The organism is Jiella sonneratiae (assembly GCF_017353515.1).
In the GTDB taxonomy this organism is placed as follows: Bacteria; Pseudomonadota; Alphaproteobacteria; order Rhizobiales; family Rhizobiaceae; genus Jiella; species Jiella sonneratiae.
On record NZ_JAFMPY010000023.1, the window covers coordinates 1 to 98805 of the forward strand.

Consider the following 98805-nt stretch of genomic DNA (forward strand, 5'->3'; position numbering starts at 1 on the left):
GCTATCACAAGTCGCACGACCTGAACGTTCCCGGCAACATCACCATCGTCGAACTGCCGCCATACGCCCCCGAACTCAACCCGGTCGAGAACGTCTGGCAGTATCTGCGCCAGAACAAACTCGCCATCACCGTCTTCGACGACTATGCCCACATCGTCGACGTCTGCTGCGATGCATGGACATTCTTCGCACGAGACCCGCCAACCGTCGCATCAATCACCCGACGATCATGGGCACAGGTCAAGGGTTAGGACGGTTGGTATCACATGCCCCGGTTCGCGTGGTGCAACCCACGCCGCCTCCGCCCAGAATGCGTCAGCGAGATCGGGACCTTCAGGCGCGTTGGGCTCATGATGGAGTTCCCCCGCCTCCATCATTGCCTCGATCTCGTCGAGCGTTGCTCGTCTGGTATCGGGCCCGCTCATGTCGGCCTCCTGTTAAGACGCGGTGGGTGACAATTACACCACCCGCACCTCCAACCGCCCGACCCCCGCGATCTCACCGACCAGGCGGTCGCCGCGATGCACCGCGCCGACGCCGGCCGGCGTGCCGGTCATGATCAGGTCGCCCGGCGCGAGTTCGAACAGGCCGGACAGGTGGGCGATGACCTCGCCGGTCTTCCAGATCATCTGCGCGAGGTCGCCGCTCTGCCGCATCTCGCCGTTCACCGACAGCGTGATGGCTCCGGCGGACGGATGGCCGATGGCCGATGCCGGCACGATCTCGGTGATCGGCGCGGATTTCTCGAAGGCCTTGGCGATCTCCCAGGGCCGGCCGAGCTTCTTTGCGCCCGCCTGCAGGTCGCGCCGCGTCATGTCGAGCCCGACGGCATAGCCGAAGACGTGGTCGAGGGCGGCTTCGGCGGCGATGTCTGTGCCGCCCTTCGCCAGCGCGACGACGAGTTCGATCTCGTGGTGGACGTCCTCGGTCGCCGACGGGTAGGGGAACTCGCCGGTGAGAACCAGATTGTCGGGATTCTTCTGGAAGAAGAACGGCGGTTCCTTGTCCGGATCGTGCCCCATCTCGACGGCGTGGTCGGCGTAGTTCCGCCCGACGCAATAGATCCGCCGCACGGGAAACGCGTCGCTGGTGCCGCGGATCGGCAGCGTCGGGATCCAGGCGGGAGGGAAGGCATAGGCCATGAACGTCGTCCTCTTCGGCAGCCGTGGCGGCGGGATCTGCCCTGCGGCCGCGATCGTCCGCGATCCGACGGCTGCATTGTGACCGAGCCCGCGCTCCGTGCGGCCTGCCTAGCGCCATAAGATGCCGGCGGCAATCGCCGTGACGGCGCAAGCTCCGTCCCGCCGCCGCTTTCAGTCCCCTCGGAGCGGCTTTCGCCTCAGCGGTTCTCGCGCCACCAGATGTAGAGGCCCGAGCCGACGAGGATGAGGGCGCCGACGGCGGTGGTGAGGTGCAGGGGATCGCCGAAGACGACGACGGTCAAAATGCTCGCCGCCAGCACCTGGATGTAGAGGAACGGCGACAGCAGCGAGGCCGGCGCATAGGCAAAGCCGCGCACCAGCAGGAAATGCGCGAGCGAGCCGGTGCAGCCGATCGCCACCATCAGGGCGACCGCCGTCGGGCTCGGCGTCTCCCATGTCGGAAGCGCGATGGCGCTGAGGACCACGGCGCCGGGGGCCGAGGTGTTGAACATGGTCGATGCGGAGTCCTCGCGGCCGGAAAGCCGCCGGGTCAGCAGGAAGTAGCAGGCGTTGAAGACCGCGGCGAGGACGACGAGGAAGAGCCGCGGCTCGATGGAGGCGAGACCCGGCCTGATGATCACCAGCATGCCCGCGAAGCCGGCGGCGACCGCGCCGATCCGGTGGACGCCGATGCGCTCCTTGAGAAAGATCACCGAGAACACGGTGACGAGGATCGGCCCGAAGAAGATCACCGCCGTCGCGTCGGCGAGCGGCACATAGGCGAGTGCGGCATACATCAGCGAGGTCGCCGAGAGCAGGCACAGCCCGCGCAGGATCTGCAGGACGGGATGCGACGTCCTGAGGAAGGCGGTGCCGCGCGTCGCCGAGAGCGCCGTCGCCATGATCGTCGTCTGGAAGACGTAGCGGCCCCACAGCACCTGCACCAGGGGAACCAGCCCGGTGAGCGTCTTGCCGATGGAATCCTGCACCGCGAAGGTGCAGCCGGCCGCCAGCGTGAACAGGATGCCGGCGAGGAGCGTCGAGTAGCGGGGCAAGAGGCGGGTCCTGCAAACGACGGCCCCGGCCGGGGGCCGGGGCCTTGTGTCTCGTCGCTGCGGCCGCCGCGTGCGGCCGGATGCGGAGAGCCGGATCAGGCGTCCTTCGGCCGTTCGAGGCCGAGCGGATCCTTCGGAGCCGAAAGCGACGGGGAGGAGCTCGTGCCCATGATCTGCGCGAGGACGTCGTCGGCCGACTGCGACTGGCCGCCGATGCCGGCCGCCAGCAGCTGCCGGTCGAGATCGGAGCCGGATTCGAGCGCGGCGAGCTCGGCGCCGGCCTCGAGCCGGCCATGCTGCATCTCCTGCTTCTTGCGGATCCGATCGAGCGAATCCATCGCGTTGCCGAGCTTGGAATTGATGCCGGACTGCGAGGTGGCGATCGCCGACTGCGCCTTGATCAGCGACTCGTTGGCCTTCACGTTCTCGACCTCGCGGCGCATCTGCTGGATGCGCTGCTCGGTGTCCTGGACCGCCTTGATCATCTGCTGCTGGCGCAGGCCGAGCTTTTCGAGCTCGGCCTCGTCGCGGCTCGCCTCGGTCCGGGTCTTGGCGATCCGGTCGGCGAGGCCGCGGGCGAGATCCTCGCGGCCCGCCTGCAGGGCCGCGCGGGCGCTGTCGGTGTCCTTCTGTTCCTTGGCGCGGGCCTCGTCGACCCGCCGCTGCAGCGACTTGTTGGAGGCCATGATGCCGGCGAGGTCGGAGCGCGCCCGGCGCAGGGCGTTTTCCGCGTCGCGGATCTCCTGGTCGAGAATGCGCAGCGCCTGGGTGTCGGCGACGGTTTCCGCCGCCTCGTTGACGCCGCCGCGCACCGCGGTGAAAAGCTTGTTCCAGACACTCATGCGCCGAACTCCCCGTTCTTCCAGGACTCGATCATGTTGGCGGCGTCCACCGCATTGGCCGCCAGCACGGCCACTTCCTCGATCATCTCGTCGGCGCTGGACTGCGCCGACAGGGAGCCGAACAGCTCGTAATATTCCTTGCCGCCGATGGTCGTGATGCCGAAGGTCGACAGCGGCACCAGCTTGTGGGTGGAAAGGATCATCCGTTCGAAGGCCTCGCGGCGCGGCACATCGTCCGCGGGCGTCAGGATGACGCTGGCGAGAACCTGGTCGCCGCCGGCGGCGACGAGCACGTCCAGGTCGCCCTTGTCCTTCAGGGTCACGCGGATGACGTCGCCGGTCTCGACCACGGTCACGTCGACGTCGCCCAGCTCTTCCGGATCGGAAGCGAAGAGCTCGGTCAGGCTGGCAAGATTCCACTTTTCCACTGGGTTTCCCTCGGTTGCCAAGGTTCGCGTCGCGGTTCTACATCACCGCATGGGGCCTGTCCAAACGGTTTTGCCCCCGTCCCGGGTCAATGTTGACCTTAGGGAATAAATCGCCGCATAAACGCCGAAACCGCTCGTCCGGGAAGCTCTGTGCCACTGTTCTCGCGCTATCTTCGCCGCTTCTACGTCGCTCTCGCCGAGCTGACATGGGGAGCGATTCTGGCGCTCGCAATGGCCCATCTCCTGGCGAGCTGGCTGTTCATGGCGCTCGCCGGCGAGGCCGACTTCGTGTCGCGGCCGATCGATTTCGTCTATTACTACATCGTCACCGCCACGACGGTCGGCTACGGCGACCTGTCTCCGGCGAGTTCGGCGGGGCGCCTGGTCGCCGCCTTCTTCGTCCTGCCGGGCGCCATCGCGATCTTCACCGCCGTCCTCGGCAAGCTCCTCTCGGCGGTCGGCAACATCTGGAAGGGCCGCATGAAAGGTCTCGGCAATTTTCACGATCGTAGCGGGCACGACGTCGTCATCGGCTGGCACGAAGGCACGACCCGCCGGCTGCTCGAGCTCATCGTCGCCGAGCGGCCGGACGGCGAGGCCCCGACGATCCTCGTCGCCAAGGATCTCGAGCAGAACCCGATGCCGGAGAAGATCGACTACGTCAGGGTGGAGCGGCTGGCCGATCCGGCGGGGCTCGAGCGGGCAGGGGCGCCGCAGGCCCGCGCGGTCATCGTCCGCGGCGCCAGCGACGACGAGACGCTGGCCGCCGCCCTCGTCGCCTCGACGATCTGCGCCAGTGCCCATGTCGTCGCCTATTTCGACTTCGACACGACGGCATCGATCCTCAACCGGCAGAATCCGCGCATCGAGACGGTGACCTCGCTGTCGTCCGAGCTGATGGTGCGCGCCGCCCGCGATCCCGGCTCTTCCGTCGTCGCCAACCTCCTGCTTTCCGCCGGCAAGCGGGACACGGCCTATTCCGTCAAGGTTCCCGAGGGTCTGCCCGCCTTCGCCTACGAGACGGCGCTCGGCCATCTCAGACGCCGCTACGCCGTGACGCTGGTCGGCATGGCCCGTCACGGAAATGTCGACCTCAACTGCCAGGAATCGATCGAAATCCAATCCGGCGACGTGCTTTACTACATCGCCGACCACAGGCTCGATCCCGGCCGCATCGTCTGGGACGCCTTCGCCAGGGAGAGCGCATGATCTTCTCGTTGTTCGGGGGCAGGGACAAGGCCGCAGACCTTCCGGCAGAGCGCGGGCCCCTCGGCGTCGCCATCGGCGGCGCGATCGACATCGACACGCTCGCCCTCGAGGCCGACGTCGCCGGCGCGGCGCCGGGCATGGAACTGCCGCGCGGCGGAACCTTCATCGTCGTCGCCTATGGCGAGGCGCGGCTCGACGGCGAGACCGTGCTGTCGCGCTACTACGACGAGGACGACCGGCTGCTGCAGGCCCTGTCGGCGACGGGCAAGCCGGGCGATGCGATCAGCGACATCAGCATCTACGCCTCCTGGGACAGCGTCGTGCCGGCGGGCCGGGCCGAATGGGACCGCTGGGCCGGACGCTCCGGCATCATCGGCCAGCCCACCTACGACGCCGACGGCATCCTCTTCGAGCGATACTGGGGCGAGGGCGACGGCCGCGCCGACCTCGTCGAGTTCGTCGAGGACGTCGACGACGGCGAGGCGGTCCGCTCGATCCACCAGACCTGCATGCTCTACGCCCGCCCGCTCGGCCGGGCGCAGGAGATGCTGCTGATCAACATCGAACGCGACATCGCCGAACGGTCCAGCCGCGAGGGCGGCTCGGTGGAGTTCATGCTCGGCTACGGTCTCTCGCCGGCCGACGTCAGACGCGTGTGAGACGGCCGCGCCGTCCTGGCGGTCCGATGCCGACATTCGGTTCCGTCCCGTGGGGACCGGAATGTCGAATTCAATCCACCGAGGCGGCCGGGTCGCGGGGCAAGAAACCAGGATGCGGGGGCGCTCGCCGCCGCGCGAAAAGAGGGATTTGAATGTTCGGATACGTCGCGGGCCTGCCGGCCTTTCTCGCCTATTTCGTCCTCGGCCTCGTTCTCTACGGGGTCTTCGCCCTCGTCTACACGGCGATCACCCCGCACAAGGAATTCGCCCTCATCCGCGAGGGCAACGTCGCGGCCGTCACCGCCTTTGCCGGAACGATCCTCGGATTTTCCCTGCCGCTCGCTTCGGCGGCGGCGAATTCGGTGTCGATCTTCGATTTCATCATCTGGTCGGTGATTGGCGCGATCGCCCAGCTCCTCGCCTTCTACGTCGCCTCGTCGACGATGAAGGGGCTCGCCGACCGCATCACCCGCGGCGAAATCGCGGCCGGCGTCTGGGGCGCCGCCGTGGCACTTGCGGTCGGCATCCTCAACGCCGCCTGCATGACCTATTGAGGAGGCGGGGATGAAGAGACGCTTCACGAGACGCACCCCGCCGATCCTCACCCTCGGCACCATCGCGGCGACGGGCATGGTGCTCTACGGCTGCGGCGACGACCAGCCGAAGGAGATGGTCTTCTCGACGCCGCAGCAATGCGCCGATGCCGGCGTCGACATGCAGATCTGCGAGGCCGAGTACCAGCAGGCGCTGCAGAAGCATCTCACCGACGCGCCGCACTATGCCAGCCTGCAGGAATGCGAGGCGGCGATGGGCGCCGGCCGCTGCTTCCAGGCCGGCAATCCCGGCAACCAGAACGCCGCCGGCCAGACGAGCGGCTCCGGCACCGGCTTCTTCGTGCCCTTCATGACCGGCTATTTGGTCTCTTCGGCCATTTCGAGCCTGTCGAACTACTCCGCCTATCGCGACTATCGCTACAGTTCCGGCTACGTCTCGACCCCGATCTACACCAACCGCGCCGGCGACACGCTGACCAGCACGGTGGAGGGCGGCAAGTCGGTGAGCCGGCCGGTCAACGTCAACACCCGGACGGTCTCCCGTTCGGGCTTCGGCGGCCGCTCCTCGTCGCGCGGCGGCGGCTTCTTCGGTGGTTGAGGGCCCGGTCCAGCCTTCCGGCCTTTCCGCCGGGGCGTTCCCCGCAGTGTGCTGCGGCCGGGGCCGCCGATGAAACGGATCGCCATCCCCGAGCGCGAGAACTGGCGCGAGGCGGCCGAAGCCGTCGGCTTCGGCTTCCACGAGATGTACGGCGAGCCCTACTGGGTCGACGACGCCGCCTACGCCTTCTCGCTCGCCGAGGTGGAGGAGGCCATCGAGGCGCCCTCCCAGGAACTGCACGACATGTGCATGGACCTCGTCGCCGACGTCGTCCGCGACGAGGAGGCGCTCGAAAAGCTCAAGGTTCCCGACGCGATGCGCGACCTCGTCGCCGCCTCCTGGCGGCGCGGCGACCGGCATCTCTACGGCCGCTTCGATCTCGCCTATGACGGCACCGGGCCGGCCAAGCTCCTCGAATACAACGCCGACACCCCGACCTCGATCTTCGAGGCGGCGTATTTCCAGTACAACTGGCTGACCGACAACGTCGCACGCGGCGTGCTGCCGGAAGATGCCGACCAGTACAACTCGATCCAGGAGGCGCTGGTCGAGGCCCTCGCGACCTTTTCGAAAGAGCCGATCTTCCATTTCGCCGCCTGGACCGAGAGCGACGAGGACCGCGGCACCGCCGCCTATCTGATGGACTGTGCCGTCCAGGCCGGCCACCGCACCAGCCTCCTCGACATTCGCGAGATCGGCGTCGACGCCGACGGCCGCTTCACCGACACCGAGGACCGGGTGATCGACCTCCTGTTCAAGCTCTATCCCTGGGAGGACATGCTGCGCGAACCTTTCGCAAAGCACCTTGCGACGGCGGGGGCGACCATCGTCGAGCCGCCCTGGAAGACGATCCTCTCCAACAAGGGTATCCTGCCGCTGCTCTGGGACCGGCATGCGGGGCATCCGAACCTGCTGCCGGCCTTCTTTGCCGACGAACCCCAGGCCGCGAGCCTCAGGGACGCCGTGAAGAAGCCGCTGTTTTCGCGCGAGGGCGAGAACGTCGAGGTGCTGAAGGACGGCGAGCGGGTCGAGCTCACCGAGGGCTCCTACGGCAGCGAGGGCCATGTCGTGCAGGAACTCACCCGGCTGTTCGAGGCCGGCGGCGCCTATGCCGTCCTCGGGTCGTGGATCGTCGGTGACCGGGCCTGCGGCCTCGGCATGCGCGAGGACCGGTCGCCGATCACCCGCAACCTGTCGCGCTTCGTGCCGCACATCATCCTGGAGTGACGCGCAGCACCTGCCGGATCGCAGGGCCGATGCTCGGGGCGCTTGCCCGGCGGCCGGCTCGCCGCGCGGCCCCCGGTGCCCGTCACGCAGTCGCCGCATGCGCTTGGCTTTTGTGACGTAACGGAAATTTCTTGTCGCGGCTGTCCCGGCGCGGTATCACCTGAGACAGTGCCGTCGCCGCTGCGGCCGGTGACCTTTGCCCGAAGACGGGCGGGTTTCCCGGTCGTCGGCTATTCGGACGGCATTTCGGGTGGCGCCGCAAGAAGCGTCCGCGGAGAGGCAATTCGCTGTGTCTCCGGCCCTGGCCGCATCGGTCGTCGCGACCGAGGCAGCCGGCCCGGCCGGTGTGACGGACCCGTCGCCTTCGATCCGCCGTCTGCGGACAACGAAGGGGGCGGGCAGGGGCATCCCAGCAACGATTCACAGGCCTCGACACGATGACCATCCATACCCGTACCCGCCGACTGGCGCTTCTCGCCGGCGCCGCGTTTCTCGCTTTTGCGGTCCCGGCCAATGCCGACCAGATCGTCGCCCAGGCCGCAGCGGACTGCCGCGACGCCAAGGACCATTTCGAGATCGCCCGGCAGATCAACACGCCCGAGGCCTATCAGGCGCATATCGACGCCTTCGGAACCTGCCCCTATGCGAGTTTCGCGCGGATCCTGAAGGGCCAGCTCACCAAGGATTCCGCCGCCTCCGCGCCGCAGCCTTCGGGCGGAGCCGCCGGCGCGGGCGGTGCCGTACCGCAGGACGGCGGATCGGCCATGCAGGCCGAGCCGCAGCCGCAGCCGCAGCCGACGGACGGCGGCCAGGCCTCGCCGAACGTCGCCGAGGACCCGTTCTCGGGCGCCGGTGCGGGTACCGGGGGAGCCGCCGGCGGGGCGGCCGCGGGCGGCGACGGCGAACCGCGGCCCGTGCCGATCCCGGAACCCGATACCGACATCGCCGCGCCGGCGGGCGGCACCCCCGCCGGCGATGCCGCGACGTCGGGCGATGCGGCCTCCGGCAATGCGCCGGCCGCCGGGCCGCAGGCGCCGACGGGCGACGCCAAGCTCCTCGCCGACACGCTGGTCGACCGGCTGAACGCCCTGGAGGGGCCGCCGAGCGCCAGCGGGCCGCGGGTGCGCTACGATTCCGCCGTGCTCGACCAGGGCGATCTCTTCATCACCAATCTGCGGCTCACCAAGGACGACGGCCAGCCGAACTGGAGCGGCTTCGTCGCGCCCTCCGCCGTCGTCCTCAAGCCGAAGATCGAGCCGGACGGCACCTTCACCGCCAATTCGATCTTCATGACCAAGGCGAGCATCCGGGCGACCGAACAGAACGGCCCGAACGACAGGGTCGCGACGATCTCGTCGATCTCGATCCTCGACCCGCGGCTCGCGGCGGTCGGCGCGGCGCCGGCGAGCGACAGCCTCGGCCCGGTCGACATGCGCGGTCTCGACGTCCGCTCGGTCGTCGGCTTCGCCCCGACCGGCGAGATCCTGAAGATCGCGGCGATCCAGCTGACGACCAACGGCGTGTCGGACGGCCTGCCGCAGTCGGCGACCTTCGCCGTCAAGAACCTCGCCTTCACGCCGGAGCAGATGGCGACGCTCTCCGGCGCGAGCCTTGCCGATTTCGAGGGGCTGGGGCCGGATTTCTTCGACTTCACCTTCACCACCACGATGCGGCGGGACACGGCGGCCCGCAACCTGAAGCTCACCGAGGCGGTCGCGATCGGCAACGAGGGCAGCCTGACGCTGTCGACGGGGCTCGCCAACTTCACCCCCGCCGACATCCGCTCCGTGATCGCCGCGGCCAATCCCGCCGCGCTGCTCGGCGTGAGCGCGACGCTGGAATCGGCCGATCTCGCCTTCGTCAACACCTCCTTCGTCGACAAGATGATCAAGGTCGTCGCGCGCCAGCAGAACATCGACCCGCCGCTGTTCAAGGCGGCGATCCCGACGGCGGCGCGCGACGCCGTCAAGGGCGCCACCGGCAACGATCCGCTCGCCGAGGCGGTGGCCGACGCGCTGCGGCAGTTTCTCGACGATCCCCGCTCGATCCGCCTGTCGGTGAAGCCCGCCCAGCCGGCGCCGATCGTCGGCACGGCATTCCAGATCGCCGGCTCGCCGGATCCCGTCGCCGGCATGGCGATGCTTCAGCCGAGCCTGTCGGTGAACGACGGTCCGCCGGTTCTGCTGCCGCTGGGCGAGCCCGGTGTGCCGGGGGCGTCCGGCGCCGATCTCGGCCCGACCGTTCCGGACGGTGCGCCGAACGACACCCCGCCGGCCGGCGGCGGAACGCCCGACGCCACGGCGACGCCCGTCGATCCGCTGCCGCTGGTCCCGACGCCGGACGGCCAACAGCAGGATGCCCTTTCGGTCCCCGTCCCGGTGCAGCCGGAGACCCCCGGCCGCAATGCGGCGACGGCGGGCGTCATTGCCGACTGCGACCGGCTTGCCGCCGATTCCGACGACCCGACGAAGCCGGCGGACGTCGCCGGGGTGAAGGGGCCGACCGACATCGACGTCAAGCAGGCGCTGCCGGCCTGCGAGGCGGCGCATCGCCTCGCTCCGGACGATGCGCGGATGACCTTCCAGCTCGGGCGGACCTACCAGGCCGCCGGCCGGGACGACGACGCTGCGCGGCTCTACCGCGAGGCTGCGGATGCCGGCCAGCCGGTCGCCCAGTACGAACTCGCGCTCGCCTATTACGACGGCCGCGGCGTCACCGCGGATCCCACCCAGGCCGTCGAGTGGCTGCAGAAGTCCTCCGACGCCGGCAACGGCTTCGCCAAGTATTTTCTCGGCATTGAGAAGGTGAACGGCACCTATCTCGCCCAGGACTATCCCGGCGCCTATGCGCTCTTCCAGGATGCTGTCGCCTTTGGCGTTCCGGAGGCCCTGGTCGAGCTCGGCAAGATGGAATACAGCGGCCAGGGCGTGCCGGAGAACTACGCCAAGGCCTTCGACTACTATCGCCAGGCGGCCCAGAAGGACGTCGCCGGCGGCTACTTCTACGTCGGCTTCATGAATGCCTTCGGCATCGGTGCGGACGGCGCGACGCCGCTCGACGCCGCGACCAACATGATGAAGGGACTGGCCGAGGGCTACGCCGACGCGGAGGAGCTCATCGTCACCAACAGTGCCCAGATCTTCGAGCCGCCGGTCCGCCAGGCGATCCAGGACTATCTGCGCACCGAGGGCTTCTACCAGGGACGCAGCGACGGCGTCTTCGGCCCGGCGACGCTACAGGCGATCAACGCCTGGCGCACCTCGGCCCCCCGAGGCTGAGGTGCGGCCGAGGCGCGGCAGCGCCCCGCCCGGCGTCTGCCGCGCGATGCCGGTCGCGCCGACGGCCGCCCTACCACGACGCCCGTTTGTGCCTAGCTTTCCCGGAGAACCGCAACGTGACCGACAGGCAGGATGACGAGCATGGCAAAGGCGCGACTGGCGATCGATCCGCAGGCATTCGATCCGGAAAGCACCGATCCCGAGCTCGTCAAGCTGGCCGAATGGCTGCGCACTGAACATCGCCAGCGCCCGGACCCCTGGTCGCTGCCGCTCGACAAGGTCCGCCAGGCACGAAAGGAGGGGAAGGGCATCTTCCCCTACGCCCCGCGGGACAAGGCGGCGGAGACCCTGATCCATCTGGGCTCGGCCGGCCGCGAGATCCCGATCCGGATCATCCGTCCCTCTAACGGCGCGACCCGCGGCAGCTTCCTTCACCTCCACGGCGGCGGCTGGGTTTTCGGCGGCGCCGAGGAATCCGATCCGCGGCTGCGCCAGCTGGCGGACGCGACCGGGCTGACGGTCGTGTCGGTCGAATATCGCCTGGCGCCGGAGCATCCGTTTCCGGCGGCGCCGGACGACTGCGTCGACGTCGCCCTGGCGCTCGCCAACGGCCATCTGCCGGCCCCGCGCGGCTATCTCGCCATCGGCGGCGAGTCGGCCGGCGCCCACCTCGCGGTGCTGACGCTGATCCGTCTGCGCGACGACTACAAGCTCCGCCCCTTCGGCGCGGCGCTGCTCGTCGCCGGCTGCTACGACCTTTCTCTGACGCCGAGCGTCCGGGCGGCGGGCGAGGACAGGCTGGTTCTCAACACCGACGACATCAAGGAGTTCGTGCTGCGCTTCGTGCCGGACAGCTACCCGCTGAAGGACCCGCGGGTCTCGCCGCTCTACGCCGACCTCGAAGGCCTGCCGGCGGCGCGCTTCAGCTGCGGCACCCGCGACCTCCTCCTCGACGACACGCTGTTCATGGCGATGCGCTGGTTCGCCGCGGGCAATCCGGTCGAACTGCATCTGACCAATGGCGGCGTCCATGTCTTCGAGGCCTTCGGCGGCGAAGCCGGAAGGAAATCGCTGGAAGGCATGGAGGCTTATCTTCGCGAGCGGATCGATTTTCCGGCCTGAGCGCGCGCCGCGCGGCGGCAAAGCTTGCGGTTTCCTTGCGGCGGTGGCGATAGAAGGTGCCTTTCCGGTTGCCGGCCAAGCAACTTCCAGGCCGGCGAACGGCCCTTATGAAGCCTTGCGAATCAATCGCTTGCCGGGCCGAACCGATGTGTCGTTCACGCCGCGTTAACGAATAATCGGCATGAAGGACGAGAAAAACTTCGGCATTGTCATTTTCGTGCCGCAGTTCTACGCAAGCTGACGCTGAGAAGAGCGGTTCCGAATGTACGGTCCGACCAGGGGAAGGGTCGGCCGCGATTTTCGGTCGTAGGGGGATGCCAGATGTTCGGAAGAACTCTCGGCGCCGGGCGTACGGCCCTGCGTCTTGCCACCATCGTCGCCGTGACCCTGATCGGGGCTGCGGTCGCGACCGGCGCTGCGGCCGAGACCCGGACGCTGAAATTCTTCAATCTCCACACCCGTGAAAAGGCGTCGTTCGACTTCAAGGTCAACGGCCGCTACGACTCCGGCGAGTTGAAGAAGATCAACTGGTTCCTCCGGGACTGGCGCAAGGCCAAGGCGACGACCATGGATCCGCGCCTGCTCGACCTGATCTGGGAAGCCTATCGCCAGTCCGGGTCGAACGGCTACATCAACGTCATCTGCGGCTACCGCTCGCCGGCCACCAACGAGATGCTGCGTTCGCGCTCCTCGGGCGTCGCCAAGCAGAGCCAGCACACGCTCGGCCGGGCGCTCGACTTCTACATCCCCGACGTGCCCTTGAAGAAGATGCGCGAGATCGGCCTCAAGATGCAGGTCGGCGGCGTCGGCTACTATCCGCGCTCCGGTTCGCCCTTCGTCCATTTCGACGTCGGCAACGCCCGGCACTGGCCGCGGATGAGCCGGCGCGAGCTTCTTGCCGTGTTCCCGAACGGCAATACCGTCCACGTGCCGTCCGACGGCAAGCCGCTGCCCGGCTACAGCCAGGCGCTCGCATCCTACAAGGCGCGCCGTGGCCAGTCCGAGATCCAGGTGGCGAATGCCGGTTCGTCGCGCTCCTCGGGTGGCGGCAAGTCGCTGATCGCCATGCTGTTCGGTGGCGGCGACTCGGCCGAGGCGGCCGAGGACGAAGCCGATGTCGCGGCGCCGACCGAGGCCCCGGCGCGGGCCGCCCCGGTTCAGGCCAAGCCCGAGGCACAGGTGCAGGTGGCAGCGGTGGTGCCGCAGCCGCGCCCGGCCCGCAATCTGCCGGCCGGCGTGAGCGTCCCCGTCGCAGACGGCTTCGACGTCGGCTCGCCGGCCGCTGCGGCGACGCAGGTCGCGACGCTCGAGGCGGCCCGCGTGCCGGTTCCGACCTTCGCGGCGAGAGCCAAGGCGACTCCCGCCGAAACGAACGTTTCCGGTGAAGTGGACGCTCTCGTTGCCGCCCTCGAAGCGCCGAAGCCCGAGACGGTCGCGAGCGGCCAGCTCGCCTTCGCGGTGCCGACCCCGACCGATCGCCCGAATTTCGCTGCGCTGCTGAAGCGCGGCGCCACGGCGGAAGCGCCGGCTGCCGACGACGCGTCGACCGCGCTGAGCGCGCTCGCCGCCGTCGATCGCGGCGCGGTTGCGGCCGTCGTCCCGGCGAACCGGCCGGCGGCTGGAGCGGCGGCGGAGAGCAAGCCGCGGCTGCGCAACGCCTCGTTCTCGAGCGAGCCGAAGCCGGCCCGCAAGCCGGCGCGGTCGGTTGAAATCGCCTCCGACGACGGGTCGATCGAGGCCGAGATCCTTGCCGGAAAGGGCGGCCGGGTCGTCCGTCCGGGCGCCGGCGCCGGCCGGAGCCAGGAGACGATCTCCTCGCGCATCGCCATCGCTTCGCTCACCTCGGCGCCGCGGACTTCGGGCGGCGAATTCGTCGGCCATCCGAGCGGCGAACTCGGCCAGGCGCTTCGCGCCCGCGGCTTCACCCTTGTCGACGTCCGCTACGGCGACTGATCCGGAAAAGCTCCCGGCGAGCATGTCTGCGAGCTGGGCGGCCTGCCGGTGACAGCCGTCGCGCCTGCATCAGCCGCTCTGATACGAGATCCGCTCGGTCAGAACGGGCTCGTATCAAGCCCGCGCGGCGAATGAGCGTCTTTGTTTCCGGCATCACGAAGTGATCTGCCGGAGACCGTATGAGAGGCGGCTTGCCGAAGACTCTCCGGCGGATCGAATCGAACGATACGTCAACGGCCCCGCCTTGCGGCGGGGTCATGCCGTTCGGGCGGAAGCCTTCGTCGGGGCCGCCGTCGCGATGCCGGTGATCGCCGGTCGGCACGCTCTTTCCAACGCCACCGGGCCGATTGCCGGCACGGCACGCCGGGCACTGGCGTTTCCGGGGCCTGCTGCGGGTATCGCCGCCTTCGGCGGACCGCCTCCGATGGATGAAGGGTAGCAGGCGGGGCCGCGACCCGGGGCATTGCGTCCCGCCGGGAATTGCGGTGGCCGCCCGCGACGAAACGTTCCCGTCAAGCCATCGCCATTCGCCCCCCTCCTGCCGCACCGGCACTCCGCCCATGCCACTCCACTGGTCGACCTGACATCGGAGCCCGGTGAGCGCCCTGCCTGCATTGGCGGGCACCGCCCCGACAGCGGCCACGCAACAGACCCTGCGACCGCGACGATGAATGAAAACGTCATCGACGATTTGCGAAAGCTGAATCTCCTCTGCAATTGTTGGCAGCCGACGTAAATTCCAGAAACGAATCAATTAACTTTTGGAAAGACGCCCCTTGGTTGCATGAGCTCAGCGAACGCGACCGGTCTTCGACATGGCCGATCGGCTCTTGCAGCGCTGCTCAAGGTGGATTTTGCTTGTGATGTCCCCCGGTTTTCGAGCCTGCTTGGGCCTGAATTCTGAAAAAACAGAAATTCGCTATTGACAGCAAGTAAATCGGCATAAATACAGGGCAACAAGGCACAGCAATGGTTCTCGTGCTCCCGCGCGCCCAGTGGTGGTCGGCAGTGCTCTCCCGCTCGGCGCGCGAACTAGTTTTATGACACTGCCGTGATATCAAACGATCGGGTGATAAATTGGATCAGATCGAGGCCATCGAAAACAACGAGATGCTCATGGAGCTTACGGCTGAGGTCGTCGCTGCCTATGTGAGCAACAATTCTCTGCCCGTTTCAGAGCTTCCGGCGTTGATCTCGGACGTCTATGGGGCGCTCGGGCGGACCACCTCGGCGCCGGCGGCGCCGCAGGTCGAGAAGCCGAAGCCGGCGGTTCCGGTCAAGAAGTCCGTGACGGACGACTACATCATCTGCCTGGAAGACGGCAAGAAGTTCAAGTCGCTGAAGCGCCACCTGATGACCCACTACAATCTTTCGCCGGAAGAGTACCGCGAGAAGTGGGATCTGGCGGCCGACTATCCGATGGTGGCGCCGAACTACGCCGCGGCGCGTTCGCGTCTCGCCAAGCAGATGGGTCTCGGTCACAAGCGCCGTCGCGGCCGCTGAGGCAACGCGGCGCCGGCCTCGGAGCACGATGCCGAAAAGCGGAATCCGGTTTTCGGACGATATCACGCGCATTCAGCAAGAAAGTGCAGGGGTAGGAGCGAAGCTTGCCTCGTCCCGCACTGAAAAGCGCGGCGCCCGGCGCCGCACGAAACGCAGGACCGCGTCGACCGCTATCTCGTCGCCCTGATTGCGCCCTCCGGCGCTGAAGGGCGCGTCGCATCCGATGCGGCGGCATCGTCGTGAAGGACTTGAGGCCCGGCGGGTTTGCCCACTGGGCCTTCGTCGTTTCGACGTCCGGCGATCCCGGCACCTCCCGACATCGCAAGCCAACCGGCGGGACCTGCGCATGGCAGGCACAGGCGACGTCCGGCCTGTGCGAGGATGAACGTCACCACCAGACCCGGCGTCAGGCGCGGCCGAGCACGTAGTTGACGAGGTGGTTGGCGTAATAGGCGTAGCCTTCTGCCGAGGCGTGGAAACCGTCGCGGGAAAAGCCCGCCGGTTCGACGCGGGGCAGGGTGGTCGCGACGATCGCGCCGCGCTCGGCGCAGAGCCGCGCGCCGATCTTCCGGACGATCCGGGCGCGCAGTTCCAGGACGTAGGCGAGGCCGCGCGGCAGCGCCGGGACGCGCTTCAGGTCCACCGGCGGCGACCAGACGATCCGCGCCTCGGGCCACTTTGCCCTCAGCGCATAGAGAAGCCCGCCGAAACCCCGCTTGAAGCGGCGCCCGCCATGGAAGTTCTTGGCGTCGTTGGTGCCGATCATCAGGACGATGTGGGTGAACGCCTCGCGGGCGAGATTGGGCACCACATGGTCGCGGATCTCCGCCGAGACGGCCGAGTTCGCGCCGACCGCACGCCAGAACACCGGCAGGCCGGTCAGTGCGACGATCCGCTCGGCGAGCTTCGGCCCGAGCGAATCGTCGATCCGCTCGACGCCGACGCCGGCCGCCGAGGAATCGCCGATGACGAGCAGCCTGACGGCCGCCTCGCGGGCCGCCTCCGGGCCCAGAAAGCCGCTGGTCCGGCCGGCGGGCGGACGCATCCGTTCGATGCGGCGACGCGCCTGGACGCCCTGCCAGACATAGACCGGCAGGAGCAGCCAGGAGACCAGGCCGGTCTTGAACGACGCGGCGAGCCCCCCGGGGTCGAACTCGCCGGAGAGATCGCGGAGCGAGCCCGGTGGACCGCCGGAAAACTCAGTCTGCGGTGTCATCATGCCTTGAGGACCTCGACGCCGGGCAGAGACTTGCCCTCCATCCATTCCAGAAATGCGCCGCCTGCCGTCGAAACATAGGTGAAATCGCCCGCGACGCCAGCCTGGTTGAGGGCCGCGACGGTGTCGCCGCCGCCGGCGACGGAGACCAGCCCGCCGGCCTTGGTCAGCTTCGCGGCATGGCGGGCGGCGGCGGCCGTCGCCGCGTCGAAGGGCGCGATCTCGAAGGCGCCGAGCGGGCCGTTCCAGACCAGCGTCTTCGCCCCGTCGAAGCATGCCTCGATGGCCTCGACGCTCTTCGGGCCGGCATCGAGGATCATCGCGTCCTGCGGCACCGCGGTCACCGGCACCACCTCGTTTGCGGCGCCCGCCTTGAATTCGCGGGCAATCACCGCGTCGACCGGCAAAAGAATGCGGCAGCCGGCCTTCTCTGCCGCCGCCATGATCTGGCGGGCGGTGTCGGCGAGGTCGTGTTCGCAGAGCGACTTGCCGACGGCGACGCCGTTCGCGGCGAGGAAGGTGTTGGCCATGCCGCCGCCGATCACCAGCGCGTCGACCCGGGCGACGAGATTTTCGAGAAGGTCGATCTTGGTCGAGACCTTGGCGCCGCCGACGACTGCCACCAGCGGCCTTGCGGGGCTGCCGAGGCCCTTTTCCAGCGCCTCGATCTCGGCCTGCATGGTCCGCCCGGCATAGGCCGGCATGTGATGGGCGAGGCCCTCGGTGGAAGCGTGGGCGCGGTGGGCGGCGGAAAACGCCTCGTTGACATAGAGGTCGCCGAGCTTGGCCAGCGCCGCGACGAAGTCGGGATCGTTCTTCTCCTCGCCGGCGTAGAAGCGGGTGTTTTCCAGAAGCAGGATCTCGCCGTCCTTCAGGGCCGCGACGGCGGCCTCGGCCACCGCGCCGATGCAGTCCTCCGCGAAGGCGACGGGCCTGCCGATCATCTCGGCAAGGACGGGAACGATCGGCTTCAGCGACATCTGGGCGTTCGGCTTGCCCTTCGGGCGTCCGAAATGCGCCAAAAGCACGACCCGGCCGCCCTTCGTCGCGATCTCGCGGATCGTCGGCAGCACGCGCTTAATGCGGGTCTTGTCCGTGACGAACGCGTCCTTCATCGGAACGTTGAGGTCGACGCGCAGGAGCACGCGCTTGCCCTTCAGGTCGGCGTCGTCGAGGGTCTTGAACTGCGTCACGGAAATTCTCCTCAAGGGTCTGTCGGGCGAGCGGGACGGGCGCCCGGCGGGCACCCGTTCGACGCTCACATGGTCGGTCGGCGTCCGGCTTCGTAGCCTTCCCGGCAAAGAGCGTCCAGACGAGGCGCCGCGGACGAGCCTGTCAGTCGTTCCTGCCCTTCGCCCCGACCAGCCGGCGCAGCGCCGCGACGAAGTCCCGGCGGCTGAAGAACAGCGGGATCTGGCTGCCGCGGCCGCTTTCCGGCACCAGCGACAGGCCGGCGGCGACGACGGCGCCGTCGAGGCCGGTCTGGCGGACGATCAGCTCCACCGGCGCGGCGGCGACGCGGTCGCCATATTCGGCCTCGCCGCCGAGCCGGGCGACCATCAGCTCGGAGATCGTCATCGCCGCCTCGTCCGGCTGGAGCCGCACGCCGTAGGCCTCGGCAAGGCCGATTGCCTTGGCGCCCGGGTCGACCGAGAACTCGCCAAAGAATTCCGCATCGTCGGGGCTGACCTGCGCCGGCCGCGCGAAGAGCCGGTCGAGCAGCGGCGGATAGCGCGGCGAGAGAAACAGGAAGACGTAGTCGCCGGGCTTCAGCCGCCCGGCATATTGATAGGCCATCGAGCGCCCCTCGCGGATCACCAGCGACGGCCGCGCCCAGCGCGGGATCCGCTCGCCGCGGGCGACCGGGCTTCCGGCGGCGACGCGGTAGGACAGGAGCTCGTGGTCGGGATTGCCCGGCAGTTCGAGCTCGTATTTCTCGATGACGCCGGTGCGCGGCGGCACCACGAGGCCGAGGCGCCGCGCCACGGCGGCGATGGTCCAGCCCTGCACCAGCAGCGAGGCGAGGACGATGATGAAGGCGGTGTTGAAGAACAGCCGCGAATCGTCGAGCCCGCCGATCAGCGGCACGATGGCAAGCAGGATCGAGACGGCGCCCCTCAGCCCCACCCAGGAGACGAAGGCCATCTCGCGGCGCTGGAAGTCGAAGGGCAGCAGGCACAGCCAGACGGCCAGCGGCCTTGCGACGAAGATCAGGAAAGCGGCGAGCGCCAGGGCCGGCCAGAGGATGTCGGCGAACTGCGACGGCGTCGCCAGAAGCCCGAGGATCAGGAACATGACGATCTGGGCGAGCCAGGTCAGCCCGTCCTGGAAGCGCTTGACCGCGGCGGTGTTGGAGAGCCCGGCATTGCCGGCGTAGAGCCCTGCGACATAGACGGCGAGGAAGCCCGAGCCGCCGAGCGCCCCGACCGCCGCGAAGACGCAGAGCGCGAGGCTCAGCGTCACGATCGGCAGCAGCCCCTTGTCGATGGCGAGCCGCCGGATCACCCCGGCGATGGCCATGCCGCCGAGAAAGCCGCCGAGAAGGCCGATCGCCATCTGCGCCAGAAGCCCGAGCGCCACCTCCGCGCCGATGGCGTCGACGCCCGACCCGGCGCGGATCGTCTCGACCAGCGCGACGGTCAGGAAGATCGCCATCGGATCGTTGGTGCCCGATTCGATCTCCAGCAGCGAGCGGACGCGGTCGCGGATGGTGATGCCGCCGACCCGCAACAGGAAGAACACCGCCGCCGCGTCGGTGGAGCCGACGATGGCGCCGAGGAGCAGCCCCTCGACCAGCGGCAAGCCGAGGAGGAAGGTCGCGGCGACGCCGAACAGCGCGGAGGTCAGCAGCACGCCGAGCGTCGCCAGCGTGATCGCCGGCCCCGCCGCCTGGCGGAAGGCCGAGATGCGGGTGCCGAAGCCGGAATCGAACAGGATGATGGCGAGCGCGATCGTCCCGACGAAATAGGCGAGCCCGGCATTGTCGAAGTCGATGCCGATGCCGTCGACCCCGGCGAGAAGGCCGATCGACAGGAACAGGAGCAGCAGCGGGGCGCCGAACCGGAAGGCGAGCAGGCTGGAAAAGGCGGCGACGACGATGAGGACGGTGCCGACGAGAATCAGGACATACAGGGATTCCAGCATCGGCTGCGGCGGGTCTCTCGGTCTGGCGGGGATGGGGCGGCAGCCGCGCCGCCGGGAGAGGATCTAGGGGAGTTCGGGAGGATGGGTACAGAAGGTGTGGGAAAAAGAAACGAGCGGGTGTGGGGTTTGGGTAGCGACGCTAAAGGACTATGCGCAGATGTCGGCTGGCTTTTAAATTCTGATCAATCGAGTCGGCACTAAGACCCCTGTGCCAGCACAGCCGCTGAAGCCACTGACGAGTTCCATTACGGTCGAGCATCGAATGCCCGTGTTAGAATTTTTTTTGCGACGCGCTCAATTCGATCGTTGCCGATGTCTCTGCATTTCGCTTATTGTGCTCATTAAAGGGCAAGGTATTTAGATGGCTACACCCAACGCACCCGGAATATTTCTTATTGCCAATTCAATATTCCCTTACGGCTATGATGCAGTAAAAATACTAGCGTTACCTAATGGTTCTAGATATAGAGCGCGATTTGATCAGCATTTTGTTTCGGAACAGGTGAGAAGAGATTTTCATGGTCTGAAACAGAGAAAAGGAAGCTATTGCTTCAGAGATTATGAGAGCGGTTTAATAATTCCCCTCAGGAATATCACAATTGACGAAATATACCTTGTCGGATCCGTGTTTTATATTGGATACTCCGTAGACGAGATTTACGAGTTCCCGCAGGATGAGGAGCGTCTTGAGGGACAGATAGCTGAGTTCAACGAATTACTGCGAAAAAGTGTTAAACTAAACAACGATGCTCCAGGAAGAGATTTATACCCACTCGTGCTGATGGCCAATGCCGAGGTTAGATTCTCCGACGATGTTGAGACAATTAAAGAAGAGTATGACCAACAAATAAGGAGATGGGCTTCTATAGTTAGGCGTCTAGGTAAATTTAAATACTTGCAGTATGTACCTTTCCCTAGGGTCGTAGGAATTAGAGTGCTGAATAAAGGGGGATTCCAAAAAGTCACAAATAACATGACTCTCGTGGGTAAAACCGACTATGAATTGCAATTGATGCACATGCTACAGTCGGACTCTTCTATTCCTCACAGTATAAACGAGAAAAGAACTGATCGAGAAGATAAATTCAAAGAAAGGGCATCATACGAAATAATGATAGTGGGTGAATCTGCGGTATTTTCTCTGCAAAGACCTAGCGCCAGGATGACGGGATCGTATGATGTTAATACATTTGTTTTTCGTACTGCAGACATATCAAGTCGCATACCGGCTCACTTAACAATCGATTATGGGGAGAAGCCGGATAGTCTCGATAGATTAGACACATCTCTCAACTTTTTTGTGTACGTTAAGCCATCGATTAGATTTCCCATAATTTCGATAGTGGGCCTTTTCGTATTCGGTGCGATATATATGATCCCCAACGTATTGCCGACGTTACTACAGGGGGATAACTTTTCGGCGAGAACCGTTCAAGACCTCTCTCTTGTTGCAATCTCGCTGACTGCTTTCGACGTAATCGGTAGAATTAACAAATTTATCTTGAGCCGAAAATGATTATCGCGGGTTGTAATCAGGCCTACACCTCGTACTCCAAATCGCTGCCCGATGGCGGCATCGCGGTTATCCAAAACAACAATCTATCATTTGCCATTGCTGAAGATCGTTTGACTCGTAGGAAGGGGAGTGGAGGGTTCTCGGCAGCGCTAAATTACTATAAAACAAATATTGCAAAGCGTGGCGAAATATTTGACGATTTAGTTTTGTCCTCTTGTTGCGACTACTCGACATCTTTTATATTTGGGAACCTTCCGAGTAAAAAGATTACAAGATGTGGTCACCACCGCTCCCATGCGCTTGGAGCTGCCGCGTGGTCAGGCTTCAACCGGGCAATAGTGCTTGTCATGGATAGCGGAGGTGACGTTCTTGAAAGTGTTGTTGATGGTAAATGGTGGCTGTCTAAGAGAGAGCAGCACAGCATTTTCCTGATTGACGGCAATGAGATCCGGTTGCTCGCCAGACACGCTGAGGATCCTGGTGCAATTGGTTTCGGCGAGATCTTCCGCGCGATGACATACTTTCTCGGCTGGCACGGCGCACGTTACGCTGGAAACACTATGGCTGCGGCAGCACTGGCGCCTGTCAGAAATCAATTATCAGGATTTCATTTCTTTGAACATTCCGGTACTGAGTTTGTTTTTCCTTTGGGCAATGACCCAGAAAAAAATGGGAGATTAATTAACGACCTTTTAGAGAAAAACAATATCTTTGGCTTCGATCAAAGGGCGCCCGACAGTCCGTTCAGTCCAAAGCATTTCGGAATAGCCGCGTGGCTCCAGTCAGAACTTGATAGATATGTTGAGCTAATCGCAGCCCAGTATTGTGCTATGTATGAAACTGAGAATTTCATTCTCTCAGGTGGCGTTGCCTACAACTGCGTATCGGCAGGGAGGCTTCAAAAGAAGTACCCACGGTTGAATGTATTTGTTCACCCAGCTTCAGGCGACGTTGGCCAGTGCCTCGGCAATGCCATCGACGGGTATTTACGCAGTACGGGCAAGATCTTACGGTTGCCAAAACAAGGTGTAGATTTGGGCGGAAAATATCGGATGTCTCCACAGCGGAAGACGCGGATGGCCGCACTTTCTACGTCAGATTGCGACGATCCAAGGTTCACTCACCTCTCTCTAGCGCTAGCGGCGGGTAAGGTTTGTGCTTTGTTCAATGGCCGAAGCGAATTCGGGCCTCGGGCACTGGGTTTTAGGAGCATATTGGCGGACGCTACATATCCGGTCTCACGTGCTCGACTGAATGAAATTAAGTCTCGAAATTACATGATGCCGGTCGCGCCCGTAGTACGAATTGAAGACGCGGCTGTTTACTTTGATATGGCTGGCGCTTCGCCTTACATGGCAAAAACTGCTCCAATTCGAGATAATTACAAAAATATTATTGCATCTTGCTCGCAAGGTCATGGTTGGGCTCGCGTTCAGACCGTGTCACGGGCTGAAAATGAAGCTTTACATCGAATCCTTTCTGCGTTTTCGAGGGCGGGTCGCGTACCAGTGTTACTCAACACAAGCTTAAACGGTCCGGGGGAGCCAATCGTTGAAAGTATAGACGACTTATTGAGTTGGTGCGAGCGCATTCACATTGATTTCGTTTGGCTCAACGGTCGGCTTTATACGATGAATCCTGCGAAGGCTGAGGCGTTCCCGTTCTCCCGATCTAAGTTCGCTGAACTGATAGACTCGAACTATGACCCTATTGAACTGCAAGAGCGTTTGGAGATTATTTTTCCACACATTGCGGTTCGGAAACGTAGGCGCTTGTTGCTTCGTTCGGACTACGTACGTTGGGTTCAAGAGGGTAGGAAGACAACGACTGTTCGTTTTCGGGCTGGTTGCGTTGAAGTCCCCGCGGAAACATCTCTGCCGCTTTTCGCGTCCAACCGATTTGAAAGCTTTGCTGAAGGTGAGACACTAGAAATAGGAGAAGTCTTTTTCACGAGGGCTACATATAAGCGGTTTTCGGAGCTCGACGAGGGTGACGCAGTGGCCGATGGATTTCGTTCTGAGGCCGAGTTGAAAAATACGCTCCAACAAATTTATCCAGCGCTTACCGGCGAAAGCATGGTATCTATCTTTGACATATCCATTTGATACGGAAAGGATTCTATTATTTGGCGTCGGTAAGTCTTATAAAATCTTATGAATGTTAATGAAAGTGTAATTGCACGCCCAGACCCCGGCGGTGTTGCGGCAATTTATGCAGGTGGCCGCTGTTCTGTTTTAGCTTATGACAGCCTAATATGCTGTCCCTGAAGAAAGATATCCCCACCCCCTCGCGCCGCCCGTATGATTCCCCGACCGCCGGCTCACGGAACGGGCACGAATGATCACCGGGATCGTTCGGGGGCCGGCGGGCGGTGTCCGCGGCGGTGCGCTCTTCCGGAGGGTGCCCGTCCCGGACGGCTGCGAGGCGCCGCTGGCCCCTCCTCGACTATGCGGGGGGTGCGGATCGGTCCGCTTGACCGGAGGCATTCGGGAAGCGCCAGCCGCCATCGCGACGACCCGTCCCCGCCGCGGCAGCGGCGGGGTGGCCTTGAAAGGCAGCGGGTGGAAGCGATGCATTCGCAAGGCCGTGAGCGCACCGCGCGGGATGCCGGAGGCGGACCGTAGAAACAAAAGTTCGGAGGGTCTGCCTCCGGCATCCCGCCGCCCGCCGACAGGAGCGAGGCGGGCGAAACGACGCTCCATCCCTTCGCGGCTTCCCGCCGGCGGGGCGGTGTTCGCGCGTCCATCGCCCAAAAGGCCCGCCGCCAAAAGGCGGAAGGCCTCTTCCCGACGCGCTGCCTGCGGCGGGCGCTCCCGGCGCGAGGGTAGAGGGGCGGGACGATACGGCCGCCGTCCTAGCCGTACACCGCCTCGGGCAGCCAGGTGATGATCTCGGGGAAGACCATGCAGAGGACGAGGCCGGTGAGCTGGATCAGCAGGAAGGGGATCGCCGCCTTGAAGATGCGGGTCATCGGGATTTCCGGCGGGGCGACGCCCCTCAGATAGAACAGCGCATAGCCGAAGGGCGGCGACAGGAAGCTCATCTGCATGTTGACGAGATAGAGGACGCCGAACCACAGCACCAGCTCGTCCGGCCCGTCGAGACCGAAGCTCGCCGCGCCGAGCTGCTTGATGATCGGCACGAAGATCGGCACGCAGAGGAGCAGGATGCCGACCCAGTCGAGGAACATGCCGAGGAAGATCAGGATCAGCTGCATGAAGATCAGGATGCCCCACGGCCCGAGACCCATGCCCTGCATGGCGCCGGCGACGAACTGCTGGCCGCCTTCGAGGACGTAGAGGCCGACGAAGATCGTCGCGCCGAACATGATCCAGATGACCATGGCGGTGGCCTTGAGGGTGGTGAGGCAGGCGCCCTGCACCGTCGGCCAGTCGAGCTTCCTGTGGATCGCCGCGACGATGAAGGCGCCGAAGGTGCCGATGCCGGCCGCCTCGACGGGCGTCGCGACGCCGGAGAAGATGACGCCGAGGACGACGACGATCAGCGCGATCGGCGCCGACATCTTCGACATCACCCGCACCTTTTCGCGGAACGAGATGCGCTCTTCCGGCGGCGCCGGCGGCCCGAGCTCCGGATTGATGTAGGAGCGGGCGACGACGTAGAGGACGTAGAGGCCGGAAAGGAGGAGGCCCGGAAACACCGCGCCGATGAAGAGTTCGCCCACCGACTGTTCGGCGACGACCGCGTAGATGATCGCGAGGATCGACGGCGGGATCAGGATGCCGAGCGTGCCGCCGGCCATGATCGAGCCCATGGCGATCTCGGGATTGTAGTGCCGCTTCAGCATGGCGGGGAGCGCGATGATGCCCATCGTCACCACCGCCGCGCCGATGACGCCGACCATCGCGGCGAGCACCGTCGAGGCGATGATGGTGGCGGCCGCGAGCCCGCCCTTCACGCCGCCGAGCACCTTGTAGATGACGTCGAACATGTCGTTGATGATGCCGGCCCGTTCCAGCATCGCCGCCATGAAGATGAACAGCGGGATTGCCGAGAGCTGGTAGTTGGTCATCAGCGGGAAGATGCGCGACGGCACGATGTTCAGCGTCTGCCAGTCGCCGAGAACGAACAGGAAGACGCAGGCGAGCCCGCCGGTGACGAAGGCGAGCGGCAGGCCGGCCATCAGAAGCAGCAAGAGGCTGCCGAACATGATCAGCGTCAGCCAGCCGATTTCGATTTCGAGACCCATCGGTCAGGCCTTTCCGGGAGAGCTGGGGACCCCGGTCGCCAGGGTGCGGAAGTCCTGGACGAGCTTGGCGACGCCCTGGAGGAGAATGAGAAAGGCGCCGACGACGATCGCCCATTTGAACGGCCAGTAGGCGAGCTGCCACTCGGTGAAGGAGACCTCGTCGACCCGCGTCGCGTCGGCCGCGAAGATCCAGCCGGTGACGAGAAGCACGCCGGCGAAGATGAAGAAGAACACCACCGTCAGGATGTCGGCGAGGGCTTTCCGCCGTGGCGACAGCGGCGCGTAGAAGACGTCGACGCGCACGTGGCTCTCGGTCAGCATCGCATAGGCGCCCATGATCAGGTACTGCATCCCGAACATGAGATACATGCCCTCGTGGGCCCAGTTGGTGGGCGAGTTGAAGACGTATCGCGCGACGACTTCGTAATAGTAGACGAAGACGGCGATGACCGCCCAGTAGGAGACGAATTCGCCGGAGTAGAACGACAGCCTGTCGATCCAGCCGGCCCAGCCGGAGGAGACGGTGGCGCGGTCCTTGAGGAACTCGCCGGAGAGTTCCGGCAGCGGTTCCTCGTCCTCCCCGGCCTTGTCCGCCAGCCGCGCATTGGCGCGGCGCACCAGCACCGGCAGCAGGAGGGCGTCGATCGCCATCAGGACGAGGATCGCGGCGAAGGCGACGAAGGCGACGGTCTCCCAGAACGCCCGGTCGCCGCCCGCCCGGTCGGCGATCGCCTGCTGTTCGGCAAGGTCGGCGCGGGCGGCCTCCACCCGGTCGCGGGCGCCGGCGAGGCGGCGCTCCTCGCGCTGCAGCCGCCGTTCGGCCGCCTTCTTGGTGAACGAGCCCTCTTCGGCCGCCGCCACCTGGCTCCGAAGGTCGGCGAGCGACCTGTCGGCCTCGGCGAGCCGCGGCTCCTCCCGCTCGATCGTGCCCTTCGAGACGCGCACGATGTTGGTGGCGTTGGAATAGTCCGCGCGGGCCTCGCGCTGATGCGCGTTGGCGAAGAGGATCGCGCCGAAGAGCGGCAGGAACAGAAGGCCCCACAGGATGCTCTTCAGGTAGAACCGATGCAGCCCCAGCATCCCGCCGGTGACGAGGACGAAATAGGCGAGGGGAAGGGAGTAGAGGCGTCTGCCGCCGCCTCGCCCGCGCCGCGCCATGATCATCGCGACGACGGGGAAGGCGACGAGCATCGCCCAGTACAGCCAGTGCGGCAGTACGAAGGTCAGGCTCGGCATCGGGGTCTGTCCTGGGTGGGAAGAGGCGGGCAGGTCCTGCCCGGAAGATGCGCGCCGGCAGTCTTCCATGCTCCGGCTGAAACGGGAGGGCCCGCTTCTGGAGCATGGCGCGCGGCCGGCGCGCCGGATCGGTCACTCGCAGTCGCCTGCCGGTCAGAGGTTGGTCAGCTCCAGCCCCTCGAGCAGGCTCGGCTCGACATAGCCCAACGACCCGGACTGCATGTAGTCGAGCTGGATCTTGAAGATCCGGGCGGCATTCTTGTCCTTGTTCGCCCAGTTGAACCAAATCGGCACCGCGACCTCGGTCATCAGCGCGACGTCGTCCTGGGTCAGGCGGGTCACCTCGGTGCCGTCGGCCTCGAACTTCTTCCAGGCCTCCTGATTGGCCTTCTGGATCGCCGCATGGTGCATGTCGGAATAGACGTGCGTCTCCATCTCGACGAACTGCTTCATCTCGGGCGACAGCTTGTTCCAGGCGTCCATGCCCACCGTCAGGTCCATCAGGTCGACCGGCTGGTAGAGCGACATAAAGCCGGGAGGGCCCATCGAGATGTATTTGGTCACCTGGCTGAAGCCGAGGGCGTAGTTCACCGCCGGGCCGGTATAGTCGGCGACGTCGATCGTGCCCTTTTCCAGCGCCGGGAAGATCTCCGAGCCGGGCAGGACGGTGGTCTTGGCGCCGAGCGCCTGGAACACCTCGGCGACCATGCCGCCGGGCAGCCGCATCTTGCGATCGCGGAAATCGTCGATCGAGCGGATCGGGACCTTGGAGTGGATGATGTTGGCGTCGTGCTGGATCGGGCCGACGAAGTGCATGCCCTGCGCGGCATAGAGCTCGCGGGCTATCTCGAGGCCGCCGAGGCCGTAGTAGAAGGTGTCGAACTCGTGCGGATTCCTCAGGCCGAGGGGATAGGAGGTCAGGAAGACGGCCGCCGGGATGATGCCCTGCGCATAGATCGTGAACGGATTGACGGCTTCGAGCACGCCGTTCTTCACCGCGTCGAAGAGCTGGAAGTCGCCGACCACGTCGTTCGCGCCGAAGGGCGTGAATTCCAGCTGGCCGGAGGTCTTCTCCTTGATGCTCCCGCACCATTCCTTGAAGGTCTGCAGCCCGATGCCGCCGGGCCAGGACGTCTGGACCCGCCAGGTGGTCGTCTCGCCGGCAGCGCGCGCCACGTGCGGTGCTGCAAGCGTTGCCGCAACTGTTCCTCCGGCCAGAACGGATCGGCCGAGAAACGCCCTGCGATCAATGTGTTGCTTCGCCAATATCGCCTCCCTTTACAACGATTCGAAGCGCGTCTCCTCCCGGCTTCGACATCGATGATCGGAGAGTAGAGGGATATTCGTGGCGAGCGCAACCTCGTTTCGACTGAGGCGCGTCGAATCGTTGTAGGAGAAATAGTCAGACGGAATGAAAAACCCGGCCGAAAGGTCTGGCGTTGCAGGGCGGCGCGTCTGCGGACCTGCGGACCTGCGGACCTGCGGGGCTGGGGGGGCGCCGATCCTGCCGCCCCGCCGCCGGGGCGCCCCGGACGCGCGAAAAAGGCGCCGCCGGACCTGCCGGCGGCGCCTCGAAATCGGACGGGAGCGCCCTGAAACCCTATCCCGAAACGCGATCGAGTCGCCGCAATTCCGGACGCTCTGCGCGCCACATCAGGCGGAACCGACCGGGGCCTTTCGGCCGCCGGCCGCCGCTCCTCAGTAGGGGCAGCTCGAATCGGTCGTGTAGTCGTGGACCTTGATCTTGCCGGAGATGATGTCCTGTTTGGCGGTTTCCGCCGCCTGCTTCATCTCGTCGGTGATCAGGTCCTTGTTGTATTCGTCGAGGGTATAGCCGACCCCGTCCTCCTTCAGACCGAGGGTGACGACGCCCGACGTCCACTTGCCTTCCTTGGCATCCTCGAACGCGTCATAGACGGCGTTGTCGACGCGCTTGACCATCGAGGTCAACACGTGGCCGGGGAACAGCGCGTCCTGGTTCGAATCGACGCCGATGCCGTATTTGCCGGCGTCGGCCGCCGCCTGCAGCACGCCGATGCCGGTGCCGCCGGCGGCATGGAAGATGACGTCGGCGCCCTTGTCGATCTGCGCCTTGGCGAGTTCGCCGCCGCGCACCGGATCGTTCCAGGCAGCACCCGTCGTCCCGGTCATGTTCTCGTAGACGGTGGCGTCCTTCGCCACAGACTTCACGCCGCCCTTGTAGCCGCAGCCGAATTTCGAGATCAGCGGGATGTCCATGCCGCCGACGAAGCCCACCTCGTGGTCGTCGGACTTCATCGCCGCGAGCACGCCGACAAGATAGGAGCCCTCTTCCTCCTTGAAGAGGATCGAGCGGACGTTCGGCAGGTCGACCACCGCGTCGATGATCGCGAACTGCGTGTCGGGATATTCCTTGGCGACGGCCTCGAGCGCCGCGGCCTGGCTGAAGCCGACCGAGATGATCGGGCTTGCGCCGTCGCGGGCGAAGCGGCGCAGCGCCTGCTCGCGCTGGGCGTCGTTGACGATCTCGAACTCGCGATAGTCCGTTCCGGTGTCCTTCTTGAACTTCTCGGCGCCGTTATACGCGCCTTCGTTGAAGGATTTGTCGAACTTGCCGCCGAGATCGTAGAGGATCGCCGGCTTGAAGTCCGCGGCCGAAGCGGCGGTGGCTGACAGGAGGGTGGCGGCGAGTAGTCCGGCCAGGAAGTGTCTCATCGATGTCTCGGTCCCTGTTGGCGAGAGAGCTCGCGGGGTTTCGCGTCGCGAGGTGGAGCCTCGCCTGCGCCCGACGGCGGGCGGCGGCAGACCCCGCGCCGCCGGTGACAGTGGCACGGCAGCCGCCGCGTTTGAAGTGAAATTGCAGCCGTCGAAAAAACGGGCCGGGGAAAGCCTCAGCCTTCGCCCGACCCGATGAGACGGATCCGTTTCGCCCGGTCAGGCGGCCGGGACGTTCTCCACGCCGACGGGGCAGGAGATGCCGGTGCCGCCGACGCCGCAGTAGCCGCCGGGATTCTTCGCGAGATACTGCTGGTGGTAGTCCTCGGCGTAGTAGAATTCCGGCGCCGGCAGGATTTCGGTGGTGATCGTGCCCTTGTGGCCGGCCTTTGCGAGGGCCGCCTGGTAGCGCTGCTTCGAGGCCTGTGCGGCTTCGGCCTGCGCATCGGAAGAGGTGTAGATGCCGGAGCGGTACTGGGTGCCCATGTCGTTGCCCTGGCGCATGCCCTGGGTCGGGTCGTGGCCTTCCCAGAAAAGCTTCAGCAGCCCGTCATAGGAGATCACCTTCGGGTCGTAGACGACGAGCACGACCTCGTTGTGCCCGGTCTGGCCGGTGCAGACCTCCTGATAGGTGGGATTGGGCGTGACGCCCGCCGCATAGCCGACGGCGGTGACGAAAACCCCCTTGGCCTGCCAGAACTTGCGCTCGACACCCCAGAAGCAGCCCATGCCGAACATCGCCGTTTCCAGACCGTCGGGGAACGGACCCTTCAACGGCTGGTGGAGCACGAAATGCTCCGAGGCGGTCGGGATCGCCTGGCTGCGTCCCGGCAGGGCCTCGCCGGCTGCCGGCAGCTTCATCTTCTTGGAAAACATGTCGAGAATGTACATGGAACCTCCTTCGGGAGCAGGTCGGACCGGCGGGCGGCGGAGCCTGTCGCGGCGGATGCCTCCCGCGCCGGCGACGATCCCTCGCGCCTCAATGTCGGGCGCACAGCCGTCTCGTTCAAGCCGCGCGGCCCGGCCGCCCGATCAGGGTGTGCGGCGAAGGCTGCGGACCCGACGTCGGCCGCGGTGGCCGAGGAGCAGGAGAACGAAGCCGATCGCGCCGCAGGTGAGCGACATCGACCACGTGCCGACCACGGCGATCGTGCGACTGCCGGGGGCGGCGCTCTGGAGGACGAGCCCCATGGAGGTGAGGGCCTCGTCGATGGTGACGAGCTGCGTCGCTTCGTCGGCGAGCGAACGGGCGATGTCGCCGACCGCAAAGACGATGCCGACGGCAAGGACGATCAGGCCGAGAGCCCTGAACAGAAGATGCAACGATTCGATCCTTCTTCGATGCGGGTGCGTTCGGGCGGTCGATGGCGATGCGACGGAACGACCGACCCGCGAAGACCCGCAAGAAGTGCCGGATCGTGCCACGGATGCCAAGGCCTCGCCGCCGTCTGCCGCCAGCACCCGGCGCGGGCAATGGTGGCGAGGCGGGGCGACGGCGCCGGTTTCCTGGCTGGTGCCCGGCGGCCGAACCGCGCGCCGAAACGCACGCTTGACTTCGATCAAGACGGAGCGTCGCATGGACCTGCTAAGTCCTCCGGCGAACACGATCACGGGAGATGCGGTCATGGCCATGCGAAGCGAAGCCAACCTTGAGACGGAAGCGCGGACGCATGCGCCGGCGGCCGCCATCGCCGATTTCGCGGTGTTCCTGGCCGGCGGAGACGCTGACGAGCCGGCGATCGCCTATGCCGAGACGCTCGCGAGCGGCTTCGGTGCGCATCTCGACTGTCACCTCCTCAACCACATCCCGGTTCCGATCCTCGCGACCGCTCCCGGGTCGGAGGTGCTCGCCGCGGAGTTCGCCCGGCAGGGCGAAGCGGTCGGCGACAAGCTGGAGGCGGCCCTGCGCCGGCGTCTCGAGCGGGTCGCCGTCCCGTGGGAACTGCGGCGCTCCGACGGAACGCTCGGCGAACTCGCCTACGCGGTCGCCCGCCAGAGCGGCCTCGTCGACGTCGTCGTCCAGTCGCAGCAGTCGGTGACGCAGGCCAAGGACATGTCGCTGTTCGAGGCGATCCTGTTCGAGGCGCGCGCGCCGGTGCTTCTGGTGCCGCCTTCCGCCGCCGAGCTGAACGCGGTTCCCGCCACGGTGTTCGTCGCCTTCCGCGACACGCCGGAATGCGCCCGGGCGATCGCCGCGGCGCTGCCGTTCCTGAAGCGGGCCGACCAGGTGATCCTCGCGAGCGTTGCCGAGGAGGGCGCGGCCGAGCAGCGCGGCCTCGAGCCGATGAACGACATGGGCCGCCATCTCGCACGCCACGGCGTGGCGCTGGAGATCCGCGAGATCGCCGCCTGGAAGAGCCCGGCGGAAGGCCTGCTCAAGGAGGCCGAAGCGGTCGGCGCGGAGCTTTTGGTCGCCGGCGCCTATGGGCATTCGCGGCTGAGGGAATATCTTCTCGGCGGTGTGACGCGGGAACTGATCCGCCATGCCGCCCTGCCGATGCTGATGGCCCACTGAGGGCGATCACCGATCATCTCCGGCGCGGGAAGGCCAGCTCTGACGGTCTTTTCGCCCGGGCACCACGGGGAGGCGACCGACATCGACGCGAGGCGGGCGGGGAGGGCCCGTCGGAGAGGAAGGGATCGCCATGAGCATCCGGAACTTCGACGCCCTGTTCCGCCCCCGCTCGATCGCCCTGATCGGCGCGAGCAACAAGCCCGGCTCGGTCGGCAACGTGATCGCCCGGAACCTCCTTGCCGGTGGCTTCGTCGGCCCGGTGATGCTGGTAAACCCGCACGAGACGACGATCGAGGGCCAGCCGGTCGCCAACCGCATCGACCGGCTGCCGCAATGCCCGGAGCTTGCGATCGTGGCGACACCGGCCGCCGCGGTACCGGGCGTCGTCGCCGAGCTCGGCGAAAGGGGCTGCCGCGCGGCGGTCGTCATCAGCGCCGGTCTGAGCAGGCCCGGCCGGACCGGCAAGCCGCTGTCGCAGGAGATGCTCGACCACGCGTGGCCGCATCTGATGCGCATCGTCGGCCCGAACTGCCTCGGCCTGATCTCGACGCCGGCCGGAGTCAATGCGAGCTTCTCGCATCTGATGCCGGCGCCCGGCGACATCGCCCTCGTCAGCCAGTCCGGGGCGATCGCCACCGCGATCCTCGACTGGGCGGCCGAGCGCCGGATCGGCTTCTCGCACGTCGTCTCGCTCGGCGACATGAGCGACGCCGACTTCGGCGACCTGCTCGACTTCCTGTCGACCGACCGCCACACGCGCGCCGTGCTGCTCTATGTCGAGAACATCACCTTCGCCAAGAAGTTCATGTCGGCCGCGCGGGTGGCCTCCCGCGCCAAGCCGGTGCTGGTCATCAAGTCCGGCCGCAGCGCCGAGGGGGCGCGGGCGGCGCAGTCGCACACCGGCGCGATGGCGGGATCCGACCTCGTCTACGACGCCGCTTTCCGGCGCGCCGGCGTCCTTCGGGTCGCGGCGCTTGAGGATCTGTTCGAGGCGGCGGCGATGCTGAGCACCGGCATCCGCATCGGCGGCGACCGGCTGGCGATCCTGACCAATGGCGGCGGCGCCGGCGTCCTCGCCGTCGACTGGCTGGAGTCGCTCGGCGGCCGGCTCGCCGAGATAAGCGAAGCGACGCGCGCGCGCCTCGACGCGGTTCTGCCGCCCACCTGGTCGCGCGGCAACCCGGTCGACATCATCGGCGACGCGACGCCGGAGCGCTATCGCGCGGCCCTCGACATCCTCGTTTCCGACCGCGCCGGCGACGCGGTGCTGGTCATCAACTGTCCGACGGCGGTCGCCGACAATATGGCGGCGGCAAAGGCAGTCGTCGGCGTCGCCAAGGCCCATCCGCGCTTTCCGGTACTCGCCAACTGGCTCGGCGGTATCACCGCCGGGCCGGTGCGCGCCGAACTCGCCCGGGAGCGGATCCCGAGCTTCGAGAGCCCGGAGGACGCGGTTCGCGCCTTCACCCACCTCCTCGACTACCGGCGCAACCAGGCGATGCTGATGGAGACGCCGGCCGCCGGCGTCATCATCCGTGCGCAGGAGGTCGCCGACGCCAACCGGGTCATCGACGGCGCGATCGCCGACGACCGGACGACGCTCAGCGAGTGGGAGGCGAAGGAGATCCTCCGCCTCTTCGGCATTCCGACGGTGCCGACGCATTTCGTCGAAACGCCGGAGGCGGCAGCGCGAGCGTGCTCGACCCTCGGCGGCGCGGGCGTCCTGAAGATCGTCTCGCCCGACATCACCCACAAGTCGGACGTCGGCGGCGTGCGGCTCGACATTCCCTCGGCCGCGGCGATGCTCGACGCCGCCGAGACGATGATCGCGGCGGTCGGGCAGGCCCGGCCGGGCGCCCGCATCGACGGTTTCACCGTCCAGCCGATGGTCCGGCGCAGCGACGGCCACGAGCTGATCGCCGGCATCGCCCGCGACCCGACCTTCGGGCCGGTGATCCTCTTCGGCCGCGGCGGCAAGGAGGCCGAGATCATCGGCGACCGGGCCGTCGGCCTGCCGCCCCTGAACTCGGCGCTGGCCCGGCAGACGATCGAGCGGACGGCGGTCGCCAAGCTCCTGCAGGGTTTCCGCGACGTACCGCCGGTCGACATGGAGCGGCTGACCGACACGCTGGTGCGGCTGTCGGAACTCTCGGTGCTGCTGCCGCGGGTGCGCGAACTCGACATCAATCCTCTGGTCGCCGACGAGAACGGCGTGATCGCGCTCGACGCCCGCATCGCCGTCGGCGCCTCCGCCGGCGGCGCCGGTCCCGCACCCGCCATCCGCCCCTATCCGCGCGAACTCGAGCGGGACATCACCCTGCGCGACGGCACCGTCTTCCGCCTGCGACCCATCCGGCCGGAGGACGAAGCGCCGCTCGCCGCAATGGTCATGGCCTGCGAGCCGGAGGATCTGAGGCTCCGCTTCATGGCGCCGATGAAGGCCTTCCCGCACGAGACGGCGGCGCGCTTCACCCAGATCGACTACGACCGCGAGATGGCGCTGATCGCCGTCGGCCCGTCGGCCGCCTACGGGGAGGGCCCGATCTACGGCGTGGTGCGCATCGTCGCAGATCCCGAGAACGAGGCCGCCGAATTCGCCGTCCTCGTGCGCTCCGACATGAAGGGGCGCGGCCTCGGCTACACGCTGATGTCGGCGATCCTCGATCATGCGCGTGCCCGTGGGCTGTCGCGCATCTACGGCGAGATCCTGCGCGAGAACGTCGGCATGCTGAAGCTCTCCCGCGACCTCGGCTTTTCGCCGGAGGCGACGGCGGACATCACCGACGTCGCGCATGTGTCCCTGCGGCTGAAGGCGTGAAAGAACATGGGGATGGGCACGGCGCGGGCGGCCGATGGCGAAGTTGCCGGCAGGCGTCGCAGACGGCCGGTGCCGCGCCGGTCCGGGCCCGACCTTTGCGAATGCGAACGCCGCAAATCGGCAAAGGCCTTGGCCTGTCTGGGAAAATGCGGTTATTAACATTCCAGTCGCGGATCGGCGGGGCGCCGAATCCACAGGCCGGCCGGCCCGAAGACTGCCGTTGCGGTCGTCGGGATCCGGCGATCTGAATGCGAGCTGGAGGAGCGATTGGACAAGACTGCCCACAAGATTCTCTTGAGGCGGTTGAGGCTGGTGGCCGAGATCGACGACGAAGACGAGGCGGCGCTGATGCAGCTCCCGGTGACAACCAGGGAGTTCGACGCGGGCATCGACATCGTGTCGGAGGGCCAGACCGTCACCCAGTGCTGCATCCTGATCGACGGTTTCACCTATCGCTATCGCCACACGCTCGAAGGCAAGCGGCAGATCATCGCCTTCCACGTCTCCGGCGACATCCCGGACCTCCACAGCCTGCACATGTGCTACATGGACCACAGCTTCGCGGCGACGACGCGGAGCCTGATCGGCTTCATCTCGCATGACGCCGTGTGGAACCTCTGCATGCGGCGGCCGAACGTCGCGGCCGCGCTCTGGCGCGAGACGCTGATCGACGGGGCGATCTTCCGCGAGTGGATCGTCGGCCTCGGGCGCCTGTCGGGCCTTTCGCGCACCGCGCATCTCCTGTGCGAGATCGCCATGCGCATGCGCGCCGTCGGTCTCGCGCCCGAAGGCGTCTATCGTCTGCCGCTGACCCAGCACGAACTCGCCGATGCGCTCGGCCTGACGGTCGTCACCGTGAACCGCGTCCTCCGCGACTTGCGAATCGCCGGCCTCGTCGAGCGCGAGCGGTCGCGGATGACCATCCGCGACTGGCGGGGCCTCGCCCGACTGGGCGAGTTCGACGCGCGCTATCTGCACTTTCGCGTTCCCATCGCGATGATGCCGATCCCTCAGCCCGAGCGGGCGTGACGCCGGGCACCGCCGTGTCGCCGCCCCGCCGGGCGGGTCGCGGCGCATTGGACCGGCCGGCGCCCGGCAGCTTGGCAAAGGGCCAGGATACGCTAAAGCTGTCGCGAGACGACGCGCCCGACAGAGCACGACCAGACATGCGACCGCTTTTCATCGTCGCCGACGACCACCCGCTGTTTCGCGGAGCGCTGAAGGAGATCCTGCGCTCGCTGCCCGGCGGGGCGGAGATCGTCGAGGCGGCGGACTTCGGCGAGGCGGCGGCGGCCCTCGACCGCCACGGCGACGCCGACCTGCTGCTGCTCGACCTCGCGATGCCCGGGACGAGCGGCCTGTCCGGCCTCGCCCTTTTGCGCGCCGAGCATCCCTCGGTGCCGATCGCGATCGTCTCGGCGAGCGAGGACAGCCTGATCGTCGCCCGCGCGCTCGATCTCGGCGCCTCGGGCTTCATCCCGAAGTCGGCCGGCTTCGACGAGATCCGCTCGGCGATCGAGACGCTGCTCAGGGGCGACGTCTGGCTGCCGCCGAACCTGTCGCTCGACGCGCCGGGCGACCCGGAGGTCAGCGAACTCATCGAACGGATGCGCAGCCTCACGCCGCAGCAGACCCGCGTCCTGGCGATGCTCGGACGCGGACTCCTCAACAAGCAGATCGCCTACGAACTCGGCGTCTCCGAGCCGACCATCAAGGCGCACGTCTCGGCGGTGCTCCTGAAGCTCGGCGTCGACAGCCGCACGCAGGCGGTGATCCGGCTCGCCAAGCTCGGCATCGATCCGCAGCGCGGCCTCGCGAACTGATAACGACGGGCGAAGACGCCGGCGCGTCCGCCCGTTGAACACATCCGGATTGTCAATGCGGAGCCTACGGCTTGGTGAAAATCCAGATTTGGAACCAAGAGGCGTTTCCAATGCCTCGTTGCATGAGCCGGTGCAACGAAGCGCGGACCCGGCATGGAACGAGCGGCCACGCCGGGGGAGGCGGGCGCAGGGCGGAAGAGGCAGAGGGCGGGCGGCACCGGCCGGCGTGGACCCCGGCGCCTGTCGGCCGCTATTCCGCCGCCTCGCGTCTCTGCAGCAGGCTCGCCATCGCCGCCCTGAGGGAGGCTGGCTTCACCGGCTTGGTCAGCACCTGCACCCCGAGCACTGCCGCGTCGTCGCGCAGCTTCGCCGAACGGTCGGCGGTGACGAGGATCGCGGGCAGCCCGTCGCCCAGCCGAAGCCGCAGGTCGCCGATCGCCCTGATCCCGTCGTCGCCGCGGTCGAGGTGATAGTCGACGAGGGCGACGTCCGGCCTGAAGCCGCCCGCCGAAAGGGCCTGCAGGGCCTCTGAAGGCGCGTTGAAGGCCTCGACGTGACAGCCCCATCCGGACAGGAGCGTCTTCATTCCGTCGCGGATCGCGGCGTCGTTGTCGATGCACAGCACCTTCGTGCCGGCGACGGAGAGGCCGGGCTGGAAGCGCGGGGCGGCGGCGGGAAGCGCCGCCTCCGCCGCTCCGGTGGCGAGCGGCAGCGCGACGCGGAAGGAGGTGCCGCGGCCGTGGCGCGAGCGCGCCGACAGCGGATGGTCGAGCACCCGGGCGATCCGGTCGACGATCGAGAGGCCGAGGCCGAGGCCCGATGCGGCGCGGGTGCCTTCGTCGAGGCGCACGAACTCCTCGTAGATGCTCTGCAGCTGGTCGTCCGGGATACCGATGCCGCTGTCGGCGACCTCGATCTCCACCCGGCCGGAGGCGCGGCGGCGCACCCCGACGACGATCTTGCCCTGCCGCGTGTATTTCACCGCGTTGGAGACGAGGTTCTGCACCAGCCGCCGCAGGAGATGGCGATCGGAGCGGACGGTGACGCTCGTGCCCACGAAGCGCAGCGACAGGCCCTTTTCCTCGGCAAGGGGCCGCATGTCGGTCTCGATCTGTCTGAGCAGCGGCTCGAGACGGAACTCGGAGAGCTTGGCTTCCATCCCGCCGGCGTCGAGGCGGGAGATGTCGAGCACCGCGCCGATGATCGCCTCGACCGCCTCCAGGGACGAGCCGATATGGCCGGCCAGTTCGGCGGCCGGCGAGCGGCCGTGCCGCTGTTCGAGGGCCGAGACGTAGAGGCGCGCGGCGTTGAGCGGCTGCAGGATGTCGTGACCGGCGGCGGCGAGGAACCGGGTCTTCGACAGGTTGGCCGCCTCCGCGGCGCGGCGCGCCTCGGCGAGGTCGCGGTTCGCCGCCGTCAGTTCGGCGGTCCGGCGGCGGACGCGTTCTTCCAGCGTCTCGTTGATCTCGCGCAGCGCCGCCGCCCGGCGCACCCGCTCGGTCATGTCCGAGACGGTCGCCACGATGCCGCCGTCCGGCATGGTGTTGACGCGCAGTTCGAGGGTGCGCTCGGATCGGGCGAGGGCGATCTGGCGCTCCGCCGGCGGCCGGGTGAGCTGGTCGAAGCCGGCCTCGTATTCCGAAGCGTCGATCTCGCCGTCGCGCAGGAGGTGGTCGAACACCGCGGTCAGCGGCGTTCCGACCTGGCCGAACTCTGCGGGAAGCCCGATCAGGTCGCGGAACTGGCGGTTCCAGAAGGTCAGGCGGAAGTCGCCGTCGAAGATCGCCAGTCCCTGGTCCACCTGATCGAGCGCGATGCGCAGGAGGTCGCGGTTGTACTGCAGCGCTTCCGATGCGTCGTCGAGGAGCTGCAGCGCGGTGCGGCTGGAATCCGAATGCCGCTCGAACAGCAGCGACAGCACCAGCCGCGAGGAGGCCGAGCCGATCGCCGAGGCGAGGAGCTGTTCGGAGAAGTTGACGGTGGCGGCGTCGGCGACGGCGGCGTCGTCGAGGTCCGCCGTGCCGTCGTTGCCGCGGGCAAAGCCCGCGAAGGCGCGGTCGGCGCGCTGGGCGCCGAGATAGCGCGCGATCGTCGCCTTGAGGTCGCCGACCCGCACGTCGGCCCGGGCGCGCCGGCCGGAACCTGCCGGAAAGCCGTCCCGGCCGGTGAAGACCGCGCCCTGGATCTTCTCCAGCGGCTTCGGCGGCCGGCTCAGCGAGCCGAGGACGACGGCCGAAAGGTTGACGGAGAGGCTGAGGACGACGCCGAGAAGCAGCGGATCGATCGCCGGCGCGCCGTCGGCGCCGGTCAGCGAGGCGAGCGGCGGCGCGGCAAGGCCGAGGGCGGGCAGAAGCAGCGTCATGGCCCAGACGGTGATGCCTGCGGCAAGGCCGATCAGCGCGCCCCGCGCATTGGCGCGTTTCCAGTAGAGGCCGGCGAACAGCGCCGGCGCCAGCTGCGCGATCGCCGCGAAGGAGAGCAGGCCGATGGAGGCGAGGCCCGAGCCGTCCCCGGCGAAGCGGTAGTAGCCGTAGCCGAACAGGACGATGACGAGGATCGCCGAGCGCCGCACCTTGAGGATCAGCCGTGTCTCGTCGCCCGGGCTGCCGGCAGCGCGGCCGCGGCGCTTCAGCAGCACGGGCAGCACGAGGTCGTTGGAGATCATGATCGACAGCGCGACGCTGGCGACGATGACCATGGCGGTGGCCGCCGAAAGTCCGCCGACGAAGGCGACGACGCCGAGAAACTCCGCGCCGGCCGACAGCGGCAGGGCGATGACGTAGAGGTCGGCGTCGAATTGCGGCCCGAGACGCAGCATTCCGGCGACGGCGATCGGGATCACGAAGACGTTGATCGCCACGAGATAGAGCGGAAACAGCCAGCGTGCCCGGCGGATCTCGCGCCGCGTGCGGTTCTCCACGACGGTCATGTGGAACTGCCGCGGCAGCAGCAGGACGGCGAGGGCGGACAGGCCGACGCTCGCCAGGAAGGAACCGCCGATCGGGGTCTCGAAGGCGGAGCGGACCGCCGGGCTGGCGGCCGCCGCGCGCCAGAGGTCGGCGGGTTCGAAGAGGAAGAAGGTCGCCCAGACGCCGACGACGCAGAAGGCGGCGAGCTTGATGACGGACTCCGTCGCCACGGCGAGGACGAGGCCGTCCTGATGCTCGGTGGCGTCGGCATGGCGGGTGCCGAAGAGGATGGCGAAGAGGCCGAGCACCGTCGCGATCAGCAGCGCGAGGTCGCCGAAGATCGGCGGGACGTGCAGATCGGGCCGGTAGTGGAACACCAGCGTCGCGACGCTGGTCGAGATCGCCTTGAGCTGCAGCGAGATGTAGGGGACCGTCCCGATCAGCGCGATGACGGTGGCGAGCGCGGCGACTTGCGGGCTCTTGCCGTAGCGCGAGCCGATGAAGTCGGCGACCGTGGTGATCTTCTCGGCCTTGGCGTGGCGCACGATCCGCTCGATGAAACCCGGCGCGAAGAGGAAGACGAGGATCGGGCCGAGATAGATCGCGAGAAACGCGAAGCCGTCCCGCGCCGCGGCGCCGACCGAGCCGAGGAACGTCCAGGAGGTGCAGTAGACCGCGAGCGACAGCGCGTAGACCGCCGGCCGGCTCGCCTCCGCCGGGCGCCGTGCGGCGCGCCGGTCGCCCCACCAGGCGACGGCGAAGAGAAGCAGCAGATAGACGACCGCCACGAGGGCGACGAGACCGCTGTGCAAGGAGCGCCCTTTCGGCGTTCGGCGCCGGAAACCCGGCCGGCATCAACCTCTTGGCATCATCGCCACAGCCGCCGGACGAGCGCAAGGCCGCCGTGGCCGGCCTTTCCCGATTCGCCATTTGATTGACTTCCGGCCGGCCATGGCCGATCTGCGGACGGGAAGCACCGTTGGAGGAATTTGATGCCGGAGATGATCGAAATTGGCGGGCTGAAGGTCGCGGAGAACCTGAAGCGCTTCATCGACGAGGAGGCGTTGCCCGGGACGGGCATCGAGACGGAGGCGTTCTGGTCGGGCTTTTCGGACATCCTGAATTCGCTCGCCCCGAAGAACCGGGCGCTGCTCGCCGAGCGCGAGAGGCTGCAGACGGCGATCGACGAATGGCATCGCGAGCGCCGCGGCAAGCAGATCGACCAGAAGGCCTACCAGGCCTTCCTGCGGGAGATCGGCTACCTCTTGCCGGAGGGACCGGACTTCCGGATCGAGACCGAGAACGTCGATCCCGAGATCGCGCTCGTCCCGGGCCCGCAGCTCGTCGTCCCGCTGATGAACGCCCGCTACACGCTGAACGCGGCGAATGCCCGCTGGGGTTCGCTCTACGACGCGCTCTACGGCACCGACGCCATGGGCGACGCGCCGGAAGGCTCCGGCTACGACCGGGCGCGGGGCGCGCGGGTGGTCACCTGGGCGAAGGGCTTCCTCGACGGCGTCGCGCCGCTCGACCGCATCTCGCACATCGACGTCGAAGCCTATTCGGTCGACGGGGAGACGCTGCTCGCGACCTATGGCGGCGGCCGGAAGGCCCGTCTGAAGAATCCGCTCGCCTTCGCGGGCTATCGCGGCGACCCGTCCGCGCCGCGCGCCATCCTCCTCAAGCACAACGGGCTGCACGTCGAGATCGTCGTCGACGAGACCCATCGGATCGGCAAGAACGACCGCTCCAAGGTCGCCGACGTCCTGATGGAATCGGCGGTGACGGCGATCTGCGACTGCGAGGATTCGATCGCCGCCGTCGATGCCGAGGACAAGACAGCGGTCTACCGGAACTGGCTCCGCCTGATGCGCGGCGATCTGTCGGAGAGCTTCAAGAAGAACGGCGAGACGGTGACCCGCCGGCTCAATCCGGACCGGGAGTATCTGTCGCCGAACGCGACGCCCTTCACCCTGCCGGGCCGTTCCCTCCTCCTCGTGCGCAATGTCGGCCACCTGATGGTCAATCCGGCGATCCGGCTTTCCGACGGTTCGGAGGCGCCGGAGGGGATCATGGATGCGATGATCACGGCGATGATCGCGATCCACGATCTCAAGAAGACCGGCGGCATCCGCAATTCGCGTGCCCGTTCGATCTACGTCGTCAAGCCGAAGATGCACGGGGCCGAGGAGGTCGCCTTCGCGTCCGAGATCTTCGGCCGGGTCGAGGATGCCCTCGGTCTCGACCGCCACACCATCAAGATGGGCATCATGGACGAGGAGCGCCGCACCACGGTGAACCTCAAGGAGTGCATCCGGGCGGCCAGGCACCGGGTGTTCTTCATCAACACCGGCTTCCTCGACCGCACCGGCGACGAGATCCACACCTCGATGGAAGCCGGGCCGATGGTCCGCAAGACGGTGATGAAGGACCGCACCTGGATCGGCGCCTACGAGGACTGGAACGTCGACGTCGGCCTCGCCTGCGGCTTCCGCGGCAGGGCGCAGATCGGCAAGGGCATGTGGGCCGCGCCCGCCAAGATGCACGACATGCTGGCCCAGAAGGTCGGCCATCCCCAGGCCGGGGCGAATTGCGCCTGGGTGCCCAGCCCGACGGCCGCAACGCTGCATGCGACGCACTATCACCGCGTCGACGTCCTCGCCTGGCAGGAGGCGATCGCCGCCAAGGGGCGGCGGGCGCTGCTCGCCGACGTCCTGACGATCCCGCTCGCCAACCGCGCCAACTGGCCGGAGGAGCAGATCAAGGCCGAGATCCGCAACAACGCGCAAGGCATCCTCGGCTACGTCGTGCGCTGGATCGACCAGGGCATCGGCTGCTCGACGGTGCCGGACATCAACGACGTCGGCCTGATGGAGGATCGCGCCACCTGCCGCATCTCCTCCCAGCACCTCGCCAACTGGCTGCACCACGGCGTCGTCTCGCGGGACGAGGTGATGCAGGCGATGCAGGAAATGGCGGAAAAGGTCGACCAGCAGAATGCCGGCGACCCGAATTACGAGCCGATGGCCGGCCATTTCGACGAGTCGATCGCCTTCAAGGCGGCTTGCGACCTCGTCTTCGAGGGGCGCGTGCAACCGTCGGGCTACACCGAGCCGATCCTGCACCGGCGCCGGCTGGAGAAGAAGGCGCAAGGCTCGGGCCGGACAGCCTGACCGGCCGCTTTTCGACGACAAGTTCCACTGGGTGGCCGTTTGCCTTGGCGGGCGACGGCCGCCCTTTTTTGTTTCGCAATCGAGTGCGGCCATGTCGAGGCGTCGCAGGCATCAGTTGCGATTTTAATCTGTTAAATATTATCAAGTTTATCGTGCGCGCGGCTGTGTCACACTGACGCATTGCCCCCATTGTTGTTCTCGGAAATTATGTCAGGCTAACGAATCGGATGTGCGGCGCCGGCCCACAACCTACCGAAAATTCGACAGGCACAGCGTTATTTTGGCATGAAGAAGATGAATGAAGGTCGACAGATGCCAAAGCAGATCTCGAATAATTCACTTGGCTTTCTACTTGTCGACGTGGCGCGCCTGTTTCGGCAGGAATTCGAGCGGGCGGTGGTCGAAGCCGGTCTGTCGCTGACGCCGGGAGAAATCCGGGCGCTGATCTACGTCTGGCGGTACGAGGGATCCCGCCAGGCGGTTCTCGCCGAGCGCATGGGCGTCGAGCCGATGACGATGTCGGCCTATCTCGACCGGCTCGAAGGTCGCGGGCTGATCGCCCGGATGGTCGACAAGAACGACCGCCGCGCCAAGGTGGTGACGACGACCGATGCGGCCGCCAACGTCTTCGAGGAGATCCGGCCCGTGGCGATGGCGATGTACGATCGCCTGGTGAGCGGCTTCACCGAAGACGAGCGCGAACTCGTCAACCAGCTGCTCACCCGCATCCGGCAGAACCTGACCAGCGATCCGTTGCCGGTCGGCGACGATCCGGTGCTTTCCCCCCACCAGGAGGGCAAGCAGGTGGCGCCGCTCTATCGCACCGCCTGACGGCGCGACCGGTCCGCAGGCTCTCCCTCCGCCCGGCGTCTGGCGTGCGGCGCTTTTCGCAGGCGCGGGAAGTCTGTAAGGAATCCTGAGCAACGTCATCCGCCGCACGGTTTCCTTTGATCTCCCACACATCGCCCGCCTCCCGCATGTCGGAGGGCCGCACGAGCCTGATCGGCGGTTGCCTCGTTGCCATCGGCCCGATGTCGCTCGCCCTCTACACGCCGGCGATGCCGACGCTGGTGGCCGAATTCGCCACGTCCGACGCGATGGTGAAGCTGTCGCTGGCACTCTACTTCGCCGGCTTCGCCCTGACGCAGCTCGTCTGCGGCCCGATCTCCGACGCCTTCGGCCGCCGCGTCGCGACCATCGCCTTCATGGCGATCTACCTTCTCGGATCGATGATCGCGGTGTTCGCGCCGACGATCGAATTCCTGATCGCCGCCCGCCTGCTGCAGGGGATCGGCGCCTCGGTCGGCGTCGCCACAGCCCGGGCCATCGTCCGCGACCAGTTCACCGGCGAGGTGTCGTCCCGGATAATGAATACCATCGGCATCATCCTGGCGATCGGGCCGGCGGTGTCGCCGACCATCGGCGGCCTGATGCTCGACGCCGCCGGCTGGTATTCGCTGTTCCTGCTGATGGCGGGCTTCGGCCTTGCGGTGATCGCGGTGACGCTGCTCTTCATGCGCGAGACGATCGTGCCGGATCCCGCCCGCATCCGCCCGGCCGCGATCGCCTCGGCCTATGGCCAGCTCCTCCGCAACCGGCACTTCCTGGCGACGAGCATCACCGTCGCGGGCTCGGTCGGCGCGCTCTATACCCTCGCCACCGTCCTGCCCTTCGTGCTGATCGACGTCGCCGGCCTCACCCCGACGCAATACGGCATCGGCATGCTGGCGCAGTCCGGCAGCTTCCTCGCCGCCTCGATCGCGGCGCGCTTCCTGATGGGGCGGCTCGGGGCATACCGGCTGGTGCCGATCGGCCTCGTTCTCGTCGGCATCGGGGCCGTGGGGATGGCGGTGTCGATCGCCGTCCTGCCGATCGGCTATCTGTCGATCATGGGGCCGGTCGCCTTCTACGCCTTCGGCATCGCGCTGGTGATGCCGGCGATGACGACGGCCTCGCTCGCCCCGTTCCCGCACATGGCCGGCGCCGCGGCGGCGATGATGGGCTTCATCCAGATGGGCTCCGGGCTTCTCGGCGGCGCGATCTGCGCCCTGATCGGCGAGCCGATCCTGGCGACGCAGATCGTCGTTCCCGCCCTCGGCGCCGTCGCGATCGCCGCCTATCTCGTCTATCGCAGCCATCCGCATCTCGCCGAGCCCGAGCCGCGGCCGGAGGTCGTCGCGCCGTCGCTGATCCGCGAGGGGCGGGGCAGGGCGACCGCGGACGCCATCGAGGACGAATCGGCGAATTAGGCGCGGTCACGGTCGCGTTTGTCGCGGCGACTGGCTAACCTGCCGACGCGGCGCTGCTTCGGGCGGCGCATCCAACGGCTGGAGGTCGCCATGTCCACGGATCACGATCGGCTGCGCATCGCGGTGCTATTCGGCGGCCGTTCGGCCGAACACGAGGTTTCGGTGCGCTCGGCCGCCAACGTGATGGCGGCGCTCGACGCCAGCCGCTACGATCCGGTCCCGGTCTTCGTGACGAAAAGCGGGCGATGGCTGCTCTCGCGCTGGCAGGCAAAGCGGCTGGAGACGCCCGACACCGGCACCGAGCTCTGTCTCGTCCCCGGCGGAAGGGGGCAGGCCCTGTCGATCTCTGAAGGCGGGACGGCCGGCCCTCTGCCGGCGATCGACGTCGTCTTTCCCGTTCTCCACGGGCTTCCCGGCGAGGACGGCGCGGTGCAGGGGCTCTGCGAGGTGGCGATGGTGCCGCTCGCCGGCTGCGGCATTCTCGGTTCGGCGACGGCGCTCGACAAGGACGTCGCCAAGCGCCTGCTTGCCGCCGCCGGCATCCCCGTCGCCCGCGCGGTGACGATCCGTGCAGAGGCCCGGCCGGCCTTCGCCGCGGTCGAGGCTGCGATCGGCCTGCCGATCTTCGTCAAGCCGGCGCGCCAGGGCTCGTCGGTCGGGGTCGCGAAGGTGAGAACGAAAGCCGAGTTCGACGCGGCCCTCGACGAAGCCTTCCGGCACGACCGGGTGGCACTGGCAGAGGAATTCGTCGCCGGTCGCGAGATCGAGCTCGCCGTCCTCGAAGCGCCGGACGGCAGCCTCTTCGTCTCCCGCCCCGGCGAGATCGTGCCGGCAAAAAGTCACGGCTTCTACAGCTACGACGCCAAATATGTCGATGCCGACGGCGCGGCCCTGATCGTGCCGGCCGAACTCGACGGGGCGATCGAAGAGGCGCTGCAGGACCTCGCCGAACGCGCCTTCCGGGCGCTCGGCTGCGACGGGATGGCGCGGGTCGACTTCTTCGTGACGTCGGACGGGCGGATGCTGGTCAACGAGCTCAACACCATCCCCGGCTTCACCGACATCAGCATGTATTCAAAGGTCATGGCGGCGAGCGGCGTCTCCTATCCCGAGGTCATCGACCGGCTGGTGGCGCACGGCCTGAAGCGGGCAGGCGTCGAAAGCCCGCTCTTCGCCGGCATCTGAGGCTCGCGCTATCGCCGCCGCCTCGATCTTCGCCCTTGTGGGGGAGATGGGTGGCAACCCAGAGGGGGGTGCGGCGCGGAAAGGCGCGGCCCGGGGGCCCCGACTGCCGGCCTGCGTCTCACCACAAGGGCAGACATCGGCAGCGTCCGGGCATGGCAGGAGGGGACGTGACGGCTGAAATCTCACCGAACGAAGCGCGCCGCATCGCGCTGACCGCCCAGGGCTTCAACGCGTCGGAGCGCGACCGCGCGGCGACGCCGCAGCGGCTGCGCCGGACGATCGGCGAACTCGGCCTCCTGCAGATCGACAGCGTCAACGTCCTCGCCCGGGCCCACTACCTTCCGCTGTTCTCGCGGCTCGGCAGCTACGACCGGACCGCCCTCGACCGGATCATGGTGGAGCGGCCGCGGCGCTTCTTCGAATATTGGGGCCACGAGGCCTCGCTTCTTCCCATCGACAGCCAGCCGCTGTTTCGCTGGCGGATGGAGCGGGCGCGGGCCGGCGACGGAATCTGGGGGCGGCTCCAGCCCTATGCGACGACGCTGCGGGGCGAGGCCGACGCGCTGCTCGAGCGGATCGCGCGGGAAGGCCCGCTGGCGGCCTCCGACATTGCCGAGGCCGTGGCGGAAAAAGGCATGTGGGCCTGGAGCGAGGCAAAGCAGGCGCTGGAATGGCTGTTCTGGTCGGGGCTCGTCGCCGCGACGCATCGGCGCGGCAGCTTCGAACGGGTCTACGACCTGCCTGAGCGCGTGCTGCCGCGCAGGGTACTCGACCTGCCGACGCCCGCCGCCGTCGACGCCCAGCGGGCGCTGATCGGGCGGGCGGCGAAGGCTCTCGGCATCGCGACGGCAGGGGATCTGCGCGACTATTACCGCCTGCCTGCCCCCGACATGGCGGAACCGCTCCGCCAGCTCGTCGAGGACGGGACGCTGACGCCGGTCAAGGTGCGGGGCTGGAAGCAGGAGGCCTATCTCCACGCCGGCGCCAAGGCCGGCCGCAGGCTCGCCGGCGCGGCGCTCGTCTCGCCCTTCGATCCCCTGGTCTGGCACCGGCCGCGCACCGAGCGGCTGTTCGGCTTTCGCTACCGGCTGGAGATCTATACGCCGCGCCACAAGCGCGAGCACGGCTATTACGTCCTGCCCTTCCTCCTCGACGGCGCCCTGGTGGCGCGGGTCGACCTCAAGGCCGACCGGGGATCCGGGACGCTCGTCGTGCAGCAGGCGAGCCTCGAGCCGGCCGCCCCGCCGCATGCCGTCGAGGCGTTGCTGGCGGAACTGCGGCGCATGGCGGCATGGCTGGACCTCGGCGACGTCGACGCGGCCGCGGTGGCGCGGCTGGGAAGGGAGGCGGGCTGAAAGGGCGAACGGGCGGTGGAACGGAAGCCGGTTGGCTTGGCAACGGCCGCTCGGCCGGGCTCGGCTGCCGTGTCCGTCCAGGTCCGCCGATGCCGCGCCCTTTGCGCCCCCCTCTGTCCTGCCGGACATCTCCCCCACGAGGGGGGAGATCGACCCTGCGCGGATGCCTTCGCGGGCCATTCGACGCAGACCCCGGCGCGAACGTCTGCGTGGAGGAAACGGTCGCCAAAGCTTCCAATCTCCCCCCTTGCGGGGGAGATGTCCGGCAGGACAGAGGGGGGTAATCAGGCGCCGAGACTGCCGGAAGTATGGGCGGGCATGGTCAGCGCGTTTCCGGCTTCTGCCCGAGCGACGAGGGGCAGACGTGGCGTGATCGAAAGGCGCGGGAAATTTGAAACAGAATACTATGATTCTGTTTCAAATGCGAGGATCTTGCCGCTCTCCTCCTTGCAGCCAAAACCGACGCAGTAGGTCCTTATTATTCGACCACGGTCGCCGACAAAGAGAGGCTGTCAGTCGCAAAAGACGAATGTAGACGCCTCCTTATTATCGTGGGTTAGTGCGTAGGCAGCCACACGCGTTCAAGGGAATTTGAACGAGAGGAAGGGCCATGTTCAATCCATTAATCCGCAAGCTGTCGATAGCGTCCGATTTCACCGAGTCCGACAATCGCGCTTTGAATGACGTGATCGTCGAGCCTCATTCAGTGGCGCCGAAGCAGGATATCATCCGCACTGGTGATCGGCCGGAGAATGTCCACCTCGTGATGGACGGCATTGCCTGCCGCTACAAGATCATGCCGAATGGTGACCGCCAGATCGTCGCATTCCTGCTGCCTGGTGACTTCTGCGACCTCCACGTTGCGATTCTAGGCGAGATGGATCACGGGATCGCCACGCTCTCGCCCTGCAAGATGATCGAAATTCCACGGACGACAATCAACGATCTGACGGAAAACTATCCGCGTATCACCCGCGCGCTGTGGTGGGCGACGCTCGTCGATGAAGCCATCTTGCGCGAATGGATCGCGGGCATTGGCCAGAGAATGGCAGACAAGCGGATCGCCCATTTATTCTGCGAACTCTATCTTCGCCTGAAAACAGTGGGCCAGACAGAAGACCATAGCTTCACTCTGCCAATAACACAGCAGGAGCTTGCTGATGCATTGGGAATATCGATCGTTCATGCGAACCGAATGCTGATGGATTTGCGAACAAGAAATATAATGGTCATGCGTGGAAAGCATGTGAAGATATTAAATTATGATGCCTTGAAAGCGTTCGCTGAATTTAGCCCAGATTATCTGCATCTCGAACGCCGCAGCGAGAATGGCAACGGACAGAGATCCGTGTCCGACAAGGGACGCTGATACTGATGTTAATGCGCAGGCTCGCCCCGCCGATGTAGGCACAGCGGAACACCGTGCTCATGCAAAGGAAAGCCGTCATGCCGCGCTATTTTTTCGACGTTGAAGATGCCAACGAGTTCATCCGAGACGAAGATGGTCATATTTGCGAGAGCGATGCACAAGTCCGCAAGGCCGCGATCGAAGCGTTGCCTGGCATGATCGGGATGCGCATTCCGGATGGGGACACCCATAAAACGACTGTGAAGGTTCGGGATGAGGCAGGCGCCTACATCTATTCCGCCTCTCTGACGCTCGAAGCTGGCTGGATCGGGAAGCGCTCCCAATGAATGAATAGTTCACCCATCACGTATCAAAAGCCAGAGCCTACCGGCGTGGAGTGATTAGGTCCGATTTCCGGGAATTGTTAAATATGTGGTAGCGCACATTTTTGGTTGCCCCTACCAACTGGCTAAGTTGGAGGTAAACGCATGATGCTTTCACCCAAGATGCTTACGGCTGAAGAAGCTGTTTTGCTTGATCGACTTTTTCGCCACGGGCCACAGCAGCCGGAAAACCGGCAAGCGGCTCTCGCTCTTGTTGAAAAAGGCTTTGCCCGACAAGCCGGCCCGTTCGGAACTCTGGAAATCACAGAGTTCGGACGTCGCTCGGCGGGGATATACAAGATCGGTGATCCTGCACTCAACGATCATGCCGAAGGGCGAGATGCTGCCCCCGATACGTTATAGTTCTATGTCCGGTGAGGTAGCCTTCAAAGGCGACAGGCCTTCGAGAGTGAGCCGATCGGGTGCGATCACCAAGAACATTTGTGCTCGGATCTGAAACAGAATTCACAATTCCGTTTCAGCCGCCTCACGCTGGTCCCCGGTATCCCGAGGACCGGCCCGGGGCGTGCCCGTATCACGCCGCCAAAACTACCGCCTCCTCCAGCACGAACCGCCCCGTCGGCGCGATGACGCCCGCCGCGCCGCCCAGCGCGCCCTCGACCAGTTCCAGCGCGAGGAGACGCCGCGGCTCGAACGGGCCGGGCATGGCGAGCCAGCCGGTCTGTGCCGCCGAGAAGCCGAAGCGGCCGTAATATTCCGGGTCGCCGACGAGGATGATCGCACCGTGGCCGAGGCGCGCGGCCTCGGCCACGGCATGGCGCATCAGGAGGCTGCCGAGGCCGGTGCCCTGGGCATCCGGGGCGACGGCGAGGGGGCCGAGGAGGAGGGCGGGGACGTTTGCGCCGTCCTGGCGGCCGGCGGTGATGTTCCACAGGCGAACCGTGCCGACGAGCGAGCCGTCGGGGCGGACCGCCGAAAAGGCGAGGCCCTCGGCCGGCAGGCGACCGGTGCGGATCTGCTCGGAGGACTTGCGGGTGCGGCCCGGGCCCATGGCGGCGTCGAGGAGGGCTTCGCGCGCCGGGACATGGGCGGCGGTTTCCTCGACGATCGCGGCGAAGGGGACGGCGTCGGCAAAGGCGGATGCGGAGACGAATGCGGTCACGAGAACCTCCCGGAAAGCGGAGAAGGAGGCTGAAGGAATGCGTGCCGAGGGTCCGGCGCGCGGGCGGCTCGCCCGGCGCCTTGCTTCCCGCATCGTCGTGCCGGGAGCCTGCTTGCGCCGGGTCAGAGGGGCGTTCGTCGCCCCTCTCGTCGTCGACTGTGATGGACCAGGGTCACGGGCGGCCTCAGATCACGTAGGACCGCAGCGGCTCGAAGCCGTTGAAGGCGACCGAGGCGTAGGTCGTCGTGTAGGCGCCCGTCCCCTCGATCAGAAGCTCGTCGCCGACGGTCAGCGAGACCGGCAGCGGGTAGGGCGTCTTCTCGTACATGACGTCGGCCGAATCGCAGGTCGGGCCGGCGAGCACGCAGGGCTCCATCGCGTCGCCGTCGCGCGGCGTGACGATCGGATAGCGGATCGCCTCGTCCATCGTCTCGGCGAGACCGCCGAACTTGCCGATGTCGAGATAGACCCAGCGGTTCTCGTCGGTCTGCGACTTCCTCGAGACGAGCACGACCTCGGTCTTGATGACGCCCGCGTCGCCGACCATGCCGCGGCCCGGCTCGATGATCGTCTCGGGCAGCCGGTTGCCGAAGTGCCTGGTCAGGCTCTGGAAGATCGCCTGGCCGTAGGCCGCTGCCGCCGGAACGTCCTTCAGGTAGCGGGTCGGGAAGCCGCCGCCCATGTTGACGAGGGTGAGCACGATGCCCTTTTCGGCGAGCGCGTCGAAGACGGCCTTGGCGTCGGCGATCGCCGCGTCCCAGGCATTGGTGTCGGTCTGCTGCGAGCCGACATGGAAGGAGACGCCGGTCGCCCGGAGGCCGAGACGCGCCGCCTCGGTGAGGACGTCGACGGCCATCGCCGGGACGCAGCCGAACTTGCGCGACAGCGGCCACTCGGCGCCTTCGCCGTTGGTGAGGACGCGGCAGAACACCCGGGCGCCGGGCGCCGAGCGGGCGATCTTCTCGACCTCCTCGACGCAGTCGACCGCGAACAGCGACACGCCGAGCTGATGCGCCCGCGCGACGTCGCGCTCCTTCTTGATGGTGTTGCCGTAGGAGATGCGGGCCGGCGTCACGCCGGCATCGAGCGCCATCTCGATCTCGGCGACCGAGGCGCAGTCGAAGTTCGAGCCGAGCGAGGCGAGCAGCTTCAGGATCTCCGGCGCCGGATTGGCCTTGACGGCGTAGAAGATCGCCGAATCCGGCAAAGCGCGGCGGAAGGCGCGGAAGTTCTCCTCGACGACGTCGAGATCGACGACGAGGCAGGGGCCGTCGGGACGTCGGGTGGCGAGGAAGTCGGTGATGCGCTGGGTGACCATGGGAGCCTCCGAGGGACCAAAAGGGGTCGACAGGGAGCGTGCGCAACCGCACTCCCGAACGGCGACAACGCCATTCGGTCGGACCGGTTTCGCGACGCGACTTCATCGGAAACCCGCACGACGAGGTGCGAGCGTTCCCGCTTCGTCTGCCATAGTTTGGAGGGCTTGAACCCGCCGCACTTCAGGCAAGGATGGTGTGCCTCTTCAGTATTCCCGGCTGTGGAGACCGGGAGAGACCAGAAAGGCCCGGACCGTCGTTGCTTCAAGGCGTCCTCGATATCGCGCGGCTCGCGAAATCGACTGGGTGTGTTACGTCCAGGTACCGTCCCGGCTACCCTCGCATCTGAGGACCGGGGGACGCCCACAGGCACGTGCGACATGGGGCAGGGCGTGATCTATGCCGAAGATTTGTCATGCGCAAGGGGCTGCAGGACCTGCGGTTGATTTTTCGCCCCCGGCGATGAAGGAAGGGGGCGTGGGTGCGGATTTCCGGTCACTCCGGCAAGCTTGGAGCAAGCCCGAAGCCATGGATACGCTGACGCGAATGCGGGCCTTCATCGCCGTGATCGAGAACGAGGGGTTTTCGGCCGCGGCGCGGAAGACCGGGCGCTCGAAGGCGCTCCTGTCGAAATACGTGCGCGAGCTCGAGGACGAGCTCGGCGTGCTTCTCATCAACCGGACGACGCGGCAGATCGCGCTGACGGCGGCAGGCGAGGTCTATGTGCGCCGGGCCGGTGCGATTCTCGCCGATCTCGAAAGCCTCAACGAGGAGGCGCGCGAGGCGACGGGCGAGGCGAAGGGGCGGATCCGCGTCTCGGCCGCGCGCACCTTCGGCGACGCCCAGCTCGGCCACAGCCTGGTCGATTTCGCCAAGGCCTTTCCCGACATCAGCATCGACATCCATCTCGACGACAATTTCGTCAATCTGGTCGAAGAGGGCTTCGACGTCGCCATCCGCATGACCCGGCTGAACGATTCGGCGATGATCGCGCGCCGGCTCGCCTCCCTCGACTTCGCCATCGTCGCGAGCCCGGAGCTTCTGGCACGCGTCGGCCGGCCGGCGCATCCGAGCGAGATCGTCGACTTTCCGGCGGTGATCGATTCGAATTCCCGGATGTTCTCGGTCTGGATGTTCAAGGACCCCGAATCGGGCGAGCAGATCTCGGTGAACGTCTCCGGCCAGTTCACCGCGAACAGCCCGGTGACCGTGCGTGCCGCGGCGCTCGCCGGTCTCGGCTTCGCACTGAGCCCCTCCTTCGTCGTCCGCGAGGACCTCGAGGCCGGGCGCCTGGTGACGGTGCTCGACGAATACATGTCGAGCGAGGCCGGCATCTACGCCGTTTTTCCGCATCGGCGCCACCTGCCGGCGCGGGTCCGCGTGTTCGTCGATTTCCTCGCCGAATGGTTCAAGAAGTGCAATCGGCGGAGCGGCGACGCGGACCTTCATAAGCCGGGCAATTCCGGTGCCGCGCGTTCCGACCGCGTGGCGTGAGGGCGCGCCGGAATTTTTGCGCGACACCCGTTTCAAACCGCGGCTTTCATGCGAAACTCTCCCTGGGGCAGTTCTTCCAGGAGAGAGATCCGTGATCGTCTCGAGAGAAGTCGCGCGTCGGCTGCGCCGTGCCGCCGCCGTCTCCCCCTTGCTCCTCATGGCCGCGCTGCCCGCCCGGGCCGAGGCGCTGAGCTCCGGCCGGTTCACCGGCGTCAACGGCCACGATGCCTCGGGGACGGTGACGATCGAGCGGCAGGCGGGCCGCGCCGTGCTGATGCTCGGCCCGGACTTTTCCTTCGACGGGGCGCCCGACCCCAAGGTCGCGCTCGGCAAGGGCGGCTACGACCCGAGGGCGCAGCTCGCGCCGCTAAAGAGCGACGAGGGCGCCCAGTCCTACGACATCCCGGCGAGCCTCGACGTGACGGGCTACGACGAGGTCTGGATCTGGTGCGAGGAATTTGCCGTGCCGCTCGGCATGGCGAAGCTGAAGTGAGCCCGGCGCCCGCCGGCCGGCCGCGTCGGCCGGGCCGGCCCCCTTCCGGCCGAGCGGGGCGCCGCCATGGCCTTGCGCGGGACGGCCTTGCGCGGGATTGCCGCGTTGAAGGCAGCCCGCTCCTGTCGCAATGATGACCGCGAAGTGCCCTTTACCGGTCGTTCAGATTCCTCGTGCCACGGTCGAGCCATGCGCCATCGTCTCCTATCCGCCCTCTTCGCCGTCGCTCTTTCGGCCGCACCTCTGCCCGCCCTCGCCAAGGGAACCGGGCCGCAGGACGTCGCCTTCGACGCGGCGGCCGATCCGGGGTCGATCGTCATCCGCACCTCCGAGCGAAAGCTCTATCTCCTGACGGGCAACGGCCGGGCGCTTCGATACGACATCGCCGTCGGCAAGCCGAGCGAACAGTGGTTCGGGCGCAGCTGGGTGTCGATGAAGCGGCCGCGTCCGACCTGGATTCCGACCCCCGACATGCGGGCGAACAAGCCGAGCCTGCCGGAATCCGTCGGTCCGGGGCCGCACAATCCGCTGGGCGAACGGGCGATGAATCTCGGCTGGACGTCCTACCGCATCCACGGCACGAACTCGCCGCGCTCGATCGGTTCGGCGGCCTCGGCCGGCTGCTTCCGCATGCGCAACGCCGACGTCAAGGATCTCTACGACCGCGTCCATGTCGGCGCGCAGGTCTATGTCGAACAATAGGCCCTGATCCGGCGGGCCGGCCGGGGCGTCGTCGCGCCGGACCGGCCGCCGAGATGCCTTCCTGCGTGCGTCGCAGTCGCGTCCGCGCAGGCTCCGCCGCGCCAGCCGTGAAGCGTCGCTGCGGCCGGCGACCACGCGGCGCGCCTGTCCCCCGCAAGCGGAACGCGTGAGGGCTGCCAGCAGCCCACGGCGCGCGCTCGGACATCGAGGTCCGCGCAAGCTTTTCGTGCGAGGTCCGCCGGTGGCGGATCCGATCCACACTTCGGCCACTCTTCTCGGCTTCAGCACGAGGGTCGAAACCACGGGGGGCACGGTGATCGCAGGTCGCAACGCTTGGCTGGCGGGTCTTGCCGCGCTGTTCGCCGCCCCTTCGGCGGCCGACGCCCATCCGCACGTCTTCGTCGAGCCGCATGTCGAGATCGTCGGCAACGCCGCCGGCGAGATGACCGCGATCCGCAACGTCTGGCGCATGGACGAATTGTTCTCGTCCTCCGTCGTCGTCGACTTCGACAAGAACGCCAACGGCACCCTCGACCCGGACGAACTCGACGCCGTCGGCGAGACGGTCCGCAAGTCGATCGCCGAATGGAGCTTCTATTCCTTCGTCCAGCTGGACGGCAAGGACGTCGATCTCGTGCCGCCGGAGCGGATGCACACGCTGTTCGAGGACGGCCAGCTGATCTTCTTCTTCGAGATGCCGCTGAAACAGCCGATTGATCTTTCGCGCCACAAGGTGAAGGTGTCGAATTTCGACGACAGCTTCTTCGTCGCCTTCGACTTCAAGGGCGCCGACGATTTCCAGCTGGTCGACCTGCCGGCGAATTGCCGCAAGAAGCTGCACGTGCCCGACGAGGACGAGGCGGCGAAGAACTGGATGAACACGATCGCCGGAATCGGCGCCGACGAGGCCGTGCCGCAGGACCAGGCGAACGCCTATGCGGACATTCTCGCGACGCGGCTGGAGGTCTCGTGCGCGGGGTGACCGGCCGGTCCGGCAAGGCGCGGGCGGATGGCGGGCCATCCGTGATCATCGCACCCGCATTGATCCTTGCCGCGATGCTCTTCGTTGCGTTTCTTGCCGCCGAACCGGCGCTGGCGCGCTCCTCGATCGGCATCGGCACGTCGGATCCGGTCGTCGCGCCGGGCAACGGCATGTTTTCGGCTCTGTTCCTGGAAATCGCGGCAAAGCAGCGGGAATTCTTTTCGGCGCTGCGCGAGGCGCTGATTGGGCTGAAGCGCGGGCAGGGCGCCTTCGTCTTCCTCGTCGGCCTGTCCTTCGCCTACGGCGTGTTCCACGCCGCCGGCCCCGGCCACGGCAAGGCGGTGATCTCGTCCTACATGCTGGCGAGCCGGGCGGAGCTGAAGCGCGGCATCGTCCTTGCCGTCGCCTCGTCCCTCGTCCAGGCGGCGAGCGCCATTCTCGTCGTCGGCGCCGGCTGGTATCTGCTGCGCGGCACCGGCATCTCGATGACCGACGCGACCGACTGGCTGGAGATCGCGTCTTTCGCGATGGTGACCGTCTTCGGGCTCTACCTCCTCCTGCGTGCCGCGTTGCGGATCGGCCGCACCTACAATCCTGGTCGCCGGCTGGCCGCGCTGCTGCCGCGCACAGCGCAGCGGACCGGCGGCCCCACCGGCTCGCTCGCCTTCGCGGCGCCGGCTGAGCCGCGGAGGGCCGTGATGCCCGCGGCGACGGCGTTCCGGAAGGACGTCGTCTGCGATGCCGGCGTCGATGACTGCGACTGCGGCCGGCCCCACATTGCGAGCCCCGTGCAGCTGCGCCAGCCGCTGACCTTCAAGTCCGCCGCTGCGCTCGTCCTCTCGGTCGGGCTGCGGCCCTGCGCCGGGGCGATCGTCGTCCTCACCTTCGCGCTGCTGAACGAACTCTATCTCGGCGGTCTCGTCTCGGTCCTCGCCATGTCGCTCGGAACGGCGATCACCGTTTCGGCGCTGGCGACGCTTGCCGTCGCGACGCGGGGCGCCGTCGAGCGCGTCGGCCGCCACGCCCGCCGCGCCGCCCTCGTCGGCAACCTTCTGGAACTCCTCGGCGCAGCGCTCCTGACCCTTATCGGCATCGGCCTTCTCGGCGGCGCCCTGACGACGCTCTGAGCGCTCCTCAGCGCCCGGCGTCGCGGCGCGCCCGGCAGGCCGCGCCGAACGCCTCGAAGATCGCCGCCGACGGCGCGTCGCTTTCTGCCCAGAACTCCGGATGCCACTGCAGGCCGAGCGCGAAGCTCTTCGCCCCCCGCACCGACACCGCCTCGATCGTCCCGTCCGGAGCGGTCGCCTCCACCGCAAGGCCGTCGCCGAGCCGGTCGATCGCCTGCCGGTGCAGGGAATTGACGCGGATCGGCCCGGCTCCGACCACGGAGGCGAGGAGGCCGCCCGGGGTAACCGCGACGTCGTGGCGCGTCGCATAGCGCTCGCGCTGGTCCTCGTGGGTGATGGCGCGATGGTCCATCCGCCCGTCGAGTTCCTGGATCTCGGTCTGCAGGGTACCCCCGAAGGCGACGTTGAGCTCCTGATGCCCGCGGCAGATCGCAAGGAGAGGCAGGCCGCGCGCGAGGCTCTGGCCGATCAGTGCGTCCGTCAGCGCGTCGCGGTCGCGGTCGAACGGCTCGAAGGACGGGCTCGGCTCGACGCCGTAGCGTTCCGGATGGACGTTCGAGGCAGAGCCCGTCGTCAGCACGCCGTCGACCCGGTCGAGGACGGCGGCAAGGTCGATCTCGCCGATCATCGCCGGGACGATGACCGGCACCGCGCCGGCGACCCGCACCAGGGCCTTGAGATAGGTGTCGGGGCTGGCATGCCAGCGATACTTCTCGAAGTCGCGGACGTCGGCCGGAACCGCGACGAGGGGGGGATTGGCGGACATGGCGCTGCCTTTCGGGATCATCGCCGACGAGATAGCCCGCGACGCAGCGGCCGCAAAGCCCCGCCGCCCCGACTCCGTGCCCTCGCCACTCATGCCCCGCGCCGCCCTCGGCCGGCGGCGCGGGCGTTTTGGAAATACGCGCCCCGATTGCCTCGGCGGCTTTTCATCGCCGCCTCGCAAAGCTAAACACAAAGACCGCCGCGGGATGGATCGACCCGCCGCGACCTTCGTGCCGGCGAGGCCGGAGGCACCGACACTTGGGAGGAGTTTCATTTTGGATCGTCGTACATTCATCACCAAGGCAGGCATCGGCGCCGGCGCCGCGGCAGCCTCCACGCTCGCCGCGCCGGCGATTGCCCAGGAGAACGAGAAGATCACCTGGCGCCTGACCTCGTCCTTTCCGAAGTCGCTCGACACGATCTACGGCGGCGGCGAGACAATCGCCAAATACGTGCGCGAGGCGACCGACGGCAATTTCGACATCCAGGTCTTCGCCGCCGGCGAGATCGTCCCGGGCCTGCAGGCGGCGGATGCCGTTTCCTCGGGAACGGTCGAGATGTGCCACACCGTGCCCTACTACTATGTCGGCAAGGACGTGACCTACGCCATGGGCGCGGCCATTCCCTTCGGCCTGAACGCCCGCCAGACCAACGCCTGGCACTATTACGGCGGCGGCATCGACATGATGAACAAATTCTATGCCACGCAGGGCCTCGTGGGCTTTCCTGCGGGCAATACCGGCGTCCAGATGGGCGGCTGGTTCCGCAAGGAAGTCAACACGCTCGACGACCTGAAGGGGCTGAAGTTCCGCATCGCCGGTCTCGCCGGCCAGATCATGTCGAAGCTCGGCGTCGTGCCGCAGCAGATCGCCGGCGGCGACATCTATCCCTCGCTGGAGAAGGGCGTCATCGACGGTGCCGAGTGGGTCGGCCCGTATGACGACGAGAAGCTCGGCTTCGTCAAGGTCGCGCCCTACTACTACTATCCGGGCTGGTGGGAAGGCGGGCCGACCGTCGCCGTCTTCATCAACAAGGACAAGTTCGAGGGGCTGCCGAAGAAGTACCAGTCGCTGCTGAAGACCGCCGCCCAGGCGACCAACGGCGACATGCTGGCCTCCTACGACTTCAAGAACCCGCCGGCGATCCGCCGCCTCGTCGACCAGGGCGCGCAGCTGCGGGCCTTCAGCCAGGAGATCATGCAGGCCTCCTACGACGCGGCGAAGGAAGTCTATGCCGACGTCTCGGCGAAGAATGCGAGCTTCAAGGAAATCTACGACAACCAGCTCGCCTTCAAGCGCGACGCCTATCTCTGGGCGCAGCTGTCGGAATACACCTTCGACACCTTCATGATGATCCAGCAGCGCAACGGCACGCTCTGAGGAGCGCCGGCACGCCCGGTCGATCGCCGATCGGCCGGGTCTGCCGCCAAGGTGACGTTTGCGACATCGCCGGATGCGAGCGGGCCGCCCCAGGGGCGGCCCGATCTGTTTGGGGCTGTCGGAACCGTGCGCGATGTGCCGGCCTTTGTGGCCGAGCGGTCATGACCGACTGCACGGCGGCCGGTCAGTCGCGTCGGCGGGAGCCGACATCGGCGCCCGCTTCGGCGCGCAGCGGCCGGCCGAGCCGTCCGGAAAGGTCCATGATGAACTGGTGGGCGACCCGGCCGGAGCGGCTGCCGCGGGTCGTCGCCCATTCCAGCGCCTGCCGTCGCAGGTCGTCCGGCGCGACCAGCTTCGCCAGGCCATAGGCCTCGACATAGCCGTCGATCATCGCGAGATACTGGTCCTGGCTGCAGTTGTGGAAGCCGAGCCAAAGGCCGAAGCGGTCGGAGAGCGACACCTTCTCCTCCACCGCCTCGCCCGGATTGATCGCCGTCGAGCGCTCGTTCTCGATCATGTCGCGCGGCAGGAGATGGCGGCGGTTCGACGTCGCGTAGAACAGGACGTTGTCCGGCCGCCCCTCGACGCCGCCCTCGAGCGCCGCCTTCAGCGACTTGTAGGCGGTGTCGTCGTGATCGAAGGACAGGTCGTCGCAGAAGAGGAGGATGGGAAAGGCCGCCCTGACCAGCATCTGCATCAGGCCCGGCAGATGTGCGATGTCCTCGCGCGGGATTTCGACGAGCTTGAGGGGAGGGTGGCCGTCGCGCACCGTCGCTTCGTTCACCGCCGCGTGCACGGCCTTGACCAGCGACGACTTGCCCATGCCGCGGGCACCCCAGAGCAGCGCGTTGTTGGCGGGAAGGCCGGTGGCGAAGCGCAGCGTGTTGTCGAACAGGATGTCGCGCGAGCGGTCGATCCCCTTCAGAAGCACGATCGGCACGCGGTTCACCCGCTCGACCGGCTTGAGGCCGAGCGAGGGCTCGAAGACGAAGCAGTCCGCCGCGGCGAAGTCCGGCTCCGGCGCCGGGCGCGGGGCCAGCCGCGCGAGGCTCGAAGCGATCTGTTCGAGGCTCGCGGCGATCCGGCGGAGCGCGCCGTCTTCGTCTTCGTTCACATGCGTCATCGTCGATCCGTCGATAGAATTTCGCGCGCGCCGCTTGGAGGCCGGTCGCGCCGACCCGGGGCGGGCTCGGGCGGCGGTGCCCGCGGCGCAACCGACGTCATAGGCGCGGCCGCGACGCGCGGCAATTGTCGCGGCTTGTTGCATTGGCCTAGGTCGTTCGTATATTGCGGCCACGTCGCGGCGGGCCTGCCGCCGCGTTTCGTGCGACTTTTGGCGTGTCCCTTGGCCGCCACGTGCGAAGCATAACACTCTACACGCGAGGTTGATGATGTTCGTCTCCGAGGCTTTCGCCCAGACCGGTGCTCCGGCCGGCGGCGGGAGCGAGTTGTTGATCAGTATTCTCCCGTTCATCGCGGTCTTCGCGATCATGTATTTCCTCATCATCCGGCCGCAGCGCTCGCAGATGAAGAGGCGGGAGGAGATGCTGAAGAACATCCGGCGCGGCGACACGGTCGTCACCGGCGGCGGCATCGTCGGCAAGGTCACCAAGGTGCTCGACAACGGCGAACTCGAAGTGCAGATCTCCGACCAGGTGCGCGTGCGCGTCGTGCAGGGCACGGTCAGCGAGGTGCGCGTCAAGGGCGAGCCCGCGGCGGCGAACAACAAATAGTCAATTGCTTGAATGAACGTCAGATCCTGACGTAGAATCGCCGTCTTCAGCCGCCATCGCGGCCCGTCGGCGAAACATGCTGAAACCGGACCTGAGCAGGGCGCGAGGTCCGAACCTTCCGAGACCGCCATGCTCTATTTCTCGCGCTGGAAGACGATTCTGATCTGGCTGACGGTCCTCGTCGGACTCGTCTACGCCGCGCCGAACGTTCTGCCGCGCAACGTCACCGATTCCCTGCCGGAATTCTGGCCGAACAGGTCGGTGACCCTCGGCCTCGACCTGCAGGGCGGTTCCTACATCCTGTTGCAGATCGACCGCGACTCGCTGATCAAGGAGCGGCTGCAGGCGGTGCAGGACGAGGTCCGCCAGCTGCTGCGCAACGAGCGCATCGGCTATTCGGCGATCTCGGCGAACGAGCGCACGGTCACCGTGCGGCTTCGCGATCCGGCGCAGGCCGACGCGGCGCGGGAGGCGTTGCGGCCGCTGACCCAGTCGATCTCGAGCGGCCTTCTCTCCGGCGGCGCGGTCTCCGAGGTGGCGCTCGCCGATCCGCAGCCGGGCGTCCTCACCGCATCGCTCACCGACGAGGGCGTCCGATACCGCGTCTCGACGGCGGTGACGCAGTCGATCGAGGTGGTGCGGCGCCGCGTCGACGAGCTCGGCACCACCGAGCCGGTCATCCAGCGCCAGGGCGACGACCGGATCATGGTGCAGGTGCCCGGCCTCGGCGATCCGCAGCGGCTGAAGGACCTGCTCAACCAGACCGCCAAGCTGACCTTCCAGCTCGTCGACCAGAGCGGCAATCCGGAAGAGGCCGCCCGTGGCGGCCGGGTGCCGCCGGGTGCCACGCTTCTCTACACCACCGACACGCCGGCGCGCCCGGTGCTCGTCAAGAACCAGGTCATGGTTTCGGGCGAGAACCTGACCGACGCCCAGGCCGGCTTCGACCAGCAGACCAACGAGCCGGTGGTCAACATCCGCTTCGACAGCCAGGGCGCCCAGCGCTTCGGCCGCGTCACCCAGGCGAATGTCGGCAAGCCCTTCGCCATCGTCCTCGACAACAAGGTGCTGTCGGCGCCGGTGATCCGCACGGCGATCCTCGGCGGCCAGGCGCAGATCTCGGGCTCCTTCACCGTCCAGAGCGCCAACGACCTCGCGGTGCTGTTGCGCGCCGGCGCCCTGCCGGCGACGCTCGACATCATCGAGGAGCGGACGGTCGGGCCGGGCCTCGGCGCCGATTCGATCGCCGCCGGCGAGATCGCCGGGGTGATCGGCGCCATCGCCGTCGTCGTCTTCATGCTCGCGGCCTACGGCTTCCTCGGCATCATCGCCAATATCGCGCTCGCCGTGAACGTCGTCCTGCTGTTTGCCGTCCTCACGGTGATCGGCGCGACGCTGACGCTGCCCGGCATCGCCGGCATCGTGCTCACCATCGGCATGGCGGTCGATTCCAACGTTTTGATCTACGAGCGTATCCGCGACGAGCGGCGGCAGGGCCGCTCGGTGGTGCAGGCGATCGACATCGGCTTCCAGAAGGCGCTGGCGACGATCCTCGACGCCAACATCACCACGCTGATCGCCGCGGTCGTGCTGTTCTTCCTCGGCTCCGGCCCGGTCCGCGGATTTGCCGTCACCCTCGCCATCGGTATCCTCACCACCGTCTTCACGGCCTTCACCCTGACCCGCTGGCTGGTGGCCGAGTGGGTGCGGCGCCGCCGCCCGCGCGAACTTCCCCGCGGCTACTTCCGGCTCGTGCCGGAAGTCACCCGCATTCCCTTCATGAAGGTGCGGCTGAAGATCTTCGGCCTGTCGATGGCGCTCTGCCTCGCCTCGATCGTCTCGCTCTTCGCCATCGGCCCGAATTTCGGCATCGACTTCACCGGCGGCACGCTGATCGAAGTCCAGGCGAAGCAGGGTGAGGCCGACATCGGCGATCTGCGCTCGCGGCTCTCGGCCGCCGGCATCGCCGATCCTCAGGTGCAGGAATTCGGCACCAACCGCGAGGCGCTGATCCGCATCGGTTCTGCGGGCGACGTCTCCGATTCCTCGCAGCAGGCGCTGGTCGACACGGCCAGCAAGGCCGTCGCCGCCGATTACGACGTCCGCCGTACCGAGGTGGTCGGGCCGACGGTGTCGGGCGAGCTCGCCTGGGCGGCGATCATCGGCGTCCTCGCCTCGCTGGTCGCCATCCTGATCTATGTCTGGCTGCGCTTCGAATGGCAGTTCGCCGTCGGCGCCATCGTCGCCACGGTCAACGACGTCATCCTGACGCTCGGCTTCATCACCGTGACGCAGCTCGACGTCAGCCTGTCGACTGTGGCGGCGATCCTGACGATCGTCGGCTACTCGCTCAACGACACCGTCGTCATCTACGACCGGGTGCGCGAGAATCTGCGGCGCTTCAAGAAGATGCCGCTCGGCCAGTTGCTCGACCTCTCCGACAACGAGATGCTGTCGCGTACCACCATGACCTCGGCGACGACGATCCTGGCGCTCGCCGCGCTGTTCGTCTTCGGCGGCGAGGTGATCCGCTCCTTCGTCGCCTCGATGCTGTTCGGCGTGGTCATCGGCACCTTCTCGTCGATCTTCGTCGCGGCACCGATCCTGATCTTCTTCAAGCTGCGGCCGACCGATGCGGCCGCCGCCGCCAAGGCGGCGGACGACGCGGAGAAGGCCGAGGCCGAGGATCCGACGGAGCGCACGACGATCAATGCCGGGCGGGCATGAGCCCATGCCCAAGGGAATCGAGATCCGCGAGGCCCATTTTCCGGGCCGCGCTCCGATCGAGGCCTATGGCAATGGCGGCTTCCGCTTCGCCTCGATGTCGCATCGCGGCTCGATCCTCTGCCTGCCATCCGGCATCTACGGCTGGTCGGCCTCGATCGGCGAGCCGTTTTCCGGCGAGCGGCTCGACATGGTGTTCGAGGAGGAGATCAAGTTTCTCCTGTTCGGCACCGGCCCCGACATCCGGCGCCTGCCCGCGGGGCTGAGGGAGCGGATGAAGCGGGCGGGGATTTCCTGCGACCCGATGTCGACGGGCGCCGCCGTCAGGACCTTCAACGTCATGCTGTCGGAGGGCCGGCCTGTCGGCGCGGCCCTCGTCGCGGTGGACTGAGCGCCGCCGCCTCAGGCGGATTGCCGGCTTCGCCACGGGCCGGACCGACGCGACAAACTATCGGCGAAACCGCTGCGGGAACCATTCGGGGCGATCGCCGGTCTTGTTCAGGCGACGAAACTCAGCGAGACGACCGGATGGCTGCGAGCGACCCTGATGCCTGCCGCAACATCGTCGAGACCGGCGATCCCGACCGGGCGCTGTCGCTCGCCTTCGCGCCGCCGGCCGCGCGCGCCGATCTCGCGGCTCTCTACGCCTTCAACGTCGAGGTCGCGCGGGTGCGCGACCAGGTCAGCCAACCGCTTCCCGGCGAGATCCGGCTGCAGTGGTGGCGCGACGCCATCGCCGCAACGGCACCGGGCACCGCCGGGGAGCCGTCGCCGAACACAGGCACAGGCACAGGCACAGAGACGGGCGGGCCGGGCGAAGTGCCGGGCGGCGGGGCGGCGGGCCATCCGGTGGCGAGCCGGCTGATCGAGGCCATCGCCCGGCACCGGCTGCCCGGCGCCGCCTTCGACCGCATGCTGGAAGCGCGGATCTTCGACCTCTACGACGATCCGATGCCGACGAGGCAGGACTTCGAGGCCTATGCCGGCGAGACAGCCTCGACGCTGATCGTGCTCGCCGCGACCATCGTCTCGCGCGACGCGGCCGACGCGATCGCCGACGCCGCCGGCCACGCCGGGGTGGCCCAGACGGCGGCGGGCGTTCTGAGGCTCCTGCCGATCCACCGGGCGCGGCGGCAGGCATACGTCCCGGCCGACATCCTCGCCGCCGCCGGCTGCACCGCCGAACAGCTGATCGCCGGCGAGGAAGCGCCGTCGCTGCGGGCGGTGGGCGCGATGCTCGCCTTCGGCCGGGAACATGCGGGTGTGGCACGACGGCATCTCGAGGCGCTGCCGAAGGACCTCAGATCGGTCTTCCTGCCGGCGCTCCTTGCAACGCCATATTTCGACCGTATCGAACGAGCCGGCGCATCCGTTCTCCACACCGCTCCCGACCTCTCGGCGCCGCGTAAGGTCTTTTCCTTCTGGCGGGCGATGCGCCGCTGAGACCGCCGGCGAGCCGGCCGGACGATGGCGGGGAACGCCGGCCGCCCCGACGGCGGGCGGGCGGCCGGGGCGCTCGCATCGAAGGCGTGCCGTCCTTGCCGTCGCGCGGCAGCGGGGGACGATCCCGACAACGCCCGACAGGAGACCGATCGCGGCATGCAGGAAGTGTCAGGGGAACCGCCGCGGCGGCGCTGGAGGGGCTGGTTCTCTCGTGCCGCCGCCTCGCTCGCCAGGGGTGCCGAGACCGCGATCCTGCGCTTTCCGGCCGGATCGCTCGCGATTGTCGTCTTTTCCCTCGTCAGCAATCTCTCCGCCGCGGGATACGACATTCCCGATCGGCAGGGGCTCGTCTGGCTGCTCGGGGCCCTCTATGGCGGCGCCGCCGCTTCGGTCGCCGCGACGCTCGCGGCCGAGGCGCGGGGGTGGCCGCGGCTCTCGGCGCAGATCCTCGCCTTCGTGACGCTCGCCGTCGCCGCCGTGGCGATCTATTCCGGCGGCCGCAGCGACAGCCACCTGCCAGCACTCGCTGCCGCGCTGACCTTCGCGATCCCGCTCGTGCCCTATGTCGGCAGAGGCGGTCCAGCCCGCTTCTGGACCTTCAGCCTGTGGGCCGCCGTCGGCGCGACGCTCGGTTTCGTGTCGGTGCTGCTCTTCGTGCTCGGGCTCTCGGCGATCCTCGAAATGGTCCGCTACCTCTTCGAGGTGGGGCTGAGTTCGCAGGCCTACGAGCACATCTGGATCACCGCCTTCACCCTCGTCGGGCCGCTCTTTGCCATGGGGCGCCTGCCGCGCGACTTCGAGGAGCGGCCCGAGACCGGCTCCGACCGGCTGGTCGGCGGCGTGCGGCTGCTCGTCGACTGGGTGGCGGTGCCGCTGGCCCTCGCCACCGCCGCGATCCTGCATCTCTACGCCGCGAAGATCGCCGTCAGCGGCACGCTGCCGAAGAACGAGATCGGCTGGATCGTCACCTTCGACGCCCTGTTCGTCCTGTCGCTCAGGATCGCGGCGGCACCGTTTCTCGACGGCGGTCCGCCGCCGACGCGCCTGTTCGCCCGGCTCTGGCCGTTTCTCCTTGGCGTGCCGCTGGTGCTCGCGGCGATCGGCATCGGCATCCGGATAAATGCCGAGGGCGTCACCATCGAGCGCTACTACGTCGCCCTCGCGATTCTCGCCGCGGCTCTCGTCCTATCGAGCCAGGCGCTGCCCCGGGCACGGGGAGACATCCGCGTCATGGCGGCGATCCCGGTGGTGCTGCTGGCGTTGTCGGCCTTCGGCCCCCTGGGGGCCGCGGGCGTGACGGCGCGGAGCCAGGTGGCGCGGATCGTTGCCGAGTTCGGCTCCCGCGTGCCGGGTTCCGACGTGATCGCGGTGCGCCAGATGGATCGTCGCAGCGAGGATCGGACGCGCCTGCGTTCCCGCCTCTATGCGCTCGACGAGGCAGGCCGCCTCGGCGATCTTAAGCCCTATCTCGATCCGGAACTCGCCGAGCGGCTGGACGCCGCGCTGCGAAGCGAACCGGATCGTGCCGTCGAGGTGGTCTCGACCGGCGTCGGGGCGGGTCTCACGGACTGGGCGGACGTCGCCGCGCGCGGCTTCACGGCCTTGAAGCCGGCCGAGATCGACGTCGGCGGATATGATCGGGCGCTGCTCGACCGGCGGGCGCTGCCGCGCCAGGGCGGCGAGCCGGTGACGGGTGACGGAGCCGGCGGCGCGGCAGGTGATCCGGGCGGTGTCGGCCTGTCCCTCGTCAAGACGGATCTCGTCGTCCGGCGCGGCGGCATCGAGGACCGCTTCCCGCTCGGCGCAGCGATCGACCGGCTGCCGGGCTCGATCTTCGAGGCCCAGCCGCAGGACGTCGCCATGCCGGTGGTCGAGGCGACGAGCGAGGCGGGCCGGCATCTGCGTCTTGCGGTCCGCCGCCTGACCCAGAGCGAGGACGGCTCGCTCACCTATCTCCAGTTCGACCTCTTCCTGCGCGCCGCCGACTGGCAATGACCTGCCGGCGGCCCGCGCCGGAGCGGCGGCCTATTCGGCGGCGAGCGCCGTGTCCGGCGCGCGCTCCAGCCATGCGGCGAAGTCGGCGAGCGCCCGGCGGCACAGGGCGCTTTTCTTCGCCGCGGCCTTTTCCTTGCCGCGGAACCGCTTCTGGCCCTCCGGCTTCTGGATGGCGCCCGGCTCGAGGGGCGCGAACAGGCCGAAATTGACGTTCATCGGCTGGAAGGAGCGCTTGCCGCCATCCTCCTCATGGGCGAGGTGGCCGCCGGTAATGTGGGCGAGCAGCGCGCCCGTCGCCGTCGTGTCCGGCGGGGCGTGAAGCGTCCTTCCCCGGCGCTCGGCGCTGGTGAAGCGCCCGGCCATCAGCCCGACGGCGGCCGATTCGACATAGCCCTCGCAGCCGGTGATCTGGCCGGCGAAGCGCAGATGCGGCCGCGCCCTGAGCCGAAGGGTCGGATCGAGCAGCACCGGCGAGTTCAGATAGGTGTTGCGGTGGAGGCCGCCGAGCCGCGCGAATTCGGCGTTTTCCAGGCCCGGGATCATCCGGAAGATGTCGGCCTGCGCGCCGTAGCGCAGCTTCGTCTGAAAGCCGACCATGTTGTAGAGCGTGCCGAGGGCATTGTCCTGGCGAAGCTGCACGACGGCGTAGGGCTTGACGTCAGGCTGATGCGCATTGGTGAGGCCCATCGGCTTCATCGGGCCGTGGCGCAGCGTCTCGGGCCCGCGCTCGGCCATCACCTCGATCGGCAGGCAGCCGTCGAAATAGGGCGTGCCTTCCCATTCCTTGAATTCCGTCCGGTCGCCCTCGGCGAGGGCGGCGACGAAGCGCTCGTAGGTCTCGCGGTCGAGCGGGCAGTTGACGTAGTCCTTGCCGGTGCCGCCGGGGCCGACCTTGTCGTAGCGCGACTGGAACCACGCCTTGTCCATGTCGATCGAATCGAAATGCACGATCGGTGCGATCGCGTCGAAGAAGGCGAGGGCGTCGGCGCCGGTCGCCGCACGGATCGCCTCGGCGAGCGAGGGGGCGGTCAGCGGGCCGGTGGCGACGATGGTTGTGCCCCACTCCTGCGGCGGCAGGCCTTCGACCTCGCCCCGCTCGATCGTGGCCAGCGGATGCTCGGCGAGCGCCTGGGAGACGGCGGCGGAAAAGCCCTCGCGGTCGACGGCCAGCGCCCCGCCGGCCGGCACCTGGTGCCGGTCGGCGGTCGCCATGATCAGCGAGCCGGCGAGGCGCATCTCGGCGTGCAGGACGCCGACGGCATTCGCCGTCGCGTCGTCCGAGCGAAAGGAGTTCGAGCAGACGAGCTCGGCGAGCCCGTCGGTCTTGTGGGCCTCGGTGCCGCGCACCGGGCGCATTTCGTGAAGGATGACGGGCAGGCCGGCCTGGGCGATCTGCCAGGCGGCTTCGGAACCGGCAAGGCCGCCGCCGACGACGTGGATGGGTGCTTCTGACATGCCGCCTGTCTACCGCATCGGCCGCACAATCGGAATCGGTTTTCAAAAAGGGCGGTGCGTCGGGGCAAAAAGGCAGGGCGACGCGGAGGACCACAGGGCCGAGGCGGCCGTTCCTCGCATGCGGTGCGGCCGACAAAGGCGGCCGAGGCGGGAAACACCGCCGCTGCTTGGTGAAATCGGCTTTGGAAACGACGAAGCCCGCCGGAGGGAGGATCCGGCGGGCTGCATTGGATGGTCTGCCGGTTGGGAGGAGGTTGGCAGACCGTTTTCCGCCTTGGCCTGGGAGGAGGATGGCCTTGGCGAAACCCTGAAACTTACTTGTCCTCCGAAGGGTCCGGAATGAGCCCGCCGGAGGGAGGATCCGGCGGGCTGCATTGGATGGTCTGCCGGTTGGGAGGAGGTTGGCAGACCGTTTTCCGCCTTGGCCTGGGAGGAGGATGGCCTTGGCGAAACCCTGAAACTTTCTTGTCCTCCGAAGTGCCCCGAATGCGCCCGCCGGAGGGAGGATCCGGCGGGCTGCATCGGATGGTCTGCCGGTTGGGAGGAGGTTGGCAGACCGTTTCCCGCCTTGGCCTGGGAGGAGGATGGCCGCGGCGGAATGCGAAGAACTCAGATGACGGTGCGGCGGGCGACGGCCGGGATGTCGGTGCGGGCGATGCCGAGGTCGGCGAGTTCGCGCTGCGACAGACGGTTCAGCTCGGAGACGGTCTCGCGGTAGCGGCGCCAGTTCTGGTATGAGCGGACAAGGTTCATGACGAACCTCCTTTCGATAATTTCGCTTCAGCCTCTGGGGACGGCGCCGTGGCGCCCGCCCTCTGTTGAGTTGCAAAGTATGCCCGCCCGGCCTCTGCCGGTAGAGGCCGGGCTGCATGGCTGCAATGCGGATTGTGCATCGCAACATAAATTGGAATTCTCCGAGGAAATCCAGATGGTTGGCCCCCATGAGCCGACGCGGTGGACGGCCGGTCGGTAAGCAATAAGTCACGAAACCTGCCTTATGCTGGGGGCGGTGCCCGCGGTCCGTCGCCGCCGCCGGCTGTCCGGCCGGCGCCGCGAGAACGCGGAAAACGCCGTCGGAACCCGGCGGTTTTGCCCCTTTCGTGCCAGGATGGCCGGTGATATAGAGGCGCGCGCTTCGTGACGTCCGCGGCTGACGCGCCTCGCGGGTGTGGCGGAATTGGCAGACGCACTTGGTTTAGGTCCAAGCGCCGAGAGGCATGGGGGTTCAAGTCCCTCCACCCGCACCATTTGCCGAATTCAACGAGATTGCGCTCGGCCAGGCCTTCGATCGATGCGGGCCGGCCCGTGCAGCACAACAGGATCGAGAAGGTAGTTCAGAATGCAGGTTACGGAGACCAAGGCCGAGGGCCTGAAGCGCGAGATCGAGATTGTCGTGCCCGCCTCGGACCTTGAGGCGCGCCTTCAGACCCGCCTCTTCGAGGCCAAGGACAGGGTGCAGCTGAAGGGTTTCCGGCCGGGCAAGGTCCCCGTCTCCCATCTGCGCAAGATGTACGGCAAGTCGCTGATGGCCGAGATCGTCAACCAGATCCTGACCGAGACGCCCAACTCGATCATCGCCGACCGCAAGGAGCGCGCCGCGATGCGCCCCGAGATCGCGATGACCGAGGACGAGAAGGAGGCCGACAAGGTCCTCAGCGGCGAGAGCGATTTCAAGTTCACCCTTTCCTACGAGACGCTGCCGGACTTCGACCTGAAGGACACGAGCGGCATCAAGATCGAGCGGCCGATCGTCGAGGTCTCCGACGCTGAGGTCGACGAGCAGGTCGAGCGGATCGCCGAGAACGCCCGCACCTACGAGGAAAAGGACGGCGCCGCCGAGAAGGGCGACAAGGTCACGATCGATTTCGTCGGCAAGATCGACGGCGAGGCCTTCGAGGGCGGTACGGCGGAAGCTGCCGACCTCGTCATCGGCTCGGGCCGGTTCATCCCGGGCTTCGAGGACCAGCTCGTCGGCGCCAAGGCCGGCGAGGAGAAGACGGTCGACGTGTCGTTCCCCGATGACTACGGCGCCGAGCATCTGGCCGGCAAGGCCGCGAGTTTCGACGTCACGGTGAAGGCGGTGCAGGCGCCGGCCGACACCGCCATCGACGACGAGATGGCGAAGAAGCTCGGGCTGGAATCCCTCGACAAGCTCAAGGAGATCGTCCGCGACCAGATCCAGAGCCAGTACGGCATGGCGACCCGCCAAAAGGTCAAGCGCCAGCTGCTCGACGCGCTCGACAAGGAATACGATTTCGCGCTTCCCGAGAAGCTGGTCGAGGCCGAGTTCACCAACATCTGGAACCAGGTCCAGCGCGAGCTGACCGAGAACAACAAGACCTTCGAGGACGAGGATACGACGGAGGAGAAGGCGCGCACCGACTATCGCAAGCTCGCCGAGCGCCGCGTCCGCCTCGGCCTCGTCCTGTCCGAGATCGGCGAAAAGGCCGGCGTCGAGGTCGGCGAGGACGAAATGCAGCGGGCGCTGTTCGAGCAGATGCGCCGCTACCCCGGGCAGGAGCAGGAAATCCTCAAGATGTTCCAGGAGAACCCCGAGGCGATCCAGAGCATCCGCGCGCCGCTCTACGAGGAGAAGGTCGTCGACCATCTGCTCGGCCAGGTCGAGGTGACCGACAAGACCGTCACCAAGGAAGAGCTGATGGCCGAGGACGAGGCCGAGGCGGAGGCAACGGACGAGGCGTGACGTTCCGGCGCGCCTGACGCCGCGACCGGCCCGCGCCCGAGCGGGCCGGGTCCCGGAACGGGGGCGCGCCGATCCGGCATCGCGCTGTCCGGACGCTGACAATATCCGAGGGCCGGCTCATCCCGGCCCTTTTTCTTTGGCGATCGGCGAGGCTGCCCCACTGTCGTCAAAGGCGTCGGCGATAGGCGGCGTCCTCGACCGCCCTCGCTTGGCGAGCGCCACATGCCGGACGGCCCCGAATGCCGCATGGCCGTTGCGCATCCGATCAGCCCCTTCGAGAAGACTTCCCGAGACCCATGAATTCTCGCAGCCCGCGTCACGCCGCCGCTCGTCGCCTGTCGGCCCCCTTCGCCGCAGTCGTCTTGCTGTTCCTCGCCTTCCTGCCGCTGGCGGCCAGCGCCCAGTCGCTCCCGGGGCTGTCGGGCGGGTCCTCGGCGCCGGCCGAGACCAAGACCGACGCGAAGGCGGACGAGCCTTCCCTCGACGATCTGATCAAGATCCTCGAGAATGACGACACCCGGAAGAAGCTCGTCGAATCGCTGAAGGCCGCCGCCTACGAGGCGCCGGCGAACGGCGATGCGGGCAAGACGGCGCCCGAGAACGCCGACAAGCCGGCCGAGATCGTTCGCTCGCTTCCCGGCCGGGTCGCCGAATACAGCCGCATGGTGATCGGCGCGGTCGTCGAGAGCTTCCAGGAGGTGCCGCAGTACATCAACCTGTCGGTGGAGATGCTCTCGGGCGCGCGATCCATCGACATTCCGAGCATCCTGCAGGCGATCCTCCCCGTCGCGCTGGTCGCGCTGGCGGTCTTTGCGATCCTCTTCCTCGGACGTTATCTCGAACGGGGGATCTTTTCGCGCCTCGCGCACCGAGCCGAGCATGCCGGGCCGATCAGCAAGCTCGCCTATCTCGTCCTGTCCGGCCTGATCGAGGCCTTCGTCGTGCTCGTCAGCTGGGCGTGCGGCTATCTCGTCGCCACCCTCTACAACGGCGTCCGGCCGATCTTCGCCCAGGCGCTGTTCCTCAACGCCTTCCTGCTCGTCGAGATGATCAAGGTCGGGCTGTCCGCCTTCGTCGCCCCGAACTATCCGGCGCTGCGCCTCACGCCCTTCTCCAACCGGCAGGCGAGCTACTGGTATTTCTGGATCTCCCGTCTCGTCTCGATCCTCGGCTACACGTTCCTGTTCGTCGCGCCGATCGTCCAGTGGGCCTCGACTCAGGCGGCCGCGGCGGCGACCCAGTTCATCGTCGCCTTCGGCTCGCTCTGCCTTGCCGTCGGGCTCATCCTGAAGAATCGCGGCGTCGTCCGGGAGCGGCTGAAGCGGGCGAGGAAGAACGGCGACACCAGCTTCCGCGCCTTCGTCCACGCCCTCGTCGGCCAGATCTGGTGGGTGCTGGCGATCGTCGCGGCCATCTCGCTCTTCGTGGTCTGGCTGCAGAGCCCGGAGGACGGCCTCTCCTTCGTCGCCGTCGCCGCCGGCAAGTCGGTCGCCGCGATGGCGCTGGGCGGCCTGCTCTTCTCCGTCCTGTCGCGGATGATCGCCCATGGTGTCACCATCCCCCAGGAGCTGAAATATCGCCTGCCGCTGCTCGAACGCCGGCTCAACGGCTTCGTGCCGAAGCTCCTGACGATCTTCAGCATCGTGGTGGTGCTCGTCGTCGTCACCTACATTTTCGACTCGTGGGAAATCTCGCGGTTCGGGACCTGGTTCGCCTCGAACACAGGCCAGACCATCGTGTCGGGCTTCCTCGGCGCGCTGCTCATCGTGGTCGTCGCCGTCGCGATCTATCTCGGCGTCTCGTCCTGGATCGAATACCGGCTCAATCCGAACTACGGCAAGGTGCCGACGGCGCGCGAACGCACGCTGCTCTCGCTTTTCCGCAACGCCTTCACCATCACCCTCATCGTGGTCATCTCGATGCTGGTGCTGTCGCAGATCGGCATCGACATCGCGCCGCTCCTCGCCGGTGCCGGCGTCGTCGGCCTCGCCATCGGTTTCGGCGCCCAGAAGCTCGTCCAGGACATCATCACCGGCGCCTTCATCCAGATCCAGAACGCCATGAACGAGGGCGACGTCGTCGAGCTCAACGGCGTGTCCGGCGTCGTCGAGCAGCTGACGGTCCGCTCCGTCGGCCTGAGGAGCGTCGACGGCACCTGGTATCTGATCCCGTTCTCCTCGGTCGACCAGGTCGCGAACTTCTCGAAGGACTTCGCCTATTACGTCGCCGACATCGGCGTCGCCTATCGCGAGAACGTCGAGGACGTGAAGGCGATGATGGTCGACGCCTTCGAGGAGCTGAAGGGCACCAATGTCGGCGAGAACCTGATCTCGGGCTTCGACATGTGGGGCGTCAACGAGCTGGGTGATTCGGCGGTCGTCGTGCGCGGCCGGGTGATGACCAAGCCGGGCACCCAGTGGGGCGTCGGCCGGGCCTATCGCGAGATCGTGAAGCGCATGTCCGACGAGCGGGGCATCGAGATCCCGTTCCCGCACATGACCATCTGGTTCGGCGAGGGGCGCGACGGCAAGGCGCCGCCCATCCGGCTGCGCGACGAGGCGAGGAACCGCCCGAGGATCGACGGCCGGACGGCCGAGACGGCCGAGACGGCCGGGCGCGACCGCGACGACAGCGACCTCTCCCGCCACGGCACCAGCGAAGCCGACGGCCGGCCGATCCCGCCGGACGCGACCGACATCGAAAGCGCCAGCGGGGGACGGGGCTGAGCGGCATCCGCCGGCCGTCGCGCCAGCGGCAGCGCGGCAAGGTCGCGACCCGGGTCGAAGCGATGCCTGCCTGACCATTTACCCCGCCGGAAGGCGGCAGCCGCCCGGCAGGACGGACGGGTTGCGGAGCGGCGTTGCGAGGCCCTATCTAGGGGAAACGGCCCTCCGGTGATTCTCGGCGGGCGAGCCCGCCAATTTCTCGCGATCCTGAGACAGTATCATGAAGCACCCGATCGAAACCGCGATGAACCTCGTTCCGATGGTCGTCGAACAGACCAACCGGGGCGAGCGCGCCTACGACATCTTCTCGCGGCTCCTGAAGGAGCGGGTGATCTTCATCACCGGGCCGATCGAGGATTCCATGGCGACGCTGGTCTGCGCCCAGCTCCTCTTCCTCGAGGCCGAGAACCCGAAGAAGGAAATCGCCCTCTACATCAACTCGCCGGGTGGCGTCGTGACCTCGGGAATGGCGATTTACGACACCATGCAGTTCATCAAGCCGGCCGTCTCGACTCTGTGCATCGGCCAGGCCGCCTCGATGGGCTCGCTGCTCCTCTGCGCCGGGCACAAGGACATGCGCTTCGCGACGCCCAATGCCCGCATCATGGTGCACCAGCCTTCCGGCGGTTTTTCCGGCCAGGCCTCCGACATCGAGCGGCACGCCCAGGACATCATCAAGCTGAAGCGCCGGCTGAACGAGGTCTACGTCCAGCACACCGGGCAGGACTACGAGACGATCGAGCGCACGCTCGACCGCGACCACTTCATGACGGCGGGCGAGGCCCAGGCCTTCGGTCTGATCGACAAGGTCTACTCGTCCCGCGCAGCCCTCGAGCAGGAAATGTCGCGCTAGTGGATTGAATTTGACATGCGAGTCCCGATCGCGTGAGGCGTCGTGTCAGATGTCAAATTCGGAAAAATCCACCAGGATCATAATCTTGGCGAGTAATCTTTCGATTCCGGCATTTGCCGCGCGGTCTCCACGGAATGGGACCAGATGTCGGAATCGGATCACGAGCGGCGATTTGGTTGCGGTCGTCACTTGCCGGCCACAGTTGATCGCCGATAATGGGAGCATCTCTCGTTAAGGGCCGCATAAGCAATTGGCGATATCCCGTATGATGTGGAGTGCTGTGCGAGGTCGGGGTCGGTCGAAAGGCGCGGAGTGATCGGGCGCCCGGCCGGGGCGCCGGTTCGCAGACGAGACGTAAACGGGTACGAACGAACCCGATCGGAAGGATAGACGAATGAGCAAAACGAGCGGCGGCGATTCGAAGAACACGCTCTATTGCTCTTTCTGCGGAAAGAGCCAGCACGAAGTCCGAAAGCTGATCGCCGGGCCGACGGTCTTCATTTGCGACGAGTGTGTCGAGCTCTGCATGGACATCATCCGCGAGGAAAACAAGTCCTCGATGGTGAAGTCGCGCGAGGGCGTGCCCACCCCGCAGGAGATCATCGCGGTTCTGGACGATTACGTGATCGGACAGTCCTACGCCAAGAAGGTCCTGTCGGTCGCGGTCCACAATCACTACAAGCGTCTGGCCCACGCCCAGAAGAACAACGATGTCGAGCTGGCGAAGTCGAACATCCTTCTGATCGGCCCGACGGGCTGCGGCAAGACGCTGCTCGCCCAGACCCTCGCCCGCATCCTCGACGTTCCCTTCACCATGGCGGACGCGACGACGCTGACCGAGGCCGGCTACGTCGGCGAGGACGTCGAGAACATCATTCTCAAGCTGCTGCAGTCGGCTGACTACAACGTCGAGCGGGCGCAGCGCGGCATCGTCTATATCGACGAGATCGACAAGATCTCGCGCAAGTCCGACAATCCGTCGATCACCCGCGACGTGTCGGGCGAGGGCGTGCAGCAGGCGCTGCTGAAGATCATGGAAGGCACGGTGGCCTCGGTTCCGCCGCAGGGCGGCCGCAAGCACCCGCAGCAGGAATTTTTGCAGGTCGACACGGCGAACATCCTGTTCATCTGCGGCGGCGCCTTCGCCGGTCTCGACAAGATCATCTCCGACCGCGGCCGCAAGACCTCGATCGGCTTTGCGGCCAACGTCGAGTCGCCGGAAGACCGCCGCTCGGGCGAGCTGCTGCGCCAGGTCGAGCCGGAGGATCTCTTGAAGTTCGGCCTGATCCCGGAATTCGTCGGCCGCCTGCCGGTGCTGGCGACGCTCGAGGATCTCGACGAGGTGGCGCTGGTGCAGATCCTCGAGCAGCCGAAGAATGCGCTGGTCAAGCAGTATCAGCGGCTGTTCGAGATGGAGAACGTCGATCTCACCTTCCACGAGGACGCGCTGAAGGCCATCGCCCGCAAGGCGATCGAGCGCAAGACCGGCGCGCGCGGCCTGCGGTCGATCATGGAGGCGATGCTCCTCGACACGATGTTCGACTTGCCCACCCTCGAAGGGGTTCAGGAGGTCGTGATCTCCGAGGAAGTCATCGAGGGAAGTGCCCGGCCTCTCTACATCTATTCGGACCGTGCCGACGAAAAGGAGAACGTGTCCGCGTGACCGGTTCGCCGCTTTTCGTCGATTGACGCATCGAAATGCCCGCTCGGTCGCCCGACGCGGGCATTTTGCTTTCTTGCGCAGGTCTGGCGCTGCACTGCGAAAGGCTGCCGGAGCGCTTGAAAAACAAGGCTTCCGACGCCAGATTGGCGTTGGCGAATGGCCTCTCGCGCAAGCGCTTCGGTTTAAGGTTTGCGCCGGAGGGCCGCACACGGCCCTGGCCGTAGAAAGGAAAAATCATGTCCCATACGCCAGACCGCCCCGAGGCTGGAGACAGGGCTCTGTTCCCGGTCCTCCCGCTTCGTGACATTGTTGTTTTTCCTCACATGATCGTGCCGCTTTTCGTTGGTCGCGAGAAGTCGATCAAGGCGCTCGAAGAGGTCATGGGCGCCGACAAGCAGATCCTCCTCGCCACGCAGAAGAACGCCGGCGACGCCGATCCGGCGCCGGACGGCATCTATCCCGTCGGCACGGTCGCCAACGTCCTGCAGCTCCTGAAGCTGCCCGACGGCACGGTGAAGGTGCTGGTCGAGGGGATGTCGCGGGCGCGCATCCGCTCCTTCACCCGCAGGTCGGAGTGGCACGAGGCCGAGGCCGAAGTCGCCGACGACGCCGACGACGATCCGGTCGAGGTCGAGGCGCTGGCCCGCTCGGTGGTCTCGGAATTCGAGAGCTACGTCAAGCTGAACAAGAAGATCTCGCCCGAGGTCGTCGGCGCCGTCGGCCAGATCGAGGACTATTCCAAGCTTGCCGACACGGTCGCCTCGCACCTCGCGATCAAGATCCCCGAGAAGCAGGAGATGCTGTCGCTGTTCTCGGTGCGCGAGCGCCTGGAACGCGCGCTCGGCTTCATGGAGTCGGAGATCTCCGTTCTGCAGGTTGAGAAGCGCATCCGCTCGCGCGTCAAGCGCCAGATGGAGAAGACGCAGCGCGAATACTACCTCAACGAGCAGATGAAGGCGATCCAGAAGGAGCTCGGCGACGGCGAGGACGGCCGTGACGAGATGGCCGAGCTCGAGGAGCGCATCAAGAAGACCAAGCTGTCGAAGGAGGCGCGCGAGAAGGCGAATGCCGAGCTGAAGAAGCTCCGGCAGATGTCGCCGATGTCGGCCGAGGCGACCGTGGTGCGCAACTATCTCGACTGGCTGCTGGGCCTGCCCTGGGGCGTCAAGTCGAAGGTCAAGATCGACCTGAAGAAGGCCGAGGAGATCCTCGATGCCGACCATTACGGCCTCGACAAGGTCAAGGAGCGCATCGTCGAGTATCTCGCCGTGCAGAGCCGCCAGAACAAGCTGAAGGGGCCGATCCTGTGCCTCGTCGGCCCTCCGGGCGTCGGCAAGACCTCGCTCGCCAAGTCGATCGCCCGGGCGACCGGCCGCGAATACGTGCGCATGGCGCTCGGCGGCGTCAGGGACGAGGCGGAGATCCGCGGTCACCGGCGGACCTATATCGGCTCGATGCCCGGCAAGGTCATCCAGTCGATGAAGAAGGCGAAGAAGGCCAATCCGCTCTTCTTGCTCGACGAGATCGACAAGATGGGCATGGACTTCCGCGGCGATCCGTCCTCGGCTCTGCTTGAGGTGCTCGATCCCGAGCAGAACGCCACCTTCATGGACCACTATCTGGAGGTCGAATACGACCTCTCCTCGACCATGTTCGTGACCACCGCCAACACGCTCAACATCCCGGCGCCGCTGATGGATCGGATGGAGATCATCCGCATCGCCGGCTACACCGAGGACGAGAAGGTGGAGATCGCCCGCCGGCATCTCCTGCCGAAGGCGATCCGCGACCATGCGCTGAAGGACGGTGAGTTCTCGGTCTCCGGGGACGCGCTGCGTGAGATTGCGCGCCGCTATACCCGCGAGGCGGGGGTGCGCAATTTCGAGCGCGAGCTGATGACGCTCGCCCGCAAGGCGGTCACCAAGATCCTCAAGGGCGAGGCGACGACCGTCGAGGTGACGGCGGACAACATCTCCGACTATCTCGGCGTGCCGCGCTTCCGCTACGGCGAGGCCGAGCTCGACGACCAGGTCGGCGTCGTCACCGGCTTGGCCTGGACCGAGGTCGGCGGCGAGCTTCTGACCATCGAAGGCGTCATGATGCCCGGCAAGGGCAAGATGACGGTGACGGGCAACCTCAAGGACGTGATGAAGGAGTCGATCTCGGCCGCCGCATCCTACGTCCGGTCGCGGGCGCTCGACTACGGCATCAAGCCGCCGCTCTTCGAGAAGCGGGACATCCACGTGCATGTGCCGGAAGGCGCGACGCCGAAGGACGGTCCGTCGGCCGGCACGGCGATGGCGACCGCCATCGTCTCGGTGATGACCGGCATCCCGGTGCGCCGCGACATCGCCATGACCGGTGAGATCACGCTGCGCGGCCGGGTCCTGCCGATCGGCGGTCTGAAGGAGAAGCTGCTCGCCGCGCTGCGCGGCGGCATCAAGAAGGTGCTGATCCCGGAAGAGAACGCCAAGGATCTGGCGGACATCCCCGACAACGTGAAGAACCGCCTCGAGATCGTGCCGGTTTCACGGATGGGGGAGGTGCTCGAACACGCCCTCATCGAATCGCCGAAGGCGGTGGAGTGGTCCGAAACCGAGGAGCCTCTGACCGGCGCGGAGCCGGCGGAGGAGGGCGCGACGGCTGTTGCGCACTGACCTCACTCATCGAAAGATGTGGAAAAGTGCCGCCTTCCGAGGCGGCATTTTTTTGCCCTGACTTTGATTCGCCCCCGGCGGACATTGCCGATTTCCGGGCTTTCCGCGAAAGTGTTCGCCGGTTCTATGAATGGAATCAGGTGGGCAATTTTGCTCGACAAGGAGGATGCCAGTGAACAAGAATGACCTCGTTTCCGCCGTCTCCGAACAGGCGGAGCTTTCCAAGCAACAGGCGGGCGCTGCCGTCGACGCCGTGTTCGAGGCCATCGAGGCCGCCATGGCCAAGGGCGACGACGTTCGCCTCGTCGGTTTCGGAACGTTTTCGGTGACGCATCGCGCCGCATCGAAGGGCCGCAACCCGTCCACGGGCGCCGAGGTCGACATTCCGGCCCGCAACGTCCCGAAATTCGCCCCCGGCAAGGGCCTGAAGGATGCGGTGAACAAGTAAGGCGTCCCGCCTCTCGCGCCGATCGTTCGGATCCGGCCTGCCAGATCGCCGCCGCAGGCTGGATTTCACGTCCCGCCCGCGGCGGCGGCGTGCCGTGATGCGGCGCGTCCAGCCCTCCGGCCGCGTCAAGCCGGATCGGTTCATACTTCCAAGCGGCGCCCTGCGCGCTCCCTGGCGCGGCGATCCGTACATCTCGGGCGGTCCACAAGCGCGCAGCCGAGCTTTCATTTCCGCCGCTCGGCCGGTCTGCCGAAGCCGGCGGCCCATTCGCGCAGCATGGCCATCAAAAGCTTCCCTTACGTAGCTTATCGGTGGCCTGAAAGCAATCGCTGCCCGCCGGGCGCCGTTCGCGAGGCGCGGCGACTCAAGTCGGCCGAGGGTGCATGGTGCGCCGGCGAAGCGGCGCATCTGCGAGCGATATGCGCGAGACCAAAGTTTGTTTCGTCCGACACGACGCGCGTCACGGGCGCTTTTGCAGGCCCCGGCATTGCGCTGACTGGCCCGGGCCCTCAGATTCGCTCATATAGCTCATCGCTCGCGCGGGGCCGCCCATGCCACGCGGGGCCGTTGCAGACACGACATGCGCCCGGTGCCGTGCGCCGGCGGGAGGAACGACGATGGACGAGACGACGACGGAGCGCGACGGGGCAACCAAGGTGCTGCGCCTAGACCCCGCGGATACGGTCGCGGTTGCCCTGAGGCCGCTGGCGATCGGCGAGACGGTCGAAGGGATCGCCCTGAAGAGCCCGATCCCGATGGGCCACAAGCTCTCGCTGGTCGATCGCGTCGAGGGCGACCCCGTCGTCAAATACGGCCAGGTGATCGGGCGGGCGACCGCCGCGATCGCCGCCGGCGAACACGTGCACAGCCACAACTGCGGCATGGCGGATCTCCGCAACGCCGCCGGCGCCGCTGCCCCGGCGCGGCGCGAGCCGCCGGAGCGCAAGACCTTTCAAGGCTTCCTGCGGCCGGATGGCCGCGCCGGCACCCGCAACTATATCGGCATCCTCGCGTCGGTGAACTGCTCGACGACGGTCTGCCATGCCATTGCCGCGGAAGCCGAAAAGCGGCTTTTGCCGCGCTATCCGGGCATCGACGGCTTCGCCGCCATCGTCCACGACCAGGGCTGCGGCATGGCCGGCGCGGGCGAGGGGTTCGACACGCTGGTGCGGACGCTGAAGGGCTATCGCGACCACCCGAATTTCGGCGGCATCCTGATCGTCGGGCTCGGCTGCGAGGTCAACCAGCTGACACTCTACCAGCGGACCGACTGGACCAGGGAGCGCTTCGCCACCTTCAACATCCAGGAGGTGGGGGGCTCCGCCTCGGCGGTGCGCCGTGCACTCGAGATCCTCGAGCCGATCGCCGCGGCCGCTGACGGGGACCGGCGCACCGAACTGCCGGTCTCGAAGCTGACGCTCGCCATGCAGTGCGGCGGTTCCGACGCATTTTCCGGCATCTCGGCCAATCCCGCCCTCGGCGTCGCCTCCGATCTCCTCGTCGCCGCCGGCGGTACCTCGATCCTCTCAGAGACCCCGGAGATCTTCGGAGCCGAGCACCTGCTCATCGCCCGTTCCGACGCCGAGACCGGGGCCCGGATCGCGGCGATGATCGACTGGTGGCGCGACTATGCCGACAAGAACGGCGCCGAGCTGGACAACAATCCTTCGCCCGGAAACAAGCGGGGCGGCCTGACGACGATCCTCGAAAAGTCGCTGGGGGCCGTCGCCAAGGGCGGGCGCGCGCCCGTCGCCGGCGCCTTTGCCTATGCCGAGCGGATCGACCGCAGCGGCTTCGTCTTCGTCGACACGCCCGGCTACGATCCGGTCTCCGCTACCGGGCAGGTGGCGAGCGGCGGCAACGTCATCGCCTTCACCACCGGCCGGGGCTCGTGCTTCGGCGCTAAACCGGCCCCGAGCATCAAGCTCGCCTCGACGACCAACCTTTACAACGCCATGCCAGAGGACATGGACATCGACTGCGGGCGCGTGCTCTCGGGCGAACTCGACCTCGAGGCGCTGGGGCTGTCGATCTACGGGACGATCCTCGACGTCGCCTCGGGCCGCAAGAGCCGCTCGGAAGAGTTCGGCTACGGCGATCACGAATTCGTGCCGTGGAAGATCGGGGCGACGCTGTAGCGCCGCCTGCTTCGCCCTCGGGCCGCGGCGGCGCGGCCCGCGACGCCTGAAAGGGCAGGCGCGGCTCCGGCCCGCGGGGCGTCGGGCGCCTGTCTCCGGCGATTGCCCGACGGCATGATCCCGTAGCCGCCTCCCGATAAGGGCAGTTTGCCGCAGCAACCAGTCAGCCGTGCGAAGAGTTCACTCGGCATAACCGAAACCATTGAAAAGGTTACTGCCATGAAGCTCCTTGCTGCAGCCGCTGCTGCCACCCTCTTCGTCGCCCCGGCCTTCGCCCAGACCGGCTCGGGCAATCCCGACAGCTCGCGTTCGATGGAAGAAGCGCCGACCACTTCCGGTTCGGTGACCGACTGCGCCGCGAACCCGACGGCTGCCGACTGCACGACGACCGGCAGCATGACGAAGGACAACACCTCGACGACCGGCAACCAGATGAGCCCGGACCCGGCGCAGAACTCCAAGTCGGCCGGCTCGTCGACTGCCAAGAGCGGCGAGATGGGCAACGGCGCCGATACGACCGCCCCGGCGGGTGGTCTGGTGCCGGGCCAGACGAGCAATTGATCGGTCGCACGGGTCGGTGCGCCGCGCCGAACGGCGCGGCGTGACGCAACCCGGCAACCGATCCGACCGGTGCCACGGCCGGTCGAGAAGGGGCTCCCGGGATCGGGGGCCCTTTTTCGTGTCGGGAGCCATTGTGTCGGCCATTGTGCTCCGGCCATTGTGTTTTGGGCCGGTTCGAGCCGGGCGGCGCGCCATCCCATGCGGCCCACGCAGCTCGCCGCGGTGCGGCACTGCGTGCCTGACGGTCGCGTCGACGGGACGTCGTGGAGGGCCTTCGGGACAAACCGGCAACTCGCGACGGTCACGTGTCGACGAGGCCGACGGGGGCGTGGTGGGCGGTGAGAGACTCGAACTCCCGACATCCTCGGTGTAAACGAGGCGCTCTACCAGCTGAGCTAACCGCCCGTGCGGATTTCCTACGGCTTTGCCGGACGGACCGCAAGGCCGCTCGCGCCGCAGGCCGGCGCGGACATCCCATGCCACACGGGGTTCGACCTTCTCTCCCTGCCACCCGGCGTCAGGGCGCGGTGGCCCGGCGATGCCGGGCCGTGCCGGATCGTGCGTTTCGTCGGCGCGGGGGTTCCGTCGGGGCCGCTCACGGCGGCTCCGGCTCTTTCCGTGCGTCAGGCCTTCTTGGTCTGCTTGGCCGGGCTTTCGAGGTCGAGTTCGCCGAGGAGACGCTTCATTTCCTCTTCGAGGTCGATCTCCTGGGACGGGCGAACCGGGCGCCTCACCTGGGACGCAGCCTCCGCCTCCAGGGGGGCGTTCGCCGCCGGCCGGGCCGTCTCGACCCTTGGCACAGGGGCGGCCGTCTGCCCGGCCTGTCCCGCCTGTCCCGCGCCGCCGGATTTTTCGGCCGGCGCCGGCTTCGACGATTGCGGCGCTGCCGTCGGCCTGGCCGATACGCCGGGTGCCGCGGCCCCGCGTTCCTGCGATGCTGGAGCTTGTTTCGATGGGGCGGACGGTGCGGCCTGGGCTGCCTGTCCCGCACCGGCAACCTTCGAGCCCGTGCCCGACGCCGCTCCCGCCTGTGCCGGCAGAGGCTTCGGCTGGGGCGCGGTCGGCTGGCGCTCGGCCTGTGCCGTCCGCGGCGGCACCGGCGCGACGCGTGCGGCGGCCGGGGCAGCCGCGGTCGGAGGCGCCTCTGCGCCCGGCTCTTCCCGGGTAAAGTCGTCCTGCAGGCCGGCGGTCAGCTCCGCCGAGAGAAACTCCTCGATGCTGCGATCGACGCCCGGCGCCGCGGCCCGCGAACCGGCGGCGCCTTGCGACGTCTCCGCCGCAGGGCTCGCCGGGCCAGACGGGCTGGCGGAGCTTCGTGCCGTCGCGGCGGAGCCCTCGCTGCGGGTCGACCGCCGCGCCTGAATGGCGCTCGCGAAGCTGCGGACCGACAGCGGTCTCGCCTCCGCGGCGACGCTCTCCCGCTCGGCGCCGGCGGGTTGCGGCGAAACGGTTGCCGCCGCGCGGGTCTCCTGCGGTCGCTCCCGGGTCTCGGCGAAAACGCCGGCCCGATCGGCGGCCGGCGCGCTCTGGCCGTTCGCTTCGGCGCGTGGCGGCGCGTCGTCGCTTACCGCCGGCATGGGCGTGTCGAGCCGTGGCTCGATCCGTTCTTCTGCCGCGGCCGGCCTCGACTGGGTCGCGAGGTCGGAGAGCGCCGGGTCCTGCCGCGACGGCAGGGTCGGCGTCGCCCGCGAATAGGCCATGGTCGAGGGGTTGAGCAGCGGCGGGTCGCTTGCCCGAAGCGGCGCCGCGACGGCCGGAGCGGAGACGGGCGCGCGGGTTTCGACGGCGGCGATGTCGTCCGGGATCTCGACGGCGAGGGCTCGCGGCTCCCTCGGCGAAGCTGCCGGCGCGGCCGGACGGCGGCGGTCCGCCGTGTCTTCCCGCGTCGGCAGGGCGGACTGCGCCGCCGATGACGGCGCTGCCGCACGCGGCGCCGTGCGGGTGGTTGCGCTCGCGGGTTCGACGCGGGGCTGCGGCGCCGGCTCACGCCTGTCGGCGGGCGCCGGATGGCTCGTGTCCGTCTTGCCCGGCCACCCTTCTTCGCTCGCCTGGCGGCGCGACGGCGCCGGGTCGACGGCGGCGAGCGCGGGATGGTCGAGGCGACCCGGATCCTCCGAGGGAACCGGGCGTCGGCCGGCGCCCGTCGCCGCGGCCGGGATGTCGAGCCGCCCGTCCTCGGGCCGGGCGGGGCGCGAGGCGGCCGCGTGCCGCATGATCGCCGCCTCGACCACGATGTCGGTCTGGCCGCCGACGAGGACGAGATGTTCGACGTCGTCGCGCCGCAACAGCACCAGCCGGCGCTTTTCGTCGACCCGCGCGACGTCCACCACCTGCAGCCGCGGCGCCCTGCCGCGCGGGCCGATGCCGACGCCGCCGGAAAGCGCGCGCTTGGCGAAGAGGATGACGACCATCGCCAGGATGCAGACCATCGCCGCCACGAACGCGACCCAGACGATGGGGGCGAGGCTCGCCCCGAAGAGATCGGTGATCCATTGCGGCATGGTGGCGACAACTCCTGTGGATACGGGCGGTCGGGCGGACGAAAGTCCCGGAAGAGCGGTGCCGCATAATCCGCAAATGGGCAAGCCCGTCGGCCGAGGGGAGGGGGCGGCGCCACGGACGCCGCGACCGGGGGACAGACGCGGTGACGCCCGTCTTCGGGCAAGGATCGGCTGTCAGTCTCGCCGCGCGGACGCGGCCGGCGCGGCCGAAAAAGCCGGCCGGGCCGGCTCGCATCCCGGTCGAATTTCCGTCAAGATCAGAGCGAATCGCAGACAGCAAGAGGCATGGGGCAATGAACGGAGCGGCTGAGGGGATGATCGACAAGCCGTTGATCGACCGAACGGCGGCCGCCTCCGGCGTGCGGCGCCTGCTGCTGCTCGGCGGCGCGCTGATCCTTGCCGGCGCAAGCCTCGCCCTCTTCGGCCGCAGCTACGGCGAGGCCGCCCTGTTCGTCATCTTCGGCGTCCTCTCGGCGATCGGCATCGCCGCCATCTTCGCCTCGGCCCTCGGCTTCGTCCGCGTCTCCAGCCGGCCGGGGGACGGCGGCATCGCCCGCGACTTTCTCGATTCGGCCCGCACCGGGCTTCTGATCCTCGATCGCCGCGGCCAGGTGGTCTACGCCAACCGTGCCTATGGCGACCTGACCGGCGCCTCGCGGCCGGGCGACGTGCGCAGCCTCGAACGGCTGCTCGCGCGCGAGGCGGAAGCGGCGGAGGCGATCTACCATCTCGCCAATCTCGGCCGCGACGGCCGCACCGGCCAGCGCGAGTTCCGGCTCGCCCGCAGCCTCGCCCCGAGCGGCACCGGCGATGCCGCCGCCCGCTGGTACCGCGTCTCGGTGCGCCCGCTCACAACCCATGGCGGCCACATGCAGGCCTGGCAGATCCTCGACATCACCGCCGACCGCAAGCACGAGGAAAGCTCCTTCCAGGACCTGCAGCACGCCATCGACTATCTCGACAAGGCGCCGGCCGGCTTCTTCGCCGCCGACAACGAGGACCGCATCGCCTATATCAACGCGACCCTCGCCGAATGGCTCGGTCTCGACCTCGTCGACGTCAAACCCTATCAGCGCTCGATCGTCGAATTCCTGACGCCGGGAACACGCCTCATCTATGAGGAGCGGGCGAAATCCGGCGCCGAGATCATCGACGATCTCGAACTCGTCGCGAAATCCGGCAGGACCTTTCCCGTCCGTCTGCTGCGCCGTCCCGTGCACGACGACAGCGCCGCGCCCGGCATCGTCCGGACGCTGGTTCTCGACCGCAGCGGCGAGAACCGGGCCGCGACGCCCGTCGAATTCGCCGAGGCCCGCTTCACGCGGTTCTTCAACTCCTCGCCGATGGCGATCGCCACCCTCAACGGCGGCGGCCGCGTGGTGCGCTCCAACCCGGTGTTCCGCCGGCTGTTCGGCGCCGAAGCCGCGGAAGGCGCGACGGGCTTTGCGCCGGCGATCAAGGAGGTCGGCCACGAACCCTTCCGCAGGGCCCTGTCGGAGGCGAGCGCCGGGCGATCGGTGATCTCTCCCGTCGACGCCGAACTGACGGGCGAAAAGCCCCGCACCGTGCGTCTCTATCTCAGCGCCGTGCCGCGGGTCGGGGCCGACAGCGACGAATGCGCCATCCTCTACGGCGTCGACATCACCGAGCAGCGGGCGCTCGAGGAGCAGATCGCCAAGAGCCAGAAGATGCAGGCGATCGGCAATCTCGCCGGCGGCATCGCCCACGACTTCAACAACGTCCTGACGATCATCACCGCCTCCGTCGACTTCCTGCTGCTCAACCACCGCACCGGCGACCCCTCCTTCCAGGATCTCCTGCTGATCAAGCAGAGCGCCAACCGGGCGGCCTCGCTGGTCCGCCAGCTCCTCGCCTATTCCCGCCGCCAAACGATGCGGCCGAAGATGCTGAACCTCACCGACGTCATCGCCGACATGCATCTTCTCCTGAAGCGCGTCAGCGGCGACCACGCGACGCTGGAGCGTCAGCACGCCCGCGACCTCTGGCCGGTGATGGCCGACATCGGGCAGTTCGAGCAGGTGATCACCAACCTCGTGCAGAACGCCCGCGACGCCATGCCGAACGGCGGCAAGATCACCATCGTCACCCGCAATGTCGGCGCCGAGGAGGCGCGCGGCTTCGGCTATGCAGAACTGACCGAGGGCGACTACGTGCTCGTCGAGGTGGCCGACACCGGGACCGGCATGCCCGCAGACGTCGCCGAGCGGGTCTTCGAGCCGTTCTTCACCACCAAGGAGATCGGCAAGGGGACCGGCCTCGGCCTGTCCATGGTCTACGGCATCATCAAGCAGTCGAACGGCTTCATCTTCGTCGATTCGCGGCCGGGAGAGGGCACCGCCTTCCGGATCTTCCTTCCGCGCTTCATCCCCGCCGAGGCGACGGCAACGAGCCCGGAATCGGCGGCGGCCATCGCCAGCGCCAAGATGGATCTGTCGGGCACCGCGACGATCCTCCTCGTCGAGGACGAGGACAACGTGCGGGCCGTCAACTCGCGGGCGCTGAAGATGCGCGGCTACGACGTCCACGAGGCTTCGTCGGGCGTCGAGGCGCTGGAGGTGCTGGAAGAACTCGATGGCAAGATCGACATCGTCGTCTCCGACGTCGTGATGCCGGAGATGGACGGGCCGACGCTGCTGCGCGAGATGCGCAGGACCCAGCCGGAGCTGAAGTTCATCTTCGTTTCCGGCTATGCCGAGGAGGCCTTCGCCAAGAACATGCCGGAGGGCGAGAAATTCGGCTTCCTCGCCAAGCCCTTCTCGCTGCGCGAACTGGCCGTCGCAGTGAAGACCATGCTCAACGAGGGCTGAGCTTCGGGCTGCGTTGCCGCGCGGCCGCGACTGAGCGTCACGCTCCGGCGAGCGCCACGGCGATCTCGCCGGCGAGCCTGGCGTTCGACCGGATCAGGGCGATGTTCGCTGCGAGCGACCGCCCGCCGCTGAGTTCGACGATCCGCGAGAGCAGGAACGGCGTGACCGCCTTGCCGCTGACGCCGCCGGCAGCAGCGTCCGCCAGTGCCAGCGAAATCCAGCCTTCGATGATGTCCCTCCCGATGGCATGGCTCGCGTCGATCGGGTTGGCGATCAGCATGCCGCCGCCGATCGACAGCTCGTCCCGCGCCTTCTGGAACGCGGCGATCTCGGCCGCGCCGTCGAGCCGCAAGGGGGCTGGATGGCCGGACTCCCGCGACCAGAACGCCGGCAGTTCGTCGCTGCGGTAGCCGACCACCGGCACGCCCTTGGTTTCGAGATATTCGAGTGTGCGGCCGATATCGAGGATCGCCTTGGCGCCCGCCGAGACGACGATGACCCTGGTGCGGGCGAGTTCTTCCAGATCGGCGGAGACGTCGAGGCTCGCCTCGCCGCCGCGATGCACCCCGCCGATGCCGCCGGTCGCGAAGACGGAAATGCCGGCGGCCGCGGCGGCGATCATCGTCGCGGCGACCGTCGTCGATCCGGTCCGCTCGAGGGCGACGGCATAGGCGAGATCGGCGCGCGACAGCTTCATCACCCCGCTCGCCTGCGCGAGCCCGGAAAGTTCCGCCTCCGACAGACCGACCCGCAGGATCCCGTCGATCACCGCGATCGTCGCGGGTTCGGCGCCGCTCTCGCGCACCGCCGCCTCGACCGACAGGGCCGTCGCGAGATTTTCGGGATAGGGCATGCCGTGGGTGACGATGGTCGATTCCAGTGCGACCAGCGGCCTGCCGTCGGCCTTGGCCGCACGGACGGCGGGGGAGAGGATGAAGCGTTGGTTGTCGGCAGCCATGGCGGCCAGGGCCTTTCGTCTATGGGCGGTGGCGCGTCTCGTCGACCGGCTCCGCAAGCGAGGGAAGCTGCCGGTCGATCTCGGCGGCAAGGTCGGCGGGCGGGAAGCGCGGCGAGGAAATGCGAAGCGAGGCGGCGACGATGCCGCGGCGGGCGGCGTCGAGGAAATCCGAGCCGGACAGCCGCGCGGCGACGGCGACCGCGGCGAGGGTGTCGCCGGCGCCGGTCACGTCGAGGGGTCTCACAGCCGGGGGGCGCTGGAAGCTCAACCGCCCTTCGTCGAGAATGGCCGCATCGTGCGCGCCGTCCGTGATGACCGCCCGCCGCGCGCCGAGTTCGGCGACGAGGTGGGCGATCAGGTGAAGGTTGGTCGCTGTCGTGACCTCGGCGAGTGACGCGGCTTCTGCCCGCGAGAGGAACAGCGCGTCGAGCCTTGCAAGGACCGGCAGCAGCCGCAGGACCTTGACCGGCGAGACGCCGAGCGCCGCGACGGGGCGGGGGCCGGCCGCCTCGACCGTCGCGGCGAGCATCGCCTCGGAAAGGTTGGCGTCGACGAGGACGGCAGCCGCCTCGGCGATCCGCGGGCGGACGTGGCGCCGCCTGAGGAGCTTCGGCCCGAGCAGCGCGTAGAGCTCCATGTCGGCGATACCGGCGACCAGCTCGCCCCGGTCGTCGAGGATCGCCGTGTAGGTGGGCGTGCGGCGGTCGAGAAAGGTGACGCCTAGGTCATCGAGGCCGGCAGCCTCGATGGCTTTGGCGACACGGCGCCCGTCCTCGTCGCCGCCGCGAACGCCCAGAAAACGCACGGGAAAGCCGCTCGCCTTCAGGGCGACGGCAGCGTTGAATGCGCTGCCGCCCGCCGCGTCCTGCAGCAGGCCGGGATTCGAGGCGCCGGGGAAGAAGGGCCCGAAGGCCTTGGCCCGGCGGTCGATGTGGGCCGCTCCGACGACGAGGATCGCCGGCCTGTCGCCGGAGGAGCCAGGCACCTTCATGATTTCTTCACGAAACGTCGTGCGGTCGGCTGATTCGCGAGTCGGAACAAAACAGGATCAGGCTCTTGCCGAATGAGAACAAAAAAGGTACAAGACCTGCAGAGTTTCCGCATGTTGCACCCCTTACCGGCCCGTGAAATAAGGTCTCGTCACCATGGCACAGAATGCTCTCCGTCTCGTCGAGGATAATTCGTTGGACAAGAACAAGGCTCTCGATGCGGCTCTGTCGCAGATCGAACGCGCCTTCGGCAAGGGCTCGATCATGCGGCTCGGCCAGAACGAGAAGATCGTCGAGATCGAGACGGTCTCGACGGGCTCGCTCGGCCTTGACATCGCGCTCGGCGTCGGCGGTCTGCCCAAGGGCCGGATCGTCGAGATCTACGGTCCGGAAAGCTCCGGCAAGACGACCATGGCGCTGCACACCGTCGCCGAAGCCCAGAAGAAGGGCGGCATCTGCGCCTTCGTCGATGCCGAGCACGCCCTCGATCCGGTCTATGCGCGCAAGCTCGGCGTCGACCTCGAAAACCTCCTGATTTCGCAGCCCGACACCGGCGAACAGGCGCTGGAGATCGCCGACACGCTGGTCAGGTCCGGCGCGATCGACGTCCTCGTCGTCGATTCGGTCGCGGCGCTGACGCCGCGTGCGGAGATCGAGGGCGAGATGGGCGACTCGCTGCCCGGCATGCAGGCCCGGCTGATGAGCCAGGCGCTGCGCAAGCTGACCGGCTCGATCTCGCGGTCGAAGTGCATGGTCATCTTCATCAACCAGATCCGTATGAAGATCGGCGTGATGTTCGGCTCGCCGGAAACGACGACCGGCGGCAACGCCCTGAAGTTCTACGCCTCCGTCCGCCTCGACATCCGCCGCATCGGCTCGGTCAAGGACCGCGACGAGGTGACCGGCAACCAGACCAAGGTGAAGGTCGTCAAGAACAAGCTCGCGCCGCCCTTCAAGCAGGTCGAGTTCGACATCATGTATGGCGAGGGCGTCTCGAAGACCGGCGAACTCATCGATCTCGGCGTCAAGTCGGGGATCGTCGAGAAGTCCGGCGCCTGGTTCTCCTACAACAGCCAGCGGCTGGGGCAGGGGCGGGAGAACGCCAAGACCTTCCTGCGCGACCATCCGGAGACGGCGGCGGAGATCGAGGCGGCGATCCGCCAGAATGCCGGGCTGATCGCCGAGCAGCTGCTCGACGACGGCCGCGAAGACGAGACGACGGACGACTGATCGCCGGGCGTCTCCGGGAAGCGCTTTCGCATCAAGGCGAGCCGTGGCCGGTCTCGACGGTAACCCATGCCGGCCACTGCCGGCGCGGGGCGCGGCCGGACCGCGGGATCCTCATAGCCGCTCTCGCTTGCCCGATGGACACGACTTGCCGGCCTTTGTAGAAGGGCCGACGATCTTGCCGGCGGTTTAAGGCAACGCAGCCGGCGATGTGTCTTCCCGCAATGTCTCGCGAAGGTCACGCTCATGAGTGGCGTCAACGAAATCCGGTCGGCTTTTCTCGATTATTTCGAGAAGAACGGGCACGAGCGGGTTGCCTCTTCGCCGCTGGTGCCGCGCAACGATCCGACGTTGATGTTCACCAATGCCGGCATGGTGCAGTTCAAGAACGTCTTCACCGGCCTCGAAAAGCGTCCCTACAGCCGCGCGACCACGGCGCAGAAGGTCGTGCGCGCCGGCGGCAAGCACAACGATCTCGACAATGTCGGCTATACCGCCCGGCACCACACCTTCTTCGAGATGCTGGGGAATTTCTCCTTCGGCGACTATTTCAAGGACGTCGCGATCGAGCTCGCCTGGAATCTCACCACGAAGGAGTTCGGACTGCCGAAGGACCGGCTCCTCGTCACGGTGTTTTCCGAGGACGACGAGGCGGCGGCGCTGTGGAAGAAGATCGCCGGACTGACCGACGATCGCATCATCCGCATCCCGACCTCGGACAATTTCTGGACGATGGGCGAGACGGGCCCCTGCGGCCCGTGCTCGGAGATTTTCTTCGACCAGGGCGAGAGCGTCGCCGGCGGCCCTCCGGGCAGCCCCGACGAGGACGGCGACCGCTTCCTCGAATTCTGGAACCTCGTCTTCATGCAGTTCGACCAGGTCGACGCCGAGACGAGGCTCGACCTGCCGCGACCGTCGATCGACACCGGCATGGGCCTCGAACGCATGGCGGCGATCCTGCAGGGGGTCCACTCGAACTACGAGACGGATCTGTTCCGGACGCTGATTTCGGCGGCGGAGCACGCCATCGGCTCGGTGGCAGCCGGCGCCAGGCTGGCGAGCCACCGCGTCATCGCCGATCACCTGCGGGCGACGGCCTTCCTGATCGCCGACGGCGTGCTGCCCTCGAACGAGGGGCGCGGCTACGTGCTGCGCCGGATCATGCGCCGCGCCATGCGCCACGCGCGGATGCTGGGGGCTGAGGAGCCGGTGATCTACCGGCTGGTCCCGACCCTCGTCTCGGAGATGGGCCGCGCCTATCCCGAGCTCGGCCGGGCCGAGGCGCTGATTGCGGAGACGCTGAAGCTCGAGGAGAAGCGGTTCCTCCAGACCCTCGACCGGGGGCTGGCGCTGCTTGCCGAGGCGACCGAGGGCATGTCGGTCGGCGCGCAGCTTTCCGGCGAGACGGCCTTCAAGCTCTACGACACATACGGCTTTCCCCTCGACCTTACGCAGGATGCCCTCAGGCAGCGCGGCATCGCGGTGGATCTCGACGCCTTCAACACCGCGATGCAGCGCCAGAAGGCCGAGGCCCGGGCGAACTGGGCGGGGTCCGGCGAGGCCGCGACCGAGAACGTCTGGTTCCCGATCCGCGAACGCGTCGGTGCGACCGAGTTCCTCGGCTACGGCACCGAACGTGCCGAGGGGCAGGTGGTGGCGCTGGTGCGCGACGGCGCCGAGGTCGCGGCGGCCGAGGCCGGCGAGGACGTCTCGATCGTCGTCAACCAGACGCCCTTTTATGGCGAGTCGGGCGGCCAGCTCGGCGACACCGGCGTGATGCGCGGCGACGGCGTCGAGATCGTCGTCTCGGATACCCGCAAATTCGCCGAGGGCCTGTTCGTCCACCGGGCGAAGATCCTCGGCGGCAGCGTCCGGGTCGGCGCCGCGCTGGATCTCGAAGTGGACCACCGGCGGCGCAGCCAGATCCGCGCCAACCATTCCGCGACGCATCTCCTGCACGAGGCGCTGCGGGAAGTGCTGGGCAGCCACGTCGCGCAGAAGGGCTCGATGGTCGCGCCCGACCGGCTGCGCTTCGACTTCTCGCACCCCAAGCCGATCGAGGCGGGCGAACTCGCCGAGATCGAGCGGATCGCCAACGGCGTCATCCTGCAGAACGCGCCCGTCGACACGAGGCTAATGGCGGTCGACGACGCCATCGCCTCCGGCGCGATGGCGCTGTTCGGCGAAAAATACGGCGACGAGGTGCGGGTCGTGTCGATGGGCACCGCCGAGGCGGGCGAAAAGGCCGGAAGGCCGTATTCGGTCGAACTCTGCGGCGGAACGCACGTGCGCGCCACCGGCGACATCGGCCTCGTCCACGTGGTGGCGGAGAGCGGCGTCGCCGCCGGGGTGCGCCGGATCGAGGCGCTGACCGGCGAGGCGGCCCGCGGCCACCTGCTCGATCAGGAGCAGAGGGTGCGCCGGATGGCCTCGACCCTGAAAGTCTCGCCCGCGGAGGTCGCCGAGCGTCTCGAGGCGATCGTCGAGGAGCGCCGCCGGCTGGAGCGCGAGCTGGCGGAGGCGAAGAAGAAGCTCGCCCTGGTCGGCGACGGCGGCGGGTCGTCGTCCGGTGCCGCGCCGCAGGAGGTGGCGGGCGTCGCCTTCGTCGGCCGTGTTCTGGAAGGCGTTTCGCCGAAGGACCTGAAGGGCCTCGTCGACGAGACCAAGGCGCAGATCGGCTCGGGCGTCGTCGCGCTGGTCGCACTCGCGGACGGCAAGGCCTCGGTGGTCGTCGGCGTCACGCCGGATCTCACCGGCCGCTTCGATGCCGTTTCACTGGTCCGGGCGGCGAGCGGGGCGATCGGCGGCAAGGGCGGCGGCGGAAGGCCTGACATGGCGCAGGCCGGCGGCCCGGATGCCGGCAAGGCCGGCGAGGCGATCGCCGCCGTCGAAGCGGCGATGCTGGGCTGAACCGACCCCTCGCCGCGCCGGGAAGGCCGGATGAGGCGCCGCGCCCGGCCCGGATGGGCTCGGTCCGGCAGCCGGTGGCGACGCAGCCGAAGCGGCACGTCGGCGCCTCGGCAAACCACTCTTCGAACATGAAAAAAGGCCCGGCGGGACGAACCCGCCGGGCCTTTCGCTGATACGACGTCCGTTCGATGGCCTTACGAAGAAGCCATCGCCTTCTTGAGGTTCTCGTCGATCTTGTCGAGGAAGCCGTTGGTCGTCAGCCAGGACTGGTCCGGGCCGATCAGCAGCGCCAGATCCTTGGTCATGAAGCCGCTCTCGACGGTGTCGATACAGACCTTCTCCATCTTGGCGGCGAATTCCGCCAGCGCGGCGTTGTCGTCGAGCTTGGCGCGATGGGCGAGGCCGCGCGTCCAGGCGAAGATCGAGGCGACCGGGTTGGTCGAGGTCTGCTCGCCCTTCTGATGCTGGCGATAGTGCCGGGTCACCGTGCCGTGGGCGGCCTCGGCCTCGACGGTCTGCCCGTCCGGCGTCATCAGCACGGACGTCATGAGACCGAGCGAGCCGAAGCCCTGCGCGACGATGTCCGACTGGACGTCGCCGTCGTAGTTCTTGCAGGCCCAGACGTAGCCGCCCGACCACTTCAGCGCGGCGGCCACCATGTCGTCGATCAGGCGGTGCTCGTAGGTCAGCTTCTTGGCGTCGAACTCGGCCTTGAACTCGGCGTCGAAGGTCTCCTGGAAGATGTCCTTGAAGCGGCCGTCATAGACCTTCAGGATGGTGTTCTTGGTCGAGAGATAGCAGGGCACGTTGCGCTGCAGGGCGTAGTTGAAGGACGCGCGGGCGAAGTCGCGGATCGACTCGTCGAGATTGTACATGCCCATGGCGACGCCGGCGGCCGGGGCGTCGAACACCTCGTGCTCGATCGTCTGGCCGTCCTCGCCGACGAACTTCATCGTCAGCTTGCCCTTTCCGGGGAATTTGAAGTCGGTGGCCCGGTACTGGTCGCCATAGGCGTGGCGGCCGACGATGATCGGCCGGGTCCAGCCGGGAACGAGGCGCGGGACGTTCTTCATGATGATCGGCTCGCGGAAGATGACGCCGCCGAGGATATTGCGGATCGTGCCGTTCGGGGAGCGCCACATCTTCTTGAGGCCGAATTCCTCGACGCGCGCCTCGTCCGGCGTGATCGTCGCGCATTTGACGCCGACGCCGTGCTTCTTGATGGCGTTGGCGGCGTCGACCGTCACCTGGTCGTTCGTCTCGTCGCGGTGTTCGATGCCGAGATCGTAATATTCAAGGTCGATGTCGAGATAGGGATGGATCAGCTTGTCCTTGATGAACTGCCAGATGATCCGGGTCATCTCGTCGCCGTCGAGTTCCACGACCGGGTTTGCGACCTTGATCTTCGCCATTGGTGCCTTCCTTGGAGATTGTGCGGGACGCGGGACCGCGGCCCGGCTTTCAAATGGGTGATCCCGTGACCGGCCCTATAACACCCGTCATGGCGGACGCAAAGCAACACGGCGCAAAGCTTTCGGCGGCTGCGGAGGGGGCGGGGACGATCGAGACGGGCGGATGGTGAGCGAAGTGCGGATCGAGGCGGCCTGCGGCCGTCTCGTCGGGCAGCGGCGCGACGGCGTGGTGCGGTTTCTGGGCATTCCCTATGCCGAGGCGCCGCTCGGGCAGCGGCGCTTCGCGGCGCCGCGGCCGAAGCCGGCATTCGCCGACCCCTTCCGCGCCTTCGCCTATGGCAGGGCGGCGCCGCAGCGGCGGGTGCTGCCGATGCCGCTCGCGCGGTTCTTCGGCGTCAGCCACGGCCTCTCCGAGGACTGCCTCAGCCTGAACGTCTGGACGCCCGGCGTCTCGGGCCGCCGGCCGGTCCTCGTCTTCATCCACGGCGGCGGCTTCATCATCGGCTCCGGCGCGCAGTATCCCGGCAACGATCTCGCCGTGCGCGGCGACGTCGTGGTGGTGACGATGAACTATCGTCTCGGCCTTCTCGGCTTCCATCCCTTCGCCGAGGTGTTTGCCGGCGACGAGCGCTTCGCCGCCAATCCGGGGCTTCTCGACCAGCGGCTGGCGCTCGCCTGGGTGCGCGACAACATCGCGGCCTTCGGCGGAGATCCCGATGCCGTCACGATCGCCGGCGAATCGGCCGGCTCGGTCTCGGTCGCCTGGCATCTCGTCACCGCCGCCTCGCAGCCCTTCTACCATCGCGCGATCATGCAGTCGGGAACGCTCAGCCTGTTCTACGGCCGCGAGCGCGCCGCCGAGATCGGCGCGGAGCTCAGCCGCGGCATGGGGCTGAGGCGCGGGCCGGAGCCGCTGTTCCAGCTTGCGCCCGCCCAACTCGCGCAAGCGGCCGAAGCGGCGGTCAGCCACCATACCGGGGTGATTTCCCGCCCCTATGCCGACTGCATCGAGATCGGTTCGGCGGCGCCTGCCGCTCTTGCAGGCCGGGCGAAGCCCGTCCCGCTCCTCATCGGCACCAATCGCGACGAATTCTCCTTCTTCACCGACCTGCCGCTGCTGCCGATCGAAAGCAGCAAGGCTGAGATGACCGACATGGTCGCGCGGCTCGCGGGCAAGGACGCGGCCGCCCGCGTCGCCGGCCTCTACGGCGCCGACCGCGCCGGCCGCATCGCCTTCGGCACGGACCTTCTCTTCCTGATGCCCTCGATCGCCTTCGCCGAGGCGCACGTAGCCTCCGGCAACGCGGTGTTCGCCTATCGGCTCGACTGGGAGGCGAAGGGCCTTTTCGCCCGTCTCGGCGCCACCCATTCGGTCGATCTGCCGCTGCTCTTCGAAGATTTCATGCGGCCGTTCCGCTCGGCCTATCTCGGAATGACGCCGGACCATCGCCGCCGCATGCTGGCCGAGCGGATGCGCGATCACTGGCTCGCCTTCGTGCGGGAGGGGCGGCCGGGAGCGGCTTGGCCGGCCTATGTTCCGGAGACGCGCGAGACGATGATTTTCAACGTCACGGACCGGGTCGAGGCCGACCCGGAAAAGGCGCGGCGGATCGCCTGGCGCGGGATCGACGGCTTTGCGACCTGAAGCGGGATCTGCCGCACGGCTTGGCGGGCGGTCCGCGAAGCGCTATCGAGCCGGCGAGGGACCGGCCTTTCGCTGCCGCCGCGATGGCGGCGGCGGCACCGCGGGAGGAAGCGGGGCCGGGCGCCCGGACGTTTCGGCCGTCCGCAAGGAGTGACACACGCGTTGAACGATCGATCGACCACACCGCCGTCGACGGGACCGGCCATCGTCCTCGTCGAACCGCAGCTCGGCGAGAACATCGGCATGGTCGCCCGGGCCATGGCGAATTTTTCGCTCGCCGATCTCCGCCTCGTCAATCCGCGCGACGGCTGGCCGAGCGAGAAGGCGCGGGCGGCGGCCTCGCGCGCCGACCATGTGATCGATTCCGTGCGCCTCTTCGACACGGTCGAAGCCGCGGTCGCCGACCTCAACTTCGTGCTGGCGACGACCGCACGCCCCCGCGACAGCTTCAAGCCGGTGCGCGGGCCGGAGGCGGCCTCGCTCGATCTCAGGCGGCGGATCGCCGACGGCGAGCGGACCGGCATCCTCTTCGGCCGCGAGCGCTGGGGCCTCAACAATCACGAGGTCGGGCTCGCCGACGAGATCGTCACCTTTCCCGTCGATCCGGATTTCGCCTCCCTCAACATCGCCCAGGCCGTGCTTCTGATGAGCTACGCCTTCCAGGTGGCCGGCAGGGAAGGCGACCTGTCGCCGCGCTTTGCGGCCAAGGCGCCGGCGCCGGCGCCGAAGCAGGACCTCTTCCGGCTGTTCGAGCATCTCGAGGCCTCGCTCGATCGCGCCGGCTATTTCTTTCCCGAGGCGAAGCGCGAGGTGCTCGCCCAGAACCTGCGCACGATGCTGACCAAGGCGGGGCTCTCGGAGCCGGAAGTCCGCACGCTGCGGGGCGTCGTCAAGGCCTTCGACCACGAGGCGGGGCGGCTGGCATCGGGCGACGAAAGCGAAGCGGGGGAGACCGGCGCATGAGCGGCGGGGCACGGGACGAGCGGCCGCTGCTGATGCTCGACAGCGGCATCGGCGGCCTGACGGTGCTGCGCGAGGCGCGGGTGCTGATGCCGGAGCGGCGCTTCCTCTACGTCGTCGACGACGCGGCCTTTCCCTATGGAAACTGGGAGGAGGCGGCCCTGCGGGAACGCCTCGTCGCGCTGTTCGGCGAACTGATCGCGGCCCACGATCCGGTCGCCTGCGTCGTCGCCTGCAACACCGCCTCGACCCTCGCCCTCGATGCGCTGCGCCGCGCCTATCCAGAGATGCTCTTCGTCGGCACCGTGCCGGCGATCAAGCCGGCGGCGGAGCGGACACGCTCGGGGCTCGTCTCGGTGCTGGCGACGCCCGGCACGGTCAAGCGGCAATATACCCGCGACCTGATCGAGCAGTGGGCGACGAAATGCGAGGTGCGGCTGGTCGGCAGCGTCAATCTCGCCGCGCTCGCCGAGACCTACATGCGTCACGGCCTCGTCGCGGAGGAGGCGGTGCATGCGGAGATCGCGCCGTGCTTCGTGGAAAAGGACGGTCGGCGCACCGACATCGTGGTCCTCGCCTGCACGCATTATCCCTTCGTCGTCAACCGCATGCGCAAGATGGCGCCCTGGCCGGTGGACTGGCTCGATCCCGCCGAGGCGATCGCGCGGCGCGCCTTGGCGATCCTGCCGCGGATCGACGGCGAGGGTCCCGTCGCCCGCGACCCCGATATTGCGGTCTTCACCTCCAACCGTCCCGACGCGGTGACCCGCCGGTTGATGCAGGGCTTCGGACTGGTGGCGTGACGCGCCGGCGGTGAGGTCCGCTGTCACGTCGCGATGCGGGAGATGGCACAACGGCTCGTGCTGCCCGGATCAGGCCGAGGCTCTGCGGCAGCCGCTGCGGGGCGCCGGCATGCGGCGCCGGGCAACCGGCCCCGACGAAAAGCGAAAGGCCGGGAGCGCGTCCCGGCCTTTCCTTCGAAGCGGAGGTCGCTACGCCGTCGTCCGTGAAGAGGCCTTGTTAGGTGGCCGGGTTGGGTTCGGCGGCTGGGAACAGGCTGATGATCGCGGCCTGGATGAAGGCGACAAAAAGCTTCAGCCAGGCGAGGATGCGGCGGAAGTTGTAGCCGATGGCGGCGAGGACGGCGTTGGCGGCTTCGCCGGTGGCGTGGGCCAGATGATTGTGGCCCATGCGGTGATCGGCCTTGAGGTGCCCGGTGACGGGTTCGACGGCCGCCCGTCGTTTCATCTCGCGGCGGATGGCGTCGGTCATGCCGCGCTTCTGGCCCACTGCTGTCCGGTTTAAGCATGGCTGAGATCGAGGGTCATTTGCCTGGGGTCGAAGACAGGCGGTTTATGGGGCGCGCCGAGAGTGTCGATGGGCCGCCTTTGCATGAGGTTGAGGCGGACGAGGCGGCGGAAGGTGCTGGGTTGCGGGATGGCGCGCTGGGCTTCTTGGGCGAGTTTGAGGAGCAGGAAGGCGATCAGCGCGACGAAGATCTGGATGCGCACGGCGTTCTCGCTCTCGCCGAAGAAATGGCCGATCTTCAG

At 67.4% G+C, this 98805-nt stretch carries 73 protein-coding genes, 2 tRNA genes and 2 pseudogenes; 50 read left to right on the forward strand and 27 right to left on the reverse strand.

What is annotated here, in order from left to right:
- The coding region (locus J1C47_RS24235) for a transposase (protein WP_425354576.1) at positions 1-251 on the forward strand (251 nt) is incomplete at its 5' end.
- A gap of 207 nt (positions 252-458) precedes the next feature.
- On the opposite strand, the gene J1C47_RS18210 is transcribed toward J1C47_RS24235, so the two are convergent.
- From J1C47_RS18210 to J1C47_RS18225, 4 genes are all read right to left on the reverse strand, one after another.
- Positions 459-1142 carry a fumarylacetoacetate hydrolase family protein gene (locus tag J1C47_RS18210; protein WP_207352218.1) on the reverse strand — a complete coding sequence of 228 codons (684 nt, stop codon included), beginning with the start codon at positions 1140-1142 and terminating at the stop codon, positions 459-461.
- A 197-nt stretch (positions 1143-1339) separates the two neighbouring features.
- Positions 1340-2197, reverse strand: coding sequence for a DMT family transporter (locus tag J1C47_RS18215; protein WP_207352219.1), 858 nt, complete (start codon positions 2195-2197; stop codon positions 1340-1342).
- A 95-nt stretch (positions 2198-2292) separates the two neighbouring features.
- Positions 2293-3039, reverse strand: a complete 747-nt coding sequence (locus tag J1C47_RS18220) for a PspA/IM30 family protein (RefSeq protein WP_207352220.1) — start codon at positions 3037-3039, stop codon at positions 2293-2295.
- Positions 3036-3467, reverse strand: a complete 432-nt coding sequence (locus tag J1C47_RS18225; RefSeq protein ID WP_207352221.1) for a DUF2170 family protein — start codon at positions 3465-3467, stop codon at positions 3036-3038. The genes J1C47_RS18220 and J1C47_RS18225 overlap by 4 nt, the downstream gene beginning before the upstream one ends.
- Before the next feature lie 150 nt (positions 3468-3617).
- Here J1C47_RS18225 and J1C47_RS18230 point away from each other — a divergent pair, with 150 nt between their 5' ends.
- The 9 genes from J1C47_RS18230 to J1C47_RS18270 all read left to right on the forward strand — a co-directional run bounded on the left by J1C47_RS18230 (position 3618) and on the right by J1C47_RS18270 (position 15570).
- Positions 3618-4676: an ion channel gene (locus J1C47_RS18230; protein WP_342592011.1), complete on the forward strand. Its 1059-nt coding sequence runs from the start codon at positions 3618-3620 to the stop codon at positions 4674-4676.
- Positions 4673-5335, forward strand: a complete 663-nt coding sequence (locus J1C47_RS18235; RefSeq protein ID WP_207352222.1) for a DUF2491 family protein — start codon at positions 4673-4675, stop codon at positions 5333-5335. The genes J1C47_RS18230 and J1C47_RS18235 overlap by 4 nt, the downstream gene beginning before the upstream one ends.
- A 152-nt stretch (positions 5336-5487) precedes the next feature.
- A complete protein-coding gene (locus tag J1C47_RS18240) occupies positions 5488-5889 on the forward strand; it encodes a DUF350 domain-containing protein (protein ID WP_207352223.1) in 402 nt (133 codons plus the stop codon).
- 10 nt (positions 5890-5899) lie between these two features.
- On the forward strand, positions 5900-6487 hold the full coding sequence (locus J1C47_RS18245) for a DUF1190 domain-containing protein (RefSeq protein WP_207352224.1): 588 nt from the start codon (positions 5900-5902) through the stop codon (positions 6485-6487).
- A 69-nt stretch (positions 6488-6556) separates the two neighbouring features.
- Positions 6557-7714: a glutathionylspermidine synthase family protein gene (locus tag J1C47_RS18250; RefSeq protein WP_207352225.1), complete on the forward strand. Its 1158-nt coding sequence runs from the start codon at positions 6557-6559 to the stop codon at positions 7712-7714.
- 437 nt (positions 7715-8151) lie between these two features.
- Positions 8152-10992 (forward strand): SEL1-like repeat protein, encoded by a 2841-nt coding sequence (locus J1C47_RS18255; RefSeq protein WP_207352226.1) that lies wholly within the window; start codon positions 8152-8154, stop codon positions 10990-10992.
- Between the two features lie 141 nt (positions 10993-11133).
- Complete coding sequence (locus J1C47_RS18260) at positions 11134-12114, forward strand: alpha/beta hydrolase (protein WP_207352227.1); 981 nt, start codon at positions 11134-11136, stop codon at positions 12112-12114.
- Positions 12115-12435: 321 nt separating this feature from the next.
- Positions 12436-14067 (forward strand): peptidoglycan L,D-endopeptidase MepK, encoded by a 1632-nt coding sequence (locus J1C47_RS18265; RefSeq protein ID WP_207352228.1) that lies wholly within the window; start codon positions 12436-12438, stop codon positions 14065-14067.
- Between the two features lie 1110 nt (positions 14068-15177).
- Complete coding sequence (locus J1C47_RS18270) at positions 15178-15570, forward strand: Ros/MucR family transcriptional regulator (RefSeq protein ID WP_207352229.1); 393 nt, start codon at positions 15178-15180, stop codon at positions 15568-15570.
- A 406-nt stretch (positions 15571-15976) separates the two neighbouring features.
- Here the strand turns inward: J1C47_RS18270 and J1C47_RS18275 are convergent, their stop codons facing one another.
- From J1C47_RS18275 to J1C47_RS18285, 3 genes are all read right to left on the reverse strand, one after another.
- Complete coding sequence (locus tag J1C47_RS18275) at positions 15977-16789, reverse strand: SGNH/GDSL hydrolase family protein (RefSeq protein WP_245396658.1); 813 nt, start codon at positions 16787-16789, stop codon at positions 15977-15979.
- On the reverse strand, positions 16786-17979 hold the full coding sequence (locus J1C47_RS18280) for a phosphoglycerate kinase (protein WP_207352230.1): 1194 nt from the start codon (positions 17977-17979) through the stop codon (positions 16786-16788). Before J1C47_RS18280 ends, J1C47_RS18275 begins: the two co-directional genes overlap by 4 nt.
- A gap of 142 nt (positions 17980-18121) precedes the next feature.
- Positions 18122-19930: a potassium/proton antiporter gene (locus J1C47_RS18285; RefSeq protein ID WP_207352231.1), complete on the reverse strand. Its 1809-nt coding sequence runs from the start codon at positions 19928-19930 to the stop codon at positions 18122-18124.
- 361 nt (positions 19931-20291) lie between these two features.
- Here J1C47_RS18285 and J1C47_RS18290 point away from each other — a divergent pair, with 361 nt between their 5' ends.
- On the forward strand, positions 20292-21446 hold the full coding sequence (locus tag J1C47_RS18290; RefSeq protein ID WP_207352232.1) for a hypothetical protein: 1155 nt from the start codon (positions 20292-20294) through the stop codon (positions 21444-21446).
- Positions 21443-23551: a carbamoyltransferase C-terminal domain-containing protein gene (locus J1C47_RS18295; RefSeq protein ID WP_207352233.1), complete on the forward strand. Its 2109-nt coding sequence runs from the start codon at positions 21443-21445 to the stop codon at positions 23549-23551. Before J1C47_RS18290 ends, J1C47_RS18295 begins: the two co-directional genes overlap by 4 nt.
- A gap of 749 nt (positions 23552-24300) precedes the next feature.
- Here J1C47_RS18295 and J1C47_RS18300 read toward each other — a convergent pair.
- The 6 genes from J1C47_RS18300 to J1C47_RS18325 form a co-directional block, all read right to left on the reverse strand.
- Positions 24301-25656 (reverse strand): TRAP transporter large permease, encoded by a 1356-nt coding sequence (locus tag J1C47_RS18300; protein WP_207352234.1) that lies wholly within the window; start codon positions 25654-25656, stop codon positions 24301-24303.
- A gap of 3 nt (positions 25657-25659) precedes the next feature.
- Positions 25660-26892 carry a TRAP transporter small permease subunit gene (locus J1C47_RS18305; protein ID WP_207352235.1) on the reverse strand — a complete coding sequence of 411 codons (1233 nt, stop codon included), beginning with the start codon at positions 26890-26892 and terminating at the stop codon, positions 25660-25662.
- A gap of 153 nt (positions 26893-27045) precedes the next feature.
- A complete protein-coding gene (dctP, locus tag J1C47_RS18310) occupies positions 27046-28068 on the reverse strand; it encodes a TRAP transporter substrate-binding protein DctP (protein ID WP_342592012.1) in 1023 nt (340 codons plus the stop codon).
- Positions 28069-28590: 522 nt separating this feature from the next.
- Entirely contained in the window at positions 28591-29586 is a 996-nt protein-coding gene (locus J1C47_RS18315; RefSeq protein WP_207352236.1) for a BMP family lipoprotein, read from the reverse strand.
- 219 nt (positions 29587-29805) lie between these two features.
- Complete coding sequence (gene msrA / locus J1C47_RS18320; RefSeq protein ID WP_207352237.1) at positions 29806-30477, reverse strand: peptide-methionine (S)-S-oxide reductase MsrA; 672 nt, start codon at positions 30475-30477, stop codon at positions 29806-29808.
- 141 nt (positions 30478-30618) lie between these two features.
- Positions 30619-30909 carry a hypothetical protein gene (locus J1C47_RS18325; protein WP_207352238.1) on the reverse strand — a complete coding sequence of 97 codons (291 nt, stop codon included), beginning with the start codon at positions 30907-30909 and terminating at the stop codon, positions 30619-30621.
- A gap of 301 nt (positions 30910-31210) precedes the next feature.
- On the opposite strand from J1C47_RS18325, the gene J1C47_RS18330 reads away from it, so the two are divergent.
- The 4 genes from J1C47_RS18330 (at position 31211) to J1C47_RS18345 (ending at position 36742) form a co-directional block, all read left to right on the forward strand.
- Complete coding sequence (locus J1C47_RS18330) at positions 31211-32101, forward strand: universal stress protein (RefSeq protein ID WP_207352239.1); 891 nt, start codon at positions 31211-31213, stop codon at positions 32099-32101.
- 130 nt (positions 32102-32231) lie between these two features.
- A complete protein-coding gene (locus J1C47_RS18335) occupies positions 32232-34919 on the forward strand; it encodes a bifunctional acetate--CoA ligase family protein/GNAT family N-acetyltransferase (RefSeq protein ID WP_207352240.1) in 2688 nt (895 codons plus the stop codon).
- Between the two features lie 267 nt (positions 34920-35186).
- Positions 35187-35948, forward strand: a complete 762-nt coding sequence (locus J1C47_RS18340) for a Crp/Fnr family transcriptional regulator (protein WP_245396659.1) — start codon at positions 35187-35189, stop codon at positions 35946-35948.
- 137 nt (positions 35949-36085) lie between these two features.
- Positions 36086-36742: a response regulator transcription factor gene (locus J1C47_RS18345; RefSeq protein WP_207352241.1), complete on the forward strand. Its 657-nt coding sequence runs from the start codon at positions 36086-36088 to the stop codon at positions 36740-36742.
- A 250-nt stretch (positions 36743-36992) separates the two neighbouring features.
- On the opposite strand, the gene J1C47_RS18350 is transcribed toward J1C47_RS18345, so the two are convergent.
- Positions 36993-40463: a hybrid sensor histidine kinase/response regulator gene (locus tag J1C47_RS18350; RefSeq protein WP_207352242.1), complete on the reverse strand. Its 3471-nt coding sequence runs from the start codon at positions 40461-40463 to the stop codon at positions 36993-36995.
- A gap of 180 nt (positions 40464-40643) precedes the next feature.
- Between J1C47_RS18350 and J1C47_RS18355 the strand changes: the two genes are divergently transcribed.
- The 8 genes from J1C47_RS18355 (at position 40644) to J1C47_RS18390 (ending at position 49707) form a co-directional block, all read left to right on the forward strand.
- A complete protein-coding gene (locus J1C47_RS18355) occupies positions 40644-42824 on the forward strand; it encodes a malate synthase G (protein WP_207352243.1) in 2181 nt (726 codons plus the stop codon).
- Between the two features lie 312 nt (positions 42825-43136).
- Positions 43137-43655 carry a MarR family winged helix-turn-helix transcriptional regulator gene (locus J1C47_RS18360; protein WP_207352244.1) on the forward strand — a complete coding sequence of 173 codons (519 nt, stop codon included), beginning with the start codon at positions 43137-43139 and terminating at the stop codon, positions 43653-43655.
- Positions 43656-43801: 146 nt separating this feature from the next.
- Positions 43802-45073, forward strand: a complete 1272-nt coding sequence (locus J1C47_RS18365) for a multidrug effflux MFS transporter (protein ID WP_207352245.1) — start codon at positions 43802-43804, stop codon at positions 45071-45073.
- Between the two features lie 90 nt (positions 45074-45163).
- Positions 45164-46258, forward strand: coding sequence for a D-alanine--D-alanine ligase family protein (locus J1C47_RS18370; RefSeq protein WP_207352246.1), 1095 nt, complete (start codon positions 45164-45166; stop codon positions 46256-46258).
- Positions 46259-46410: 152 nt separating this feature from the next.
- On the forward strand, positions 46411-47613 hold the full coding sequence (locus J1C47_RS18375) for a winged helix-turn-helix domain-containing protein (protein ID WP_207352247.1): 1203 nt from the start codon (positions 46411-46413) through the stop codon (positions 47611-47613).
- A 610-nt stretch (positions 47614-48223) separates the two neighbouring features.
- Positions 48224-48982: a Crp/Fnr family transcriptional regulator gene (locus J1C47_RS18380; RefSeq protein WP_207352248.1), complete on the forward strand. Its 759-nt coding sequence runs from the start codon at positions 48224-48226 to the stop codon at positions 48980-48982.
- A gap of 77 nt (positions 48983-49059) precedes the next feature.
- Positions 49060-49308, forward strand: coding sequence for a DUF6894 family protein (locus J1C47_RS18385; protein ID WP_207352249.1), 249 nt, complete (start codon positions 49060-49062; stop codon positions 49306-49308).
- A gap of 141 nt (positions 49309-49449) precedes the next feature.
- Entirely contained in the window at positions 49450-49707 is a 258-nt protein-coding gene (locus J1C47_RS18390) for a hypothetical protein (RefSeq protein WP_207352250.1), read from the forward strand.
- Positions 49708-49879: 172 nt separating this feature from the next.
- On the opposite strand, the gene J1C47_RS18395 is transcribed toward J1C47_RS18390, so the two are convergent.
- Together J1C47_RS18395 and odc2 are read right to left on the reverse strand one after the other, a co-directional pair.
- The gene (locus J1C47_RS18395; RefSeq protein WP_425354577.1) at positions 49880-50467 is read right to left on the reverse strand and encodes a GNAT family N-acetyltransferase; all 588 of its coding nucleotides are present in this window, start codon (positions 50465-50467) and stop codon (positions 49880-49882) included.
- A 184-nt stretch (positions 50468-50651) separates the two neighbouring features.
- Positions 50652-51785 (reverse strand): ornithine/lysine decarboxylase, encoded by a 1134-nt coding sequence (gene odc2, locus J1C47_RS18400; protein WP_207352252.1) that lies wholly within the window; start codon positions 51783-51785, stop codon positions 50652-50654.
- Between the two features lie 526 nt (positions 51786-52311).
- Here odc2 and J1C47_RS18405 point away from each other — a divergent pair.
- From J1C47_RS18405 to J1C47_RS18425, 5 genes are all read left to right on the forward strand, one after another.
- A complete protein-coding gene (locus J1C47_RS18405) occupies positions 52312-53277 on the forward strand; it encodes a LysR family transcriptional regulator (protein WP_207352253.1) in 966 nt (321 codons plus the stop codon).
- 91 nt (positions 53278-53368) lie between these two features.
- Positions 53369-53770 carry a DM13 domain-containing protein gene (locus J1C47_RS23825; protein WP_207352254.1) on the forward strand — a complete coding sequence of 134 codons (402 nt, stop codon included), beginning with the start codon at positions 53369-53371 and terminating at the stop codon, positions 53768-53770.
- A 189-nt stretch (positions 53771-53959) separates the two neighbouring features.
- Positions 53960-54472, forward strand: a complete 513-nt coding sequence (locus J1C47_RS18415; protein ID WP_207352255.1) for a L,D-transpeptidase — start codon at positions 53960-53962, stop codon at positions 54470-54472.
- 241 nt (positions 54473-54713) lie between these two features.
- Positions 54714-55454, forward strand: coding sequence for a DUF1007 family protein (locus J1C47_RS18420; RefSeq protein WP_342592014.1), 741 nt, complete (start codon positions 54714-54716; stop codon positions 55452-55454).
- Between the two features lie 41 nt (positions 55455-55495).
- Positions 55496-56581 (forward strand): nickel/cobalt transporter, encoded by a 1086-nt coding sequence (locus J1C47_RS18425; RefSeq protein ID WP_342592015.1) that lies wholly within the window; start codon positions 55496-55498, stop codon positions 56579-56581.
- A 7-nt stretch (positions 56582-56588) separates the two neighbouring features.
- Here J1C47_RS18425 and J1C47_RS18430 read toward each other — a convergent pair whose 3' ends face one another.
- Positions 56589-57347: a gamma-glutamyl-gamma-aminobutyrate hydrolase family protein gene (locus tag J1C47_RS18430; protein ID WP_207352256.1), complete on the reverse strand. Its 759-nt coding sequence runs from the start codon at positions 57345-57347 to the stop codon at positions 56589-56591.
- A gap of 274 nt (positions 57348-57621) precedes the next feature.
- On the opposite strand from J1C47_RS18430, the gene J1C47_RS18435 reads away from it, so the two are divergent.
- Positions 57622-58725 carry a TRAP transporter substrate-binding protein gene (locus J1C47_RS18435; protein ID WP_207352257.1) on the forward strand — a complete coding sequence of 368 codons (1104 nt, stop codon included), beginning with the start codon at positions 57622-57624 and terminating at the stop codon, positions 58723-58725.
- Between the two features lie 184 nt (positions 58726-58909).
- On the opposite strand, the gene J1C47_RS18440 is transcribed toward J1C47_RS18435, so the two are convergent.
- Positions 58910-59848: an ATP-binding protein gene (locus tag J1C47_RS18440; protein ID WP_207352258.1), complete on the reverse strand. Its 939-nt coding sequence runs from the start codon at positions 59846-59848 to the stop codon at positions 58910-58912.
- 268 nt (positions 59849-60116) lie between these two features.
- Between J1C47_RS18440 and yajC the strand changes: the two genes are divergently transcribed.
- From yajC to J1C47_RS18465, 5 genes are all read left to right on the forward strand, one after another.
- Complete coding sequence (gene yajC, locus J1C47_RS18445) at positions 60117-60458, forward strand: preprotein translocase subunit YajC (RefSeq protein ID WP_207352288.1); 342 nt, start codon at positions 60117-60119, stop codon at positions 60456-60458.
- 129 nt (positions 60459-60587) lie between these two features.
- Complete coding sequence (gene secDF / locus J1C47_RS18450; RefSeq protein ID WP_207352259.1) at positions 60588-63185, forward strand: protein translocase subunit SecDF; 2598 nt, start codon at positions 60588-60590, stop codon at positions 63183-63185.
- Positions 63186-63189: 4 nt separating this feature from the next.
- A complete protein-coding gene (locus J1C47_RS18455) occupies positions 63190-63573 on the forward strand; it encodes an Mth938-like domain-containing protein (protein WP_207352260.1) in 384 nt (127 codons plus the stop codon).
- Positions 63574-63710: 137 nt separating this feature from the next.
- The gene (locus tag J1C47_RS18460) at positions 63711-64625 is read left to right on the forward strand and encodes a phytoene/squalene synthase family protein (protein ID WP_207352261.1); all 915 of its coding nucleotides are present in this window, start codon (positions 63711-63713) and stop codon (positions 64623-64625) included.
- A 156-nt stretch (positions 64626-64781) separates the two neighbouring features.
- Entirely contained in the window at positions 64782-66620 is a 1839-nt protein-coding gene (locus tag J1C47_RS18465; RefSeq protein ID WP_207352262.1) for a DUF4153 domain-containing protein, read from the forward strand.
- Between the two features lie 30 nt (positions 66621-66650).
- On the opposite strand, the gene trmFO is transcribed toward J1C47_RS18465, so the two are convergent.
- A complete protein-coding gene (gene trmFO / locus J1C47_RS18470; RefSeq protein WP_207352263.1) occupies positions 66651-68075 on the reverse strand; it encodes a methylenetetrahydrofolate--tRNA-(uracil(54)-C(5))-methyltransferase (FADH(2)-oxidizing) TrmFO in 1425 nt (474 codons plus the stop codon).
- A gap of 609 nt (positions 68076-68684) precedes the next feature.
- Complete coding sequence (locus J1C47_RS18475; RefSeq protein WP_207352264.1) at positions 68685-68828, reverse strand: DUF1127 domain-containing protein; 144 nt, start codon at positions 68826-68828, stop codon at positions 68685-68687.
- 409 nt (positions 68829-69237) lie between these two features.
- Here J1C47_RS18475 and J1C47_RS18480 point away from each other — a divergent pair.
- From J1C47_RS18480 to J1C47_RS18520, 9 genes are all read left to right on the forward strand, one after another.
- A tRNA-Leu gene (locus tag J1C47_RS18480) sits at positions 69238-69322 on the forward strand.
- 92 nt (positions 69323-69414) lie between these two features.
- Positions 69415-70779: a trigger factor gene (gene tig, locus J1C47_RS18485; RefSeq protein WP_207352265.1), complete on the forward strand. Its 1365-nt coding sequence runs from the start codon at positions 69415-69417 to the stop codon at positions 70777-70779.
- Between the two features lie 296 nt (positions 70780-71075).
- Entirely contained in the window at positions 71076-73505 is a 2430-nt protein-coding gene (locus tag J1C47_RS18490) for a mechanosensitive ion channel domain-containing protein (protein WP_207352266.1), read from the forward strand.
- Between the two features lie 220 nt (positions 73506-73725).
- Positions 73726-74358, forward strand: a complete 633-nt coding sequence (locus J1C47_RS18495) for an ATP-dependent Clp protease proteolytic subunit (RefSeq protein WP_207352267.1) — start codon at positions 73726-73728, stop codon at positions 74356-74358.
- 394 nt (positions 74359-74752) lie between these two features.
- Positions 74753-76021: an ATP-dependent Clp protease ATP-binding subunit ClpX gene (clpX, locus tag J1C47_RS18500; protein ID WP_207352268.1), complete on the forward strand. Its 1269-nt coding sequence runs from the start codon at positions 74753-74755 to the stop codon at positions 76019-76021.
- A 236-nt stretch (positions 76022-76257) separates the two neighbouring features.
- The gene (lon, locus tag J1C47_RS18505) at positions 76258-78678 is read left to right on the forward strand and encodes an endopeptidase La (RefSeq protein ID WP_207352269.1); all 2421 of its coding nucleotides are present in this window, start codon (positions 76258-76260) and stop codon (positions 78676-78678) included.
- Between the two features lie 172 nt (positions 78679-78850).
- Positions 78851-79126 carry an HU family DNA-binding protein gene (locus J1C47_RS18510; RefSeq protein WP_207352270.1) on the forward strand — a complete coding sequence of 92 codons (276 nt, stop codon included), beginning with the start codon at positions 78851-78853 and terminating at the stop codon, positions 79124-79126.
- A 617-nt stretch (positions 79127-79743) separates the two neighbouring features.
- Positions 79744-81264 (forward strand): UxaA family hydrolase, encoded by a 1521-nt coding sequence (locus J1C47_RS18515; RefSeq protein WP_207352271.1) that lies wholly within the window; start codon positions 79744-79746, stop codon positions 81262-81264.
- Positions 81265-81411: 147 nt separating this feature from the next.
- The gene (locus tag J1C47_RS18520) at positions 81412-81825 is read left to right on the forward strand and encodes a hypothetical protein (protein ID WP_207352272.1); all 414 of its coding nucleotides are present in this window, start codon (positions 81412-81414) and stop codon (positions 81823-81825) included.
- 329 nt (positions 81826-82154) lie between these two features.
- Here the strand turns inward: J1C47_RS18520 and J1C47_RS18525 are convergent.
- Positions 82155-82230 (reverse strand) — tRNA-Val (locus J1C47_RS18525).
- A 218-nt stretch (positions 82231-82448) separates the two neighbouring features.
- Positions 82449-84326: a flagellar biosynthetic protein FliO gene (locus J1C47_RS18530; RefSeq protein ID WP_207352273.1), complete on the reverse strand. Its 1878-nt coding sequence runs from the start codon at positions 84324-84326 to the stop codon at positions 82449-82451.
- A 293-nt stretch (positions 84327-84619) separates the two neighbouring features.
- Here J1C47_RS18530 and cckA point away from each other — a divergent pair, with 293 nt between their 5' ends.
- On the forward strand, positions 84620-87154 hold the full coding sequence (gene cckA / locus J1C47_RS18535) for a cell cycle histidine kinase CckA (protein ID WP_245396660.1): 2535 nt from the start codon (positions 84620-84622) through the stop codon (positions 87152-87154).
- A gap of 37 nt (positions 87155-87191) precedes the next feature.
- Here cckA and J1C47_RS18540 read toward each other — a convergent pair whose 3' ends face one another.
- Both J1C47_RS18540 and J1C47_RS18545 read right to left on the reverse strand, forming a co-directional pair.
- Entirely contained in the window at positions 87192-88112 is a 921-nt protein-coding gene (locus J1C47_RS18540) for a pseudouridine-5'-phosphate glycosidase (RefSeq protein WP_207352274.1), read from the reverse strand.
- A gap of 19 nt (positions 88113-88131) precedes the next feature.
- Entirely contained in the window at positions 88132-89103 is a 972-nt protein-coding gene (locus tag J1C47_RS18545; RefSeq protein ID WP_207352275.1) for a carbohydrate kinase family protein, read from the reverse strand.
- Between the two features lie 154 nt (positions 89104-89257).
- Between J1C47_RS18545 and recA the strand changes: the two genes are divergently transcribed.
- The gene (recA, locus tag J1C47_RS18550; protein ID WP_207352276.1) at positions 89258-90331 is read left to right on the forward strand and encodes a recombinase RecA; all 1074 of its coding nucleotides are present in this window, start codon (positions 89258-89260) and stop codon (positions 90329-90331) included.
- Between the two features lie 243 nt (positions 90332-90574).
- Positions 90575-93238, forward strand: coding sequence for an alanine--tRNA ligase (gene alaS, locus J1C47_RS18555; protein WP_207352277.1), 2664 nt, complete (start codon positions 90575-90577; stop codon positions 93236-93238).
- Between the two features lie 194 nt (positions 93239-93432).
- Here the strand turns inward: alaS and J1C47_RS18560 are convergent, their stop codons facing one another.
- Entirely contained in the window at positions 93433-94650 is a 1218-nt protein-coding gene (locus J1C47_RS18560) for an NADP-dependent isocitrate dehydrogenase (RefSeq protein WP_207352278.1), read from the reverse strand.
- A gap of 163 nt (positions 94651-94813) precedes the next feature.
- On the opposite strand from J1C47_RS18560, the gene J1C47_RS18565 reads away from it, so the two are divergent.
- From J1C47_RS18565 to murI, 3 genes are all read left to right on the forward strand, one after another.
- Positions 94814-96295 carry a carboxylesterase/lipase family protein gene (locus J1C47_RS18565; RefSeq protein WP_207352279.1) on the forward strand — a complete coding sequence of 494 codons (1482 nt, stop codon included), beginning with the start codon at positions 94814-94816 and terminating at the stop codon, positions 96293-96295.
- Between the two features lie 162 nt (positions 96296-96457).
- Positions 96458-97258: an RNA methyltransferase gene (locus J1C47_RS18570; protein ID WP_245396661.1), complete on the forward strand. Its 801-nt coding sequence runs from the start codon at positions 96458-96460 to the stop codon at positions 97256-97258.
- A complete protein-coding gene (gene murI, locus J1C47_RS18575; RefSeq protein ID WP_207352280.1) occupies positions 97255-98058 on the forward strand; it encodes a glutamate racemase in 804 nt (267 codons plus the stop codon). Before J1C47_RS18570 ends, murI begins: the two co-directional genes overlap by 4 nt.
- A 217-nt stretch (positions 98059-98275) precedes the next feature.
- Here the strand turns inward: murI and J1C47_RS18580 are convergent.
- Both J1C47_RS18580 and J1C47_RS18585 read right to left on the reverse strand, forming a co-directional pair.
- Positions 98276-98542: pseudogene (locus J1C47_RS18580) on the reverse strand (IS5/IS1182 family transposase); the annotation flags it as partial.
- A gap of 14 nt (positions 98543-98556) precedes the next feature.
- Positions 98557-98805, reverse strand: a pseudogene (locus J1C47_RS18585) (IS4 family transposase); the annotation flags it as partial.

Bases quoted from the DNA above. Each gene is read 5' to 3' on its own strand.
- J1C47_RS18465 (WP_207352262.1), top strand. From the start codon at position 64,782: ATGCAGGAAGTGTCAGGGGAACCGCCGCGGCGGCGCTGGAGGGGCTGG.
- J1C47_RS18255 (WP_207352226.1), top strand. From the start codon at position 8,152: ATGACCATCCATACCCGTACCCGCCGACTGGCGCTTCTCGCCGGCGCC.
- J1C47_RS18240 (WP_207352223.1), top strand. From the start codon at position 5,488: ATGTTCGGATACGTCGCGGGCCTGCCGGCCTTTCTCGCCTATTTCGTC.
- clpX (WP_207352268.1), top strand. From the start codon at position 74,753: ATGAGCAAAACGAGCGGCGGCGATTCGAAGAACACGCTCTATTGCTCT.
- alaS (WP_207352277.1), top strand. From the start codon at position 90,575: ATGAGTGGCGTCAACGAAATCCGGTCGGCTTTTCTCGATTATTTCGAG.
- J1C47_RS18565 (WP_207352279.1), top strand. From the start codon at position 94,814: ATGGTGAGCGAAGTGCGGATCGAGGCGGCCTGCGGCCGTCTCGTCGGG.
- J1C47_RS18330 (WP_207352239.1), top strand. From the start codon at position 31,211: ATGGCCATGCGAAGCGAAGCCAACCTTGAGACGGAAGCGCGGACGCAT.
- secDF (WP_207352259.1), top strand. From the start codon at position 60,588: ATGCTCTATTTCTCGCGCTGGAAGACGATTCTGATCTGGCTGACGGTC.
- J1C47_RS18365 (WP_207352245.1), top strand. From the start codon at position 43,802: ATGTCGGAGGGCCGCACGAGCCTGATCGGCGGTTGCCTCGTTGCCATC.
- J1C47_RS18295 (WP_207352233.1), top strand. From the start codon at position 21,443: ATGATTATCGCGGGTTGTAATCAGGCCTACACCTCGTACTCCAAATCG.
- tig (WP_207352265.1), top strand. From the start codon at position 69,415: ATGCAGGTTACGGAGACCAAGGCCGAGGGCCTGAAGCGCGAGATCGAG.
- J1C47_RS18515 (WP_207352271.1), top strand. From the start codon at position 79,744: ATGGACGAGACGACGACGGAGCGCGACGGGGCAACCAAGGTGCTGCGC.
- J1C47_RS18285 (WP_207352231.1), bottom strand. From the start codon at position 19,930: ATGCTGGAATCCCTGTATGTCCTGATTCTCGTCGGCACCGTCCTCATC.
- J1C47_RS18475 (WP_207352264.1), bottom strand. From the start codon at position 68,828: ATGAACCTTGTCCGCTCATACCAGAACTGGCGCCGCTACCGCGAGACC.
- J1C47_RS18375 (WP_207352247.1), top strand. From the start codon at position 46,411: ATGGCAGGAGGGGACGTGACGGCTGAAATCTCACCGAACGAAGCGCGC.
- J1C47_RS18235 (WP_207352222.1), top strand. From the start codon at position 4,673: ATGATCTTCTCGTTGTTCGGGGGCAGGGACAAGGCCGCAGACCTTCCG.
- J1C47_RS18530 (WP_207352273.1), bottom strand. From the start codon at position 84,326: ATGCCGCAATGGATCACCGATCTCTTCGGGGCGAGCCTCGCCCCCATC.
- J1C47_RS18455 (WP_207352260.1), top strand. From the start codon at position 63,190: ATGCCCAAGGGAATCGAGATCCGCGAGGCCCATTTTCCGGGCCGCGCT.
- J1C47_RS18490 (WP_207352266.1), top strand. From the start codon at position 71,076: ATGAATTCTCGCAGCCCGCGTCACGCCGCCGCTCGTCGCCTGTCGGCC.
- J1C47_RS18245 (WP_207352224.1), top strand. From the start codon at position 5,900: ATGAAGAGACGCTTCACGAGACGCACCCCGCCGATCCTCACCCTCGGC.
- J1C47_RS18260 (WP_207352227.1), top strand. From the start codon at position 11,134: ATGGCAAAGGCGCGACTGGCGATCGATCCGCAGGCATTCGATCCGGAA.
- lon (WP_207352269.1), top strand. From the start codon at position 76,258: ATGTCCCATACGCCAGACCGCCCCGAGGCTGGAGACAGGGCTCTGTTC.
- J1C47_RS18335 (WP_207352240.1), top strand. From the start codon at position 32,232: ATGAGCATCCGGAACTTCGACGCCCTGTTCCGCCCCCGCTCGATCGCC.
- J1C47_RS18440 (WP_207352258.1), bottom strand. From the start codon at position 59,848: ATGACGCATGTGAACGAAGACGAAGACGGCGCGCTCCGCCGGATCGCC.
- odc2 (WP_207352252.1), bottom strand. From the start codon at position 51,785: ATGGTCACCCAGCGCATCACCGACTTCCTCGCCACCCGACGTCCCGAC.
- J1C47_RS18355 (WP_207352243.1), top strand. From the start codon at position 40,644: ATGCCGGAGATGATCGAAATTGGCGGGCTGAAGGTCGCGGAGAACCTG.
- J1C47_RS18540 (WP_207352274.1), bottom strand. From the start codon at position 88,112: ATGGCTGCCGACAACCAACGCTTCATCCTCTCCCCCGCCGTCCGTGCG.
- J1C47_RS18250 (WP_207352225.1), top strand. From the start codon at position 6,557: ATGAAACGGATCGCCATCCCCGAGCGCGAGAACTGGCGCGAGGCGGCC.
- J1C47_RS18405 (WP_207352253.1), top strand. From the start codon at position 52,312: ATGGATACGCTGACGCGAATGCGGGCCTTCATCGCCGTGATCGAGAAC.
- msrA (WP_207352237.1), bottom strand. From the start codon at position 30,477: ATGTACATTCTCGACATGTTTTCCAAGAAGATGAAGCTGCCGGCAGCC.
- J1C47_RS18390 (WP_207352250.1), top strand. From the start codon at position 49,450: ATGATGCTTTCACCCAAGATGCTTACGGCTGAAGAAGCTGTTTTGCTT.
- J1C47_RS18210 (WP_207352218.1), bottom strand. From the start codon at position 1,142: ATGGCCTATGCCTTCCCTCCCGCCTGGATCCCGACGCTGCCGATCCGC.
- J1C47_RS18430 (WP_207352256.1), bottom strand. From the start codon at position 57,347: ATGTCCGCCAATCCCCCCCTCGTCGCGGTTCCGGCCGACGTCCGCGAC.
- yajC (WP_207352288.1), top strand. From the start codon at position 60,117: ATGTTCGTCTCCGAGGCTTTCGCCCAGACCGGTGCTCCGGCCGGCGGC.
- J1C47_RS18305 (WP_207352235.1), bottom strand. From the start codon at position 26,892: ATGCCGAGCCTGACCTTCGTACTGCCGCACTGGCTGTACTGGGCGATG.
- J1C47_RS18495 (WP_207352267.1), top strand. From the start codon at position 73,726: ATGAAGCACCCGATCGAAACCGCGATGAACCTCGTTCCGATGGTCGTC.
- J1C47_RS18360 (WP_207352244.1), top strand. From the start codon at position 43,137: ATGCCAAAGCAGATCTCGAATAATTCACTTGGCTTTCTACTTGTCGAC.
- J1C47_RS18460 (WP_207352261.1), top strand. From the start codon at position 63,711: ATGGCTGCGAGCGACCCTGATGCCTGCCGCAACATCGTCGAGACCGGC.
- J1C47_RS18545 (WP_207352275.1), bottom strand. From the start codon at position 89,103: ATGAAGGTGCCTGGCTCCTCCGGCGACAGGCCGGCGATCCTCGTCGTC.
- J1C47_RS18560 (WP_207352278.1), bottom strand. From the start codon at position 94,650: ATGGCGAAGATCAAGGTCGCAAACCCGGTCGTGGAACTCGACGGCGAC.
- J1C47_RS18300 (WP_207352234.1), bottom strand. From the start codon at position 25,656: ATGGGTCTCGAAATCGAAATCGGCTGGCTGACGCTGATCATGTTCGGC.
- J1C47_RS18415 (WP_207352255.1), top strand. From the start codon at position 53,960: ATGCGCCATCGTCTCCTATCCGCCCTCTTCGCCGTCGCTCTTTCGGCC.
- cckA (WP_245396660.1), top strand. From the start codon at position 84,620: ATGAACGGAGCGGCTGAGGGGATGATCGACAAGCCGTTGATCGACCGA.
- trmFO (WP_207352263.1), bottom strand. From the start codon at position 68,075: ATGTCAGAAGCACCCATCCACGTCGTCGGCGGCGGCCTTGCCGGTTCC.
- J1C47_RS18370 (WP_207352246.1), top strand. From the start codon at position 45,164: ATGTCCACGGATCACGATCGGCTGCGCATCGCGGTGCTATTCGGCGGC.
- J1C47_RS18315 (WP_207352236.1), bottom strand. From the start codon at position 29,586: ATGAGACACTTCCTGGCCGGACTACTCGCCGCCACCCTCCTGTCAGCC.
- recA (WP_207352276.1), top strand. From the start codon at position 89,258: ATGGCACAGAATGCTCTCCGTCTCGTCGAGGATAATTCGTTGGACAAG.
- murI (WP_207352280.1), top strand. From the start codon at position 97,255: ATGAGCGGCGGGGCACGGGACGAGCGGCCGCTGCTGATGCTCGACAGC.
- J1C47_RS18385 (WP_207352249.1), top strand. From the start codon at position 49,060: ATGCCGCGCTATTTTTTCGACGTTGAAGATGCCAACGAGTTCATCCGA.
- J1C47_RS18275 (WP_245396658.1), bottom strand. From the start codon at position 16,789: ATGATGACACCGCAGACTGAGTTTTCCGGCGGTCCACCGGGCTCGCTC.
- J1C47_RS18290 (WP_207352232.1), top strand. From the start codon at position 20,292: ATGGCTACACCCAACGCACCCGGAATATTTCTTATTGCCAATTCAATA.
- J1C47_RS18380 (WP_207352248.1), top strand. From the start codon at position 48,224: ATGTTCAATCCATTAATCCGCAAGCTGTCGATAGCGTCCGATTTCACC.
- J1C47_RS18220 (WP_207352220.1), bottom strand. From the start codon at position 3,039: ATGAGTGTCTGGAACAAGCTTTTCACCGCGGTGCGCGGCGGCGTCAAC.
- J1C47_RS18265 (WP_207352228.1), top strand. From the start codon at position 12,436: ATGTTCGGAAGAACTCTCGGCGCCGGGCGTACGGCCCTGCGTCTTGCC.
- J1C47_RS18270 (WP_207352229.1), top strand. From the start codon at position 15,178: ATGCTCATGGAGCTTACGGCTGAGGTCGTCGCTGCCTATGTGAGCAAC.
- J1C47_RS18345 (WP_207352241.1), top strand. From the start codon at position 36,086: ATGCGACCGCTTTTCATCGTCGCCGACGACCACCCGCTGTTTCGCGGA.